The 115,343-nt window shown below is 46.3% G+C and carries 93 protein-coding genes, 2 tRNA genes and 4 pseudogenes (1 of these 99 running past the window's edge); 69 read left to right on the forward strand and 30 right to left on the reverse strand.

Annotated elements, in window-relative coordinates; all coding sequences use genetic code 11:
- Positions 1-96: pseudogene (locus HRU42_RS05740) on the reverse strand (EamA/RhaT family transporter); the annotation flags it as partial.
- 390 nt (positions 97-486) lie between these two features.
- Between HRU42_RS05740 and dnaK the strand changes: the two are divergent.
- The 8 genes from dnaK (at position 487) to greA (ending at position 12,233) form a co-directional block, all read left to right on the forward strand.
- Positions 487-2,409 (forward strand): molecular chaperone DnaK, encoded by a 1,923-nt coding sequence (gene dnaK, locus HRU42_RS05745; RefSeq protein ID WP_295029450.1) that lies wholly within the window; start codon positions 487-489, stop codon positions 2,407-2,409.
- Between the two features lie 125 nt (positions 2,410-2,534).
- Positions 2,535-3,665, forward strand: coding sequence for a molecular chaperone DnaJ (dnaJ, locus tag HRU42_RS05750; RefSeq protein ID WP_295029452.1), 1,131 nt, complete (start codon positions 2,535-2,537; stop codon positions 3,663-3,665).
- A gap of 342 nt (positions 3,666-4,007) precedes the next feature.
- Complete coding sequence (locus HRU42_RS05755; RefSeq protein ID WP_295029453.1) at positions 4,008-4,808, forward strand: M48 family metallopeptidase; 801 nt, start codon at positions 4,008-4,010, stop codon at positions 4,806-4,808.
- An 84-nt stretch (positions 4,809-4,892) separates the two neighbouring features.
- Positions 4,893-5,510, forward strand: a complete 618-nt coding sequence (locus tag HRU42_RS05760; protein WP_295029454.1) for an FKBP-type peptidyl-prolyl cis-trans isomerase — start codon at positions 4,893-4,895, stop codon at positions 5,508-5,510.
- Between the two features lie 134 nt (positions 5,511-5,644).
- Entirely contained in the window at positions 5,645-6,457 is an 813-nt protein-coding gene (gene dapB, locus HRU42_RS05765; protein ID WP_295029455.1) for a 4-hydroxy-tetrahydrodipicolinate reductase, read from the forward strand.
- 504 nt (positions 6,458-6,961) lie between these two features.
- A complete protein-coding gene (gene carA / locus HRU42_RS05770; RefSeq protein WP_295029456.1) occupies positions 6,962-8,119 on the forward strand; it encodes a glutamine-hydrolyzing carbamoyl-phosphate synthase small subunit in 1,158 nt (385 codons plus the stop codon).
- Positions 8,120-8,138: 19 nt separating this feature from the next.
- On the forward strand, positions 8,139-11,357 hold the full coding sequence (gene carB, locus HRU42_RS05775) for a carbamoyl-phosphate synthase large subunit (RefSeq protein ID WP_295029458.1): 3,219 nt from the start codon (positions 8,139-8,141) through the stop codon (positions 11,355-11,357).
- 399 nt (positions 11,358-11,756) lie between these two features.
- The gene (gene greA / locus HRU42_RS05780; RefSeq protein ID WP_295029459.1) at positions 11,757-12,233 is read left to right on the forward strand and encodes a transcription elongation factor GreA; all 477 of its coding nucleotides are present in this window, start codon (positions 11,757-11,759) and stop codon (positions 12,231-12,233) included.
- A 214-nt stretch (positions 12,234-12,447) separates the two neighbouring features.
- Here the strand turns inward: greA and yhbY are convergent, their stop codons facing one another.
- A complete protein-coding gene (yhbY, locus tag HRU42_RS05785) occupies positions 12,448-12,747 on the reverse strand; it encodes a ribosome assembly RNA-binding protein YhbY (RefSeq protein ID WP_295029460.1) in 300 nt (99 codons plus the stop codon).
- Positions 12,748-12,838: 91 nt separating this feature from the next.
- Between yhbY and rlmE the strand changes: the two genes are divergently transcribed.
- The 14 genes from rlmE (at position 12,839) to rpsO (ending at position 26,461) form a co-directional block, all read left to right on the forward strand.
- Positions 12,839-13,468 carry a 23S rRNA (uridine(2552)-2'-O)-methyltransferase RlmE gene (gene rlmE, locus HRU42_RS05790; protein WP_295029461.1) on the forward strand — a complete coding sequence of 210 codons (630 nt, stop codon included), beginning with the start codon at positions 12,839-12,841 and terminating at the stop codon, positions 13,466-13,468.
- Positions 13,469-13,513: 45 nt separating this feature from the next.
- Entirely contained in the window at positions 13,514-15,487 is a 1,974-nt protein-coding gene (gene ftsH, locus HRU42_RS05795) for an ATP-dependent zinc metalloprotease FtsH (RefSeq protein WP_295029463.1), read from the forward strand.
- A 127-nt stretch (positions 15,488-15,614) separates the two neighbouring features.
- Positions 15,615-16,457, forward strand: a complete 843-nt coding sequence (gene folP / locus HRU42_RS05800; protein WP_295029464.1) for a dihydropteroate synthase — start codon at positions 15,615-15,617, stop codon at positions 16,455-16,457.
- A gap of 128 nt (positions 16,458-16,585) precedes the next feature.
- Complete coding sequence (glmM, locus tag HRU42_RS05805) at positions 16,586-17,917, forward strand: phosphoglucosamine mutase (RefSeq protein ID WP_295029466.1); 1,332 nt, start codon at positions 16,586-16,588, stop codon at positions 17,915-17,917.
- A 196-nt stretch (positions 17,918-18,113) separates the two neighbouring features.
- On the forward strand, positions 18,114-18,896 hold the full coding sequence (gene tpiA / locus HRU42_RS05810; RefSeq protein ID WP_144045377.1) for a triose-phosphate isomerase: 783 nt from the start codon (positions 18,114-18,116) through the stop codon (positions 18,894-18,896).
- Between the two features lies 1 nt (position 18,897).
- On the forward strand, positions 18,898-19,230 hold the full coding sequence (gene secG, locus HRU42_RS05815; protein ID WP_295029468.1) for a preprotein translocase subunit SecG: 333 nt from the start codon (positions 18,898-18,900) through the stop codon (positions 19,228-19,230).
- A 256-nt stretch (positions 19,231-19,486) separates the two neighbouring features.
- Positions 19,487-19,573: transfer RNA gene (locus HRU42_RS05820), tRNA-Leu, on the forward strand.
- 100 nt (positions 19,574-19,673) lie between these two features.
- Positions 19,674-19,750, forward strand: a tRNA-Met gene (locus tag HRU42_RS05825).
- A 161-nt stretch (positions 19,751-19,911) separates the two neighbouring features.
- Positions 19,912-20,367: a ribosome maturation factor RimP gene (rimP, locus tag HRU42_RS05830; RefSeq protein WP_295029470.1), complete on the forward strand. Its 456-nt coding sequence runs from the start codon at positions 19,912-19,914 to the stop codon at positions 20,365-20,367.
- Between the two features lie 28 nt (positions 20,368-20,395).
- Positions 20,396-21,895 carry a transcription termination factor NusA gene (gene nusA / locus HRU42_RS05835; RefSeq protein ID WP_295029472.1) on the forward strand — a complete coding sequence of 500 codons (1,500 nt, stop codon included), beginning with the start codon at positions 20,396-20,398 and terminating at the stop codon, positions 21,893-21,895.
- A gap of 26 nt (positions 21,896-21,921) precedes the next feature.
- A complete protein-coding gene (gene infB / locus HRU42_RS05840) occupies positions 21,922-24,600 on the forward strand; it encodes a translation initiation factor IF-2 (RefSeq protein ID WP_295029474.1) in 2,679 nt (892 codons plus the stop codon).
- A 77-nt stretch (positions 24,601-24,677) separates the two neighbouring features.
- Entirely contained in the window at positions 24,678-25,100 is a 423-nt protein-coding gene (gene rbfA, locus HRU42_RS05845; protein WP_295029475.1) for a 30S ribosome-binding factor RbfA, read from the forward strand.
- Positions 25,100-26,062, forward strand: a complete 963-nt coding sequence (gene truB / locus HRU42_RS05850) for a tRNA pseudouridine(55) synthase TruB (RefSeq protein WP_295029477.1) — start codon at positions 25,100-25,102, stop codon at positions 26,060-26,062. The genes rbfA and truB overlap by 1 nt, the downstream gene beginning before the upstream one ends.
- A gap of 129 nt (positions 26,063-26,191) precedes the next feature.
- Positions 26,192-26,461, forward strand: coding sequence for a 30S ribosomal protein S15 (gene rpsO, locus HRU42_RS05855; RefSeq protein ID WP_005503004.1), 270 nt, complete (start codon positions 26,192-26,194; stop codon positions 26,459-26,461).
- Positions 26,462-26,541: 80 nt separating this feature from the next.
- On the opposite strand, the gene HRU42_RS05860 is transcribed toward rpsO, so the two are convergent.
- Positions 26,542-28,575 carry an EAL domain-containing protein gene (locus HRU42_RS05860; RefSeq protein ID WP_295029480.1) on the reverse strand — a complete coding sequence of 678 codons (2,034 nt, stop codon included), beginning with the start codon at positions 28,573-28,575 and terminating at the stop codon, positions 26,542-26,544.
- Between the two features lie 195 nt (positions 28,576-28,770).
- On the opposite strand from HRU42_RS05860, the gene pnp reads away from it, so the two are divergent.
- The 10 genes from pnp (at position 28,771) to deoD (ending at position 42,288) form a co-directional block, all read left to right on the forward strand.
- Positions 28,771-30,879, forward strand: a complete 2,109-nt coding sequence (pnp, locus tag HRU42_RS05865) for a polyribonucleotide nucleotidyltransferase (RefSeq protein ID WP_295029481.1) — start codon at positions 28,771-28,773, stop codon at positions 30,877-30,879.
- 246 nt (positions 30,880-31,125) lie between these two features.
- Complete coding sequence (gene nlpI, locus HRU42_RS05870; RefSeq protein WP_295029482.1) at positions 31,126-32,025, forward strand: lipoprotein NlpI; 900 nt, start codon at positions 31,126-31,128, stop codon at positions 32,023-32,025.
- 160 nt (positions 32,026-32,185) lie between these two features.
- Complete coding sequence (prfC, locus tag HRU42_RS05875; protein WP_295029484.1) at positions 32,186-33,766, forward strand: peptide chain release factor 3; 1,581 nt, start codon at positions 32,186-32,188, stop codon at positions 33,764-33,766.
- Positions 33,767-33,961: 195 nt separating this feature from the next.
- Positions 33,962-34,756 (forward strand): TatD family hydrolase, encoded by a 795-nt coding sequence (locus tag HRU42_RS05880; RefSeq protein WP_295029486.1) that lies wholly within the window; start codon positions 33,962-33,964, stop codon positions 34,754-34,756.
- A 161-nt stretch (positions 34,757-34,917) separates the two neighbouring features.
- Complete coding sequence (locus tag HRU42_RS05885; protein WP_295029487.1) at positions 34,918-36,192, forward strand: NupC/NupG family nucleoside CNT transporter; 1,275 nt, start codon at positions 34,918-34,920, stop codon at positions 36,190-36,192.
- A 383-nt stretch (positions 36,193-36,575) separates the two neighbouring features.
- Positions 36,576-37,403 carry an outer membrane protein OmpK gene (locus HRU42_RS05890; protein ID WP_295029489.1) on the forward strand — a complete coding sequence of 276 codons (828 nt, stop codon included), beginning with the start codon at positions 36,576-36,578 and terminating at the stop codon, positions 37,401-37,403.
- Positions 37,404-37,893: 490 nt separating this feature from the next.
- Positions 37,894-38,667 carry a deoxyribose-phosphate aldolase gene (deoC, locus tag HRU42_RS05895; protein WP_295029490.1) on the forward strand — a complete coding sequence of 258 codons (774 nt, stop codon included), beginning with the start codon at positions 37,894-37,896 and terminating at the stop codon, positions 38,665-38,667.
- 200 nt (positions 38,668-38,867) lie between these two features.
- Complete coding sequence (deoA, locus tag HRU42_RS05900; protein ID WP_295029492.1) at positions 38,868-40,199, forward strand: thymidine phosphorylase; 1,332 nt, start codon at positions 38,868-38,870, stop codon at positions 40,197-40,199.
- A gap of 22 nt (positions 40,200-40,221) precedes the next feature.
- On the forward strand, positions 40,222-41,439 hold the full coding sequence (locus HRU42_RS05905) for a phosphopentomutase (protein WP_295029494.1): 1,218 nt from the start codon (positions 40,222-40,224) through the stop codon (positions 41,437-41,439).
- A gap of 138 nt (positions 41,440-41,577) precedes the next feature.
- Positions 41,578-42,288, forward strand: coding sequence for a purine-nucleoside phosphorylase (gene deoD, locus HRU42_RS05910; RefSeq protein WP_295029496.1), 711 nt, complete (start codon positions 41,578-41,580; stop codon positions 42,286-42,288).
- Positions 42,289-42,596: 308 nt separating this feature from the next.
- Here the strand turns inward: deoD and HRU42_RS05915 are convergent, their stop codons facing one another.
- Positions 42,597-43,187 (reverse strand): AhpA/YtjB family protein, encoded by a 591-nt coding sequence (locus HRU42_RS05915; protein WP_295029498.1) that lies wholly within the window; start codon positions 43,185-43,187, stop codon positions 42,597-42,599.
- Positions 43,188-43,319: 132 nt separating this feature from the next.
- Here HRU42_RS05915 and serB point away from each other — a divergent pair, with 132 nt between their 5' ends.
- The gene (gene serB / locus HRU42_RS05920; protein WP_295029500.1) at positions 43,320-44,300 is read left to right on the forward strand and encodes a phosphoserine phosphatase SerB; all 981 of its coding nucleotides are present in this window, start codon (positions 43,320-43,322) and stop codon (positions 44,298-44,300) included.
- A 232-nt stretch (positions 44,301-44,532) separates the two neighbouring features.
- Positions 44,533-45,462: an alpha/beta fold hydrolase gene (locus HRU42_RS05925; protein ID WP_295029501.1), complete on the forward strand. Its 930-nt coding sequence runs from the start codon at positions 44,533-44,535 to the stop codon at positions 45,460-45,462.
- Between the two features lie 4 nt (positions 45,463-45,466).
- Here HRU42_RS05925 and HRU42_RS05930 read toward each other — a convergent pair whose 3' ends face one another.
- Complete coding sequence (locus tag HRU42_RS05930; RefSeq protein WP_295029502.1) at positions 45,467-47,881, reverse strand: PilZ domain-containing protein; 2,415 nt, start codon at positions 47,879-47,881, stop codon at positions 45,467-45,469.
- 324 nt (positions 47,882-48,205) lie between these two features.
- Between HRU42_RS05930 and radA the strand changes: the two genes are divergently transcribed.
- On the forward strand, positions 48,206-49,579 hold the full coding sequence (gene radA / locus HRU42_RS05935; protein WP_295029504.1) for a DNA repair protein RadA: 1,374 nt from the start codon (positions 48,206-48,208) through the stop codon (positions 49,577-49,579).
- A gap of 776 nt (positions 49,580-50,355) precedes the next feature.
- Here the strand turns inward: radA and HRU42_RS05940 are convergent.
- Complete coding sequence (locus tag HRU42_RS05940; protein WP_295029505.1) at positions 50,356-50,940, reverse strand: hypothetical protein; 585 nt, start codon at positions 50,938-50,940, stop codon at positions 50,356-50,358.
- Positions 50,941-51,437: 497 nt separating this feature from the next.
- Here HRU42_RS05940 and HRU42_RS05945 point away from each other — a divergent pair, with 497 nt between their 5' ends.
- Together HRU42_RS05945 and HRU42_RS05950 are read left to right on the forward strand one after the other, a co-directional pair.
- Entirely contained in the window at positions 51,438-53,249 is a 1,812-nt protein-coding gene (locus HRU42_RS05945; protein WP_295029506.1) for a discoidin domain-containing protein, read from the forward strand.
- A gap of 465 nt (positions 53,250-53,714) precedes the next feature.
- Entirely contained in the window at positions 53,715-54,071 is a 357-nt protein-coding gene (locus HRU42_RS05950) for a hypothetical protein (RefSeq protein ID WP_295029508.1), read from the forward strand.
- Positions 54,072-54,118: 47 nt separating this feature from the next.
- Here HRU42_RS05950 and HRU42_RS05955 read toward each other — a convergent pair whose 3' ends face one another.
- A complete protein-coding gene (locus tag HRU42_RS05955) occupies positions 54,119-54,493 on the reverse strand; it encodes a PilZ domain-containing protein (protein ID WP_295029510.1) in 375 nt (124 codons plus the stop codon).
- Between the two features lie 273 nt (positions 54,494-54,766).
- On the opposite strand from HRU42_RS05955, the gene HRU42_RS05960 reads away from it, so the two are divergent.
- Together HRU42_RS05960 and HRU42_RS05965 are read left to right on the forward strand one after the other, a co-directional pair.
- The gene (locus tag HRU42_RS05960; RefSeq protein WP_295029512.1) at positions 54,767-56,068 is read left to right on the forward strand and encodes a DEAD/DEAH box helicase; all 1,302 of its coding nucleotides are present in this window, start codon (positions 54,767-54,769) and stop codon (positions 56,066-56,068) included.
- An 86-nt stretch (positions 56,069-56,154) separates the two neighbouring features.
- Complete coding sequence (locus tag HRU42_RS05965; protein ID WP_295029514.1) at positions 56,155-57,531, forward strand: NCS2 family permease; 1,377 nt, start codon at positions 56,155-56,157, stop codon at positions 57,529-57,531.
- Positions 57,532-57,572: 41 nt separating this feature from the next.
- Here HRU42_RS05965 and HRU42_RS05970 read toward each other — a convergent pair whose 3' ends face one another.
- The 3 genes from HRU42_RS05970 to HRU42_RS05980 form a co-directional block, all read right to left on the reverse strand.
- Positions 57,573-57,977 (reverse strand): CBS domain-containing protein, encoded by a 405-nt coding sequence (locus HRU42_RS05970; protein WP_295029613.1) that lies wholly within the window; start codon positions 57,975-57,977, stop codon positions 57,573-57,575.
- A 215-nt stretch (positions 57,978-58,192) separates the two neighbouring features.
- The gene (locus HRU42_RS05975; protein WP_295029515.1) at positions 58,193-59,548 is read right to left on the reverse strand and encodes a YjiH family protein; all 1,356 of its coding nucleotides are present in this window, start codon (positions 59,546-59,548) and stop codon (positions 58,193-58,195) included.
- Between the two features lie 371 nt (positions 59,549-59,919).
- On the reverse strand, positions 59,920-61,464 hold the full coding sequence (locus tag HRU42_RS05980) for a PAS domain-containing methyl-accepting chemotaxis protein (RefSeq protein WP_295029516.1): 1,545 nt from the start codon (positions 61,462-61,464) through the stop codon (positions 59,920-59,922).
- Positions 61,465-61,831: 367 nt separating this feature from the next.
- On the opposite strand from HRU42_RS05980, the gene HRU42_RS05985 reads away from it, so the two are divergent.
- The 5 genes from HRU42_RS05985 (at position 61,832) to HRU42_RS06005 (ending at position 64,236) form a co-directional block, all read left to right on the forward strand.
- Entirely contained in the window at positions 61,832-62,512 is a 681-nt protein-coding gene (locus HRU42_RS05985) for a hypothetical protein (protein ID WP_295029517.1), read from the forward strand.
- 207 nt (positions 62,513-62,719) lie between these two features.
- Positions 62,720-63,136 carry an Hg(II)-responsive transcriptional regulator gene (gene merR / locus HRU42_RS05990; protein ID WP_295029518.1) on the forward strand — a complete coding sequence of 139 codons (417 nt, stop codon included), beginning with the start codon at positions 62,720-62,722 and terminating at the stop codon, positions 63,134-63,136.
- Positions 63,137-63,227: 91 nt separating this feature from the next.
- Entirely contained in the window at positions 63,228-63,605 is a 378-nt protein-coding gene (locus HRU42_RS05995) for a mercuric transporter MerT family protein (RefSeq protein ID WP_295029519.1), read from the forward strand.
- 23 nt (positions 63,606-63,628) lie between these two features.
- Positions 63,629-64,003: a mercury resistance system periplasmic binding protein MerP gene (gene merP, locus HRU42_RS06000; protein ID WP_295029520.1), complete on the forward strand. Its 375-nt coding sequence runs from the start codon at positions 63,629-63,631 to the stop codon at positions 64,001-64,003.
- The gene (locus HRU42_RS06005) at positions 64,000-64,236 is read left to right on the forward strand and encodes a GDCCVxC domain-containing (seleno)protein (protein ID WP_295029521.1); all 237 of its coding nucleotides are present in this window, start codon (positions 64,000-64,002) and stop codon (positions 64,234-64,236) included. The genes merP and HRU42_RS06005 overlap by 4 nt, the downstream gene beginning before the upstream one ends.
- An 86-nt stretch (positions 64,237-64,322) precedes the next feature.
- On the opposite strand, the gene HRU42_RS06010 is transcribed toward HRU42_RS06005, so the two are convergent.
- The 5 genes from HRU42_RS06010 to yegQ all read right to left on the reverse strand — a co-directional run bounded on the left by HRU42_RS06010 (position 64,323) and on the right by yegQ (position 69,513).
- Positions 64,323-64,598, reverse strand: coding sequence for a hypothetical protein (locus HRU42_RS06010; protein WP_295029523.1), 276 nt, complete (start codon positions 64,596-64,598; stop codon positions 64,323-64,325).
- 33 nt (positions 64,599-64,631) lie between these two features.
- Complete coding sequence (locus HRU42_RS06015) at positions 64,632-64,958, reverse strand: hypothetical protein (protein WP_295029524.1); 327 nt, start codon at positions 64,956-64,958, stop codon at positions 64,632-64,634.
- Positions 64,959-65,153: 195 nt separating this feature from the next.
- Positions 65,154-67,277 carry a metallophosphoesterase gene (locus HRU42_RS06020; protein WP_295029525.1) on the reverse strand — a complete coding sequence of 708 codons (2,124 nt, stop codon included), beginning with the start codon at positions 67,275-67,277 and terminating at the stop codon, positions 65,154-65,156.
- Between the two features lie 505 nt (positions 67,278-67,782).
- Complete coding sequence (locus tag HRU42_RS06025; protein WP_295029527.1) at positions 67,783-68,040, reverse strand: YfhL family 4Fe-4S dicluster ferredoxin; 258 nt, start codon at positions 68,038-68,040, stop codon at positions 67,783-67,785.
- A gap of 93 nt (positions 68,041-68,133) precedes the next feature.
- Positions 68,134-69,513 carry a tRNA 5-hydroxyuridine modification protein YegQ gene (gene yegQ, locus HRU42_RS06030; protein ID WP_295029528.1) on the reverse strand — a complete coding sequence of 460 codons (1,380 nt, stop codon included), beginning with the start codon at positions 69,511-69,513 and terminating at the stop codon, positions 68,134-68,136.
- A 300-nt stretch (positions 69,514-69,813) separates the two neighbouring features.
- Here yegQ and HRU42_RS06035 point away from each other — a divergent pair, with 300 nt between their 5' ends.
- Both HRU42_RS06035 and HRU42_RS06040 read left to right on the forward strand, forming a co-directional pair.
- Positions 69,814-70,656 (forward strand): HDOD domain-containing protein, encoded by an 843-nt coding sequence (locus HRU42_RS06035; protein ID WP_295029529.1) that lies wholly within the window; start codon positions 69,814-69,816, stop codon positions 70,654-70,656.
- Between the two features lie 91 nt (positions 70,657-70,747).
- Positions 70,748-72,253, forward strand: coding sequence for a bifunctional diguanylate cyclase/phosphodiesterase (locus HRU42_RS06040; protein ID WP_295029531.1), 1,506 nt, complete (start codon positions 70,748-70,750; stop codon positions 72,251-72,253).
- A gap of 43 nt (positions 72,254-72,296) precedes the next feature.
- On the opposite strand, the gene HRU42_RS06045 is transcribed toward HRU42_RS06040, so the two are convergent.
- Together HRU42_RS06045 and HRU42_RS06050 are read right to left on the reverse strand one after the other, a co-directional pair.
- Positions 72,297-72,767: a thioesterase family protein gene (locus tag HRU42_RS06045; protein ID WP_295029533.1), complete on the reverse strand. Its 471-nt coding sequence runs from the start codon at positions 72,765-72,767 to the stop codon at positions 72,297-72,299.
- 67 nt (positions 72,768-72,834) lie between these two features.
- Entirely contained in the window at positions 72,835-73,620 is a 786-nt protein-coding gene (locus tag HRU42_RS06050) for an ABC transporter substrate-binding protein (RefSeq protein ID WP_295029535.1), read from the reverse strand.
- Positions 73,621-73,875: 255 nt separating this feature from the next.
- Between HRU42_RS06050 and HRU42_RS06055 the strand changes: the two genes are divergently transcribed.
- Both HRU42_RS06055 and HRU42_RS06060 read left to right on the forward strand, forming a co-directional pair.
- Positions 73,876-76,932 carry an EAL domain-containing protein gene (locus HRU42_RS06055; RefSeq protein ID WP_295029537.1) on the forward strand — a complete coding sequence of 1,019 codons (3,057 nt, stop codon included), beginning with the start codon at positions 73,876-73,878 and terminating at the stop codon, positions 76,930-76,932.
- Positions 76,933-76,991: 59 nt separating this feature from the next.
- A complete protein-coding gene (locus tag HRU42_RS06060) occupies positions 76,992-78,284 on the forward strand; it encodes a DEAD/DEAH box helicase (protein ID WP_295029539.1) in 1,293 nt (430 codons plus the stop codon).
- Between the two features lie 82 nt (positions 78,285-78,366).
- Here HRU42_RS06060 and HRU42_RS06065 read toward each other — a convergent pair whose 3' ends face one another.
- Positions 78,367-78,561 carry a hypothetical protein gene (locus tag HRU42_RS06065; protein ID WP_112352144.1) on the reverse strand — a complete coding sequence of 65 codons (195 nt, stop codon included), beginning with the start codon at positions 78,559-78,561 and terminating at the stop codon, positions 78,367-78,369.
- Positions 78,562-78,888: 327 nt separating this feature from the next.
- On the opposite strand from HRU42_RS06065, the gene HRU42_RS06070 reads away from it, so the two are divergent.
- Positions 78,889-79,644: a putative porin gene (locus tag HRU42_RS06070; protein WP_295029542.1), complete on the forward strand. Its 756-nt coding sequence runs from the start codon at positions 78,889-78,891 to the stop codon at positions 79,642-79,644.
- Between the two features lie 417 nt (positions 79,645-80,061).
- Complete coding sequence (locus tag HRU42_RS06075) at positions 80,062-80,565, forward strand: zf-TFIIB domain-containing protein (RefSeq protein WP_295029543.1); 504 nt, start codon at positions 80,062-80,064, stop codon at positions 80,563-80,565.
- Between the two features lie 70 nt (positions 80,566-80,635).
- Here HRU42_RS06075 and HRU42_RS06080 read toward each other — a convergent pair whose 3' ends face one another.
- From HRU42_RS06080 to HRU42_RS06095, 4 genes are all read right to left on the reverse strand, one after another.
- Positions 80,636-80,893, reverse strand: coding sequence for a PLP-dependent transferase (locus HRU42_RS06080; RefSeq protein ID WP_295029614.1), 258 nt, complete (start codon positions 80,891-80,893; stop codon positions 80,636-80,638).
- 64 nt (positions 80,894-80,957) lie between these two features.
- Positions 80,958-81,818 carry an aminotransferase class I/II-fold pyridoxal phosphate-dependent enzyme gene (locus tag HRU42_RS06085; RefSeq protein WP_295029544.1) on the reverse strand — a complete coding sequence of 287 codons (861 nt, stop codon included), beginning with the start codon at positions 81,816-81,818 and terminating at the stop codon, positions 80,958-80,960.
- Positions 81,772-82,254, reverse strand: coding sequence for a DMT family transporter (locus HRU42_RS06090; protein WP_295029546.1), 483 nt, complete (start codon positions 82,252-82,254; stop codon positions 81,772-81,774). Before HRU42_RS06090 ends, HRU42_RS06085 begins: the two co-directional genes overlap by 47 nt.
- On the reverse strand, positions 82,254-82,718 hold the full coding sequence (locus HRU42_RS06095) for a DMT family transporter (protein ID WP_295029548.1): 465 nt from the start codon (positions 82,716-82,718) through the stop codon (positions 82,254-82,256). Before HRU42_RS06095 ends, HRU42_RS06090 begins: the two co-directional genes overlap by 1 nt.
- A gap of 103 nt (positions 82,719-82,821) precedes the next feature.
- Here HRU42_RS06095 and HRU42_RS06100 point away from each other — a divergent pair, with 103 nt between their 5' ends.
- Entirely contained in the window at positions 82,822-83,730 is a 909-nt protein-coding gene (locus tag HRU42_RS06100) for a LysR family transcriptional regulator (protein WP_295029550.1), read from the forward strand.
- 174 nt (positions 83,731-83,904) lie between these two features.
- Here HRU42_RS06100 and HRU42_RS06105 read toward each other — a convergent pair whose 3' ends face one another.
- Positions 83,905-85,086 (reverse strand): multidrug effflux MFS transporter, encoded by a 1,182-nt coding sequence (locus tag HRU42_RS06105; RefSeq protein WP_295029551.1) that lies wholly within the window; start codon positions 85,084-85,086, stop codon positions 83,905-83,907.
- A 109-nt stretch (positions 85,087-85,195) separates the two neighbouring features.
- Here HRU42_RS06105 and HRU42_RS06110 point away from each other — a divergent pair, with 109 nt between their 5' ends.
- From HRU42_RS06110 to HRU42_RS06120, 3 genes are all read left to right on the forward strand, one after another.
- Positions 85,196-85,984 carry a helix-turn-helix transcriptional regulator gene (locus HRU42_RS06110; protein WP_295029553.1) on the forward strand — a complete coding sequence of 263 codons (789 nt, stop codon included), beginning with the start codon at positions 85,196-85,198 and terminating at the stop codon, positions 85,982-85,984.
- Between the two features lie 81 nt (positions 85,985-86,065).
- On the forward strand, positions 86,066-86,740 hold the full coding sequence (locus HRU42_RS06115) for a Crp/Fnr family transcriptional regulator (protein ID WP_295029554.1): 675 nt from the start codon (positions 86,066-86,068) through the stop codon (positions 86,738-86,740).
- Between the two features lie 459 nt (positions 86,741-87,199).
- Positions 87,200-87,919 (forward strand): pseudouridine synthase, encoded by a 720-nt coding sequence (locus tag HRU42_RS06120; protein WP_295029556.1) that lies wholly within the window; start codon positions 87,200-87,202, stop codon positions 87,917-87,919.
- Here HRU42_RS06120 and HRU42_RS06125 read toward each other — a convergent pair.
- The gene (locus HRU42_RS06125) at positions 87,916-89,250 is read right to left on the reverse strand and encodes a DUF3300 domain-containing protein (protein WP_295029557.1); all 1,335 of its coding nucleotides are present in this window, start codon (positions 89,248-89,250) and stop codon (positions 87,916-87,918) included. The genes HRU42_RS06120 and HRU42_RS06125 overlap by 4 nt on opposite strands.
- A 97-nt stretch (positions 89,251-89,347) precedes the next feature.
- On the opposite strand from HRU42_RS06125, the gene HRU42_RS06130 reads away from it, so the two are divergent.
- Positions 89,348-89,746: an MmcQ/YjbR family DNA-binding protein gene (locus HRU42_RS06130; protein WP_295029559.1), complete on the forward strand. Its 399-nt coding sequence runs from the start codon at positions 89,348-89,350 to the stop codon at positions 89,744-89,746.
- Between the two features lie 52 nt (positions 89,747-89,798).
- Here HRU42_RS06130 and HRU42_RS06135 read toward each other — a convergent pair whose 3' ends face one another.
- Positions 89,799-90,908, reverse strand: a complete 1,110-nt coding sequence (locus HRU42_RS06135) for a metallophosphoesterase (protein WP_295029561.1) — start codon at positions 90,906-90,908, stop codon at positions 89,799-89,801.
- Positions 90,909-91,992: 1,084 nt separating this feature from the next.
- On the opposite strand from HRU42_RS06135, the pseudogene HRU42_RS06140 reads away from it, so the two are divergent.
- Positions 91,993-92,457, forward strand: a pseudogene (locus HRU42_RS06140) (transposase); the annotation flags it as partial.
- Positions 92,458-92,571: 114 nt separating this feature from the next.
- Here the strand turns inward: HRU42_RS06140 and HRU42_RS06145 are convergent.
- Positions 92,572-93,492, reverse strand: a complete 921-nt coding sequence (locus HRU42_RS06145) for a hypothetical protein (RefSeq protein ID WP_295029562.1) — start codon at positions 93,490-93,492, stop codon at positions 92,572-92,574.
- Between the two features lie 1,593 nt (positions 93,493-95,085).
- Here HRU42_RS06145 and HRU42_RS06150 point away from each other — a divergent pair.
- Positions 95,086-95,952: pseudogene (locus HRU42_RS06150) on the forward strand (alpha-amylase family glycosyl hydrolase).
- An 899-nt stretch (positions 95,953-96,851) separates the two neighbouring features.
- Here HRU42_RS06150 and ettA read toward each other — a convergent pair.
- Positions 96,852-98,516, reverse strand: a complete 1,665-nt coding sequence (ettA, locus tag HRU42_RS06155; RefSeq protein WP_295029564.1) for an energy-dependent translational throttle protein EttA — start codon at positions 98,514-98,516, stop codon at positions 96,852-96,854.
- Positions 98,517-98,792: 276 nt separating this feature from the next.
- On the opposite strand from ettA, the gene glyA reads away from it, so the two are divergent.
- The 9 genes from glyA to HRU42_RS06200 all read left to right on the forward strand — a co-directional run bounded on the left by glyA (position 98,793) and on the right by HRU42_RS06200 (position 106,270).
- Positions 98,793-100,049 carry a serine hydroxymethyltransferase gene (glyA, locus tag HRU42_RS06160; RefSeq protein WP_295029566.1) on the forward strand — a complete coding sequence of 419 codons (1,257 nt, stop codon included), beginning with the start codon at positions 98,793-98,795 and terminating at the stop codon, positions 100,047-100,049.
- A gap of 116 nt (positions 100,050-100,165) precedes the next feature.
- Complete coding sequence (gene nrdR / locus HRU42_RS06165) at positions 100,166-100,615, forward strand: transcriptional regulator NrdR (protein WP_295029568.1); 450 nt, start codon at positions 100,166-100,168, stop codon at positions 100,613-100,615.
- Between the two features lie 57 nt (positions 100,616-100,672).
- A complete protein-coding gene (gene ribD, locus HRU42_RS06170) occupies positions 100,673-101,815 on the forward strand; it encodes a bifunctional diaminohydroxyphosphoribosylaminopyrimidine deaminase/5-amino-6-(5-phosphoribosylamino)uracil reductase RibD (RefSeq protein WP_295029570.1) in 1,143 nt (380 codons plus the stop codon).
- Positions 101,816-101,818: 3 nt separating this feature from the next.
- On the forward strand, positions 101,819-102,481 hold the full coding sequence (locus tag HRU42_RS06175) for a riboflavin synthase (RefSeq protein WP_295029572.1): 663 nt from the start codon (positions 101,819-101,821) through the stop codon (positions 102,479-102,481).
- Positions 102,482-102,589: 108 nt separating this feature from the next.
- Positions 102,590-103,693: a bifunctional 3,4-dihydroxy-2-butanone-4-phosphate synthase/GTP cyclohydrolase II gene (gene ribBA, locus HRU42_RS06180; protein ID WP_295029574.1), complete on the forward strand. Its 1,104-nt coding sequence runs from the start codon at positions 102,590-102,592 to the stop codon at positions 103,691-103,693.
- A gap of 122 nt (positions 103,694-103,815) precedes the next feature.
- A complete protein-coding gene (gene ribE, locus HRU42_RS06185; RefSeq protein ID WP_295029575.1) occupies positions 103,816-104,298 on the forward strand; it encodes a 6,7-dimethyl-8-ribityllumazine synthase in 483 nt (160 codons plus the stop codon).
- A gap of 8 nt (positions 104,299-104,306) precedes the next feature.
- A complete protein-coding gene (gene nusB, locus HRU42_RS06190) occupies positions 104,307-104,711 on the forward strand; it encodes a transcription antitermination factor NusB (RefSeq protein WP_295029577.1) in 405 nt (134 codons plus the stop codon).
- A gap of 105 nt (positions 104,712-104,816) precedes the next feature.
- Positions 104,817-105,776, forward strand: a complete 960-nt coding sequence (thiL, locus tag HRU42_RS06195) for a thiamine-phosphate kinase (RefSeq protein ID WP_295029579.1) — start codon at positions 104,817-104,819, stop codon at positions 105,774-105,776.
- Positions 105,776-106,270, forward strand: a complete 495-nt coding sequence (locus HRU42_RS06200) for a phosphatidylglycerophosphatase A (protein WP_295029581.1) — start codon at positions 105,776-105,778, stop codon at positions 106,268-106,270. The genes thiL and HRU42_RS06200 overlap by 1 nt, the downstream gene beginning before the upstream one ends.
- Before the next feature lie 685 nt (positions 106,271-106,955).
- Here HRU42_RS06200 and HRU42_RS06205 read toward each other — a convergent pair.
- Positions 106,956-107,987: a transposase gene (locus tag HRU42_RS06205; protein WP_295029583.1), complete on the reverse strand. Its 1,032-nt coding sequence runs from the start codon at positions 107,985-107,987 to the stop codon at positions 106,956-106,958.
- Between the two features lie 617 nt (positions 107,988-108,604).
- Here HRU42_RS06205 and HRU42_RS06210 point away from each other — a divergent pair.
- The 3 genes and pseudogenes from HRU42_RS06210 to HRU42_RS06220 all read left to right on the forward strand — a co-directional run bounded on the left by HRU42_RS06210 (position 108,605) and on the right by HRU42_RS06220 (position 112,677).
- A complete protein-coding gene (locus tag HRU42_RS06210) occupies positions 108,605-110,245 on the forward strand; it encodes a DUF4041 domain-containing protein (RefSeq protein WP_295029585.1) in 1,641 nt (546 codons plus the stop codon).
- Positions 110,246-110,741: 496 nt separating this feature from the next.
- Positions 110,742-111,338: pseudogene (locus HRU42_RS06215) on the forward strand (hypothetical protein).
- Between the two features lie 388 nt (positions 111,339-111,726).
- Positions 111,727-112,677, forward strand: coding sequence for a nucleoside recognition domain-containing protein (locus HRU42_RS06220; protein WP_295029587.1), 951 nt, complete (start codon positions 111,727-111,729; stop codon positions 112,675-112,677).
- Positions 112,678-112,790: 113 nt separating this feature from the next.
- Here HRU42_RS06220 and recN read toward each other — a convergent pair whose 3' ends face one another.
- Together recN and HRU42_RS06230 are read right to left on the reverse strand one after the other, a co-directional pair.
- Positions 112,791-114,458, reverse strand: coding sequence for a DNA repair protein RecN (gene recN / locus HRU42_RS06225; protein ID WP_295029589.1), 1,668 nt, complete (start codon positions 114,456-114,458; stop codon positions 112,791-112,793).
- A 138-nt stretch (positions 114,459-114,596) separates the two neighbouring features.
- Positions 114,597-115,343 carry the 3' portion of an AEC family transporter gene (locus HRU42_RS06230; RefSeq protein WP_295029591.1) on the reverse strand. The gene runs 252 nt beyond the window's last position, so the window shows 747 of its 999 coding nt (coding positions 253-999); the start codon falls outside the window, past its right edge — the gene reads right to left on this strand; it ends in the stop codon at positions 114,597-114,599.

Consider the following 115,343-nt stretch of genomic DNA (forward strand, 5'->3'; position numbering starts at 1 on the left):
GAAATGGGCGAGTGCCAACTTAAAAGCGGTGGCGACCGTTGACCAAAGGCAGATGGCACCAATGCCATACAGATAGGCCTGATTTGATTGTTTCAATGATTTTACTCTTAACTACAGCAGAGACAACAACACGATTTCCCGACTGTTTAGTTAAGCCGAAGAGAACGCACTCTTAGATTGCATTCATTATACGGTATTTTTGGGGCTGAGTTTGAGTCGGTAAACAAAAAAATGTCCAAGGGGGCAATTTTTATCTATTTACACTTGTATTCAATGTAAACGGCCCAATATAGAGGTTAAGGCAAGATTATGGGGCCGGTTAGCGCCAAAGTGAAACTTAATATAGCAAGCCATTCGCTGAGACCAAATTCTTAAGAACTATTTCTTACTAACTTCATCTCAGGCTTGAAATAGTTTTTACTAACCCCATATCTCCATCAGATAACAAATTTAGCATTACTTAAGAAAAGATTTCAGGAGCACCCCATGGGTAGAATTATTGGTATTGATTTAGGCACAACAAACTCTTGCGTAGCTGTATTAGACGGCGGCACACCACGTGTACTCGAGAATGCCGAAGGCGATCGTACTACGCCTTCTATTATCGCCTACACTGGCGATGAGATTTTGGTTGGTCAACCTGCAAAGCGCCAGGCTGTGACAAACCCGACTAATACTTTTTACGCCATCAAGCGTCTTATCGGTCGTCGTTTTAAAGATGACGAAGTTCAGCGTGATGTTGACATTATGCCGTTCAATATCATAGCAGCAGATAATGGTGATGCATGGGTTGAAGCTCACGGTAAGAAGATGGCTCCTCCTCAGGTTTCTGCCGAAACCTTGAAGAAAATGAAGAAGACTGCCGAAGACTTCTTAGGTGAAGAAGTTACAGAGGCGGTAATTACCGTGCCTGCATACTTCAACGATTCACAGCGTCAAGCGACTAAAGATGCTGGCCGTATCGCCGGTCTTGAAGTTAAGCGTATTATCAACGAGCCAACTGCTGCTGCACTGGCTTACGGCATCGATAAGAAGCAAGGCGATAATATCGTCGCCGTATATGATTTAGGTGGCGGTACCTTCGATATCTCTATCATAGAAATTGATAGTGTCGATGGCGAACAAACTTTCGAAGTACTAGCGACCAACGGTGACACTCACTTAGGTGGTGAAGATTTCGATAACCGTTTGATCAAGTATCTTGCCGATGAGTTCAAGAAAGAGCAAGGTCTGGATCTACGTAACGATCCATTGGCGATGCAGCGTCTTAAAGAAGCGGCAGAGAAAGCTAAGATTGAACTTTCAAGTGCATCACACACAGAAGTAAACCTGCCTTATATCACTGCCGATGCGACAGGTCCAAAGCACCTAGTGGTAAAAATTACTCGTGCTAAGCTTGAGTCTCTAGTTGATGACCTTATCACGCGTACCTTAGAGCCATTAAAAGTTGCTCTCGCAGATGCTGATCTTAGTGTGTCAGATATCAACGAAGTGATTCTAGTTGGTGGCCAGACTCGTATGCCTAAGGTTCGCGCCGAGGTTTCAGAGTTCTTCGGTAAAGATATTCGTCAAGACGTTAATCCGGACGAAGCGGTTGCCATTGGTGCAGCGGTTCAGGCTGGCGTACTGTCTGGTGAAGTTAAAGATGTACTGCTACTCGACGTTACACCTCTGTCTCTGGGTATTGAGACCATGGGTAGCGTGATGACTAAGCTTATCGAGAAGAACACCACTATCCCGACTAAGGCGCAGCAAACTTTCTCTACTGCCGACGATAACCAGAGTGCAGTGACTATTCACGTACTCCAGGGTGAGCGTAAGCAATCGAGTGGTAACAAGTCTCTGGGTCAATTTAACTTAGAAGGCATCGAGGCCGCGCCTCGTGGTGCTCCACAGATTGAAGTTGCATTCGACATCGATGCCGATGGTATCTTGCATGTATCGGCTACCGATAAGAAGACAGGTAAAGAGCAGAAAATTACCATTAAAGCCTCTTCTGGTCTGAGTGAGGAAGAAGTAGAAGCTATGGTACGTGATGCCGAAGCCCATGCCGATGAAGATGCTAAGTTTGAAGAGTTGGTAACGGCTCGTAACCAGGCCGATGGCATGGTTCACGCTACCAAGAAGCAGATCGAAGAAGCGGGTGAAGCACTGCCAAGCGACGAGAAAGAGAAAATTGAAACTGCCATGGCTGCCGTCGAAACTGCGGTCAATGGTAAGGACAAAGAAGCTATCGAGAAGTCTACTCAAGAGCTGATGGAAGCATCGTCTAAGTTGATGGAAATTGCGCAGGCGAAAGCCCAAGCGGAGCAGGGACAACAGGCTCCAGAAGGTGAAGCACAAGCGGCTAAGCCTGATGAAGATGTTGTTGATGCAGAGTTTGAAGAAGTTAAAGAAGACAAGAAGTAATAAAGGCTAACCCCTGAATTATTGAATACGGGCGTTAGGGGAAACTCTAATGCCCGTAGTTGTGATTTGAGCTACAAGATTAGCGGCTAAAACAGCTACCACATCAGCAAAGAAAGCGTGAGAATATGTCGAAGCGAGATTATTACGAAGTATTAAGTGTCAGTCGTGAATCCAGTGAACGTGAAATTAAAAAGGCTTATAAGCGTTTAGCCATGAAGTTTCACCCGGATCGCAACCCAGACGATAAAAATGCAGAAGCCAATTTCAAAGAGATAAAGGAAGCGTACGAAATCCTTACCGATAGCGATAAGAAGGCGGCCTATGATCAATTCGGTCATGCGGGTGTCGATCCTAATCGTGGCGGTGGTGGTTCCGGTGGCAATGCCGATTTTGGTGATGTTTTTGGTGATGTGTTTGGTGATATCTTCGGTGGTGGCCGCCGTGGTGGCCAACGTCAGGCTGCTCGTGGTAGTGATCTGCGTTACAACTTGGAGCTGTCTTTAGAAGAAGCGGTTAAGGGGCTGACTAAAGAGCTACGCATTCCAAAGTTGACTACCTGTGATAGCTGTGATGGCAACGGTGCTAAGAAGGGTACTGCGCCTACAACTTGTGGTACCTGTCATGGTCAAGGCCAGGTGCAGATGCGCCAAGGGTTCTTCGCGGTGCAGCAAGCCTGTCCTACTTGTCATGGCCGCGGCAAGATCATTAAAGATCCTTGTAACAAGTGTCATGGTGAAGGTCGAGTCGAGAAGAGCAAGACTTTATCCGTTAAAATACCAGCCGGTGTCGACAATGGCGATCGTATTCGTTTGTCTGGCGAAGGTGAAGCGGGTGAGTATGGTGCTCCTCCGGGAGACCTTTACGTGCAGGTGAGCGTTCGTGAACACTCAATCTTCGTGCGTGATGGCAATAACCTCTACTGTGAAGTGCCCATTTCATTCGGTAAGGCCACACTCGGTGGTGAGATTGAAGTGCCGACACTCGATGGTAAGGTGAATCTTAAGATACCGGCAGAGACGCAAACTGGCCGTATGTTCCGCTTGCGTGGTAAGGGCGTTAAGTCAGTACGCAGTCATGCTGTGGGTGACTTGCTGTGTAAGGTTGTCATGGAAACGCCAGTCAAACTTAACGAACATCAGAAAGACTTGTTACGCGAATTTGATGGAACACTCGCGGATGCTTCCAAGAAGCATAGCCCGAAAGCCGAAGGTTTCTTCGATGGCGTGAAGAAGTTCTTTCAGGACTTAAATACCTAATTTAATTTCAAAGCGCTATCGCTGAAATTTAATGAGTTGATAAAGCCCCGCATTGCTAAAGCAAGCGGGGCTTTTTTGCACATGGCCAAAAATGTTCCAGACATTTTTCGGCATTTCCTCCATCCTTGGAGGTCAGATGTGCTTATCCCCGGGCGTCAGGGCACCCGAAATACTGCCTGCATTTCTTGGCATTCCCTACCTCCTTCTGCCTGCCTGATTCAAATGAACACGAGGGTAATAATAAAGTGACTTATTTGTGCTAATAATGTTGCTGAAATTTGATAGGCTCTAGGTCTAGTTCCTAGGGACTAGACCTTTTCTTTAATAAAGGACTCCTCACTGATGAAATCCATACCTGCATTACTCCTATCCGCCATGATCTTATCTGGCTGTGCCACCCATCAATCTCCTACGGGCCGCAGTCAGACCTTGCTGTTTTCATCTCAGGAAATTAATCAGATGGGAGACCAATCTTTTGAGCAGATGAAACAGCAGGAGAGGCTGAGTAAAGATAGCAAGTTGGTGACCTATGTGAACTGCGTCGCCGATCGTGTGACTCGGGTCTTATCCGATAAGTCACTAAAATGGGATGTAGTCGTGTTCGAGTCCGATCAAGTCAACGCGTTTGCTCTACCTGGTGGGCATATCGGTGTCTATACTGGCTTGCTAAGTGTCGCCGAAAATGCGGACCAACTGGCGACCGTTATCGGGCATGAGGTGGCTCATGTGTTGGCTAATCACAGTAATGAGCAGGTATCACGCGCACAGATGACCGGGATTGGCATGCAAATGGCTGATGCGGCCATGGGGGTGACTGGTGTCAGTAATAAAGACCTGTATATGGCGGCGCTTGGTTTAGGTACTCAGGTCGGCTTTATTTTACCTTATGGTCGTGAGCAGGAGAGTGAGGCCGACATCATGGGAGTGGAGTTAATGGCACTAGCGGGATTCGATCCGAGACAGAGTATGTTGCTTTGGCAGAACATGGCGCAAGCTGGAGGGGGGCAAGGACCCGAACTGCTGTCTACCCATCCATCCCACAGTCACAGAATTGATGATCTAAACCAGATGCAGGCGCAAGTCATGCCTCTGTATCTGGCGAACAAAGATAAAGTAAAGAATCTCTGTCAGATTGCGAAATAAATTTGAGCTTATCAAAGAACACTTTTTTTAAATATGGTAAACTAGCGCGCGAAAATTAATTGAATCATTGAGAGTAAAATCATTATGTCTGACAAGTTCACTAGTATCGAAGCGCAAGCAAGTTATGGCGTAGGTCGTCAACTTGGCGAGCAATTGGCTGCTAATTCATTCGAAGGTATCGACATCTCAGCCGTTCAGCTAGGTCTATCTGATGCTTTTGATGGTATAGAGAGCCAAGTTGCTACGGAAGAACTTCAAATTGCATTTACTGAGATCAGTCAGCGCATTCAGAAAGTTCAAGAAGCGGCTGCTGAAGCGGCATCTGCCGAAGGCGAAACTTTCCTAGGTGAGAATGCTAAGCGTGATGGCATAGTGACTCTTGAATCAGGTCTTCAATATGAGATTCTGAATGAAGGCGAGGGCGACAAGCCAAGCCTTGACGCCACGGTTCGTACTCATTATCACGGTACTTTCATCAATGGTGATGTGTTCGATAGCTCAGTTGTTCGTGACCAACCTGCCGAGTTCCCAGTATCGGGTGTGATTGCTGGTTGGACCGAGGCGCTACAACTTATGCCAGTGGGTGCAAAGTGGAGACTGTATGTTCCTCATCATTTGGCATACGGCGAGCGTGGTGCAGGAGCTTCTATCCCGCCATACTCCGCATTGGTATTTGAAGTCGAATTACTCGACATTCTTTAATTCAATATCATTAAATGCCTAAGCTAACGCTTAGGCATTTTTTTAGAATAAGAATTAACAGTTCCTCTTTTATGACTGTAAGAGCTGAGCTGCCCATTATATAATTTAGCTAGATAGATTTGAGGAATATTACGATGACAGAACAAGTAAGAGTGGCTATTACTGGCGGCAGTGGTCGTATGGGACGTACTCTTATTGAAGCTGCACGAATTCAGTCTGCTATCTATCTAGGTGCTGCGATTGAAAGAGCCAGCTCGACTCTTATAGGCGTTGATGCCGGCGAGCTTGCTGGTGTGGGGTCGATGAACGTACCTATCACAGATTCGCTCGATAAAGCCGTCGACGATTTCGATGTCTTGATTGATTTCACCTCTCCAGAAGCGAGTGTCATGCATGCAAAATGGTGTGCCAGAAATGGTAAGGCCATCGTTATCGGCACGACAGGCTTCACCGATGCCCAAAAAGAGTTGATCTCGACTTATGCTGAAAAGACGCCAGTTGTGATGGCGCCTAATATGGCCGTTGGGGTTAACCTGATGTGGAAACTGCTCGAGCTAGCGGCAGAAGTCATGGGTGATTACACCGATATAGAGATCATCGAGGGTCATCACAGGTATAAGAAAGATGCGCCTTCTGGCACGGCACTCAAGATGGGCGAAGTGATAGCCAAAACCTTGGGTCGTGATCTGAAGCAATGTGCCGTTTATGGCCGTGAAGGGATGACCGGAGAGCGGGATCGCGAAACGATAGGCTTCTCTACCATACGTGCAGGGGATCTTGTGGGCGAGCATACCGTCATGTTTGCCGATATCGGTGAGCGGTTGGAGATCACCCATAAGGCATCGAGTCGTATGACTTTCGCTAATGGTGCCATGAGAGCATCGGTCTGGTTAGTGAATCAAGATGCTGGTCTCTACGATATGCAGCAGGTATTGGGTCTCAAATAATTACTATTTTTTAAAACCGCCAATTAGGCGGTTTTTTTATACACGGAAGTATTTATCCGCGGACGCCAAGGTACCTGAAATGTTCCGTACATTTCTTGGCATTTCCTACATCCTTGTAGGTCATGGTGTAGGAGGGGATTTATACATGGAAGTATTTATCCGCGGACGCCAAGGTACCTGAAATGTTCCGTACATTTGTTGGCATTTCCTACATCCTTGTAGGTCATGGTGTAGGAGGGGGTTTATACAAGGCCAGAAATGTTGCGTACATTTCTGGGTGTTTCCTTCTTGACCCATAGGGATATGGGGAATGTCACTGACCCTCATAGGTCATGATGTAGAAGGAGTTGTTACAAATATTTTCTCATGATTTTAATTTTAATTTATAGACAAGCTAAATAAACACGTATATAGTTGTCCGAATTTGCCAAATTTTTTTATTTATGTAAATGTTGGTATTATTAAAGCAATAAAAAACATTATATTTTAGTGGCTTGGCTCATTATGGAGGTCGCGTTGACAAAGTCTGCCTTACTCGTACTCGAAGATGGAACTGTATTCTCTGGCACTGCAATTGGTGCCGATGGACATGCTGTTGGTGAAGTGGTTTTTAACACTTCAATGACAGGATACCAGGAGATCCTGACAGATCCCTCTTATTCTCGCCAGATCGTAACTCTAACCTATCCTCATATTGGTAACACTGGAACCAATGATGAAGATACAGAATCCGATGCAGTCCACGCTTGTGGTCTGATCATCAGAGATCTTCCTCTTCTCGCCAGTAACTTTCGAAATCAGCAATGCCTGAGTGAATATCTAAAAGCTAACAATATTGTTGGTATTGCAGATATTGATACTCGAAAATTGACTCGTATTTTACGAGAGAAAGGTGCTCAAGCAGGCTGTATCTTAGTCGGTGAGGATGACATCGCTAAGGCGTTAGCCGCAGCGAAAGCGTTCCCTGGTTTAAAAGGCATGGATTTAGCCAAAGAAGTCACCACAGAAAAAGCCTATCAGTGGCGTAGCGGTAGCTGGCGTTTAGTCGGTGGTTTACCCGAAGATAAGCCTGAATCAGAGCTTAAATACAAGGTCGTCGCTTACGACTACGGTGTGAAGCGTAATATCTTACGCATGCTGGTAGATCGTGGTTGTGATGTCACTGTGGTTCCGGCCCAGACACCAGCATCTGCAGTGCTGGCGATGAAACCTGATGGGATATTCCTATCGAATGGCCCAGGTGACCCTGAGCCATGTGACTATGCTATCAAGGCGATTCAGGAAATTCTCAAGACAGAGATCCCTGTGTTCGGTATTTGCCTCGGTCATCAGCTGTTGGCGTTAGCCTGCGGTGCTAAAACCCTTAAAATGAAGTTTGGTCATCATGGTGCTAACCACCCGGTGAGTGATCTTGAGCAAGGTAATGTGATGATCACCAGTCAAAACCACGGTTTTGCTGCCGATGAAACTAGCCTACCCGCCAACATCAAGGTGACGCATAAGTCATTGTTTGATGGTTCATTGCAAGGTATACATTTGACAGACAAGCCTGCATTTAGCTTCCAGGGACACCCTGAAGCGAGTCCGGGTCCACATGATGCAGCGCCCTTGTTCAATCACTTTATTGAACTTATCGAGTCATATCGTCAAAACGCCAAGTAGTCAGGAGAAGGTTTAAGCAATGCCAAAACGTACAGATATAAAAAGTATTCTTATCCTGGGTGCAGGCCCGATTGTTATCGGTCAGGCATGTGAGTTTGATTACTCCGGTGCCCAGGCATGTAAAGCCCTACGTGAAGAAGGTTATCGAGTTATTCTGGTTAACTCTAACCCAGCCACTATCATGACAGATCCTGAGATGGCCGATGCGACGTATATCGAGCCAATTCATTGGGAAGTTGTGCGTAATATTATTGCCAAAGAGCGTCCCGATGCGATTCTGCCTACCATGGGCGGCCAGACGGCGCTTAACTGTGCGCTGGAGCTGGAAAGCAAGGGCGTGCTGAAAGAGTTTAATGTCGAGATGATTGGCGCGACAGCCGACGCCATAGACAAGGCCGAAGACCGTGGCCGTTTCGATAAGGCGATGAAAGCCATTGGCCTCGAGTGTCCACGTGCGGGTTTTGCCCATACGATGGCAGAGGCATTCGCGGTGCAGGAAACCTTGGGTTTCCCGTGTATTATTCGCCCGTCTTTCACCATGGGTGGCAGCGGCGGCGGTATCGCTTATAACAGGGAAGAGTTCGAAGAGATCTGTACTCAAGGACTGGACCTGTCGCCAACTAGTGAGCTGCTAATCGATGAGTCACTTATCGGTTGGAAAGAGTACGAGATGGAAGTGGTGCGTGACAAGAATGATAACTGCATCATAGTCTGCTCTATCGAGAACTTCGATGCCATGGGCGTGCATACCGGCGACTCGATCACCGTGGCTCCAGCTCAGACACTGACGGATAAAGAATATCAGTTGATGCGTAATGCTTCTATCGCTGTTCTGCGTGAGATCGGTGTGGAGACGGGAGGGTCTAACGTACAGTTTGGTATCAACCCGAAGGATGGCCGCATGGTTATCATCGAGATGAACCCAAGAGTATCACGCTCTTCGGCATTAGCGTCTAAGGCGACGGGATTCCCAATTGCTAAAATCGCCGCCAAGCTGGCGGTGGGTTACACTCTCGATGAGCTTAAGAATGATATCACAGGCGGTACTACCCCTGCTTCATTCGAGCCTGCCATCGATTATGTGGTCACCAAGATGCCGCGCTTCAACTTCGAGAAGTTTGCCGGTGCCAATGACCGTCTAACCACACAGATGAAGTCGGTTGGTGAAGTGATGTCCATCGGACGTACGTTCCAGGAATCACTGCAAAAAGCATTGCGTGGACTCGAAGTCGGTAAGAATGGTCTAGATCCCATTATCGATATCGAAGATGCCGATGCGATGAAAAGAATTCGCCACGAGCTTAAAGAGCCAGGGGCAGACAGAATTTGGTATATTGCCGATGCCTTCCGTGCCGGGCTCTCTCTCGATGAAATCTTCGGTCTGACAAATGTCGATCCTTGGTTTTTGGTACAGATACAAGATCTACTTAATTTTGAAACTCAGGTTAAAGACGCTGGCATGTCGGGGCTCAATCAGGTCTTCTTACGCCAACTTAAGCGTAAAGGTTTCTCTGATTTACGTTTGTCGGATCTGCTCGGTGTCAGTGAGTCAGAGCTGCGCAAGTTACGCCACAAGTATGAGATTCATCCTGTGTATAAGCGCGTCGATACTTGCGCCGCCGAATTCTCAACCGATACCGCCTATATGTACTCTACCTATGAGGAAGAGTGTGAGGCGAATCCTTCTAATCGTGACAAGATCATGATCTTAGGTGGCGGACCAAACAGAATTGGCCAGGGAATCGAGTTTGATTACTGTTGTGTGCATGCGGCAATGGCATTGCGTGAAGACGGTTATGAGACCATCATGGTCAACTGTAACCCTGAGACAGTATCCACCGATTACGACACATCCGATAGACTCTATTTTGAATCTGTCACTCTGGAAGATGTGCTCGAGATCGTTCGTATCGAGAAGCCTAAGGGCGTTATCGTGCAATATGGCGGACAAACACCACTTAAGTTAGCCCGTGAACTCGAAGCTGCCGGCGTACCCATAATAGGTACAAGTCCGGATGCAATCGACCGCGCCGAAGACAGAGAGCGTTTCCAGAAGGCGATACAGCGTCTGCAGATGAAGCAGCCTGAAAACGAAACAGTCACTACCGTCGAAAGTGCGATTATCTCGGCCGAGCGTATCGGTTATCCCTTAGTGGTTCGTCCATCTTATGTACTCGGTGGTCGTGCGATGGAGATAGTCTACGATGAGCAAGATTTGCGTCGCTACTTCAACGAAGCCGTGAGCGTGTCAAACTCCTCTCCTGTATTGCTTGATCGTTTCTTAGATAATGCCATCGAAATCGATATCGATGCCATCTGTGATGGCGAGACTGTCGTTATTGGCTCTATCATGGAGCATATCGAGCAAGCTGGCGTACACTCGGGTGACTCAGGTTGTTCATTGCCTCCTTATAGCCTAAGTGAAGATGTGCAGAACCGCATGCGTGAGCAGGTGGGTAAGCTGGCCATGGAGCTTGGCGTCATAGGCTTGATGAATGTGCAGTTTGCCGTGAAGGATGATGAGATCTATATGATCGAAGTTAACCCTCGCGCCGCACGTACTGTACCATTTGTTTCTAAGGCGACTGGCGTACCTTTAGCTAAGATAGCGGCTCGTGTGATGGTGGGGCAAAGCCTGAAGTCACAAAATATTACCGAGGAAGTGATCCCACCTTTCTTCTCGGTGAAAGAAGTCGTTTTACCCTTTAATAAGTTCCCGGGTGTCGATCCTATGCTTGGCCCTGAGATGCGCTCAACCGGCGAGGTGATGGGTATAGGTGATACTTTCGCCGAGGCGTATGCTAAGGCGCAACTGGGTGCCACGGCTTCAGTGCCTAAGTCTGGACGAGCCTTGTTATCGGTGCGTGACAGCGATAAGAAAAGGGTCGCCGATCTGGCTGCTAAGTTGATTGAACTTGGTTATGAAATCGATGCGACTCACGGTACTGCAATTGTCCTAGGCGAGGCGGGGATCAATCCGCGCCTAGTTAACAAGGTACATGAGGGGCGTCCGCACATTCTCGATCGTATCAAGAATGGCGAGTATACCTATATCATAAACACCACCGAAGGCCGTCAGGCCATCGAAGATTCGCGTCAACTTAGACGTGGTGCATTGCGATACAAGGTCGATTACACCACGACTCTGAATGCCGCATTTGCGACATGTATGGCCCATGCCGTCGATGACATAAGCACTGTGACTTCGATTCAAGAGTGGCATAAACGCATCAAGTAAGACTCGATACTCAATAAGAAAAGGCCGCATCCGCGGCCTTTTTATTGTTTAAAATCAAATGTTCTATTTTTTATATTTGTGATCTAGTTAATAAATTCTAAAGACTAACCAGTATCTGGACGCATTTGTCTTCTATGATATTGTTCTCTGTTGAGAACTGGAGTTGTAAAATAACCTCTTTATTTTTAATGGCTTGCGTCTAAATCTAAAAGTTTGTTTTGTTTGTTATAAACTTTAGCGGACCCGATAACTTGGCTGAGACAAATAATTTTGTTAAAAAGTGGGATGCATCTGAGGGGATGAACGTATAGAATGAGCTTCATCCCGAAATACTTTACTTTATTGGCTCATTATGTGCCGATAGAGACTGCTTTTGTTTTAAGGAGACGAAAGAGGATTATGAATAAGGTTCCTATGACGGTTGTTGGCGCCGAGCAGCTACGCAAAGAGTTAGATTATCTGAAGTTTGACCAGCGTCCCAGTATCACTCAGGCGATCGGTTCTGCCAGAGAGTTGGGCGATCTTAAAGAGAACGCCGAGTATCATGCCGCGCGCGAAGAGCAGGGCATTTGTGAGGCGCGCATTCGTGATATTGAAGGTAAATTGTCGAATGTACAGATCATCGACGTGACTAAGATGGAAAATACTGGCCGCGTTATTTTCGGTACGACAGTGACCATATTGAATCTTGAGACCGAAGAAGAATCAACTTATCGCATTGTGGGTGAGGACGAGGCAAATGTTAAAGATAATTTGATCTCAGTGACTTCACCCATTGCCCGCGGTCTGGTGGGTAAGAGCAAAGATGATGAGGTCAATATTCAGACACCCGGTGGTGTCACAGAATATGAGATAATCGCCGTAGAGTATATCTAGGCTGAGCAGTTCGCTATCCCATTTATCGCTGATGTTGGCAGCCTGCGGAGTGAATTATCGCTGTATAAAAAAAAACCGCCTCGAGCGGTTTTTTTGATCTTGGAATAAAAAACATGCACAACAATACGTTGCGCTAGCACTTATAAACTTATAACCCAGACATAAAAAAACGGAGCCAAAGATTAATTTGGCTCCGTTTGTCGATAGAAGGTGCTTACTTTGCCTTAGGAACGGCGATTTTCATCTCTTCAGACTGACGGAAAAGTACAAGCACGTGACCGATAAGCTGTACTTGTACGGCTTGAGTCTCACGAACGATGGCGTCGACAATTGCTTTTTTTAACTCTCTGTCACCCGAGGCGACTTTCACCTTGATCAGCTCATGGTGAGTGAGTGCATTATCAATTTCCGCCAGTACACCTTCAGTCAGACCATTGGAACCAAGCATCACCACAGGCTTCAAATCATGCGCTAAGCCTTTCAAGTGTTGTTTTTGTTTGGTTGTTAAGTTCATTTATACCAACTTTATGCTGAGTTACTATTGAAAAACCGCTATTCTACCCTTATATACAGTTTATGTAACTCTCATTTGTTGCGGATGTTGAATGTCAGGTAAAAAACGAACAGCGAGTTCCTCCCGTTGGTTGCAGGAACATTTTGATGATCATTATGTCAAATTAGCTCAAAAACGGGGATTGCGCTCGCGCGCCGCGTTTAAATTAGAGGAGATCCAGGAGAAAGATAAGTTGATTCGCCCTGGTATGACTGTGGTGGATTTAGGGGCAGCCCCTGGTGGTTGGTCTCAAGTCGCCGTTAAACTTGCTGGAGACAGAGGTAAGGTTATTGCTTGCGATATTTTACCAATGGATCCCATAGTTGGTGTAGACTTTCTTCAGGGGGATTTTCGGCAAGAAAAGGTACTCGATGCCTTGCTTAGCCGAGTCGGAGATGGGAAAGTGGATGTGGTCTTGTCTGACATGGCACCGAACATGAGTGGTACCGGTGGTGTCGATCAGCCGCGTGCCATGTATCTGGTGGAATTAGCCTTAGATATGTGCCATCAGGTGATGGCTCCAAATGGCTGTTTCGCAGTCAAAGTCTTTCAGGGGGAGGGCTTTGAAGAGTACATGAAGTCGGTGAGAGCCGCATTTAAAATGGTTAAAACACGTAAGCCAGATTCTTCGCGAGCACGTTCGCGAGAAGTCTATCTTGTGGCGACAGGGTACAAGTTGTAGTACCCTAACGTCTGTTATCGCAAGACTGTATGAGGTCTAGTAATTTTGAGTGATATGGCAAAAAATTTAATTCTCTGGGTAGTCATCGCTGTTGTGTTGATGTCTGTATTTCAGGGCTACTCCCCCTCTTCTACCACTGCGTCGAAGATGGATTATTCTGCTTTTTTAGATGATGTTCGTAGTGGTCAGATAAACACCGTCGAAATAAAGAGCGATCAACGTACTATCGAAGGGACTAAACGTACCGGAGAAAAATTCACGACAATCATGCCCATGTATGATCAAGATCTGATAAACGATCTCGATCGTAAAGGCGTGAGTATGAAGGGGCAAGAAGCCGAAGAGTCCGGGTTCCTTACCCAGATCTTTATCTCCTGGTTCCCTATGCTATTGCTTATTGGGGTATGGATTTTCTTCATGCGTCAGATGCAGGGCGGTGGTGGCAAAGGTGCCATGTCGTTCGGTAAGAGCAAGGCTAAGCTGATGAGTGAAGATCAGATCAAGACCACTTTTGGTGACGTCGCAGGTTGTGACGAAGCGAAAGAGGACGTTAAGGAACTGGTCGATTACCTCAAAGAACCGACCAGATTTCAGAAGCTAGGTGGGCGTATTCCCACTGGTATACTGCTCGTAGGTCCTCCGGGTACGGGTAAAACCTTGCTGGCCAAGGCTATTGCCGGTGAGGCAAAGGTGCCTTTCTTCACCATCTCAGGTTCTGATTTCGTCGAGATGTTTGTCGGTGTCGGTGCTTCTCGTGTGCGTGACATGTTCGAACAAGCGAAGAAGTCGGCACCTTGTATCATCTTCATCGATGAGATCGATGCCGTCGGCCGTCAACGTGGTGCTGGTGTCGGTGGGGGGCATGATGAGCGTGAGCAAACATTGAACCAGTTGCTGGTCGAGATGGATGGTTTCGAAGGTAACGAAGGTGTCATCGTCATCGCGGCGACGAACAGACCCGATGTACTCGATTCTGCATTGCTGCGTCCGGGGCGTTTCGACCGTCAGGTCGTTGTGGGTCTTCCCGATGTACGTGGTCGTGAGCAGATACTTAAGGTGCATATGCGCAAAGTGCCTCTGGCCGATGACGTTAAGGCGAGTGTTATCGCTCGTGGTACGCCTGGTTTCTCCGGTGCAGATCTCGCCAACCTGGTTAACGAGGCGGCCTTGTTTGCCGCTCGCGGCAGTCGCCGTATCGTTAGCATGGAAGAATTTGAGAGTGCTAAAGATAAGATCATGATGGGTGCGGAACGTCGCTCCATGGTGATGTCGGAAGAAGAGAAGGCAATGACGGCGTACCATGAAGCCGGTCATGCTATTGTTGGTTGTTTAGTGCCTGAGCATGATCCTGTGCATAAGGTGACCATCATACCTCGTGGCCGCGCCTTAGGTGTGACCTTCTTCCTGCCTGAAGCCGACTCTATCAGCCAGACTAGACGTAAGCTGGAGAGTCAGATCTCTGTGGCATACGGTGGACGTCTCGCAGAAGAGATCATCTATGGTCGTGAAAGGATTTCTACCGGTGCGTCTCAAGACATCAAGTACGCCACTTCGATTGCCCGTAACATGGTGACTCAGTGGGGCTTCTCCGAGAAGCTAGGACCTGTCTTGTACGCCGAAGATGAAAATGAAGTTTTCTTAGGACGTAGCATGGGTAAGACTCAGCATATGTCCGATGAAACAGCGAGCCTGATCGATGCCGAAGTTAGGCTGCTCATCGATAACAACTTCGATCGTGCTAGGGTATATCTAAATGATAATATGGATATTCTTCATGCGATGAAAGATGCCTTGATGAAATATGAAACCATAGATTCCAATATGATCGAAGACTTGATGCAGCGTCGTGAAGTCCGTGCACCAGTCGATTGGGACATGGATGATAATGGTTCTAGCAAGGACGATAAGGATGGAGATTCAGCTAAGGCAGAAGAGGTAAGCTCCACCGAGAGTGAAGCAAAATCCGATTCTGAAGTAACGCCGGATATCAAGGATGCCGACGAATCTACAGCTAAATAACTATCAATATTGAGTAAAGAAAACCCCGTTATGGGGTTTTCTTGTTTTCTGTGTTTACAACTGTGTTTACTCGAGTAATAAAAAACAACTAATATCCTTTGGTATTATTAGCTTCAATGGAGTTGATGTGTTTCGAATCGAAAGTGGTAACCGTACACTAGCCTTAGATAAAACCTTGGTGATGGGCATTTTAAATGTCACCCCAGATTCATTTTCCGATGGTGGTGAGTTCTCCTGCTTCGAGATAGCCTGCCAGCATGTCGATGCTATGGTGTCCCAGGGGGCTGCAATCATCGACATAGGCGGTGAATCGACGCGTCCAGGTGCGGCTGAGGTGGTTTTAGATGAAGAGCTAAGCCGGGTGTTGCCCTTAGTTGAATATATCGCTAAGCGTCACGATGTGTGGATATCCATCGATACCAGTAAGCCCGAGGTCATGGAACGAGCCGTTAAAGCCGGGGCGCATCTGATTAATGATGTTCGAGCCCTACAGGCTCCCGGTGCCTTGGAGCGCGCAGCGCTACTCGATGTACCTGTTTGTCTTATGCATATGCAGGGACAACCGGATACCATGCAAGATGCACCGGATTACCGTGATATTGTTGCTGATGTCATCGATTTTTTTGAACGTAGAATCGACGCCTGTATTGAGGCCGGCATTAAACGTCAGCACATATTATTGGATCCAGGATTTGGATTCGGTAAAACTTTATCCAATAATTATGAGTTACTTAACAGATTAGATGAGTTTAAGGTGTTGGAATTACCGCTACTTATCGGCTTATCGAGAAAATCTATGTTGGGTGATTTGCTCAAGCGTGAGCCTAAAGAACGCTTACCTGGCAGCTTGGCTGGCGGCTTGATAGCGGCGCAAAGAGGTGCCAATATTTTAAGGGTACATGATGTGGTTGAAACGTTAGATTGTCTAAACGTGTTTCAAGCCAGTAATGATTACCGACACTTGGTTTGACTCTAGCCAGCTTTAGTCAAACCGGTTAAGACGACTCTTCTTTAGCCAATATTTGGCTTGAGTCGACAAATAGATTGTAAATTAGGACCATTTTATCCCTAGTAAGGGATGGCAAACGGGGTTGTAACGTGAAGAAATTTTTTGGAACAGATGGTATACGCGGCAAGGTTGGTGCAGGCAAGATGACACCTGAGCTAGCGTTGAAATTAGGTTGGGCCGCCGGTCGCGTGCTGTCGAGAAACGGGACGAATAAAGTCATCATAGGTAAAGATACGCGTATTTCAGGCTATCTGTTCGAATCTGCGATGGAAGCGGGTCTATCCGCGGCAGGATTAAGTGTGATGTTGATGGGGCCCATGCCGACTCCTGCAGTGGCTTATTTAACTCGGACCTTCAGAGCCGAAGCCGGGGTGGTTATCAGTGCGTCCCATAACCCCTATTACGACAATGGCATCAAGTTTTTCTCCGCCGACGGCAGTAAACTCGCTGATGAGATAGAGCTGGATATTGAACGTGAACTGGAAAAACCTTTGGTCTGCGTCGAGTCGCACCTGTTAGGTAAAGTCTCCCGCATCGATGATGCTCCCGGTCGTTATATCGAATATTGCAAGGGGCATTTCCCCGCAGATCAGACGCTTCATGGTTTAAAAATCGTGGTCGATTGTGCCCATGGTGCGACTTACCATATTGCGCCAAATGTGTTTCGTGAATTAGGTGCCGAGGTGATAGCGATTGGTGTTAGCCCAGATGGTTTAAACATTAACCATGAAGTTGGCGCTACGTCTATGGCTAAAATCTGTGAAACTGTGGTATCGGCAGGCGCCGATCTCGGCATTGCCTTAGATGGTGACGGTGACCGCATCATGATGGTCGATCGTCATGGCCGCGTGATCGACGGTGATGAGATACTCTATATCTTGGCATGCGATGCTAAATCGAGGGGTGTGCTTCACGGCGGTGTCGTTGGTACACTCATGTCTAATCTAGGACTCGAACTGGCTTTGGCCGAGCTGGATATTCCCTTCTTGCGCTCTAAAGTGGGCGACCGTTACGTGATGCAGCTATTGAAAGAGCATGACTGGCGCATAGGTGGCGAGAATTCAGGCCACATTTTGAACTTAGATCATGGTACGACGGGGGATGGCATAGTCGCTGGAATACAGGTGCTTGCCGCGATGAGAAGACGCAATGCCAGCCTCGAAGACTTGACCGAAAATATCAAGATGTTGCCTCAGGTATTGGTGAATGTGCGCTTTGAAGGCGAGCATAATCCATTAGAGTCCAAGGAAGTGCTCGACGCTAAATTAGAAGTCGAGACTAAATTGGGGGCGCGAGGCCGAGTTTTATTACGCAAATCCGGTACTGAACCCTTAATTCGAGTCATGGTTGAGGGAGATATCGAAGCCGATGTGCTTATGCATGCCAATTATATTGCCGATAAAGTCAGAAATTTAGTGTAGATTTTTATAAATAGTGTGGGGCATCTATGTTGCCCCACGACTGCATAGGGTGAATTATACTCAGAACGATTAATAAATAGCTTGGGGTGGCTTAAAAAGCAACGCTTATACCATTAATCTAAAAAATTAGCGATTTAGCTATTGTAAGTTAACAAGTGGTTCGCTATTATCTACGCCGCTTTCAGAGGAGATGGAAATGGCATTAAGACGTCCGATGGTTGCTGGTAACTGGAAAATGAATGGCAGTGCTCAACTTGCACAAGAGCTGTTCAAAAAGTTCGCTACCAAGCTTCAAGATGATTCAGCGGAAGTGGTCTTGTGTCCACCGAGTATTTATCTCGAAAGCGTACGACAACAGCTAGACATGAACAAAGAAGCCTTAAACGGTTGTTTAGTCAGGATGGGCGCACAAAACCTGAGTCAACATGACTTCGGTGCTTATACTGGTGAAGTGTCTGGGCAGATGTTGAAAGATTCAGGATGTCGATATGTGATTATCGGCCATTCCGAGCGTCGCCGTATGTACGGAGAGACAAGTGATATAGTGGCAGAGAAGTTTGCTGCGGCTCAGAAGCATGGTTTAACGCCGATATTATGTGTCGGTGAGTCTGGTCCAGCTAGAGAGGCGAGAAGAACGTTTGAAGTTATCGCCGAAGAGCTTGACATAGTCATTAAGAAAAATGGCACCATGGCTTTTGATAATGCAATTATCGCTTACGAGCCTTTATGGGCAGTAGGGACGGGTAAGAGTGCTACGCCAGAACAGGCGCAAGAAGTACATGCGTTTATACGCAAGCGTCTGTCTGAAGTGTCTCCATTTATTGGAGAAAATATCAGGATTTTGTACGGTGGTAGCGTAACACCGAGTAATGCAGCAGATCTTTTTGCTCAACCTGATGTAGACGGTGGATTGATTGGCGGCGTGAGCTTAAATTCAACCGAGTTTTTAAGTTTATGTTCCATAGCGATGAGCGCATAATATGTATGAAGTTCTAATGGTTGTTTACTTGTTGGTTGCGATTGGTCTAGTTGGACTGATTTTGATTCAGCAAGGTAAAGGTGCTGACATGGGAGCCTCTTTCGGCGCTGGTGCTTCGGCTACTCTATTTGGGTCATCTGGTGCGGGTAATTTTTTAACTCGTTCTACCGCCGTATTGGCGATTGGCTTCTTCGCTCTTAGTCTGATTATTGGTAATTTAAGTGCCAATCATACTAAATCAGAAGGCGCTTGGAGTGACCTATCTAACGGCGCAGCACAAGTTGTTGAGCAGATTAGTGAAGACGTACAGTCAGAAGATAAGATCCCTGATTAAGATGTGGTGGTGTCTTGATAATAATTAGACACGCCAGTTTGTGATAAACATCTAAACCAAGATGTAAAAATGGTCAGTCACATGCGGATGTGGTGGTTGTTGATACTAGACACGCCAGCTTGAGATTCGTTATCCTAACTAGGATATAAAATATAGGTTAGTCACATGCGGATGTGGTGGTGTCTTGATAATAATTAGACACGCCAGCTTGAGATTCGTTATCCTAACTAGGATATAAAATATAGGTCAGTCACATGCGGATGTGGTGGAATTGGTAGACACGCCAGCTTGAGGGGCTGGTGAGCGCAAGCTCGTGGGGGTTCAAGTCCCCCCATCCGCACCAACTTTTGATTTCAATTTTGAAGTCGAAAGTAATAAAGTGAGAGGTTATTCGCTTTGTTATTGCAAGTTATGAGATAACTCAATATACTTGCAGCAGTTGACGCGGGGTGGAGCAGTTTGGTAGCTCGTCGGGCTCATAACCCGAAGGTCATCGGTTCAAATCCGGTCCCCGCAACCAGCTTCCCAATATAAGGCATAATAGCCTAATATTGGTTACAGGTTTTAAATTCAACGACCTCGTTATTACGGGGTTTTTTGTTATCTGTAACTTATAAAATGCTGCTTTTGCAGTGTTATACCTGGGCTATTTAGCCCTTTTTTGTTTTTCGGGGGGTAACCTTGGCTACTATAGAAAAAAAACTGGAAGAGATGCTTACATCTCCAGTTGAAGCATTGGGGCATAGGCTTTGGGGCTTGGAATATATCCAAGCGGGCAAGCATTCAATACTGAGAGTATATATCGATAATGATAAAGGTATTTTTATCGAAGATTGCGCCGAAACCAGTCGCCAGATAAGTGCTGTGCTCGATGTTGAGGATCCCATTTCAACCGAATTCACATTAGAAGTTTCTTCTCCCGGTGTAGACCGGCCCCTGTTCAGTTCTGAGCAGTATGGGAGCTACATCGGTGAGACTGTAAAAATTCAACTGACTATGCCTGTTGCGGGTAGTCGTAATTTAAAAGGTACCGTTATTGGGGTCGAGGGGCAGACGCTCACGCTTTCTGTAGATGGTAACGAACTGATTATTGCCTTGGATAATATCCGTAGAGGCAACCTAATCGCTAAGTTTTGATGGATTCAAAAATCAACGAGGCAAGAGGATGAATAAAGAGATTCTGCTAGTCGCTGAGGCGGTTTCAAATGAGAAAGGTGTTCCTCGCGAGAAGATTTTCGAAGCGCTGGAAATTGCTTTAGCCACAGCTACAAAAAAGAAGCACGTCGGTGAGATCGAAGTTCGCGTCGAAATCGATCGTAAGACCGGTGCTTATGAAACGTTCCGTCGCTGGCAAGTTGTAGAAGATACAGGTGAACCACTAGAGAACCCTTATGGTGAAATAACACTAGAAGCGGCTCAGTATGAAGATCCTGAAATACAACTTGGTGATTATGTCGAAGATGATATGGAGTCGGTTACGTTCGACCGTATTACGACACAGACAGCCAAGCAGGTTATCGTGCAGAAGGTACGTGAAGCCGAGCGAGCTCAAGTCGTTGAGCAGTTCCAGGACCGTGAAGGTGAGTTAATCACAGGTATCGTCAAGAAGAGCAACCGTGAGAGTGTGGTTGTCGATCTTGGTGGTAATGCCGATGCTGTTCTGTTCAAGGAAGACCTCATTTCACGTGAGAACTTCCGTCCCGGAGATAGAATTCGTGCCTTACTCTTCTCGGTTCGCCCTGAAGCCCGTGGTGCACAGCTGTTTATGTCTCGCACTAAGGCAGAAATGCTTATCGAACTTTTCCGCGTAGAAGTACCGGAAATTGCCGATGAGATGATTGAAATCATGGGCGCGGCTCGCGATCCAGGGTCTCGCGCTAAGATTGCAGTTAAGTCGAATGACCGTCGAATCGATCCTATCGGTGCCTGTGTTGGCATGCGTGGTGCTCGAGTTCAAGCCGTATCTAACGAGCTCAATGGCGAGCGAGTCGATATCGTGCTTTGGGATGATAATCCGGCTCAGTTCGTGATCAATGCCATGGCTCCTGCCGAGGTGGCTTCTATCGTCGTCGACGAAGATACCCATTCTATGGATATCGCAGTAGAGGCCGACAACTTGGCTCAGGCGATTGGTCGTAATGGTCAGAACGTCCGTTTAGCCACGCAACTCTCCGGTTGGGAGTTGAATGTAATGACTGTAGAAGATCTACAGACAAAACATCAGGCTGAAAGTGCAAAAGTCGTTAGCCTGTTTGTTGCATCTTTAGAAGTTGATGAAGAATTTGCTCAGGTACTCGCAGATGAAGGCTTTACTTCATTGGAAGAGGTGGCTTATGTTCCCGCTGCCGAACTGATGGAGATAGATGGTTTTGATGAAGATACCGTCGAAGCATTGAGAGAACGTGCTAAAGCGGCAATCTCGACTCGAGCATTGGCAACAGAAGAAGCACTAGACGGTGTAGAACCAAGTGAAGACCTGCTTGCACTTGAAGGGCTGGAAAAACATCTGGCTTTCGTTTTTGCAAGTAAAGGTGTGATAACACTTGAACATTTAGCCGAGCAAGGCATTGATGACTTGATCGATATTGAAGAATTGACAGAAGAAAAGGCTGGTGAGCTCATCATGGCAGCCCGCAATATCTGTTGGTTTGGCGACGAAGAATAACTCGCTCAACAGAGGGGATTGAACACATGGTAGATACAACAGTAGAAAAACTGGCCGGCGAAATAGGAAAAACTGCAGACAGATTAGTCGAGCAGCTTTCTGATGCCGGTATTAAAAAAAATAAATCAGATACAGTTTCTGAGTCTGAGAAGCAGCAGTTGCTGGACTTTTTAAAGAAGCAACATGGTGGCGATGCCACTCCAACTAAAATGACGCTGCAGCGTAAATCAGTTTCAACTTTAAGTGTAGGCTCTGGCCGTGACACTAAAGATGTCAAAGTTGAAGTACGTAAGAAACGTACCTTTGTGAAGCGCGATCCGGCAGCTGAAGCTGCGGCTACCGCTGAGCAAGAGATAAAAGCAGCTGCAGAAACAGAAGCTAAGGCTAAATCCGATGCAGATGCGAAATCTGCAGCCGATGTACTAGTCCAAGAGAAATTAAAAGTGGCCGAAGAAGCGAAACAAAAAGCGCAAGCGGCAGCGGCTGAAAAAGCCAAGCCAGTAGCGCTAACGGCAGAAGAAAAAGCCGCAAAAGCTGAGGCTGATAAGCTGCAAGCAGCTCAAGATAAAGTATCAAAATCTAAGGCTGACGAAGAAGCAAACGCGGCAGCCGAAGCTGCGCGTAAGCTAGCTGAAGAGAACTCGACGCGTTGGGCAGAAGAAGAGAAGCAGCGTAAAGAAGCTGAGAAGACTGGCGATCACCATATCACCACGTCAACAGAAGCTCGCGCCGCGGAAGATACCGCCGATGCAAATGCTGAGAAGCGTGACCGTCGCCCTCGTAAGGCACCGACTCCTGTTCCTGCTACTACAGGTAAAGGTAAGCGTCGCGGTGGTAGAGACAACCGTAATTCACGTAACTCACGAGGCGGCCGTAACGCGCGTAATACTCGTAGCGTAGCGCCTGAGTCTATGGACCACGCGTTCACTAAGCCAGTTGCCTTGGTTAAAGCTGATGTCAGCATCGGTGAAACTGTGTCAGTGTCTGAGCTCGCTCAGAAAATGGCAGTAAAGGCGACCGAAATCATCAAGACCATGATGAAGATGGGCTCCATGGTAACGATCAACCAGGTGCTTGATCAGGAAACCGCTCAGCTTGTAGCTGAAGAGATGGGTCACAAGGTCACATTGACTCGCGAAAATGAGCTAGAGCACCAGGTACTTGCGGATCGTGATGGTAACATCGAAGCCGTAACTCGTGCGCCGGTAGTGACTATCATGGGTCACGTCGACCATGGTAAGACATCCTTGCTGGATTATATTCGTAAGGCAAAAGTTGCCTCAGGCGAAGCCGGTGGTATTACTCAGCATATTGGTGCATACCATGTTGAAACAGCCAATGGCATGATCACCTTCTTAGATACTCCTGGTCACGCGGCGTTTACGTCTATGCGTGCTCGTGGTGCTAAGGCGACCGATATCGTTATCTTGGTTGTTGCAGCCGATGATGGTGTTATGCCACAGACTATCGAAGCGATTCAACATGCAAAGGCCGGTAAAGTGCCTCTGATTGTTGCAGTCAACAAGATGGATAAGCCTGATGCTGATGCAGAGCGTGTTAAGAGTGAACTTTCTCAGCACGGCATCATGTCTGAAGACTGGGGCGGGAACAACATGTTTGTTAGCGTCTCGGCTAAGACAGGTCAAGGCATCGATGAACTGCTAGAAGGCATTCTTCTTGAAGCTGAAGTTCTCGAACTGAAAGCGATCAAAGAAGGTATGGCTGCTGGTGTCGTCATCGAATCTAAGCTAGATAAAGGCCGCGGCCCAGTTGCTACCGTCCTAGTACAGGAAGGTACACTTAAGCAAGGTGATATCGTTCTTTGTGGTCTAGAGTACGGTAAAATCCGTGCCATGCGCGATGAAAATGGCCAGCCTATCAAGGAAGCGGGTCCCTCGTTCCCTGTTGAAATCCTTGGTCTCTCGGGTGTTCCTGCTGCCGGTGATGAAGCGACTGTCGTACGTGATGAGCGTAAGGCTCGTGAAGTTGCCCTGTATCGTCAAGGTAAGTTCCGCGACGTTAAGCTCGCACGTCAGCAGAAGGCTAAGCTTGAGAACATGTTCGCTAACATGACCGAAGGCGTAGTAGAAGAACTTAACATCGTGCTTAAGGCCGATGTACAAGGTTCTCTCGAGGCTATCGCTGACTCGCTTAACAAGCTGTCTACCGATGAAGTTAAGGTTAATATCATCGCACGTGGTGTCGGTGGTTTGACTGAAACTGATGCGACATTGGCATCGGCTTCTAACGCAATCATGATCGGTTTCAACATTCGTGCTGATGCACAAGCGCGGAAGGTTATCGACAGCGAAAGCGTCGATCTTCGTTACTACAGTGTCATCTACAACTTGATCGATGAAGTTAGAGACGCGATGAGCGGCCTATTAGCTCCTGAGTTCAAGCAAGTGATTATCGGTCTTGCTGAAGTTCGTGATGTATTTAAGTCTCCTAAGATTGGCGCAATCGCTGGTTGTATGGTGACTGAAGGTACCATCAAGAAGAGCGCACCTATCCGCGTACTACGTGAAAACATCGTTATCTACGAAGGTGAGCTAGAATCACTGCGTCGTTTCAAAGATGATGTGGCAGACGTACGTAACGGCATGGAATGTGGTATCGGTGTGAAGAACTATAATGACGTCAGAGTTGGCGATCAGATAGAGGTCTTCGAAACCATAGAGATTGCTCGCTCCTTAGAAGCGTAAAGCGTAATAGGGCGGCGAAAGCCGCCCTTTTTGTTTATAGCTGCAAACCGCAGAATATAATATTAAGGCCAAATATCATGGCAAAAGAATTTAGTCGCACACGCCGTATCGGGCAACAGTTACAACAAGAGCTAGCCCAGGTATTACATCGTGATATCAAGGACCCTCGTGTAGGCATGGTAACGGTCAACGATGTGGAAGTCTCTCGTGACCTTAGCTACGCCAAGGTGTTTGTCACCTTCTTCGAAGAAGATGAGAAGATAGTGGCAGAGAAGCTTGAAGCACTCAGCAGTGCCGCTGGCTACATACGTTCCTTAGTCGCGGGCCGGATGAAATTGCGCGTGATGCCAGAACTTAGATTCATCTACGATGCCTCCTTGGTTGAAGGCATGCGCATGTCCAACTTGGTGACGCGCGTCATTCATAACGACGAAGCTAAGCAGAAAAAAGCTAATCGTGATGAACAAGGTGAAGATAAAGATCAGCAAGGTGAGGATTAATGGGGCGTCGTCAGCGTGGTCGCTTCATTGATGGGATCCTGCTCTTGGATAAAGAGACCGGGATGAGCTCTAACTTTGCCCTGCAAAGGGTAAAGCGGCTTTTCGATGCCAATAAAGCGGGTCATACTGGCGCCTTAGATCCCTTAGCCACAGGCATGTTACCTATATGTCTGGGTGAAGCGACCAAGTTTTCTCAGCACCTTCTCGATGCAGATAAGCGCTATCTGGTCACGGCTAAACTCGGTGTACGCACCGATACTAGCGATTCTGACGGTCAAGTGGTGCAGACTCGTCCGCTGGATTTTAGCCAAGACTTATTGATGCAGTCGCTGGATTATTTCCGTGGCGAGACTATGCAGGTGCCTTCCATGTTCTCGGCACTAAAGCATAAGGGCCAGCCCCTGTACAAGTATGCCCGCGAAGGCATCGAAGTGCCTAGAGAAGCCAGACCCATCACGGTATTTGAACTGAATTTTATCTCTTTAGAAGGCGATGAGCTGACCTTAGACATACATTGTTCTAAGGGAACCTATATTCGAACCATCACAGATAATCTCGGTGAAATGTTGGGCTGCGGCGCTCATGTGATTATGCTCAGGCGTACTCAAGTCGCAGACTACCCTTATGATCGCATTGTCAGCCTAACTCAGCTCAATGAGATGGTTGAAAAGGCTGAGGCCGAAGGTGTGGATGCTAAGGCTATGCTCGATGAGCTATTGCTGCCTATGGATACTGCGGTCAGTAAGTTTCAAGAAATTAACTTAGCCGACACAGTCGCACCTTACCTAATGAACGGCAATCCGGTGCAGAATCCTGGAAATTGTCAGTTAGCCGATGGAGAACTCGTGCGGCTCACTATCGGTGAAGCGCATAAGTTTGTCGGTATTGGCTCGATCAATGATGATGGTCTGTTGGCACCTAAGCGCCTCATCGTGCTCAGAGATGGCGTAGAAACCACTTAAGCTTACCTTTTAGCGGTTATTTTACTTTGCCGGTTGCGTAACCCGCCGGGAATAGGTAAAATGCCGCGCTCCTTTAGCTGAGTTAGTGATTGGCTAAAGATTTATTAATGCATTATTTGGAGAGACAAAATGTCACTAAATGCTGAACAAACTGCAAAAATCCTAGCTGACTTCGGTCGTTGTGAAAACGATACTGGTTCTTCTGAAGTTCAGGTTGCTCTTTTAACTGCTCAGATTAATCATCTACAGGGCCATTTCAAGCAGCACATCCATGATCATCACTCTCGTCGTGGTCTACTACGTATGGTCAGCACACGTCGTAAACTTCTTGCATACCTTAAGCGTACTGAAAATGTTCGTTACCAGGAACTCATCAAGAAGCTAGGTCTACGTCGTTAATTTTAACGATTAAACCTGGAAAAGGAGGCTTAGGCCTCCTTTTTTATTGCCTGTAAAAAAGCAGGCCTAGGCACTAGAGTCTAAATCTGACTGATAGTCGCCGTATTAGGTTTGATGTATTTTTCTTCAAAATCATGTTGAGACAGGGGTTCACTGAAGAAGAAACCTTGACCCATCTGACAATCATGGGCTTTGAGCCAATCCAACTGTTCTTGGGTTTCTATTCCTTCCGCGACGATATTGAGTTTAAGTTGTTTACCTAACATTAGGATGGTCGAGGCTATGGCACTCTCCTGGGGGAGGTCGGTAACGAAGCAGCGATCGATCTTCATGGTGGTAATGGGCAGGTGGCGTAGATAAGATAATGATGAGTAGCCGGTACCGAAATCATCCACGGCAATACCGAATCCTGCCGATTTAAGCTGTTCCAACTTGGTAATGGCTTTCTCTATATTATTCATCAAGGAAGTTTCGGTTATCTCTATCTCTAACAAGTCAGGTCTTATTTGATATCTAAGGGATAGCTGTTTTATATCCGGAACCAAACTTGGATCTTCAAATTGCTGTGAAGCCACATTGACCGCTATTGGCAGTGCAAAATTATACTTTGTTTGCCACTCCTTGATCGTTTTACATGCCTCCTCTATGACCCAGCGACCTATGGGGATGATGATCCCGGTTTCTTCGGCTACCGGGATAAAGGTCATGGGACTGATCAGGCGCCCATCTTTCTGCCAGCGAATAAGTGCCTCACAGCTAATCACTTTTCCTGTCTTAATATCGAGCTTTGGCTGGTAATGCAGCACAAACTCATTGTTCTTCAGTGCGTCATGCAGGGAAGCTTCGGTTCGTAACCTAACCGCTGCCCTCTCTGTCATCTGTGGCTTGAAGAAGGCCCATTGATTCGAGCCCGCAGCTTTTGCACTATACATAGCGATATCCGAATGGCGGATCAGATCTTCGGCGCTCATACCGTCATCGGGGTAGATTGAGATGCCAACTGATGCCGCCGGATGTATGGTGTGTTCCTTGAGTTGCATCGGTGTGTTCAGTTGAAAAAGCATGTGCTCAACAAAGTCGGCTGCCTGATCTGGGCTACGTATTTCATCGGCTAATATCACGAATTCATCCCCGCCCAGGCGAGCCACAGTGCCTTTATCTGCCACTACGCGTTCGAGAACTTGCGCTATTCGAGTAAGAAATTGGTCTCCAATGGCATGACCCAAGGAATCATTGATATTTTTAAACCTGTCTAGGTCGATAAATAACATGCAAAATTGGTGTTTATGTACACGGGCCCTTTGAATGCTAACCGCTATGGTTTCCAGCAGCAGGGTGCGGTTAGGTAAACCCGTGAGTGGGTCTCTAGTCGCCATCTTTCTCAGTTTACTCTGGGTCTGCGCAAACTGAATCAGTATCTGGTTAAATTTTGAGGTAACCAGACCTAGCTCATCATCCATATGAGCCTTAGATACCGGCAGTAAGTTCTCAGCGGGTGATTCAGGATCGATCTTGTCAATTGCCTCACTGATCTCGGCGATGGGTTTGGTCAAGAAACGATGAAAAACAATCGACAGCAATAGAGTAATAAGCAGGGCTCTGGTCAACGTTGCAATTAAGCTGAATCTGAGTTGTGAAAAGAGTGAATCAGTGAGTTCTTGGGTGTCGTAGAAGATGGTTAATGTGCCTATGAGCTGCTGTTGCTCACTGTCTTTAAAATTAATGGGTCGATAAAGGCTGCGGGAGATCTCTCTGAGATCGCCAAACAGTTTCTTACTCAATTGATTAAACATATTGGGTGAAGAGAGAGGTGAGGCGACTGAGACAAACATGGAACCGTCATCGAGTTCGATAACTGCGGAACCCACATGGGCGACTTTTAACATCCCCTCTATGGTTTGTTTAGCTAAGTTATCGTCCAACGCCCAAACTGCGTTCGAGGCCGATTGCTCCACCGAGTCTAATAACTCTTTCTGCGACGTTTTAAGTTCATCTCTGGTAGTAACACCGACCAAGGCTATCTCGACGATAAAAATGGCGACAGCGAAGAAGAGTGCCGAAAAAACGACCAGGCTGGTTTGTTTCCATGTAAGTGATTTAAAGCTAGCAGTCATTAACTCATCCATTAATCAGTGAACTGATATTAGAAACTGAACTATTTAGGCACCCAATAACAAAATAATCCTGATTATATCCACTTTAGAGAAAAGTTTCGGCTTTGTCATCAATCTGTGCCCTTTATCTCTTGAATAGAGATGAAGTATACTTGCGCGTGTAATTAAGATAATTAAATTTAAGGAATGGTTCACGTGAATCCAATCGTAAAGAGTTTTGAGTATGGTCAGCACACAGTCACATTAGAGACTGGGGTTATTGCACGTCAAGCAGATGCTGCCGTATTAGCAAGTATGGGTGATACTACAGTTTTGGTTACTGTGGTAGGAAAGAAAGACGAAGAGCCGGGTCGCGACTTTTTCCCTCTCACAGTTAATTATCAGGAAAGAACTTACGCTGCTGGTAAGATCCCTGGTGGTTTCTTTAAGCGTGAAGGTCGTCCATCTGAGAGTGAAACCCTGATCGCACGTCTTATCGACCGTCCCATTCGTCCTCTATTCCCTAATGGCTTCAAGAATGAAGTTCAGGTAATTATCACAGTGGTTTCTGTGGATCCTGAAATCAATCCTGATGTTATCTCTATGATAGGTACTTCTGCAGCCCTAGCTATCTCAGGCCTGCCATTCAATGGTCCATTGGGTGTGGCACGCGTTGGTTACATCAACGGCGAATATATCCTTAACCCTGAAGTTAGTCAGCTAGCCGAGAGTGACCTAGACCTAATCGTCGCAGGTACTGAAGGCGCAGTATTGATGGTGGAGTCTGAAGCCGCCTCTTTGGCTGAAGAAGTGATGCTAGGCAGCGTCGCCTATGGTCATGAGCAACAGCAAGTTGTTATCACAGCCATCAAGGAGCTTAAAGCAGAAGCGGGCAAGCCTGCTTGGAATTGGTCTGCACCTGTATCTGATGCAGATTTGGTCGCCAAAATTAAGGTGCTTGCAGAAGAAAAATTCTCAGCTGCATACCAGATCGCCGATAAGAGCGAACGTCGTGACGCGGTTAATGTACTTAAGAGTGACGCTATCGAGACTCTTGTTGCTGAAAATGCGGATGTCGACCTACGTGAAGTCGGTAAGATATTAAGTAGCGTTGAGAAGCAAGTCGTACGTAGTCGCATCATAGCGGGTAAGCCTCGTATCGATGGTCGTGAGCCAGATATGGTTCGTGGTCTTAACGTGATGGCCGGTGTACTTCCACGTACTCACGGTAGCGCGATATTTACCCGTGGTGAGACTCAAGCACTAGTGACTTGTACTCTAGGTACCGAGCGTGATGCACAGAAAGTTGACAGCATCATGGGCGAATACACTAACCGCTTTATGCTGCACTACAACTTCCCTCCTTACTGTGTTGGTGAGACGGGTTTTGTGGGTTCGCCTAAGCGTCGTGAAATTGGTCACGGTAAGCTAGCTTGGCGTGGTATGAAAGCGGTTATGCCTTCTGCTGAAGAATTCCCATACAGCATTCGCGTCGTATCAGAGATCACTGAATCAAACGGTTCAAGCTCTATGGCTTCTGTATGTGGTACTTCTCTTGCGTTAATGGATGCGGGTGTTCCGATCAAGACGTCTGTTGCCGGTATCGCCATGGGTCTAGTTAAAGAGGGTGACGATTTCGTCGTTCTTTCTGACATTTTAGGTGATGAAGATCACTTAGGTGATATGGACTTCAAAGTTGCTGGTACTCGTGACGGTATCACAGCACTGCAGATGGATATCAAGATCGAAGGTATCACACAAGAGATCATGCAGATCGCACTTCAGCAAGCTTATGGCGCTCGAGTTCATATCCTTAACGTGATGGACCAGGCTATTGGCACACATCGTGACGATATCTCGGCTCACGCACCACGTATTACCACCATCAAGATCAACCCTGAAAAGATCCGTGATGTGATTGGTAAAGGTGGCGCTACAATTCGTGCGCTTACCGAAGAAACTGGCACCACGATTGAGCTAGAAGATGACGGTACAGTTAAGATCGCTTCTTCTAACGGCGAAGCGACTAAAGAAGCTATCCGTCGTATCGAAGAGATCACTGCTGAAGTCGAAGTCGGTACTATCTATAACGGTAAGGTTGTTCGTATCGTTGATTTTGGTGCCTTCGTGACAATCTTGCCTGGTAAAGATGGTTTGGTTCATATCTCTCAGATAGCTGAAGAGCGTGTTGCCAACGTTTCTGATTACCTACAGACGGGTCAAGAAGTCAAAGTTAAGGTGATGGAAGTTGATCGTCAGGGTCGCGTACGTCTTTCTATGAAAGAAGCGCAGCCTAAAGCCGAGTCAGCACCCGCTGCCGAGTAATCACGATATTAGTGAATTAAACAAGGAGACCTCAGGGTCTCCTTTTTTGTACTCGTTGATTTGGTTTGGTAATATTTTAGTCAATAATGTGCAAAAAATTAGCTGTGCTGGACGTCATTTCTTGTAAACGCATGCTTTTTGCTAGCAATAAGCTGAATGAGTACAGAAAAAATTAAATCCCTGATAGCAGTAGCGATAGGGGATTGCTATGATTAGCCTCATAGTTGAACTCAAAGGGTTAAATGGATGAATCAAAAAGTGCGGACCACCGCAATTGCTGTTTTGGCTGGTATGAGTATTTTCCTGACCGGATGTGTGTCGACTCAATCTGGTGGCAGCGAGCAAGGTAAGGTGATGGTTGAGCCCGTCATGCCCGATTACAAGCTAGAGATCACGCTTGCCAAGTTAAATGAAATTTTATCCTCAGTCGATTTAACTCAAGAGCAAAGGGCACGATTCCATTATGACCGCGGTGTCATCTATGACAGCGTAGGTTTGCGGATCTTGAGCCGCATCGATTTTCATCAAGCATTGAAACTTCAGCCTAATCTTGCCGATGCCTATAACTTTATCGGCATCTATCATACTCAGGAAGGTCAGTTCGAGAGTGCATATGAAGCCTTCGATGCTGTGCTGGAGCTGTCACCGGAATATGATTACGCATTCTTAAACCGTGGTATCGCCCTCTATTATGGTGGGCGTTATGAGTTAGCGATTGCCGATATGCAATCATTCTATTCATTGGACCCTAAGGATGGCTACCGCGCCTTATGGTTGTACCTGACACAAAGTGCTCAGGATACTGAGCAAGCCAAGGCTAACCTAGCAATGAGTCAGCCAGATCTTGCGCCAAATGCCTGGTCGAGTGTATTGGTGGATTATTATCTTGGTAAAAACTCCAGGGAAGAGGTGTTTGCAGCGGCTAAAGTGGGGCTTTCTCACCCCAATGAATATGCGGAACGTTTATGTGAAGCTTACTTCTATATTGCTAAGATAGCCCAAGAGCAAGGTCAGTATAGCGATGCGGCAAATTATTTCAGGCTGGCACTGGCGACCAACATCTATGACTTTGTCGAGCATAGATATGCGCGGATCGAGTTAGCTAGGTTAAATAGCATCATGCATCAAGAGCAGCTGAGCCAATAATTTAGCTCAGAGGTTATTGAAAGCCTAATGCCATCTCGTTGAGATGGCATTTTTTATGCCTATATTAAAATATAGGCTCAGCTATGAGTCACCTAGCTAATTTGTTCGCTTGGCGCTATAATTGCCGCCTTTTTAGCACATCACCAATCTGCAGGTTACCATGTCAGCCAATACAGTTGAGGTCGGCAAACGTCGCACTTTCGCCATTATCTCTCACCCGGATGCGGGTAAAACCACCATTACCGAAAAAGTACTCTTGTTCGGTAATGCCTTACAGAAGGCCGGAACCGTAAAAGGTAAGAAGTCGGGTCAGCATGCCAAGTCTGACTGGATGGAGATGGAGAAAGAGCGTGGGATCTCGATCACCACATCTGTCATGCAGTTTCCCTATAAAGAAGTGTTAATCAATCTCCTCGATACTCCGGGTCACGAAGACTTCTCGGAAGATACTTATCGTACCCTGACTGCCGTCGATTCTTGTCTGATGGTTATCGATTCGGCAAAAGGTGTAGAGCAAAGAACGATTAAGCTAATGGAAGTCACGCGCCTGCGTGATACGCCTATCGTCACATTTATGAACAAATGTGACCGTGATATTCGCGATCCATTAGAGCTGATGGACGAGGTCGAAGAGGTACTGAAAATTGCCTGTGCACCCATTACCTGGCCGATAGGCTCAGGTAAAGAGTTTAAAGGTGTTTATCATCTGCTGCGTGATGAGGTGATCCTATACCAGAGTGGTCAGGGACATACCATTCAGGATTCTAAGATCATCAAGGGGCTGGATAACCCTGATCTTGATGAAGCTATCGGTGCCTATGCCGACGAAGTGCGCGAAGAGTTAGAGTTGGTTCTGGGCGCAGCGACTGAATTTGATCTGGAGTTGTTCCTCAAGGGAGAGCTGACGCCGGTATTCTTCGGTACTGCATTGGGTAACTTCGGTGTCGATCATATTCTCGACGGCATGGTCGAATGGGCTCCTACACCTCAGCCTCGTGAAACCGAGGCGAGAGATGTACTGCCACAAGAGGAGAAATTCTCTGGCTTCGTGTTTAAGATCCAAGCAAACATGGATCCCAGACACAGAGACAGAGTCGCATTTATGCGGATCTGTTCTGGTAAGTATGAGCAGGGCATGAAGATGCACCATGTGCGTCTAGGTAAAGATGTCAATGTCAGTGATGCGTTGACCTTTATGGCAGGTGACCGTAATCGTGCCATAGTGGCGTATCCTGGTGATATTATTGGCCTGCATAACCACGGCACCATGCGTATCGGCGATACCTTTACCCAAGGTGAGAAGCTGCGTTTCACCGGCATTCCTAACTTTGCGCCTGAGATGTTCCGTCGAATCCGTCTAAAAGACCCGTTGAAACAGAAGCAGCTACTTAAAGGCCTGGTTCAGCTTGCCGAAGAGGGAGCCGTGCAGGTATTCAGACCCATAGATTCGAACGATCTTATCGTTGGCGCTGTCGGTGTACTTCAGTTTGAAGTGGTTGTTGGTCGCTTGAAGAGTGAATATAAGGTCGAAGCCATCTATGAAGCCATCAATGTCTCAACTGCCCGTTGGGTGTATTGTGACGATGAGAGAAAACTAGACGACTTTAGACGTAAGTGCAGTGTTAACTTAGCCCTGGATGGCGGTAATAACCTGACCTATATCGCCCCGACTATGGTTAATCTTAATCTGTCTATGGAGCGTTATCCTGATATTCAGTTCGCCAAGACGCGTGAGAATTAATCTAGACTAGTGTTCGACGCCTTGTTCTCATTAAGCCCCAGTCGAAAGATTGGGGCTTTTTTATTGAATCGTTTATTATCTTATATGTATAGATTTTGTTATGGCAAGGTCTCTGGGGCGTTTTCTTAAGCCACAAAAGATAACAGCCGATCTTGGTATGATTAAATTAAATTAAATTCATTGAATGAGCGGATAATGACGCCGATGCGAATACTCGATAGCCATGCACATCTGGACGATGCCTTGTTCGATAGCGACCGTGATGAACTCTTCGAGTCTATGGCGCTGGCAGGCATAGCAACGGCTATCATCCCTGGAGTCAGCCCCGAGCGCTGGGACAAGCAAATGGATGTCGCAAAGCGGTACTCATGTCCTTTTGGGTTAGGCATACACCCTTGGTTTTGCGAAGACGATCCGCAACAGGCCTTGGAGCATTTAACCACTAAACTCAATAGTTATCAGCAAGACCCATACTTGGTTGCCATCGGAGAGTGTGGTCTGGATAAGCTACGTAAGGACAATTGGGACGGACAAGTCATTGCACTGAAGGCGCAACTCTCTATGGCCCGGCAGCTAAACTTGCCGGTGATCTTGCATGTGGTGAAGGCCCATAGTGAGATGCTGGCCATCTTGAAACGCTACTCTCTGCCCAGAGGCGGAGTGGTCCATGGCTTCTATGGTAGCTTAGACATCGCTAGCGAGTACATTAAGCTAGGTTTTAAGCTGGGGATCGGTGGCTTGATTTTAAACCCGAGTGCCAGAAAACTGCAAACCTGCGTCGCTCAACTTCCCCTCGATAGCGTGTTAATCGAGACAGATTCTCCTGCTATGGCACCTCGAAATGCAGCTGGGTCACGCAACACACCCCTTATTTTGCAGTCAATCATCGCAGAAATAGCAAATTTACAGAAAAAAACCAGTGTTCTGATTTCAGAACAAACGTTTCAAAATGCGGTGCAACTCTTTGACCTTAAATTAATTTTAATTTAAACAGATGTGAATCGCATCGTAGTTTGTGATTAAAGTACTGAAATTAAACTTCAAAAACATGATCGAAACAACGCTTTTGAGTTTTTGCTCGGGTATAATCGTCCGCGAAAAAGGTTGGTTAACACCATAATTAAAAAGTATTAACAATAGGGTGATGGTTAATGGATATTTTAATGAGTCTAGTAGGGGTGGTCACCTTACTATTGATTGGTTTTTTACTCTCTAATGGTAAAAAGTCAATCAATTACCGTACCGTAATTGGTGCGTTAGCAATTCAAGCCGCTTTCGGTGGCTTCGTTCTTTACGTGCCAATTGGTCAAGAAGTACTAGGTGGCGTTTCAATGGGCGTAGCCAATGTCATTGGTTACTCTCAAGCGGGTATCGACTTCCTCTTCGGTGGTCTAGGTACTGACGCCATGTTCGCAAACGGTGTTGGCTTCGTCTTCGCTGTTCGCGTTTTACCTGTGATTATCTTCTTCTCTTCTTTAATCGCAGTGCTTTACTACCTAGGCATCATGCAACTTGTCATCAAGTTCATTGGTGGTGCATTGCAAAAAGCACTAGGTACAAGTCGTACTGAGTCTATGGCTGCGACGGCAAACATCTTCGTCGGCCAAACTGAGGCTCCCCTAGTTGTGCGTCCGTTTATCGCGACCATGACTAACTCAGAGCTTTTCGCCATCATGGTGGGTGGTCTGGCTTCTATCGCTGGTGCGGTACTTGCTGGTTATGCTGGCATGGGCGTTAAGATTGAGTATTTGGTTGCTGCGTCATTTATGGCAGCGCCTGGTGGTCTTATGATGGCCAAGCTTATGCACCCAGAGACCGAAGAAACTATCAACAAGATGGGCGACTTACCAGAAGACGCCGACAAGCCAGCTAACGTCATCGACGCTGCTGCTGCCGGCGCTGCATCTGGTATGCATTTAGCACTTAACGTGGGTGCTATGCTACTTGCCTTCGTGGGTCTTATCGCCATGCTTAACGGCATGATCGGTGGACTAGGTGGATTAGTTGGTATCGAGAACTTAACTCTGGAACTTATCCTAGGTTACATCTTCATGCCTCTAGCATTCCTAATCGGTGTACCTTGGAACGAAGCTTTGGTTGCTGGTTCATTCATCGGTCAGAAGATCATCGTCAACGAATTCGTCGCTTACCTGAACTTCGCCCCTTACCTTAAAGATATTGCCGAAGGCGGTATGGTTGTTGCTGAAACCGGTCTTGCTATGACTGATAGAACTAAAGCTATCATCTCATTCGCACTATGTGGATTCGCTAACCTATCTTCAATCGCAATTCTACTTGGTGGTCTAGGTGCCATGGCGCCAAGCCGTCGTCATGACTTAGCTAAGCTAGGTGTACGTGCCGTTATCGCAGCATCGCTTGCGAACCTAATGAGTGCGACACTAGCGGGTCTATTCTTAGCAATGTAATCCATAGGCAGCTTATAGTGAGCTGCCTTGTTTTATGTCTAAGGGTAATCCTGTGGGGCAACCCACAATTGGGCGCTGTTCATGGGGGCAGGGTCCAAGTTAGCTCAACCATTTTTCGCAGTAATACCAGACTACATCTCCTTCTCGCTGATTTTTAGGGGAGAGCTGTACTCGATTAAACACAATTTAAAATCAGATTTTTCACCATAGCTGTTATTAAATAGCATGAAGAATCAGAAGTTTGTTCATTTGTTAGGATTTTGTGTTCGCATTTTTACATTAATTATATTGTGCTTTACGATAAATTGGGTAGAATGCGGCGCCATAAGAAAAGAACGCTGACTCGAAAAGAGCGGCATACCATAAAATAAATGGGGTTGATGATGAAAAACGTTAAAACTATAGCACTCGCTACAGCACTTGCAGCAACAGCAGCGATATCTGCACCAACGTTCGCGGCAGACCGCGGCGATGATATCCACGCGGGTGATTACAACTGGATGCAGATGAACTACATGTATGCCGTTGATGAACTTCCAGGTGGAAGCAGCCATGACTATCTTGAATTAGAATTCGGTGGCCGTTCAGGTGTTGTCGATTTGTATGGTTATTTAGATATTTTTAACCCAAGTGAACGTCCAGATAGCGATAAGTCTGGTTCTCCAAAAATGTTCCTTAAGTTTGCACCGCGTTTCTCTATCGATGCAATGACAGGTTGGGATCTATCCACTGGTCCAATTCAAGAAGTTTACATCTCGACTCTATTTAACTGGGGCGGCGGAGACAAAGACCTTTACGGTGAAGATGCTGGTGATGTAAACAATGCTTCAATCGGTATAGGTGCTGATGTTATGGTTCCTTGGTTGGGCAAAGTAAGCATGAACCTATATAAGTATTATGAAATTCAAGCTAAAGCTTGGAATGGTTACCAGTTCTCGATGAACTGGTTCAAGCCTTTCTACAACTTCGATAACGGTAGCTTCATCTCTTATCAAGGTTACCTAGACTATCAGTTTGCAAGTGACAATGACTATTCTACTACTCAAGCGTCTTCTGGCGGGGTAATGTTCAATGGTATCTATTGGCATTCTGACCAGTTTGCAGTTGGTTATGGCTTAAAGGCATTCAGTGATGTTTACCTAATCAAAGACTCTGATGGCTTCCAGTCTACAGGTTTCGCACATTACTTCTCAGCAACTTACAAGTTCTAAGAGCTAATCTTGACGATGAGTCATAGATTTTTTATTAGCAATAAGTAAGCATCTAGAGCCGTGCGATGCACGGCTCTATATTTAACCTTTACTTAAGCATGAGCTATATTTTGTTAGTCTGTTTAATTAAAGCTTAATCTATACAATATAAAGATAAATGAACGTTTTACGCGCTAAAATGGATTTTTCGCGGCAAGGCAGGAACCTAGCAATGTTAGTTGTAATGATGCTGTTCCCCTTCCCGGTCTTCAAGGATTCAAGTCGTGACCTAGTGTCAGGATTGTTATTAGCGGCTATATATCAGAAATCGCTAGCAACGCTGAATACCTGAATTACCAGATGTCACCTATGGTGGTGTCTTAGGCATTGCCCGAAGGCCCGGCCATAACGAATAGTCAAAACGCCCCCTATCGGCACTGTCATAATTAGATTTCTATTTCAATTTACTATTTGAACTTTTACACATTGAAATTTGTTTCGGAGAACTATTATGAGCGATTTAAAGCAAGCTGCACAAAAAGCCATTCAATTAATGGACCTAACTACCCTTAATGACGACGATACCGATCAGAAAGTGATCGAGCTTTGTCATAAGGCGCAGACTGCGGCAGGTAACACCGCCGCTATCTGTATCTATCCTCGTTTTATCCCGATTGCCCGTAAGACACTGAACGAAATGGGCGCTGACAGCGTACGTATCGCGACTGTGACTAACTTTCCACACGGCAACGATGATATTGCTATTGCAGTATTAGAGACTCGTGCAGCCGTTGCTTACGGTGCTGACGAAGTCGATGTCGTCTTCCCCTACCGCGCCCTGATGGATGGCAATGAAACGGTCGGTTTCGAGCTAGTCAAAGCCTGTAAAGAAGCTTGTGGTGATGAAGTTCTGCTTAAAGTCATCATAGAATCAGGTGTGCTGCAAGATCCGGCACTTATCCGTAAAGCCTCTGAGCTTTGTATCGATGCAGGTGCCGATTTTATCAAGACTTCAACCGGTAAAGTCGCGGTCAATGCCACGCTAGAAGCGGCTGAGATCATGATGACAGTGATCAGCGAGAAGAACACTAAAGTAGGTTTCAAGCCTGCAGGTGGCGTGCGTGATGCCGCCGCAGCTAAAGAATTTTTAGGCGTAGCGGCTCGTCTCTTAGGTGATGATTGGGCGACTCCAAGCACTTTCCGTTTCGGTGCATCTAGTCTGCTAGTTAACCTATTGCACACGTTAGATCTCGGTGAAGCTGCTAAAGGTAAGCAGGGCTACTAGTTCATCAAGGCTAAGTCACAATAGCCTTATTCTTTTAATGTGAACAATAAGGCTAATCTTTTTAGCAAGTGTGATCTAAATCTAAATGAAGACACTGAAACTGGGCTAGTATCGAATGTAGCAAAGTTACAGTTTTAGTGTTTTATAAAAGAGTTTGTGGCTTAAAACTGAATTTCAGTTACAGACTTGGAGGCAGTACCATGTTTCTAGCACAAGAGATAATTCGTAAAAAGCGCAACGCAGAAGCCTTGTCAAAAGCAGAGATCCAGTTCTTCGTTAAAGGCATCACCGACAATACCGTTTCAGAAGGTCAAATTGCGGCCTTTGGTATGGCAGTCTACTTCAACGACATGAACATGGATGAGCGCATCGCGCTGACCACATGCATGCGTGATTCAGGCACAGTACTCGACTGGCAGAGTCTGGATCTAAACGGTCCTATCATAGATAAGCACAGCACGGGTGGCGTCGGTGACGTGATCAGCTTGATGCTTGGCCCAATGGCTGCCGCTTGTGGTGGTTATGTGCCTATGATATCGGGTCGTGGTCTAGGCCATACCGGTGGCACCTTAGATAAGTTTGATGCTATCCCAGGTTATCAAACTGAGCCAGACAGTGCCCTGTTTAGAAAAGTGGTTAAAGAGGCGGGCGTGGCCATCATTGGTCAAACCGGCGATCTGGTTCCTGCCGATAAACGTTTCTATTCTATCCGTGACAATACCGCCACAGTCGAGTCTATCTCCCTCATTACTGCTTCAATTCTTTCTAAGAAACTGGCAGCGGGTCTCGATGCTCTGGCGATGGACGTCAAAGTCGGCAGCGGCGCATTTATGCCAACCTATGAAGCCTCTGAAGAGCTGGCTCGTAGCATTACCGCCGTAGCAAACGGTGCCGGGACAAAGACCACAGCACTACTTACCGATATGAACCAGGTCTTGGCTTCTTGTGCCGGTAATGCCGTCGAAGTGAAAGAGGCGGTGGATTTCCTTACCGGTAAATACCGCAACCCACGTCTATACGAAGTCACCATGGGTCTATGTGCCGAAATGCTGCAACTCGGTGGCATAGCCGCGAATGAAGCCGATGCGAGACAAAAGCTAAATAGAGTGCTCGATAATGGTAAGGCTGCCGAAATTTTTGGCCGCATGATATCTGGACTCGGTGGTCCGACAGATTTTATCGAAAATCCAGGTCTGTATCTGCCTGAGTCTAAAATTGTGCGCCCGGTTTATGCCGAGCAAACAGGTTTCGCCTCAGCCATGGATACCCGAGAGCTAGGTCTAGCAGTGGTCACCTTAGGGGGTGGACGCCGCAAACCTGGTGATGCACTGGACTACAGTGTGGGCCTGACTCAGGTTTGCGCCTTAGGTGATGAGATCACCAAGGACAAACCGATTGCCATGATCCACGCTCAGTCACAGAGTGCTTTCGAAGAAGCCTCTGCGGCAGTGAGAAATGCTATTCAGGTTACCGATGCTCGTCCCGAGAAGACACCTGAAATTTATCGTTATATACGCGCCGAAGATCTGTAAATAGGCTGCGTAAGAGGTTTTTATGAAAAGAACAATCATCATGATGATGGACTCATTCGGTGTAGGCGCTGCAAGTGATGCAGAATCTTTCGGCGATGTCGGGTCCGATACTTTCGGTAGCATAGCCAAAGCGTGCGCCGAAGGTAAAGCCGATATCGGCCGTCAAGGACCACTCAAACTGCCTAATCTGTGTCGTCTTGGTCTAGCCATGGCGGGTAAAGAGAGTACGGGTGAATTTGCCGCGGGTTTTAGTGACAATGTCGAAGTTATCGGTGCCTATGGGCATGCCGACGAGCTGAGCACAGGTAAAGACACGCCTAGTGGTCATTGGGAAATGGCAGGTGTGCCAGTCTTATACGAGTGGGGATACTTCTCCGAACTGACTCATTCTTTTCCGAAAGAGCTGACCGATAAGATTCTGGCCCGTGCTGGACTCGACAGCTACATGGGTAACTGTCATGCGTCGGGTACGGCGATATTAGAAGAGCTGGGCGAAGAGCATATGCGCACCGGCCAGCCTATCTTCTATACTTCGGCTGATTCAGTTTTTCAGATCGCCTGTCATGAAGAGTCATTCGGCCTAGAGAACCTTTATACTCTATGCCAAATAGCGCGAGAAGAGCTTGAGCCATATAATATTGGTCGTGTGATTGCACGTGCCTTCGTCGGTACTTGTGCCAGCGATTTTGAGCGCACCGGTAATCGTCGTGATTACGCGGTAGAGCCACCAGCGAAGACGGTTCTCGACAAACTTGCTGCCGATGGCGGCGAAGTGGTCAGTGTCGGCAAAATTGCCGACATCTACGCCCATTGTGGCATCACCAAGAAGGTGAAGGCGACTGGCCTCGAAGCCTTGTTTGATGCAACGCTTGAGCAAGTTAAACAAGCGGGCGACAGAACCATAGTGTTCACTAACTTCGTCGATTTCGACTCTCATTATGGTCATCGCCGCGATATCGCGGGTTATGCCAAGGCGCTGGAATATTTCGATTCCCGTATGCCTGAGATGCTCGAACTGCTCAACGAAGATGATTTGCTGATATTAACAGCCGATCACGGCTGTGATCCAAGCTGGAAAGGCACAGATCATACTCGTGAACGTGTGCCTGTATTGGCATTGGGCGCAGGACTCGAAGCTGGGTCTCTGGGACGTCGTAAGACTTTCGCCGACATTGGTCAATCTATCGCTACTTATTTTAAGCTAGAACCGATGGAATATGGCGAGTCTTTCGTCAAGTAATACATTTAGTTCTGAGCTGATATCGATTAGTTTAGCACTGCTTTTAAGTTTGGCGGTTTAGATGATGGCCGCCATAAATAAGACTTAATACTAATTTTAGTACTAGTTTAAGTTACAAATATATAAGGGGTTATATAGATGGCTACACCACATATTAATGCTGTTGATGGTGCATTCGCGGATACTGTGCTTTTTCCAGGCGATCCACTTCGTGCTAAATACATAGCTGAGACGTTCCTGGAGAACGTTGAGCAAGTGACTGACGTGCGTAACATGTTTGGTTTTACCGGTACTTATAAAGGCGTTCGTATCTCAGTGATGGGTTCAGGCATGGGCATTCCTTCTGCCTCTATCTACGCAACAGAACTTATCAGAGACTATGGGGTTAAGAACCTGATCCGTGTGGGGACTTGTGGCGCTGTGAGCACAGACGTTAAAGTACGTGACGTATTGATCGGCATGGGTGCGTGTACCGATTCTCAAGCTAACCGTCTGCGTTTCAGGGGCCAGGATTTCGCCGCTATCGCCGATTACGGTCTGCTAAGCGCTGTTGTTAAGGCCGCCGACGCTAAAGGTATCAAGTACCGCGTGGGTAACTTGTTCTCGGCAGACCTTTTCTACACGCCAGATCCAGAGATGTTCGACGTGATGGAAAAGATGGGCGTTCTAGGTGTCGAGATGGAAGCTGCCGGTCTATACGGCGTAGCGAAAGAGTTTGGTGCTAAGGCTTTATGTGTCGTGACGGTATCAGATCATATCCGTACCGGTGAGAAGACGTCTGCCGATGAGCGTCAGTCTACTTTCAACGAAATGATCGAAATGACACTAGAAGCGGCAATTACTCTGTAATTTCACTTTTAGTTGTTGATAATCCCCTCCATCGCTATCCGTGCGATCGGGGATAAGTACATTCATGTACAAAAGGGCTCATTAGAGCCCTTTTTTTGTGTCTATGTAGGAGGGGCTTTAGCCCCGAGAATCTAGGTTCTAGGTTCTAGGTTCTAGGTTCTAGGTTCGAGATTCTAGGTTGTTAGCTCCATCCTCTCCCGGCTAAAGCCGGTCCTACAACGAATATAAGCGGCCTAGTCTCAATAATGGGAGGGGCTTTAGCCCCCAAGAACCTAGGAACTAGGTTCTTTATCCTTCTTTATCCTTCTTTATCCTTCTTTATCCTTCTTTAACTTCTTCGGCTTCTTTCTTAATTTCGCACGAGTCTTACGTCTATCGAAATCGGCACGTTTAAATGACAGTGATCGGGACAATAGCATACCTATCAGACCCGCTATGATGAGCATCATCTGCTGCTGTTCCATATGGATCTGATGGGCTTCTTTAATCTCATTGAAGAAGAGTCTGGGCTCTAGCCTCACCTCGATAAAGCCTAAGTTATTACCATCTTGGACCACAGCTTCGACATAGGGGGGGTATCGTTGCAGTAGCAGACTTAATTCCTCCGAGCCTGGTTCCAGCTCCTCATCGGTAACACTCTGGGCAAATGAAAGCCTCTGTCCGTCTTCACTGAAGATACTGGCTGACATCACCTTAGGGTCTAAAACCAGTGTGCTGGCTAACCATTGTAGTTGTTCATCATTTTGCAGTTGCAACGCAGGAGCAGCGCCATAAGCCGTCTGTTGAACCAGTAATCTGGCCATCTTTTGCGTTTGGGACTTTAGAAGCTGCTGCCCTTGTAGTAGGCTAGTTTGCCACAACTGGATAAGACCCACGGCTAAGGTGATAGCAATTACCATCTGTATTAGCCTGCTAATTCTATGGCTCTTTTTCAGACCTTTAAGAAAAAACACTATATACCTGTATTTTTGAAGGGTGTAGCTAATCATAATTGATTATTGCCTTGCCCGGTAGTTGGAGAAGCATTACAAATGAAAAGTCTGAATCATACCTTGCTGTTTTCTTGGTTATCGAATGGAGAAAATAACCGTTTTCAATATCTGAGTCAGACTCTGGCCAAGCATAGCGAGGTCCATGCGCCGGTTTGTGAGATGAGAATTCGTTGTGTATTTGACAATAAATCAGCTGAAGCAGCACTCGCAGCGGCCATCGGCCAGCTACAGCAAGATTTGAGTTTAGCGATTATCGAGCGCAACACAGGGCTCAATTGCATCGAAATCTGCGCCACTGAGTCACTAAACTCGGCACAGATGCAACTGATATCCTCTATCCAAGGGGTTGAAACCTTTCCTATTTCAGATAAGCAGGCCAAGTTAAATCAGCCAGGGCTTTTAGTGATGGATATGGATTCGACGGCGATTGAGATTGAGTGTATCGATGAGCTGGCCGTGATGGCCGGAGTCGGTGCCGCGGTTGCGGCTGTGACTGAGCGTGCGATGCAAGGTGAGTTGGATTTCGAAGAGAGCCTGCGTGCTCGTGTGGCCCAGCTCGAAGGTGCCGATGAGCGGATCATTCAAGACTTGTGTGATCGGCTGCCCTTGATGCCAGGGTTAGTCGAGTCAGTCGAAGAGTTACAGTCTTATGGCTGGAAACTCGTGCTGGCCTCAGGTGGTTTCACTCCTTTCGTTGGTCACTTGAAACAGCTTCTGGGCTTAGATGCCGCCTATGCAAACGAGTTGGTTATAGAACAAGGTAAACTCGCCGGAACCATTAGCGGCCAGGTTGTCGATGCGCAATTTAAGGCTGACACTGTGCTCCGCTGCGCCGAGTTGTGGCAAATCCCTGTGGGCCAAAGACTCGCCATCGGTGATGGTGCCAATGATATAGCCATGATCGAGACTGCCGATTATGGCATCGCTTACCATGGAAAACCTAAACTCGAGCAGGCGGCCGATGTCAGCATCAGCAAGCTTAATCTCAAGGCTCTGCCCTATTTGTTGCTGCTGAGTTAGTGGGTACACTTGTCAGGTGATGTCAGATGTTATTGGGTTGGAAGGGGCCTCTCTTCCAATCAAGTGTATTTAACATTTCGTTTAAAACTGTCTTCTATCACCTCTGGCCACTTAGGTTTTCCTTCGCCGCTTGTTTGACTCGAGTCTGATTACGTCATTACGCTTGTTTTTTATCTGTTGACTCAGTAGTTTACTAGCTAAATTCATCCCTATTTAAAATAAGATATACGCTGTGGCTATTGAACAAGACTCGATATTTATTCCCTATCTGGATGGAAAACTGCATCTTAGACAGATAAAGCCTGTGAATGCAGACATGAGCAAACCGCCAATATTCATGCTCCATGGTGCCATGTCTAACGGTCGGGTATTTTACAGTGACTCAGGTAAGGGCTTAGCCTGTTTTCTGGCCGAGTCTGGCTTTGTGGTCTACGTGCTCGACACATATGGTCGTGGTCTGAGTACGCCTAAATTACGCCGGGGAGCTAAACTCGGTCAAGGTCAGGTCATTCGAGATCAGTTACCCTTAATACATCACTATATCGTTTCCCTGCATCGGAATAATCCAGCCATTCACTGGTGTGGCCATTCCTGGGGCGGGGTGCTGATGGCCAGTGCCATCTCTAGGTTCCCGCTGTTCCAAGAGAGCATAGCCTCTCTGGTCACCTTCGGTACTAAGCGTAGCATCAAGATTAAGTCCCTTAAAAAATGGCTGATGGTCGATATCGGCTGGAACAAGATTGCGCCGTTAATCGCCTGGTCTCATGGCTATCTGCCTGCCGATCGTTGGCGCATGGGCATGGATAACGAGAGTCGCTCCTCTCTGGCCCAGAGTATCGATTGGGTACGCGGTGATTGGATCGATAGTGATGATGGTTTCGATTATGGCAAAGCTGCCGTCAACACGGCTAACCAAGGCAAGTGGCCGAAAGCCTGGTTTATCGCCGGCCTAGGAGACGAGGTGTTGGGACACCCAGAAGATGTGCTAAGAATGATTCAGGAATGTCAGTTCGCGGACGTTCGCTATACCTTGTTGTCCAAGGCTGAAGGTTACTGTCATGATTATGGTCATGCCGATATGTTGACTCACAAAGATGCAAGGAGTGATCACTTCGAACAGGTTAAGATGTGGTATGAACAGGCTGAAGGGACGAGCTCATAGCACCTTAACCAGCATCTGCCGTGATGCCAGATCCTGTCACATACAGCTGCGGATATCTCAGTAATACTTCTTCTGTGATGTCCAGCAGTTCGCCGACGCCGATGATACGCCACATTAACTCTTCTAGCTTCCTCGCTTTGTGAGGAGCGTGAATGCCGATATATTCCATCTCACGTCGAATATAGTTGAGATCGGGCTTTCCTGCCGCGCCTCGGTAGATCCTGAGGGCCATAAATCGACCTACATTATTGCTCTGATAGATGAAGTGCTGTCTGGCATCGAGATCGCCTATCTCATTAGGTGAAATGCACTTTACTCTAACTTTTCCTTGAGATTGTCTGGAGATCTGCAGGTAGGTCTCAAAGTACTCTAGACCATCCTGGGGTTTAAGCGCCCGGATCGGGTCGATAAAATCTCTCTTAAAATGACCGTCTTTCAGCAATGATTCTAGGTTATATTCCAATGATTGGCTCGCCGAGGCGGCAAAGATATCTGTGATAACATTCTTATGAGTGCCGACCCCAATCATAGATAGTTTGGCCGATTTCTGGGTTTTTTCTATAAAATAGGGGACAGAGTCTAGGTGACGCATCAATAAGTTCTTTAATCCATCGGCGAGCTCTTTCTTCTCGCTGTTGGCCTCGATGATCTTGTCTAATTTATCTTTGTTATGAATGATGAGCTTATTGATAAACTCGACACCGACATGGGGAGTATGTCCCATTACTGCTGCTAGGTGAACAATGCCGCCTTTTTTACGGCTCTTGATCAGTCGATAGGGAAGATGACTAAGTTGAACTTTAGTCGATAGCTGCTGTAGCTTTGGAAATCCAAGCTGTATCGGGAGCGTTTTATCAAATTGAGTGGCATCATCTAAGGTTAACTGTAATCCCTTGCTCGATATATCATGGGTCGAGCCTGTGATTGATAGCTTACCTTGGCTTAACTTCACCTGAGTCTTGAAGGAGTAGCGTGCCTCATTTCGCCGTTCACTGAACTGCAGCGAAAGCAGTGTTACCGGATTACTCTTGACTTTCTTTTGTCCGAAAATCTTTAATTCATTGGCCTTGCTGTTACATATGCTGCCCCAAGACAGGTAACCTTGCTGGGACTCAGCTGTCGTGAGGTCCATAAGCTGTAGTACATGGGTAAATCGTTTCAGCTGGGCTTCTGTTAGGGCGCTGTAATTAGTGTCGTCTCCGGGGAGCATGGAGGCCTTGTAGGATTTTGCGTGATCGATCTTATTATGCGCCAGCTTAAACACTCTCCAAGAAGGCTTACTGGCACCGAAACTAAAGAAGAGTGCCAGTAAATCTTTTTGTTTAAGCTCGGCTAATGTCGCCGAATAGAAGTAGATCCCCCCTTGAGTATGAAAGGTAAAGCAGAAAAATAGTTGATGATCTTTATTTTCAGGCTCATCAAGTAGGGCTTTCAAGCGACTAGGGGAGAGCATTGCCGATAGTTGGCTGACATCTTGTTCGTCTTGAAAATAATACTCTAGTTGTTGGTTATCGCGACTGAGCAATTTATGGGTAATTTGATATTTAGCCTCGATGGATTCAAGATACAGAGGCAAATGAGGTAGGTGAGGCAGATAGTGACGCTCGAAGCCTAAGCCGGTAGCGGCCACGAGTACATCGTTGATATCGACCTTATATCTGAATTTATAGCCCCTGATCAGGTTAGACAGCATTTTCGATAGGGCATCGGATCCACCAACACGTTTGAGCCGCATCCAGCAATATTCATTGCTGGTTTGTGTATCGACTATTTCGTAGTCGACCCCTTGTTGTAGATCTTCATAATAATATTCCTCACCGAGTTCGAGTAGCTTAAGTCTGATGGGTTTACCGAGCTCGAAATGATGCTTCAGTGGGAGTCGAATTCTGGCGCCACCGACAGACAAGTCCAAGGAGATCCCCTGGACCTCTGCGCGATTAGGCTGAAGTACAGAGATCCGTATGCTGTAGTTCATCCTCTCTTCACTACGATTGAAATAACTGCCTAAGACAACCCCTTGGGCCATATAAGGAGTGGCCGGACGCTCATCTTGGGCTTTCCCCCCGTCTCTCAGTTTTAGTTTTCTGAGTTTGTGGGCTTCGATGACATTCTCATAAACCCCTAAGGTGTACTGATTTCGATAGAGCGCCACCGATTCGAGAAAACTCTCTTGGGCTGGGTCATCTAAAAAGTGTTGCTGCTTGCCATGGATAAGCGCTTTACAGGGCAATTCAGATCTGTGTCTTAGATCTATGATGCGAGTGCACAGCGACGAGATGCGATTGAGCTCCATCTTGAGTAAGAAGCGAGTAGAATTGGACTCGTCTGTGGTCAGACTCTCGAATAGCTCTTGGAAATCGGGTTCCATTAGCAGGGGCTTGAGCTGTTCAATTAGGGCACTATGTTGGTCTAAACTCATTTACTCGCTTCTTCTAAGAGGGCTATGTAACCGTATCTGCTAGTCTTGAGGCTGAAAACGAAGGCGGTTATAGTATCATGTCGGCAACTAGCCATATTACTTGACACTTAATAAGGCTAGTTAGCATATTTAAATCGTTATGATTACGGCTTAGCACTGATTATCTGTGTTACCCGTATATTGGCATATCCGCTTAGGCCTAAAATGGGATGTGTTCATTACTTTTATCTTAAGTCATTATTGGCTTTCGTTGTACGTTATTCTTTGAACTTACGGGTTAATTGTTAGGTTAACTCTATTTTTTAACTTATGTAATAAAGAGCTATGGCTAAAAATAAAACAGCATTTGTATGTAATGAGTGCGGGCATGATTTTCCTCGTTGGCAGGGGCAGTGTAGCGCCTGTGCCGAGTGGAATACCATCACTGAGGTACGCTTGGGGTCAATAAAATCGGCGGGTTCTTCCGTGTCTGGCTATGCGGGTTCTGTGGGTGGTGGCTCTAAGAAGCTCAACGAGATTAGAGAAGTCGAAGCCGAGAAGATGCTCACCGGCATAGGTGAGCTTGACCGGGTGTTGTGCGGTGGTTTAACCACAGGCTCAGTGAATATCATCTCTGGCGATCCCGGTGCGGGCAAGACGACCCTGTTATCAGACCTAGTATCTCGCATGTCCCAGCTGATGCCATCGCTATACTGTACCGCAGAAGAGTCCTTGTCACAGTTTAAGAATCGGGTGAATCGCCTCAAGTTAAGCTATCATGAAGACAATTTGTACCTGATGGCGGAAACGAGCGTCGAAGCCATCATAGCCGAGCTCGATGCCAAGCAGATCAAATTTGCCGTCATCGACTCGATTCAAGCGGTCGTCACAGATCTAGCCAATGGCAGTCCCGGCTCTCCTTCTCAAGTTAAGAGCAGCGCTCAGGCGCTGACTCAATACTGTAAGCAAAATAACGTCACCATGTTTCTCGTGGCCCACGTGAATAAAAATAATGAAACTGCCGGCCCGCAGACACTGATCCATATCGTCGACTGTCTCACTCACCTCGAGTGCAACGATGGTCAAATTCGTACCCTAAGAGCCAATAAGAACCGCTTCGGTGATGTCGATACTGTCGGTATCTTCAAGATGACAGAGCGGGGCATGCTCAGTGTCGATAACCCCAGTGAAATTTTCCTCTCGGGTTCGACGACTGAATCTCCAGGGGCGGCGATCACCTGTATTCGCAAGGGCAACCGTAACTTGTTGCTCGAGATCCAGTGTTTAACCACCGAAACCGAAGGTGAATTTCCACAGCGAGTCTGCGTCGGCCTCAATATGAACCGTATTAAAATGCTGACGGGGATATTGCGTAAGCATACCCGCACTAAGATTTTTCATGATACCTACTTCAACTTAGTCGGTGGTTTGAAGATCGACGAGTCAGAAACCTGTATCGACTTGGCTTTAGTCACCGCATTACTCAGTAGCTTGAATGATTTTGTGGTGCCCAGGACCACCTGCATCATGGGAGAGCTGAGCTTAAATGGCGATGTGCGTCCCATAGATAGCGGTGTGCCACGGGTGAAAGAAGCGGTGCAGCATGGCTTTACCGAGATCTATATTCCGCATCGCAACTATCACAAGTCGATGGAAGGGTTAGGGGCTAAGATTTATCCGGTGAAGACTATTCATGACTTCCTTGAGTTAATAAATTAACTCTACTCATTTTGTTTGTGGCTTCATGTGAGTTCATTTTGGTGGATAGGTATTGGCTTGTGTGATGATAACTTTGAGCTTCATTGTTACTTGTAGCCTGCGGCTCGCTTATATGCAGATACTTCTGCGAGACGCCGCAGGTACAGTCCCTGTAGGCTCTGCCAAAAAGTCCCTTTTTGGAAGCTCGCAGCCGCTCTACACTGGATGATTTTCTCTCTTCGATTGGGCCAACAGGCTATAATTCGGGTGTTTATGAGGGAGCTGATTTGGTATTTGGTTAGTTTACTGGATACCATAACTTTCTTGTTATCTAACGTCTGTCCGGCGAGGGATGTGCACTCTTACTTTTACAAGAGTCTGTGACATGCTGGCTCTTGATTTAATAAAAATCATCCATGGGAACTCTGCGGTTTCAAACAACCTCCATGTTTAAGAGCCAGTTCGATATCCTTATCTCTCGCTCGGATAGTTTCACGCTGTGAAACCTCGCCCTGCTGTCGAAGGTCACAGCCGTATTAAACCGAGCCATATATGGACGCTCTCCCCCCATCAAGACAATACCTCGCTAACTAAGGTATTTTTACCTTAGTTAGCCTTTGATTTTTAACTAATCAAATTGCTACTTTTTGTGACTCATAACCGGACAAGCTAATTGTCGCGAACTGGCCAAGTTAATTGTCGCCTAATACGAAATTCGGTGTTTTCGTTGTTTAGTCATGAAAAAGGCCGCAATTAGCGGCCTGATTTTGGAGTGACTTTGAATTGATCTTAAAAAATTAAGGCAGAACTCTAGGGTTAGGTTCAATAAAGACTCCAACACTTGTCGCGTATGGATCATAATGCCACTGAACATCCATGGGGCCTGCTAAAGCCTTTAGGTAAAACTCATCGTCACCATAATACGCCGTCAGACATTCTTCATCGTATACCAATTCACCTAACAGATAACAGTTTGGGTATCTTGGTGCAATGCCATAGCCGTAACCGTCGTGGTATATAGGTGCGTTACTGCCAAAGCTGCTTTCTGCCCCTAGTTTGAACTTTATCGCATCAAATTCAATGGTATAATTTACATCGTGGATTAGGCTATTGTTTGAATAGTCTTCATCGGCAATTTGTGCACTGACTTCACAGGCTATCTCGTGTTTGCCATCACTTTCACCCTCTAACAAATCGACGATATTGAATCTAATGATTCTTTCTAAAGAATCACCTGTAAATAACGAATTATTATCGATAGCGCACTCTACTAACATAGATTTATTTATCTCATCCTCTTGAGATGGGTAAATAAAATCTAACTCGGTAGCAGAAACAGTTTGATAAGCGAGTAAACTGACTAATAGAATAGGGTATTTCATTATTGTTAAATTCCATTTAACTAAAGTTTGACCCTTATTATATTCATCCATTGATGGTTAAACTATCGAAAAACGAACTGTATTTTGTCACTGAAAGTCGTTTTGTGACATTGATACGTTTATTTATACTATCTTATTTGTTCTTTTTTTGATTCGTTAGAGGTTTATCAATTACTCTTGTTTAGCGCTAAATTTATCGATGTGATAATGAGACGCTATAGCGAGTTTTAGAGTGATTTAAGAGCCATTCATGTCGGATGGTGAAACTGTCATGTTTGTTTTATTTTGTATCCAAGCCCGAAGGTAGAGTTTACTAAATACTCTAATCTGGTATTTTATCTGATGTCAGTTATTTACATTAGTTTAATATTGGCTTGGCTTGGTAGCTTGTGTTAGGGGCTGAAGATTATAAGGGGCTGACTCTATTTTCTATACCAAGGTGTGTCGGGTATTTGTGTGAATTTCATTATAAAAATATAAAAACAAGGGAAAACATGATGCGTAAACTACTTATTAAGTCGTGTGTTGCAACGTCAATTATTGGTTCATTGTTATCTGTTCAGGCTATTTCAGCTGAAAGTAACAATATTGCCTTGGCTGATTTCGCCTTCGCGAATACTAGCCTGATATATGGTGATAAAGGCTATGAGGAAGATCCACTTGGTATGGCAAGAGCCTTTGATGGCAATCCGTCAACTTCTTGGCATCCTGCCTTAACTCATGATTCTTGGTTAGGCCAGTTATTCCCAGAAGCAATGGAAGTTACCGGCTACGCCGTAAAGGGTTACATTGAGAACTTTAAAATTCAGGCGAGCCACGATGGTATTGCTTGGCAAACATTAGATTCTCAACTGCAACAGAGCCATATTAGTAGTGAGTTGACCTACTATGAAATTCCAAAGGGAAAGATTGGCGAGTATCAATATTATCGGCTCTATACCATAGGTGAAAACTATTCTGCCAACGTCCAAATGCTGGAGTTTTATGGTCAGCGTGGAGATGATGATACGGGCCAGCAAGAGGATGTGAGTTCTGCAGATTTTGCACTCTCAAGTTCTAATTCCTGGGTAATGACCGACACAGCGTTCGAATATTTACCTGATCTGCATCGTTTAGCATTTGATAATGTTAGTGGTGGCTATTATTTTTCGGATAATACCTATTGGCGCCCAGCCAGCCAGGATAATGAATGGATAGCACAGAACTTTACCCGTCCTCAGAGAATTTCTAACTACAGCATACAGGCGCAATCAAAATATATGGCGCCGGAGCATTGGTTGCTGCAGGCGAGTTTAGATGGTAATGACTGGGTGACGTTAGATGAAAGAAGCGGAGTGGATTTCGGTCCAGAAATGATGAAACAAAGCTTCGAGGTTTCAGCAAGCCATCAGGGTTCTTATCAATATTATCGTCTGTATTTTCCATCCAATGTTAAGCCAATCGGAATCAGTGAAATTGAATTGCTGACCGCATCTGCGACGACGTCACCCGTGCCAGAAGACGATGTGGTGATGCTGGTGACACGCGATTCGTTTGCTGATAAACCTTGGTACGATGAAGGCTCCCATGGCGGTTTTGTAATGGCTGTGGCTCAGGGGAAATATAATCACGAGCTTGATGTTGCCAATGAGGTGGTGTTTAAAACCTCTAATATCAATAGTGATCAACTAGACAGCTCACCGATAGACTTGTCAGAAGAGGCATTCAAAGCGGATGTGATAAACATAAGCTCGAGTACCTATAGTTATTCGGCTGGATTGAAAGGGCTAAAAAGCCTCAATGATTATTACCCTCAGCTGCCTTTAAAAATCACCTCTGCCGGTAACTCGAGCACAACCTGTACCGAGGAGGCTGCCCAGTTAGGACGGACTGTGGGGCTTAGCGCCAGTAGATTAGAGGAGTATTTTGCCGGCGTCGAGCAATCACAATGGGAACATCTCTACAAGGCATGTGATATGACAGTCGTCGCCGCAATCGATAAAGCCCAGGCTAATAGTTGGATTGTGGTTGCCGGGTATTTCGGTGATCCCGAGCGTCCTCAAAAGCCATTCGGTATATTGAAAAATCACGGCGTTGTGGCGCCCTACACCATTAACGGCAAACAAGGAACAAGCTTCTCTAGCCCGTATGTCAGTGCACTTGCTGCCATGATAAAGACACGCGCACCCGCACTGTCCGCCAGTGAACTGGCTAATATCATCTTTGTTACAGCAGATGATCTAGGTGAACCTGGTGTAGATGAAATCTGGGGCCATGGCTTGGTTAATCCCACCCGAGCAATGCAATATATGGATGAGCTAGGCTATTGATATGAGAGGCGTCTTGTTGCCTAAATAAATAGAATCTTTGGCCATAATGACGATGAGATCACCTAAGTGAAAGGGGGATCTTAGGTCATTATGGCCAAAGCACTCCGCTATAGGATGTAACCAAGGTAATACTGGAGCCAGAAATAATATGGCGACCCTGTGTCAGGGGTGTTCTCTGCCATGACTAACAAAGCGCTATCAATCCTAGGTGTACAGTTAACTATACTCAAAGAAGGCTCAAACAAGACGAAATTATAGGGTTTGGCTAAGGCGATCTGAAAGAATATTGATCTAGCTAACATATGGCGCGATAGTTTTATGCCATATTAAACACATCCTTAGGTGCCACTGTTTAACATCTGCTGGCTCATAGCTAATATTAATGCATGACGCTAAATCCATGGCACAAACTCGTTAAGCCGTGTAAGTACACACTAACCATTCTATATAATGAGATAACACCCAATGAATATATTTAATAAAGTATTATTTGCCTCAACTTTAAGCATAGCAGCAGTGACGGGTGTAGCGCAGGCAAGTGACCTAACATGCAAGGTAAAAGGTGGTGATGATATCACTATGATTAATATAAATATTCTGCGTTCGAATGAGCCGGTAGTTAAGATTGATGGTGGCTACAAGACACCGATACTGAGTAACATTTATCGAATCGATGGCGTTGATGGTCAAGACATTAGCGCAACGCCAACCTATCTTTCATACAATCAATATCCGTTAGCTGATCACAAGTTGCTTGCTACAATACAAGTTTATGGCGAAGAGGCTGTGACAGGCCTTTGTATCGTGACTGATGAAATCTAAGCCGCAGAGTTTATCGGGGACAAACCTTAACTTAATATGGCTCTAAGTCAGTTGTCCTGACTTTCGTGATCAACAATAAACAGCTCAAGTTCACGATTAAGCATGGATGAATCACCGGTATTGAGCTCGATCATGCGGCGAAGGTGACTGATGCTATCCACATCTATATACTCACACCTGAGGCCCAGACGGCCGAATTTTTGATGGATAAGGCGGGTCTCCATCTGCATCTCGATATCTGATCCCTGAAGAGTGAAACTGAGAATGATGGGCGTATTATCTACTGTAAAGGAGTCTGGTTCCCCAACAAGTGCACCATTGAGACTAATATCGAGAATCTTAGTCGTCCAGACCTTATCTGCCTGAGTCAGCTTTGCGCCAGTGGCATATAGAATCCTTGAAAATTTACGTTTCTCGTCCATAACGCTTCCTTATTAACCTTTAATCATAATAGCTTTAATTTAGCTTTAGCATGGCATTAGTATAAGCCTATGCCAACTTATAATGAGTGTAACTCCCCGGAATTTTTATTAGGCATAAAGAGCTTAAAAGAGCAGAGGCCAAAGAATATATTGCCAAAGTCGCTATTTTCTAGCTAGTGATGCTGCCTGATGTTGTTTGAATCCTTATTCCCGCTAAACAGTGATATAATTCGCGGCATTCTCTCTGTTGCTTTAATCTAGGTATTTACCCGTATGTCTGAACTCGTCGACTCTGTTACTCATCATGGATTTTCATCCTTATCCCTAAGACCAGAATTGCTGCAGGTTTTGACCGAATTAGGCTATAGCCAGCCTACACAGATCCAGACTCAGGCTATACCGGCCATTTTAGCTGGGCAGGACATCATGGCTGGTGCCCAAACTGGCTCGGGAAAAACCGCCGCGTTTGCGCTGCCTATCCTGCAAAAGTTGAGTGAACCGCTACTCAGACTAGATGAAAAGAACCAGCTGGAGCCTGAGGCAGCATCTTGCTCTCGAGTACCTGGCATTCGTGCCCTAGTGTTGACGCCAACCCGTGAACTCGCCCTCCAGGTCCATGGGAGTTTCGTTAAATACGCTAAGCAGACTCGGCTCAAATCAGCTCTGGTATATGGCGGCGTCAGCATAGATGCTCAGGCTCAGATCTTAGCGGCCAGAGTCGATATCTTGGTTGCAACCCCGGGGCGTCTGCTGGATCACTTAAGGCGTGGATCTATGAGCCTTAATGAACTTGAGTTTTTGGTATTCGATGAAGCCGACCGCATGTTGGATATGGGCTTTAAAGACGAGATAGATGCCATCGTCAAACAGCTGCCTAAGACTCGCCAAACCTTGTTGTTTTCTGCCACCTTCGACGAATCACTCTATGGCTTGAGTCAATCACTATTACGCTGTCCTAAACGTATCGAGGTGGGTGAGCGAAATGCCGCGGCTGTCGAAATTGAGCAGCGGGTTTATGCGGTCGACAGTGACAGAAAGCTTGCCCTAATCACTCATCTTATCGAGTCGGGTAAGTTACAGCAGGTACTCATTTTTAGCCGTAAGAAGCTGGCCGCCGACAAGCTGGCCACTAACTTAACCAAGGCGGGAATTGAGGCCCAGGCGTTTCATGGTGATCTCTCTCAGGGTGCACGGGAAAAGGTGCTGCAAAGTTTTAAGGATGGTGAGGTTCGCGTGCTGGTGGCCACCGATGTTGCTGCAAGGGGGATAGATATTATCGACCTTAACTATGTGGTCAACTATGAATTGCCCTATAAGGCCGAGGATTATGTTCATCGAATCGGCCGCACGGGCCGCGCCGGTAATAAAGGCGTTGCAATCACATTACTCTGTCGTGAAGATGAACACCTGCTGGAAGAAGTCGAAGTCGTGCTCGATAAGCGATTGCCTCAGCAATGGTTAGCAGGCTTTGAGCCTGATCTGACTAAGAGTGTAGATACACCCAGAAAAGGAGGGAGAAATGCCCACAAGCAGCGCGCCAAGAAGCGAGCTAATGGCGACAGACGAGGTCGTTAATAGCGAGTTTATACTTGAGTCGATGCTCCATATTACTGATAGCCTGCCACAGCCTTATAAATTTAAGAGACCAAAGGTATAAAATTATGCAGTCCGAACAGACTAGCCCTACACAAGATACATCGTTAGATACACAAACTCATTCCGCTTCTTTCCTGGATAGCTACTTCTGTATTACTCAACGTGGCAGCACCCTAAAACGTGAACTCATCGCAGGGTTAACCACCTTTCTGGCTATGGTCTATTCGGTGATCGTGGTGCCGAACATGTTAGGCATCGCAGGTTTTGACCCCGGCGCCGTGTTTATCTCCACCTGCATGATAGCCGCATTCGGCTCTTTATTGATGGGCTTATGGGCTAACTTACCCATGGCCATAGGTTGTGCTATTTCATTAACGGCTTTTACCGCTTTTAGCATGGTCTTGGGCCAGGGGATCTCTATTCCAGTAACCTTAGGTGCCATTTTCTTGATGGGAGTGGTATTCACATTTGTGAGTGTGACCGGACTACGTCAGTGGATACTGACTAACCTGCCCAAGGGTATAGCCCATGGGACAGGTATCGGTATCGGGCTGTTCCTCTTGCTGATCGCCACTAATAGTGTACAGCTCATCGTCGGCAGTGATGCCGGACTGCCTGTTAAACTGGGTGATATTACCAGTCTGCCTGTGATTGCAGCCATTGTCGGTCTGGCCGCCACCATAGGTTTTGAGCGTCGCGGAGTACCAGGAGGGATCTTGATCGTGATCGTTGCCTTGTCGGCTTTCGGTCTGATATTCGACCCTGCGGTTAAATATCAAGGTCTGTTCGCCTGGCCGGATCTTATGTCAGAGCAGTCTCTTATCGGTCAGCTGGATATCATGGGGGCCTTGAATCCTGTGGTTCTGCCAATTGTATTAGCCTTGGTGATGACGGCGATATTCGATGCGACCGGCACGATACGCGCCGTTGCAGGGCAAGCCGAACTGCTCGATAAAGATGATAACATCGTCGGTGGTAGCAGGGCGTTAACCTCAGATTCAGTCAGTAGCATAGTTGCAGGTGCGGTTGGCGGAGCACCTGCCGCCGTGTATATAGAGTCAGCCGCTGGCACCGCAGCCGGTGGTAAGACGGGACTCACGGCAACTATAGTCGGCCTGTTATTTGTGATGATGATGTTCCTCGCGCCGCTGAGCTATCTGGTGCCTGCTTATGCCACGGCACCGGCGCTTATGTATGTGGGTCTCTTGATGCTGAGTAACGTCACTAAGCTGGACTTTACTGACAAGGTCGATGCCATGGCGGGATTGACCTGTGCCATCTTCATCATCTTAAGTTCTAATATCGTTACCGGCATCATGCTGGGTTTCGTCACTCTGGTGATTGGCCGTATATGTAGTGGCGAATGGCGCGCGCTCAAGCCTGGCGTAATAGCCATTACCTTAGGCCTGGTTATCTTCTATATGGGGGGCTGGGCGATATAATGGAATATAGGTCCTAGGTGCAAGCTCCTAGGACCGATTTCTTAGCTCGAAAAAGCTTTTAACAGATCTTTCCAGGTGATGATGCCTATTAGCCTTCCCTTATCTAAAACGGGTAATGACCCTATATCATGCTCGAGCAGCTGCTCACTGGCCTGCCTGATGGTTTGATTTGGCGATATGGTGATAGGGTTTCTAGTCATCACCTGATGCGCTCTTCTTTGCAGGGTCTCACTGTCACGTTCGGTTTCGTTGATATTGCCTATATTGGGGCTCAAGGCTCTTAGATAATCGCGTTCAGACAGTATTCCCTGCAGCTTATCGTGTTCGATAACCAGTAGGTGATGGAAGGGGGCATTATCAAATATCTCCTTGGCCACTGTGAGCCTATCGTCCATCTCTATGGTGACGATGCGGGTGATCATGATCTCCGATACTCTCATGTCCAGTTTTAAGTTCATACAAGCCTCCCGTCACAACGTTGTAACACGTGTTTACATATTTATAACAGTTACATAAGGTGGAGGGAAGTGAATCTTCTATGGTATTTTTCCATTGGTATAGGTGCAGCAGCTAACAATAAAAGTGCGTACCAGAGAGGGGACAATAAAAAATAGACAAAAAAAAGAGTGGCAGAGCCACTCTTTTTTTGGGGGAGGGTCATTTAGAATATCAAGTGCGCGGCACCAGCAATGATAGGCAGAGTGACCAGAGTACGCAGGATAAATACCACGAAAAGCTCGAAGAAGTTGATTGGTATCTTGCTTCCCATCAATAGTGCGCCAACTTCACTCATGTAGATAAGCTGAGTCACAGACAAGGCGGCAATGATGAAACGTGTCATATCCGACTCGATTGAGCTAGCCAGAATCGAAGGGATAAACATGTCGGCAAAACCGACCACTATGGTTTTCGATGCTTCGGCCGCTTCAGGTACCTGTAAAAGCTCTAAAAGCGGGATGAAGGGCATGCCCAAATACTGAAATATCGGCGTATATTCGGCGATAATCAAGGCTATGGTGCCGATTCCCATGACAACAGGAATAACGCCAAACACCATGTCGATGACATTCTTGATGCCATCTTTAAATGTCTGCTTGATACCGTTGGCTTGTCCTGCTTTAGCGAGAGCCTGTTCTAAGCCCCAAGAAAATACCCCGTGTCCCTGTGGGATCACTTCATCATCCGGGTGCCTTGGGGTGTTGTCGATATAGTTATCTTTCTTCCAACACAGGGGAGGCAGTTTAGGCACGATAATCGCAGCCAAGATGCCCGCTAGACACACGGTTAAGTAGAAAGGCACAAACATATGCTCGAGTTTAACCTGAGAGATAACCACCAGGGAGAAGGTAATAGATACTGCAGAGAAAGTGGTGCCGATCACAGCAGCCTCTCTTTGAGTATATAGGCGCTTCTCATATTGCTTACTGGTCATCAAAATAGCGACACTACCATCACCTAGCCAAGATGCCATACAGTCGACGGCGCTACGTCCTGGTAAGTTAAATACCGGACGCATTATTTTAGTTAGTAGCGTACCGATAAATTCGAGTAAACCAAAATTCATCAATAATGGCAGTAACATACCCGCGAAGATGAACACACTAAATAGTGATGGTAACAGGTCATTTAAGATCAGCGCGCCGGTATCGCCCGATGTGATCGCCTCAGGGCCGACCCCTAAGAAGGTCATCACCACGAAGATGGCGCCAAGGATACGAACCAGCAGCCAGCCCGGAGTGACATTAAGCAGTGAGTTGAAGAATGCATGATTGATGATCATAGCAGGCTTAAACAGCTTAGTGATCACACTCGCTGTGGTGGTGAGCACAATAATGGTGGTGACAATAGCTCCGATAGTGTCACCAAGTAGGCTAAGCAGCCCCTTGGATACGATAGCGATTGGGATAGTGATAGCGTCGTTATAACTGATAGGCGTCATAAACAGCAGCAGACCTATCAATGACGGAATAATAAACGTCAATATCGTTTTTATGTTATGGGTTTGTTTTTCAGCCACGTTTTTCACCCTAAATTACCGTTTCGGCACAATTGTAATAAGTTAACATTTCATCCAATTTGAAATTAAAATTGAATATCCATTCAAATAGAGGGGGGCAAGATTACCCCCTTAAATCCTGTATGTAAAACGATTCTCAGGCTTGATTGGATTAATCACAGGTAAAGCATAGTTATTACGCCTTTTTGAGTATTTATATTCTAACGTAACAAGCAATTTATCATCATGTATGCTTTTGGTTTGATTGATGTTAACGCTATGGTTGGTCGTGTTTTCTTTGTGTTGTTTTCGTGTGTATTTTTGGTGTTTAAGCCAAGGGAAGCGACGTTTTTAAGAGCCACGTCGCTATTGTTCGAGGTGATAACGCCAGATTAGCCGAACGTATCTCTCATGCTCTTGGCTTTATCGGCATTGATCTTTAGCTCAAGCACCGAGGCTTCGACGGTTTGCACGGCGCGTAAGTTATCGTTACTGGCCAGGCTGATCGCGGCAATATTTTGATTGATCTCATCGACCACCTGCTTTTGCTGATCAGCGGCTACCGAGTTTTGCTGCGCCAGTGAATGTATGGTACTGATTGCCTGATAGATGGTATCAATCTTCTCCGCCGATGCCTGAGTATCGGTGGCACACAACTCGGCTTGAGCTCGGCTCAAATCCATTTGACCGGCCCAGCTGGTTATCATGGCGAACATCTTATCGACGCTGTGGGAGATACTGTTAGTCGATTCTTGCGTGCGTTTCGATAGGGCTCTGACCTCATCGGCAACCACGGCAAAGCCGCGTCCCTGTTCGCCGGCGCGCGCCGCTTCGATGGCGGCATTGAGCGCCAGCAAGTTTGTTTGCTCGGCGATGGCATCAATCTCAGACATGGCCGACGCCACTTGCTCGGCCTCCTTATTGAGCAGGTGTGCATTGGCCGCCGCTTCTGTTACGGCTTGGGTGAGTGAGGTGATGTTTTTGGTATTAGATTGCATCTTGATGCGGCTGTCTTGGCACAGCTGGAACGTTTCATCTATGCTGTTCGAAGTCGATTGAGTATTGACGGCCACTTCGCCTATGGTTGAGCCCATCTCTTCCATGGCGCTGGCTATCTGCTCTACCTGCTGACTCTCATGCTCTATACCTGCATGGGTCTGATTCGCGGCGATGATAAGCTCATTGGCTATGCCATCGATCTGCTTGGCATTGTCTTGAGAACGTCCCAACACTCCCTGTAGCTTCGCCTGTTGCATCAATATATGAAAGTCGAGTAGGGAGGAGGTATCACGGCCACAATAGACGAAGCGGCTCACGGAATCGTAGTCCTGTTTCATCTTCATTAATTTAGCGGGAATTCTAAAGGCCTCGTCATAGAAGATGGCGAGGTTGATGCCCATCAGCACAACGCCGGCTAAAATAACCCCCCAGCCCCAGACTGCGCCCGCTATTGCCAGTCCTGTGGTGGCACAGACTGCGGACAAGATGCGCTTCTGATTTAAGCTCAGGGGATCTGAGACCGTTTTCCCCTGGTTGAGTCGCTTATATACTTGTTCGGCTCTGGTGATAAGCTGGTCGGAGGCTTTAATGCGCACCGATTGATAACCAACGACCTCACCTTTCTCAAACAGAGGAGAGACGAAGGCATCGACCCAGTAATAGCCACCATTTTTACAGCGGTTCTTGACCAGACCTCGCCAAGATTGTCCCGATTTGACCTTAGTCCATAGCTCTTTAAATGCGGCTACCGGCATGTCCTGATGCCTGACGAGTTTGTGGCTCTGACCCAGCAGCTCAGCTTCACTGTAGCCGGAGATATCGATAAAGGTTTGGTTAACGTAGGTAATGATCCCACGTTTATTGGTGTTTGAGATTAGTTCTTCACCAGCTGCGAGTTTTACCTCTAGGTTGATGTTTTTAGTGTGGTGATTTGCCATGCTACTTCCCGTTCAAAACTGCGAAATCCGTATCAGATTCTTTGTCGGTTATTGATTAACTTCATAAATAATACCACTTATGTGTTTGTTTCGTTGTGGATTTATTCATCACATAAGAGTTAGTTAAATTAAACTAATGTACTACCTATTTACAAACCGTTTACAAGCCTCTATGGTTTTGATTGGTTTGAGTGAAAGTTGCGGCTTTAATTGGTGTATTTACACTATGATAATTAAGGAAGTCATGGGGTCGATTTCAAGCGTGCACTTTCATCATGTGTAATGTGAAAAATCTGTGCTAGACCTCTTTAATCAATGCAGCTTCCATGTATGTTAAGGGAGTGTGTGATGAGTGAATTAAGGGAAAATGATAGAAAAGAGCAGAAAGCTATCCAGCTTAGCGTTTAAGTTTGGTGTACTTGGTTGTGCCGGTTTAATTGGTGGCATTGTGTTATCTGTGCTTGGATTTCAGGACTTCGACGGGCAAGGTTTCAATTTTCTGAACCACACACTCAGTGAGCTGGGACACTATGGTCATTCTAAATTTGCCGTGGTGATCAATGGCGGACTATTTTTTGGTAGTTTGAGTCTGATTATGTTTTGTCTTTTCTCTATTCAGCTGATGGATAATCGAGCCCTCTATCCATTATTAATCGCACTCGTGTGGACATTTATCTCATTGGCGGCAGCTGGGTTATTTCCTGTTAACGTGTACCATCTGCACACCGCGGCATTGCAGTACTTTTTCTATTCCGGGGTCATGAGCTCATTCCTCTACCTTATCTACATTTTTATGAAAGGTAGGCTCTTCTATTCTCGCTGGAATGCACTCACAGCTAGCTTGACCTTCATCAGTTTCTTAAGCTTTCTATTGTTTTCCCATCAATCTTTGGGGTTCACTACCGCAGGTAGGCCCTTCTATCAGGAGATGGTGATGATCTTACCCAGGCCCGATATCTGGTGGCCCGCGACGTTGGAGTGGATCTGCATAGGGCTATTTATGCTCTGGACCTTAGGTTTAGTGGCCAGTTTAAAGTCCAAAGGATGATAAAGCCGCTTGAATGTTTAAGACAAAGCCATAGGACTAGTTTCAATTCATAGGTCATTTCGGCATGTTTGTAGCCGGGATCCGACGTGTATTCTTGTTCGCTTACCGCTTTAAAATAATCTAGGCCCATTTTTCCATATTGGCCTCCCCCTGATCTCAGCTTATTGCTGAGTGTGAGTGGGCTGAGTATCATAGGGGGAACCACAGATGTTATCCCGAGGCTATATGTTTACTATCGGACAACTCGCTAAGGCCGCCGAGGTCAATGTTGAGACGGTGCGCTATTATGAGAGGCAAGGCTTAATCAAGCAGCCAGCTAAACCCGTTCAGGGTTATCGACGTTACCCACAAGATGCCCTGCTCAGGTTGATGTTTATCCGTCGTGCCCAGGGACTGGGTTTTACGCTCAATGAGATCGCCTCCTTGATCTCCCTGAGCGCGGGACATTGCAGCGATATTCAGCTACTGGCCGAGAAGAAGCTGTTAGCGGTGCGGACTAAGATAGACGATCTGCAACGACTGGAGCACAGTTTGGCTAATCTGGTCGATGAGTGCCGCCATAATCCCGATGAAGCCTGCTGTCCCATCATCAGCTCCTTGGTCCCCGAGCATAGCACTGCTTAACACTCGCCTATTGACTCCGTATCTAGGTACAGGCTTTACACTCTAGACATAATCATACTTCTTTAATGGATAGATTTGATGGCTAGAACCTATGAATATTGAACCAGATAATAAGACCTTGAAAACAGACTCACCTGCCTGGCCTATGGTGGGGGGAGTGTTGGCCGCTATCGGTGCCAGCCTATGTTGCGCCGGTCCTTTCGTGTTACTTATGCTGGGGATCAGCGGCTCATGGATCAGTACATTAGCGGCATTCGACCCCTTCAGGCCTTACTTTATTGTCCTTGTTGTCGGCCTGTTCCTATGGGCAGGCTGGAAAATTTATCGCCCACTAGATCTGTGTAGCCCTGACGAGTTCTGCTCGGTAGCAGATAATCGACGCCGCTATAGGATGGTATTTTGGCTGACTAGCCTGATCGCCGCCATGTTGGTCTCGAGTCCCTACTGGCTGGTCTGGCTGATGGCATAATCTTGATTGGATCTGGAGAAAAAATGAAACCACGAGTATTGATGAGTAAAAACAGCACAGCTAGCACTCTTATGTCCTCAGTGTTGCTGGCCTCTGCACTTGGCATCATGCCGACAGCGGCGTTGGCCGAGACCCGCAGCGTTAATTTGATGCTGCCAACCATGGATTGCGGCATGTGTCCCATCACAGTGCGTAAGGCATTGGAGAATCTTGACGGTGTGGAGCAGGCTAAGGTCGATTTTGGCGATAAGACGGCCAAGGTTATCTTCGATGATGACAAGGTGAGTGTGGAACGCCTGATGCGAGCGACCAAAGATGCAGGTTTTCCTTCTGAAATCATAGCTACTAGCCATAAGAGTCATGCTAGCAGCGACGTTAATAATGGGAATGAATCATGACAGATACGGTGATCTTGGAGTCGGTATTAACCTGTCCAGAGTGTGGTCATAGTAAGATGGAGACCATGCCAACCAATGCCTGCCAATGGTTCTATGAATGTGAGCAATGTCATAGTCTGTTAAAACCAAAGGCCGGAGATTGCTGCGTGTATTGTTCCTACGGCTCAGAGCCTTGCCCGCCGATCCAGCTGGCACCGGCTCAGAAAGGCAAGGGCGCCTGTTGCGGCGCTTAAGGTGTTTTGCTTACTATTTTGTTTAGTTTTCATGGAACTAAATGAAATTAATTGAAATTAATTGAATGGGTTCAGTACTGATTTAGCTATCCAGCCAAAGGCTTAAGGGAAGTAATAGATAGGCGGTTACCACCGATAGGGTCAAGATAGCCGTACTGAGCCATAGCGCCCATGCCCAGAGTCACCAATAATATCGGCAGGGCGCAAGTGGTGCCAATTAGGGCCAGTCCTAAGCCTCCCAGTAAGGAGGCATTGGTGGCGAGCTTGTCTCGATTTATCATCTGTAACTCTATCTCTTCAATCTTCATCGAACTGATACCTTTAAAATACGAAGCCGATGTTGATGTCCAGAGTGAAGTCATCGCCTTTGTCTATTCCCTTGGGGCCCTTGTTATTTACCCAGTAGAAGAGGTCGTAGTACTGGTACAATATTCCCCGTCGAGCCAGAGCTTGTTTATGCTTCTGCTGCGCTTGGCTTCATTGGCAATTTTTGATGTACCCTCGAGCAATACCCGTTTTCCGCTGATACCGGTTAACTCGGCCGTTAGAGACAAGTGATAGACAGGTTCTTCTCGACTCCAAAGGCGAAAAATGAACAGACTGTGCCTTACACCTGTATCTATACTAGCGGCTTCTGTACTGGCTTGTACAAGGGTAATAACACTTAGCCGCTCGAATAATATCGAGATCAGCACCTGCTTGAAGCACCTATATTGTATCATTGCCGACATCCCATAAAATACTCAGAAACCATTAATTTAATCTTAGTCTGCGGATTCGGCTACAAGTCAATATTTTTTGTAAAAAAACCAGAGCATCAGGCTCTGGTTTTTTTCAGTTTGTTAGCTAAGACTTGGTATGCTCGTTGCTCATTAAGCGTCTCGATTAGCACTTATTGCTAGCACCTATAACGGTTCTTATAGCAGGGCTGCTCTGTTGGTGACGGTTTTAAGATCGGTTAAACTGCCATTTTCTGTATCAATTAAGAAATGGTCACTTGCCTCTCCTGTAGCGAACCTCTCCAGAATATAAAAGAGTGTGCCGAAGCGAGATTTAAATAGATCGCCGACACTGGCATCCTCAGTCTGATTAAGCGCTAGTGAAGTTATCTCTTGATCAAATTGAGACAGCTCCTCACTCAGCAATTTATATTGAGGCAGACGCGTTGCATCGATATCACGGAAGGCCAGTTCATCGGCGTTTCTTAAGCGATAAAAGTCCAGTGCTAATTCGGTGCCATTCCATTGGGCAAAGTCACGCAGTTCAAGGCCATGATCTATTGCGAGTGCTTCGGCTTTGTCCTTGGCTGACTTCCAGTCTGTCAAAAACTGCAGTAGCACAGTGTCACTTTTAGCTGCAGGACAGCCAGCTAAGTCTAACTCCAAGGCTGCTTTAAGTTGGCAAACAGTGATATCTGTTTCAATTTGAGACAGGGTCATCATCTGCTTACCATCCATATTGAACAGCATGGTCTTGATATCTTCCGGCCACTCTTTGGGTAAGAAGCGTAGGCGAGTCAACTCAGTGAGATGCCACTCGGTTAGTTGATAGTAGCTGTCAGAGTCTAAGATTGCCTTGTTCCAGATCCCTTCATAGCCTTTATCTGTAAGGTGTTCATGTTCCAGAGCATAGTGCTCAAATAATTCGTTAAACCTGGGCACCTCTTCGAGTATCACAGTTTCTACCTCAATTTGGCTGTGAGGCAGAACATTAAGCACTTTATAAGCGGGAATATAACCAGCAAGAGAGGGCGCCTGTATGTTGAACAAGGTATATTGCTCACCGTCGATATTGTAGCGCTTCATACCGGTATCATTAAAATGCATATGGCCACCGACATGGACACTCAAGCCCGTTGCAGCAAGCGCCTTACTGGTGTCATCTTCTGGCTCTCGAGCTAGCTGGAAATTACCTTCTCCAAAAATATCTTCAATCTCTTCCGAGGCACCATTGTAGAAATCAGTCATGGGAAAGTGGCTAAAGGATATTAAGGTTTTACCTTGCATTTTTGCCGATTTGACCACATCACTTATCCAGTCAATGACTTGCTGTTTATGGGTTAACATCATGTTGTAGCCGGCGCTTGATGAGCCATCATATTTATCTTTAATGAGCTTATCAGGTCGATAGACATTAGCATCGATTGCCAATAACCATAGTCCTTCTACAGGTTCTACCACATAGCTTGAGTCAGGTACGACTGAGCATTGGGTGTAATCTGCTTGCTTATATCTCCCTCCGGTGCCTTCATAGCAGATCTCGAATTGGCGGTTTTCATATTGAGCCTCTGATGCCGCTTTCTCATAGGTGTAGTGTGTACGGGCATCATCGCTGCTATAAGGGGTTTCAAAATAAAAGTGCTGTTTATGTGGCTCGAAACCATGGGGGCCTAGGATTGTCATGATCTCTTTATAGCCCCATTCGATGACTTCTTCACTGCAGATGGTGGGGAGTTCGTGACCGGCGTCTATGATTGCTGTGTCACCTTCATAATCGACACACTCATTCTTGCCTTTACTGAAAATGCGCTGCTGCTTACCTTCAACTCCTAAGTAATCGCTTTTACCCGCAGCTTGGGTAAAGGGACGGTTAGGATCGTGATTTCCTGGTGCGGCGAAGAACTCTAAGCCATACTCTTCACTGTAGCGGTCAAATATTTTCACTAACCCACGCATATGAAGTGGTTGTCCGTCATCGCTAAAATCGCCAGGAAGGGCTACATATTTAATGCCTTTAGCTACGACATCATCTAGGGCCGCTATCATGGCAAAATAGTTCTCATTAAATAGTCTGGTGGACTCCATCTGAGATTGCATGGTTCTGATGATTGCGCCTCGGTCATTATGGCTATTTGGCAAGCCTGAAAAGGCGCCATCGGAAAACTCGCCATAGACATCATGAAAATGAATATCAGGCATAAAGGCGATACGGATATTAGCCTCAGGTTCTGGGGTGACATTGTCGTCATTTGAGCTTGAATTACAGCCCGATATAGCAGCAATAATTAGTAATGAAACTGTGGACAGTTTATATGGATTCATTTGAAGTGCTCCCGATGATTTAATTTTTTAGGGATACTACGCTGAATGAGTGTCACTTTTATGTCATTTACATTGTTGATTCTATTTTGTAAGCGCTTTACCGAGTTAACCGACTCGGCATTCGATGCAAATGTCGGCTGATTATCATGATGAATACGTGTGAGCAGTTCGGGGGGTATGCTTAATACTTATTGGAATATATTTAAGTCGCTATTTTTTATTGGTTATTTAACCTAGAATCTGCGCGAGTGTGTTGTGCTTTAGCTGATGCTTAAGTCAATTGTATGACTTGGCCGTTAACATGTTTAGCTGAATGCTGGCGTCTATGTAGCTCTCACTGACAGCATGCGTATCTATGCTCGGCTTGGATAAATAATAAAATCAATCTGGACATTATTTATCTAAATGCAGCATCTGAAATTGGATCACACCTGTTGACGGGCATTAAAAGAGAGAAGGAATAAGCGAAAGGGCCTAATTGAAAGCCCTTCTTAATATCGAATCGTTAGCCGACGGGCTTGCCGGTGATCAGGTGATATTTAACCCGCAGCTGGATGTCAGTTTCTTTATTGTCAGGGTCGGGGTCGATACAGTCGATGGGGCATACCGAGATACAGGTTGGTTTATCGTAATGACCCACGCATTCGGTGCAGAGGTCTGAATCTATCTCATAGATCTCCTCACCCATAGTGATCGCCTGATTAGGACACTCGGGCTCACACATGTCGCAGTTGATACAGCTGTCGTCGATCAATAAAGCCATCTTTCTATTTTACCTGTTTATCTTTGTCTAGAGTCTAGAATCTAGGACCTATCGCTTAAAACTTACCACTTACTATAGCCGATGTGAGTTATTTTAAGCGTGGGGATTACGGGTATCTTGTCCCTGGGCCAAGTTACGCAGCAGAACCGCCTTATCTATGTCTACACCATCGGGTAGCGCCAGGAAGACGAAGTGACCCGAGCCTAATGCAGATTCAACGTTTTCATTTTTACGGTTGATTAGCTGCTCAATCTTGAAGGTAAGATTTCCCTGGGGGGTCATCACCTCGACGCTATCGCCGACGGAGAACTTATTCTTAACGTCAATTTCGACCATGCCGGCATCGTTACGCTTGCCGGTGAACTCGCCGACGAACTGTTGGGTGTCGCTGATCGAGTAACCATAGTCATAGTTCTGGTACTCGTCATGGACATGGCGACGCAGGAAGCCTTCGGTATAGCCACGATGCGCCAAGCCTTCGAGGTTATGCATCAAGGTGCGATCGAAGTCTTTACCCGATGCTGCATCTTCGATTGCCTGACGATAGAGCTGGGCCGTACGCGCTACGTAGTAGAAAGACTTAGTTCGGCCTTCGATCTTCAACGAGTCGATACCCATCTTAGTCAGGCGATCCACGTGCTGAATGGCGCGCAGATCTTTGGAGTTCATGATGTAGGTACCATGCTCATCTTCGAATGCCGGCATATACTCACCGGGTCTACCCGCCTCTTGCAATAATACCACCTTATCGCTCGGTTGCCCTTCACCTAAGGTCGGCTTTTCAATTTGGACACCATGTTGATCCACAAGCGCTTGAGGGTTGACGGCAACTATGTCACCTGTCTCGGTCTGTTTAGCCTCATGGACATCGTACTTCCAACGGCATGAGTTGGTGCAAGTCCCCTGGTTAGGATCGCGCTTGTTGATATAGCCAGATAGCAGGCAGCGCCCCGAGTACGCCATGCAGAGTGCGCCGTGAACGAAGACTTCCAGTTCGATATCCGGGCAACGCTGACGTATCTCTTCAATCTCATCGAGTGACAGTTCACGGGATAAGATCACCCGCTTGATACCTTGTTGTTGCCAAAATTTAACCGAGGCCCAGTTGATGGCGTTAGCCTGAACAGAGAGGTGGACTACCTGCTCCGGGAAGGCTTCTCTGACCATCATGATTAAACCTGGGTCGGACATGATCAAGGCGTCGGGTTTCATGGCGACAACTGGCTCCATATCCCTGATATAGGTCTTTAGTTTAGTGTTGTGGGGGGCAATGTTGCTCACCACATAGAGCTTCTTACCTAGGTCATGGGCTTCCTGGATCCCTGTCGCCAGGTTTTCCATCTTGAATTCATTATTTCTCACCCTGAGGCTGTATCTTGGCTGGCCTGCGTAGACCGCATCTGCACCGTAGGCAAACGCATAACGCATATTTTTCAGTGTCCCAGCGGGAGACAGTAGCTCAGGTTTAAACATAATGATTCTCTATTAACTGTTAAAGACGCAACAAGCGGGCGGGCATTTTACTCGCAGCCTGTATTCTTAAGCAAATTGAGCTTACATTAACTTGATCTAAATCAAGTCTTAGGAGCTTGCTAGGTCTTTTAGGTTTAGCTTTAGCAGAAATTCACTCCCGAATAATCTGAAAATTAGCTAGAATTCACACAAGATGTTAACCACATGGATACTTTTCACGCTTCGAGTTAACGTAACCACTGATATACTCGGAAACTCATTGAGTTCAATTTGCTGGCTAAATAGATAATGGGAGCACGAATGTCTACTGAACATGAACTACTGGTCAGGCTGTTAAAGAAATTAAAGGCTGACTCCCTAGTTTTGCCGACGCTACCTGAGGTGGCTATGCGAGTTCAGGAGGTGGTATCGAGACCCGATTCAAGCCCCAAACAGGTTGCCGAAATTATAGGCCAAGATGCTGCTATCTCTGCAAGAATGATCAAGGTGGCTAACAGTGCCCTGTATAGCCGAGGGACTAAAGCCGAGAACATCAATAGCGCCGTCACTCGTATAGGTTTGACTCAGATTAAGGCCATAGCGACGTCGGTTGCCATGGAGCAGCTGTTTATCTCGACTAACGAGATGGTGTGGGAGGTGATGGATGAGGTTTGGTGTTCTTCTATCGAGGTGACTTCAGCAGCTTGCGCCATGTTACAGATCTACATCAAGTCTCATCAAGGTTGTGGCTTGAGTTTTGATACTCTGACGCTGGCGGGATTGGTGCATAATATCGGCGCTCTGCCTATATTAACGGAAGCCGAGGCTCAGCCTGAACTCTTTACCAGTATCGTTCAGCTTAGGGTGCTAGTGCGAAAGATGCAGGGCCCCATAGGCCGCGCCGTGTTGAAAAGCTGGGATTTTGCTCCAGAAGTGATGGAAGTGGTTGAGCGGTGGTCAGACCTTACTTATCTGCCTGACAATGTCTCTTATATGGATTTTGTTCGAGCCGCCGCCTTCTATACCGGAGAGCTCAGATCTGGAGCCAATCTTAGGGAGAGATTGGATGTATTTGTGCGGCGTGGTTTACCTGTGTCGCCAGATGAATTAGCCAGCGATGAGTTCCTCGATAAGTATAATTCGATTAAGTTGAGCTATGAGTAACCGATGAATATGACTCATGAGCGAGTTTAGAGTCATTGACTATTAGCACATGTGACCAAGTAAATATTTTCTAAGGAGTTAAATCCCTCGCGTGGAAACTGGCTGGCACTATTGGATATTATGGTTATTTTGTATCGCTGGTATCATCATTTGGTACCGGCATAAAAAGCGTGAAACTGCTTTTCTTCAACATCTGCTAAGCCAGCTTCAGCAACGAAGAGATAAGCTTGCAATCAAGCCATTGGCTGATTCTCAATGGCGTGTTATTTCATCTGATAAAATCCCCAAAAAATATGTCCAGCTATATCATGAGCTGCAAAGGTTCATCTTTGAGCTACCCGGTCCAAGCGATAGAGATAAGTTGACCGGACTGCCTAATCGCCTGGGAGTGAAATCACGTTTAAGTGGTTTGAGTACCATTAAGCAAGGTAGCTTACTCTTAATCGATATCTATCGATTTAGGTTTGTTAACGATCTGTTTGGATTCTCAGTTGGAGATGAACTACTCAAGCAAGTGTCGAAACGACTCATAGGTCCAGCCTCTCAGGGGGCGTATGTGGCGAGAATGAATGAAGATGAGTTCCTGCTTTATTTTGAGGCGCAACAGAGTGAAAGCATCTTGTTGGCACTGCGAGATCGGCTGCAAATGCCCTATGAAATAGAGAGGAGTACTATTTCGGTACAAATTCAGATGGGGGTTGTCGATCTCAATCTGCATCATACCCATGTCAGCGCCTTATTGAGGCGTCTGGATCTCGCGCTAATTAAAGCCAAATCAGGTAAACCTTTCTTCGCCTATTATGTCAGAGGAGATGATTTGAGTCAGCAACGTGAACTGAGCATCATTCATGATCTTCCCAAGGCACTCCAGCAGGGCCAGCTGTACATGGTGTATCAGCCCAAGTTAGATGTGATATCGGCAACATACACCCAAGTGGAAGCCTTAATGAGATGGAAACACAGTGAATTAGGTCATATTTCTCCCGCTGAATTTATTCCCTTAGCCGAATATGCCGGCATGATCGAGCTGCTCAGCCAGTGGGCGTTAGAGCAAGTGCTCTCTCAACAGGCCAAGTGGCAGGCCATGGGGCTTCGTCTTCAGGTCGCGGTGAATCTTTCGACCCAAGATATGATCAGTACCACCTTGTGTGACGATATTCAGACTAAGTTGGGCCGTTATGGTGTGTCGGCAGATTCACTCTCTATCGAGATCACCGAGAGTCAGCTTATGGATGATATGGAGCTGGCAATAGCCACCATTGAGAAGTTAAAGGAGATAGGTGTCAGCGTCGCCATAGATGATTTTGGTACCGGTCACTCCTCATTGGCTTACCTTAAAAACTTTCCTGTCGATGAAGTTAAAATTGATAAGGCCTTTCTCGATGACCTCTTGACCGACAAACGTGCCGCACACATCATGAGAACTAGCATAGCACTAGCGAAAGGCCTGGGTTTTAGCACCACAGTTGAAGGGGTTGAGACCCAAGCGGTGAATCTGGCTCTGATTGAGATGGGGGTCGATAAAATTCAGGGCGATCTCTTTGCTAAACCTATGACAGTTAAAGAGATCGAAGCGGATCAGATTCGGACGGTATAATATCTTTCGATATTATACCGTGATTGATTTAGCGTTTTCTGGCTCACAGAGATGATACGCTCTGCTGACTCTCGGTAAATGACTGGCTTAAATGTGCCAACAGGTCTGCCGACATAGGTGTCAGCTGCCTCGCCTTATTCATGCACACCATTTCTATGTTGGCGGTGACAGCTGGCTTTCTTGCATTGGGTCGCCAAATTTCCTGATGCCAGACCGTTCTGTATTTACTCTCGAAGTAGAAGCGTGTCCTGATGTCTATAATGTCGGCAAACTCGACGCCGTCATGACACAGCATATCACTGCGATAGACTGCAAAACCTAAGCCTTGCTCATCCCAGAGGCTAGCTAATGTTTTAGCGCCGATGACGTGCTCTCTTGCTCGCTCAAAATATTTAAGAAAGTTAGGGTGGTAAACCACGCCTGAAAAATCCGTATCTTCGTAATAGATTTGAACCGGGAAATGGAATGTAGAACTGTAATTGAGCTCTTTAGGACTTTGAACTGTCTTGTGCATAATCGTTGTTTGAGCCAATACTGCTGAGAATGGCGCTAGTCTATCACAGAGGTTTTAATACTTGCCTCTATTTAGTCGATTCGATAGATGTCATTATTTTTTGATAACTGCCATCTTGCTTGAGTGAACTCAGGCCGGTATCCAGTAGTTTAGCCAGGGTTTCTGCCTGTGGATTGTCCTTAGAAAAAGCCAGATAAACTTGGCCTGTATGATTGGTGAAGGTCTGCTCTATATTAGCGGCGACTCCCATGCGCTCAATATATTGGTCGGCGACTAGATCATACATGATAGCCAGATCAATTCTGTCCAGTAGCAGCAAGTTGATCAGCTGATTATGATTGGCAAGCTTATATATGTGCACATTTGGCAGTAGGTTAAGCTCATCACCATATTCATAGCCGTCGATAATTCCCACCTTAGTATTCGGTGGTAATTGCCATTTATCTACGGCTTGGACTGGCATTTTTGCATTCTGATAGAAAGAGGCCGTTGCTGAGAAGAGCGGCTGTTCACCGAAGACAAATTGATCTTCGGTGCTCTGTTCCTTAATCAGATTGAAGACACCATCGACCAGCCCTTTTTTGGCCATGACAACGGCTCGAGAGTAGGGCACTACTATGCTCTTGACTTCAATGCCAACCCGAGAAAAAGCCGCATTGATGATGGCATGAGAGATACCAGTGCCGGAGGCATTGGCAAATGGCGCCCAGTTATCTTCTGCCGCCAGCTTGATGACTCGAGGGGATTCTTGTCTAGTGTCATCTCCATTACCATCAGCATAGCTACATAGGCTGAGCAAGGCTGAGCTAGCAAATATCATTGCCTTCAAAAAGGCTAAGTGTGATCCTGGCATGAGTCCGTTTATCCCGAATATCCATAGTAAGTTGCACTTCTATCTTAATCCATTTTTGATTAAAGGTGACTTTTATTTATCTGTTTTTTGTTCTGTTCCATTAGCCAAAATTAATAAATATGTGGTGGAAATGACAAACTCCAAGTTTATGTTTGTCTTCTATTTTTAGTCCATTTGGCCCATCTCATTGATGATAAGTTTCTGCTACAATCAAAGCGGTAAACTTCCAAAAATACAGAGGGAAAACAGCGACTCATGGATTCAGAAGTGATTTTTTCCCTGATACAGAATGCCGCACTACTGTTAGCTATGGTGTTTGTTTATGATGCCGTGCCTAGAAAGCAGCAGAGCGAATACTTATTCATATGGCGGATATCGCTCGGAGCCATCATAGGTGGGATCACCATCACGACTATGATGACGCCTTGGGAGTACCAGAGCGGCATATTTTTCGATACCCGTTCGGTGATCTTAGGTATTTCGGGCCTGTTTTTTGGTAGGCTTGCTACTTTTATCGCCGTCTGCATCGCCGCTACCTATCGTCTAATGGAGGGCGGACCTGCAGTTTTGGCCGGACTTGGGGTGATCATTTCTTCTGGGCTGTTTGGCAGCTTATGGCGCTATAAGCGTAAGGCGGCGATCGCCGACTTTAATTATAAAGAGCTTTATCTGTTTGGCTTTATTCTTCACCTGATTAATTTAAGTTGGATGTTTGTGCTGCCGTTTTATGTGGCAATTAAGATTCTGATGCAGATGAGTTTTTCTGTATTACTGGTTTTCCCAGTGGCTACCGCCTTACTCGGCTTACTCCTGTCCAGAAGGCTGGAGATAGAGCGCGATGCCAAGATACAGCTACAAGATGACTTCATGTTCCGCTCACAGTTTAATATTGGCAATATCGGCATATGCATCTCTACCGTGGATCGGCATTGGGTAAAAGTGAATCCTAGGGTCTGTCAGATGCTAAAATATACCGAGGCGGAGTTGTTAACCAAAACCTGGGTTGAGATGACATATTTTGAAGATCTCCAAACAGATCTGCTCCAGTTTGAACGCATGTTGCGAGGTGAGATCGATGAGTATGAGATGGACAAGCGTTTCGTCGCAAAAGACGGGGGCATAGTCTATACCCACTTGACTGTCGCTTGCCAAAGGGTAAACGATAAGGTGCAGTTGGTTATTTCAGGTATGCTGGATATCACCTCCCAGAAGCAAGCCGAATCGGCGATGCGTTCGAGTCAGGAGCAGCTTGCCTTAGTGCTGGGTAGCAGTGATTTAGGCTTATGGGATTGGGATATAAAAACCAATAGAGTCGACCGGAATGAGCGATGTGCAGAGTTATTAGGTTGCAGTGTCGATGAGCTTAAGCACAATGAGAGGTTATGGGTCAATGGCATATACCCACAGGATAGAGTGGCGGTGCTGCATTCTATAGACGCTCATTTAAAAGGGCAAAGTGTTCAGCATAGTATTGAGTACCGACTCGTGTCGCTCTCGGGGGAGACTCGCTGGATTTTAGACAGTGGTAAGGTCGTCAGCAGAGACGAAAAAGGTGTGCCCCTGCGTATGTGTGGTACTCATACAGACATTACCGATAGAAAAAGAGTTGAGGAGTCGTTGAAACTAGCGGCTTCGGTTTACAATAATTCCAGCGAAGCCATGAGTGTGCAAGACAGTCAGGGAAAAATCATCACCATCAACTCGGCTTTTTCTGAGATAACGGGTTATCGGCAAGATGAGGTTATCGACCATCATATTGATATTTTGCGCTGTGAAAGGAGCAAAAACTGTCAGTTCGAACAGATGATGTCTCAGATCATGGAGACCGGAAAGTGGCAAGGTGAGCTTTGGCTCAAACATAAGAATGCCACGGAATATATCGTTTGGTTAACCATCAATACCATCTATGACAGCCAGGGCGAAGTCTATCGACGGGTCGCGCTCTTCTCAGATATTACTGAAAAAAAACAGACCGAACAGCTCATCTGGAAACAGGCTCACTATGACCCTCTGACGGGACTGCCTAATCGTCGCATGTTGTTGGAATATCTGGGTACTGAATTGCTCAAATCAGAGCGTAATAACCAGCATTTTGCCTTGATGTTTTTAGATCTGGATTATTTTAAGGAGGTCAACGACACCTTAGGCCATGATATGGGCGATCAGCTGTTGATTGAAGCGGCCAAGAGGCTAAAAAGCTGTATACGTGAATCCGATGTTGTCGCCAGGTTGGGAGGAGATGAGTTTACTGTCGTGCTTTCGGCCATAGAAGATCATAAAGGCGTCGATAAGGTGGCGGGGAATATTTTATCCCGTTTATCTGAACCCTTTAATCTGGGTAATGACACGGCCTATATTAGTGGCAGTATCGGTATAACCCTCTATCCCGATGATGCTTCGACGATAGATAGCCTACTTAAACATGCCGATCAGGCTATGTATGCGGCTAAAGATCTGGGCAGAAATCGTTTCCATTATTTTACTGCTTCGATGCAGGAAGACGCTCGTTATCGGATGATATTGATCCGTGATTTACGCCAGGCCGTGAATAAGAAAGAGTTTGAGGTGTATTATCAGCCTATTATTGATCTGGCCACCGGGGAGATGTATAAGGCCGAAGCGCTTATTCGTTGGCATCATCCTCAAAGGGGCATGGTGTCGCCTAGCGAGTTTATTCCTATTGCTGAAGACACCGGTCTTATCATAGAGATAGGTAATTGGGTGTTTGCCCAAGCGGCAAAGCAAAGTGCCCATTGGCGAGACAAATTTGGCGTCGAGATCCAGATCAGTATCAACAAATCCCCTATACAGTTTAGAGACGAGGGGGACAGCTTCGAAGATTGGATTTTGCAATTAAAGCAGCTAAACCTAACTAGCAACAGTATCTGCGTCGAGATCACCGAAGGCCTGTTACTGGATGCTAGCATGGGAGTATCGGAGAAGTTATTAGCCTATCGCGATGCGGGGATCCAAGTTTCACTGGATGATTTTGGCACCGGGTATTCCTCATTGGCCTATTTGAAAAAGTTTGATATTGATTATCTCAAAATTGATCAGTCCTTCACCCGTAATTTAGCATCGGATACCGACGATGTGACCCTGTGTGAGGCGATTATTGTTATGGCACATAAGTTAGACATGATGGTCATAGCCGAAGGGATCGAAACTGAGTACCAGAGAAATATTTTAGCTAAGGCTGGCTGTGACTATGGCCAAGGCTACCTATATTCAAGAGCCATTCCAGCAGCCGATTTTGAGCAGACATATATCTTGGCGATCGCAGCGATGGATAATGAAAAGGTATCGTCGTAGCCAGTGAAGTCGGTTTTTGATAGACTCCGCGCTCATTTATTATCCCACGTGAGTCTTCCATGAAATTTGACGCCCTCGACTTGAACCCCTTATTGATCGATGCTATCGATGAATGTGGTTATCAGCAACTCACACAGGTTCAGTCAGAAGTCATACCGCTGGCCTTATCGGGCACAGACATTATGGCATGCGCCGAAACGGGAACGGGCAAGACGGCCTCATTTGCCTTACCCTTATTAGAACGCTTACTCAAGGAAGAGTGCGAGTCGCCTTGTCTTCGAGGCCTTATTCTGACGCCTACCCGAGAGTTGGCCATTCAAGTGGCCGCGAATATCACTCGCTATGGCCAGTTTACTTCCCTTAAGACATTAGCCGTCTATGGTGGGGCGAACATGAATCCTCAGCGTAAGGCATTGAATGCCGGGGTCGATATTTTAGTGGCTACCCCGGGTCGATTGTTCGATTTTGTCGGTCAGCATGGACTCAATTTGTCTGACGTTAGCAGCCTTATCATAGATGAAGCGGATAGAATGTTGGACATGGGTTTTGTTCGTGATATTGAGAGGGTCAAGTCTCTGGTTGCATCACAACATGTCACCCATTTTTTCTCGGCGACCTATAGCGACGAAGTGAAGCTATTAGCCGAGAAGATGCTTAACTCTCCCCAATGGATTAATGTCGCTAAGACTCGCGCGGCAGCCAGCGTCGAGCAGGAGATCTACCTGGTCGATAAACGCCGTAAAGCCGAGCTACTCTCTGAATTAATCGGCCGTAACAACTGGCAGCAGGTGTTAGTCTTTGCCACCACTAAGGAGAGCGCCGAGCATCTTAAGAGTGAACTGACTCTAGATGGCATCAAGTGTGGCGTGTTTCATGGCGATAGAACGCAAGGGGCGAGAAACCGTACCTTGGAAGAATTTAAGTCGGGTAAACTCAGGGTCATGGTGGCTACTGATGTGGCGGCGAGAGGGATAGATATTCAAGCCTTGCCTCTGGTGATAAACCTAGAGTTACCTTATGGGGCCGAGGATTATATTCACCGTATAGGTCGTACCGGCCGCGCTGGCTTAACCGGGCGGGCAATCTCCTTTGTCTGTCCATCCGATGAAGAGATGCTCGATGAGATCGAGAGTCTGATTGAGCTTAAGTTGCCGCGCATCGTTCTGCCTGGATACGAGCTTGGCGCGCCTCTGCCGGCTCGATATCGGGAGACTCAAGACGTGACAGCAACGAAAAATAAATTTGAGAGACGTAAAGGCAAGCCTGTCAATAAACAGAAAGGCAAACCGTCGAGCCGAGCCGATGGCGCTAAGTCGAGCTATGCTAGCCGTCGAACGGTTAAGAAGCGTTAACTAGCATACCAATGGCTATCACCAGCAGATCCACATGAAAAAACAGCCCAGGGCTGTTTTTTTATTTATGGTGTTGATGGTATTAGTGAGTTAATAAGTCTTCGACGCCGGTGACACCGAAGTACTGTATCGAACGTTTAACCGCTATTTTTTTAGCGATCAGCTGGCCGTCCTTGAAAATTTTCACCACCTTCTTGCCGCCTTTATCATCGGCGCTGTATTCGTGGTCATCGTTTAGTCTCAAATCATCGAACTGGCTCTTCATGATCAAATGCATAGTCACTCCAGTGTGAAAATTCACGTTTAAGTAATGGTTTTATTGTTCGCTTTATGTGTCTTGTTTGCTTTTCTTGTGCTTTATTTTGTTATTATTTGTGTGGTAATTGCTTGTTTTGTGAGAGTGTTTTACTTTTTTGTGGTTTTTTGTTTGATTTCTTTATTGTTTAGATTATTGTGTGCGCCGCTAGGAGAGCACAGTGCCTGAATGTAACTACACATCAGACACTGGATAATATCAAGGACTGATAATACCTATCTTTTTAGTCCCATATTATCTTCATCCATCTATTTTCTCCTAGCACCACAATTATAAAGGAATAAATTGATGAAACACACGACTACGGCGCTAGCCATCCTACTTAGCCTTTCTAGTATGAGTGCCGTTGCTGCACAAGATAACGATTTTCAACATGAAGCTGGTCTTGAATATAATGCTAATTCTGAAGACGCTGGTGATGGCGCCTGGAATGCCTATTACCGTTACTATTTCGAAGGTGTTGACCAGGGCAAGAGCCCATATGTGTTAAATGGCTTCCTGGCTCAAGCGTCTAATATTGGTGCTAATTACAGCAATTTTGATGTTATAGATAGTGATACTATTGGAGTCGATGGCACGTTCGTATTCGATTCAAACTGGTTTGTGTCGGCTAATTATCAAAGAAATGAAATTGGTAACTTCGATTTTAATACCTTTGGGGCTGAAGTCGGTTATTACTTCAATGATTCTTCTGCCGTTTCTGCCTTCTACCAAGATGGCGACAGTGATGTCGAAGATAGCTACGGATTAACACTGCGTAGTTATATCGCGCTGCAATCCACTGCCGGTGTCGATCTTCAGGCTAATTGGATACATAGTGATTCAGATAACATGTTCAATGTCGGTGCCGACTGGTACGTGAATAACGCTTGGTCTGTAGGTGCTGGTTATAGTGACAGTAAGTTTTTTGATGGCTTCGATATACGTACTGCTTATTGGTTACGCATCTCTGATAGCTTCTCGGCCAGTTTTGAAATATCTAAAGTATTAGATTCAGATGCCGATGGTGTTGGTTTTGGTATCGGCGTAATTGGTCGCTTCTAAATCCTTGTCGATGCATGGGCTATTTAGGCAAGCGCTTTTATGGTGCTAGCTGATGATGTCTCAGAGTGTAAAGGTGCAGCCAATGGCTGCGCTTTTTTTTGTCTGTCGATAGCATGGTTCATCTCAGCGGTGATCCTGGTATTATTTTCCTCTAGGGGAACCAAGACGTCCTCATGGTGATAGCAAGACCTAGGTCAGAAATACAAGCGCTAAATTATTATTTTGGCTTGAGACTCGTTTGAGTTAACATTTGTCCTTACTGCCGTTTAGTTATTGAAACTATTTGAATTAGCGTTTTAAATGGCTCGAATATAGCTTACCCATTAAGGCGTTTATTTCTTGTGTTGACCACCAGTTCCCTATGTGTTTTTTGCGAAATGTAAGATTGGATGCTAACTATTTTCTTAAGGATATGAAATGAAATGCCCCAGAACCAATACTAATTTAAAGTCTGTAAGAGTAGGCGGCATCGAGGTCGATATCTCGGAAGCTTGTGGTGGTGTCTTTTTTGATAATTATGAACTAGAACATTTTGATGAAAAGCACGAAAGAAGAGGCAAGGTTCTCGTTGAGCACCTTGATCAGTTTGTACCACTGCAAATTAGTTTAAAAGAGCGTATATCCTGTCCTAAGTGTATCGATATCGTCATGGCCAGACATTTTTACAGTCCTGAACATCAAATTGAAATTGATGAATGCCCGGGGTGTGGTGGTATTTGGTTTGATTTTGGTGAACTGAAGAAGCTACGAGACATATTCCCAACCCAAGTCGATAGGCTGAAAGCCGGGGATAAGTTTATGACTCAAATGGAAACCAGCTCTCGATATATCTCTTATCAAAGAGAACTCGAAGGTCGGGAAAACTTGGCTAATCGTTTGAGACGAAAAAGTGGTTTTTTTGTTGGTATATTCCTCGACTAAACCTTCCGATTAGAAAAATAAAAGCGCTTGGTATTTGTGCTGTTCTAAAAGAGCTTTGCTGTTCAAATTATTATACTTGCTCGAGTGCCTGAGACACATCGATGATGATGTCATCTATGTGCTCGACCCCCACAGATATGCGGATTAAGTCTTCCGATACTCCGGCTTTGGCGAGTTCGTCGGCGTCGAGTTGCCTGTGGGTTGTCGATGCTGGGTGGCAGGCGAGGGACTTGGCATCGCCAATATTGACTAAACGTAAGATCATCTGGAGTGCATCGATGAAACGGCCGCCCGCTTCTTTACCGCCACCACTTAGGCTAGATTTTATGCTGAAGCTGATGATCCCCGATGCCTTACCGCCGGTGATCTTGTGGCAGTTATCCTAAAATGGGCTATTTGGCAGCTCGGCGTAGTTGACCCAACTGACTTTGTGGTGCCAGTGCTGCCCCGGTATTTCTCAGTGGCACCACGCGGCCACGGCCGATAAAGGCAACTGGGCCGAAGGTGTCGGTGTAGACCACTCCATGATAAGACGGGTCTGGCTCGTTAAGCAGAGAAAAACGCTCAGGCTCTGCCGCCCAATCGAACTTACCGGAATCTATGATAACGCCGCCTATGGTTGTACCGTGACCGCCAATATACTTGGTCAGGGAATTGATCACGATATCGGCGCCAAACTCAAACGGCTTACACAAGACTGGCGTGGCCACGGTATTATCGACGATCAGCGGTACGCCATGCTTATGGGCTATCTCGGCTAAACGTGCCAGATCGACGATATTGTCTGCTGGGTTGCCGATAGACTCACAAAAAAGTGCTTTAGTTTTGTCATCTATGTGGGCCTCTAAGCCTGTGTAGTCATCAGATGCCGCCATACGTACCTCGACACCCTGGCGAGGCAGTATGTGAGCAAATAAGTTGTAGGTTCCGCCATAGAGTTGACTGGTGCTGACGATATTATCACCCATCTGGGTCAGGGCTTGAATGGCATAGGTTATCGCCGCCATGCCCGATGCCACCGCGAGTGTGCCGACACCGCCTTCAATCGCCGCTAATCTTTGTTCCAATACATCCGTTGTCGGATTCATTATGCGGGTGTAGATATTGCCTGGCACCTTTAAATCAAATAGATCGGCACCGTGTGGGTGTCGTCGAAGATGTAGGAAGTGGTCTGATAGATGGAGACTGCGGCTACCTTGGTGGTGGCTAGTTTTGTTGTTCGCTCCAGGACCGGTTTGAGCTGTATACCCCAAGAATAATCAAGGCCACACCGCAGGCTTGGGTCAGAGTAGATGTGATGGAGGCCGAGTGTGACAGCTCGAAGAGTTCGAATGCCACGCTGGTGAGCATTTGGCCACTGATCACTAGCAGCGCAGCCTTCAGGGCACCGATTCGGCTGAGTATATGACTGTTAATGGCTACATATAAAGCGCCTATCACACCGCCAAAATAGGCGAACCAGGGGATTTCTTCCCAAGCCAGACTCGTGGGAAGTGATACCTGAAACTCTCCCCATATTGACAAGGTAATGAGAGCGCCAAGGAGTAGAGTCAAGATCAAGGTGCCAACTATATGATTGTAAAATGAGGCGATAAATGGGCCCTTGCTCTGGCTTAATCGTCCGTTTAGGGCCCTACACAGGCCGATCAAGATGCCATTAACCAGAGCCAGTAACAGATAGATAATCATCAGCTTCTCCCAAAAAATATTATCAAGCTAGCGCCGGAGAAAATGGGAATTATAGATAATACGCGATGGGCGCTTATGGCCTTTTTGTCCACTCCGAAGAGGCCGAAATGATCGCTCAGCAGACCAAAAAATACTTGTCCCAATAATCCTAATACCAAGGTGCCGGATAAGCCCAGCTCACTGTTGACCGTTATCGCCGCTAATATCACCACCATTGCCCCGGGTATGCCGCCTAAATAACTCCACTTTGGTGCTGCGTCACCCGATATGGGTCTATCACGCTTTGAAATTGTGGTGATGACGGCAATGAGCAAGAGCGCCACCGAGGCGCCAATGGCATGGGCAAGCCAAGAGGCGTACAGGGGCGTAGTCAATGCGGCTAATGAGCTGTTTAGCTTGATCATCAGTGCCAGCAGGGCACCACCGACCAAGGCGAGTAAGAGATTTAAATTAACTGAAGTCATGTTCATTCTTGTGCTGATTATCGAGATGAACGCACTTTATATTGTTTCTGTTTATTTGATAATATACGGCTAAGACAATCATAGTTGAGTAAAGGTTGACAGTATGGAGAGCTTTTCGGCAATCCCGGTATTTGTGGCTGTGGTGGAATGTGGCAGTTTTTCCCTGGCTAGTGAGCAACTTGGGGTGACTAAGTCTGCGGTCAGTAAACGCATCAGCCAGCTCGAGGCCAAGCTCGGGGTGCAACTGCTGCATCGCACCACCAGAAAGTTAAGCCTGACCGAAGCGGGAGAGCGTTACTTCGATTATGCCCGTAACGCATTGACACTCGCCAATGAAGGCGAAGATGCAATATCGGAGCTGCAAGACAAGCCCAGGGGGAGATTAAGAGTCAATGCCCCCATGGCATTTGGCCGCCTGCATATCGCGCCGCTGATCCCCGATTTTTTGCGGGAACACCCTCAAATCGAAATAGACATGATGATGGACGATAAGGTGGTAGACCTCGTCGGCGGCAGTTTCGATATCGCCATTCGTATCGGCAAGTTACCGGATTCCAGCCTCATCGCCAGGCGCCTAGCCCCCTGTCATAGCGTATTGTGTGCCTCGCCCGCTTATCTGCAGCGCTGGGGAACGCCCAAGAAACCGGCGCAACTGGTGTCACATAATTGTCTGTATTATTCCTATTTCCAGGGGGGCACAGAATGGCGTTTTAATGGCCCAGAAGGATTAGAAAGTCTGGTTCCCAGAGGGAACTATCGCGTCAACAACAGCGAGGCGTTACTGGAAGCTTTGCTCGCTGGGCTGGGGATCTGTCAGATGCCCACATTTATCGTCGGACCTGCCATCGCAGACGGTAGATTAGTGGCCTTATTGCCCGAATACAGACTGCCACAACATGCCATTTATGCCATGTTGCCGGGGCGAAAGCATATTCCGGCCAAGATACGCGTCTTCCTGGACTGTCTGCTGACTCATTTTGATGAAACCTTGCCATATTGGGACGGTCACTAACAGTCACTAGTACTGACCTAATATAGAACACCATAAATATAGATCTGGACTGATTGTTAGTTTCTGTTAGAAAGAGATACTGCCGCCACTTACTACTAGGGAATCGAGTTTAAAACTATGGCTGGCACATATCGATAATGAGAAAATATTTGGCATCACTAGGTTTGAACTTGGTTAGCTATCTTGGCACTGTTTTCTTGCAACAGTGCCAAGGTTTAGTTTTACACTGAGTAAGCAAGATAAGCCTGCACTCAAGATGAGTACCATCCCCAGGTTTTGTAATATCCCAGTGAGCGCAAGACCCGCACCGAACAGCAAGTAATAAGTTAACCCAAACAGGGCGCCAGCTGTGCCAACTGCGTGTCGATAATTTTCTAACGCTTGACTCATGATATTGGGTAAAGCCATGCCACTACAAAGCAACATACCTACCATGGGTATTAGGAACAGCAGATCAGAGCTGAGTAACCAGACGCCAAAGGCACAAGTTAACGCCAGGACTGAGGCGACAGAGATCAATTGGTGTGACTGCCAGCCTTTCGATACCAGGCGCTTACTCAGCAAGCTGCCCAGTATCGTACCTATGGGTAACACGACGCCGCTATAGCCAAACTCGGTCGATGTCATGCCTAAATTATGAAAGATAAAGGGACCGAGTGAGTAATAGCTATATAGCATGATATTAAAGGCAGCTATCAGGCCGGCGTTGCACCATAAACTCGTGTCTCGACTCATCTGCTTGGCCAGCTGCAGAACGCCATTTTTTTGGGGATTTACTGACTCGGCGTTAGCGCTCATTTTCGGATTGGTCTCGGATAAGCTGATAAGGGCAAGCAGCCAGAGCGTGATGGCTAGCATCAGCAAGCTGCAGAATATCCCGCTATAGCCGAAATGAGTCACTATGATGCCGCCACTCAATAATCCAATAACCGGGCTGATCGAAACGCCCATGGTGATCACCGAGAATACCTTAGTCAGTTCGGTTCCCTGGTAGCAATCTCTTAGCATAGCCTGAGTCACGACTGAGCCTGTGGCCGCACCGAAAGCCGATATGATCCTTGCCAGCATCAGCGTCTCGAAACTGGTTGCAAAAATAGCCAGTGTGGCGCCCACGCCATAGGTGACTAATCCAAGCAGCATGGCTTTTCGACGACCTAGGGTGTCACTCAGCCTTCCCCAGGCAAGCACCCCGAAGGCAAAGGCGATAAAGTATACTGATATCGTTTGTGAAGCGGTTTGGGCTGTGATCCCGAACGCCTGTGAAATATGGGGTAAAGCCGGGCTATAGATGGTTTCGACAACTTGTGGAAACATCACTAAGGCCAATATAAGCCAGAGATGTGGCATTGTTTTCATGGGAGGTGACTCCGTGGCATTGAATATTAAATTTGATGCCGAGAACTATAGCGATTAACCGAGTGTCCGATTACAATGATAAGGACATTAACTATCAAAAATAAGACTTATGGCGATCCTAAACTCAGACTGTGCAGCAGAGGTGTTAGCGAGCTTAGATGATTTTGAGGCTCAGGTTGTTGGTATCGCTTCTGGGATAGGGTCTTATGACTCAGGCGTTCATAGCCACCAGAAGTCACAGCTGCTGTATGCTCCAGAAGGTTGTATAACCATAGCTCTGGAGCAGATGCAATATGTATTACCGCCGACCAAGGCCGCCTGGATCCCAGCTGGGATAGAGCATTGTGCCAAAATGCAGATGCGTGATGTGGTGACATGTCGCTCCCTATACTTCGATACAGCCTCCTTTACTGGCTTGCCTGACAAGATAAAAATTATCGGCGTTAACGACCTGTTTAAGCAACTTATTGAGCGTATGTCTCTGTGGCCCTGGGACATGCCAGCCGAGCAACAAAAGAACCTACTGTCCCTGTTTATTGAGGAGTTGTTGGTTGCGCCGGAAGAGATGCTACCTCTGCCTATTCCTGATGATCCTCGTTTGAAACCTTGGCTGGCACAAGTGATGTCTGGAGATACCTTGCCCCAGCCATTGAATCAAATGGCCAAAATGGTTGGCGCCAGTGAGAAAACTATTTCGCGTATCTTCATCAGGCAAACCGGGATGCCTTATCAGGCCTGGCGTCAGCAGTGGCGCTTACATGGGGCAATAGTACGACTCGCCGAGGGTCGAAGTATCTCTGAAGTCGCATTTTCACTGGATTTCTCCAGCGATAGCGCCTTTATCAGTTTTTTTCGACAGCATATGGGGGAGACGCCCAATCGGTTTATTAACAGTTAACTTGCTTGCAGCAGCATATACGTGGATATTCGCTTGACTGGTTTATAATTTTTTTTAGAACGTCGATAATGAGTAGACTTGATGCAACTAAAACCTCTGTCTAAAGGACGATTCCAATCACTTTGGGAACAGGAACACGATGAAATTGAGCAGATCATGCTCGAGTGTATCAGTGAAACTAAGCTAGTGCCGGCACATCAAAAACTGATGCAGCAGGGGCAGAAAGTGGATTCGCTTATCTTAGTCAAGCATGGCCGGATCTCCATGGGCTATACGGCCCGTAATGGCCGCTGTTTCCAGTTAGGCACTATGGTGTGTGATTCTCAACTGTTTGGCGAGATGGAGTTTTTCAGTGGTTATAAGTGTCAGCTGGATATAGTGGCCGAAGATGACGTCGAGATAGAGGTCATCTGTGGCGATAAGCTGCAGCAGGCGCTCATCAAGCAGCCTATGTTTGCCCTATTTTTTGCCAGTGCCATCGCCGTCGACTATCAAGATGCAGTCGATATCCTGGCTCGCAGAATGCTGTATCCCATCGCCTATAACATAGCTTACGATCTCTACCATAGATATTTAGACGATCTGCCAGTAGATGGTTTCACTAAGTGCTACCTGGAGGCTGAGCGTTTTGCGACGACAGATCGTGTGTATCGCCGTGCCGTCAAGAAACTTGAAGAATTAGGCCTGATCCACAAGGATAAGGAAGAGGGGATAGTGATTCGCGATCTAGAAGGATTGAAAGCCTATCTTGAATAGTTGAATAGTCATCATTATAGCTTGAATAAAATTAAGCCCCGGCAGTCAGACTACCGGGGCTTAATGTCATAGGGAGTATTATTTTTCTTGCAGGTCGGGGCTCCTCTGCTGCTCATCTTGCTGACTGGCCTTCCTCATCAACAAACAGAGTATACTCGCTCGCCTCATCCTGATTTTTCGTACTCTATTCTTAACTCTAATCGTTCTCAGTTTACGCATGGCAGTTAGCTTATCTGTCATTGTCTATATTAAAGTTACCGACATTATACGGATTTTTAATACCAATTTTAAGTCCCATTATAAGCCATGGCTAAACTGTTTTCTGCGGCTTGGCGACGAGACATAACTCGCATGCCCGATAAATTATCGCGCCGAGGTCGATTAATGAACAAGCTTGACCCTTGTCGCTGAATAGCGATAATGGCGCACCTCGTTTCACCGCCAATATATTACCGATAAATGCGCCTCGATAAATTCCTCTGCAAGAGTACAGATTTCACCCGTGCCGAATCAATTGACTTGATTGAGACCGGGAAGGTGCGGGTTAACGGGATTGTTATTGTTACGCCCCAGACGCAAGTACACGAAAATAACAGCATCATGTTAGCCGGGCAGCGTCTGGTTGCCAGGCCTTCGCGCTATATCATGCTGCATAAGCCAATTAATACTCTTTGTTCCAACGTCGATGGCGACTATCCATCGGTGATGAAGTACATCCATGTGGACAGAGCCGAGGACCTGCATATCACAGGTCGACTCGATGCCGATACGACTGGCCTCTTGCTGCTCACCGATGATGGACGTTGGTCGTTTAACATCATTAACCCTAAGTATCACTGTGAGAAAACCTATCGGGTGACGCTACGAGATCCTATAGAAGATGGGGATATCGATGACTTGGTATGGCGATTCGAACAGGGACTGCAGCTTCAGGGTGAAAAAACCCTGACGTTAGCCGCTAAACTTGAGGTTATTGCGTCGCATCAGGTACTGCTAACTCTTTGTGAGGGACGCTATCACCAGGTAAAACGTATGTTTTTCACCGTGGGAAATCGTGTGGTCAGCTTACATAGGCAGCAGGTAGGTAAGCTGAGCCTAGATATAGAGCTTGGTCAATGGCGATACCTGACAGAAGATGAAGTCAGTGGCTTTAACTGCTATGAGTCAAGTATCGGCTAGTTCCTCTGTTTAGTGTGAGAGCGATTATGACTCTTTTGACTATTACTTCTTTGGCTATTACTTTTTTGATGATGCACCTTAGGCTGAGACGGAGCCGAACTTCTTACCTGAGATGAGTTTCTTATCTGAGTTGGCTTATGACTCGCCTTGGTTTGAACCTGCTTGTAATGTGATGTTTTGTTGTTCTGTTGTGATTTTAAGTTATTGTGCGCCTTGTTGTTCTGTTGTGAGTAAGGTTGCGCCTTGTGAGCTGGCTTTTGACCCGCATTGGTTTGAATCCGATTGTAATGTGAGGCTTGTTGCAATCTTTGCTGTGTTTGAGCGTGATGATTCCCCCTTGTGGCGCGTGTAGTATGGCTAGATTTTGAGTGAAGCTTATTGCCTGTGCTCGAATGTTTAATGGCATGACGATCAGCCTGACGTACCTGCTTGCTATATAGCGTGCTCGGACGATGACTCTTGTATCTATGTTTTACCGCTGGGCTGCGATAAGCGACGCCGCGGCGATGTGCAGGTTTATGGTGCCATCTCTGTGCGCCATGACTGGTCACGATAGGGCCGTGATGACGATAGTGATGGGAATTTCTGTGGTGAACGACCACCACATGGCGCTTGTGCCAATGGAAGGCGCTAAAATAATAATTAAAAGAAATATGCACGCCACGGTGCCAGTAAAAGTGACCATAGGGTGGACGTATATAATGAGGGTGAGGTGCCCAATAAACGGGCGGGTAGTTATACCAGGCCCAATGACCATAGACGACTCTTGGATCGTAATAGGGCACGTAGACGATCTCTTTCTGAGCCGGCTCTATGATGATTTGCTCATCGACGCGGCTCACCGACATGTTATCCATCTCGGCTAAGCTGTTTGCTTCATCGGCCTGATGTCTTAATGTCTGAATGCTAGATAGCATCCTCTCTTCATCTTGCAAGAAAGCATCGCCTAAATCTTGTGTCCAGGCTAAATCTTCACTGAGTTTGTCGAGCACGGTAGGAAAAGCCAGCAGGGCGGTGACACTGGGATCCCAGTCCTCATCTGCGGCCTTCTCCATTAACTGCTCGATGGGGAGTAAGGTGTTTTTGCTCTGTAAGCGTTTAGCCTGCACGATTTCCAGTGGGTAGGTTGATGCGATAAGAATATGAGTCAGCAAGCTATCTGGATATAGGGCGATAGGCGCGAGCATCTGCGCCAGCTCGGCTTCACTGAAGCTGGCCTCTTGTCCAGACTCAGCCTGTGCTTTTGACAGCGGGGCGAGCAGCGTAAGAGTGAGAATCATACACAGGGCAATGATCCCCCAAGTTCGATCTTGTCGAGTGTGCATCTTCATGTCGTCTCCAAACACCTATTATTGATTGTGTATCGATTATAAAGAGACGAAGATGAACGTAAGCTGAAAATGATTAGAATTTGATAAGATGAGCCTAATGGATGTTGATGCAGCAAAAAAATACCTGCTAAATAAACCCGAAACGGTATTGGATTTTCCCTTTGGTGCCGAAGTTTACGTATTTAAAGTGAAGAAAAAAATGTTCGCCACCTTGGCCATTGGCAAGATGGGTAAAGGAGATGACGCTAATAATGACTCAGGTAATAAGCATTGGTGGATGAACCTAAAGTGTGACCCAGATGAAGCCGCAATTTTGCGGGACATCTTTACCGCGGTTATTCCCGGTTACCATATGAACAAGGCGCTGTGGAATACCATCATCTTAGATGGTTCAATTCCACGAGGAGAGATTGAGCGCATGGTAGATAACTCATTCAAGCTGGTGGTGAGTAAGATGACCAAGAAAGAGCAGGCTTCTATATTGCTTCATCTTTAACTCTGGAGAGCATGCTGCTTGTAAGCTCATTGGCTCACAGTACCTAGATCCGTTATAGCGTCACGCGACTGCCATCGTATAGGCCACGGGTCAGTGTGTCTTGGCCTGCATTGGGGGTGATGAACAATAGCTCGCCGGATTGGCCATTCTTGATGCTAGAATCGACCGCCAGGACCTTGTTGCTAAACAGGCCTAAGACTCTAGTCTGTGAGGTGTGGCCGACGACGATATGTTTCACATCGAAATAAGCCAATACCCTATCGATTTCACTCTCTTGGTAATCATCTTCGAAATAGCCTCTGAACCAGGTCGGGCCGTTGCCCAGAAACAGGAAGTTTAATCGATCATCACGCTTCAGCTCTGGCTTACTCTTATCGATATTGGCGCGGTAGATTTGGTTAGCCTTGTCTAAGGTCAGCTCTCTGTCGACCCACTCACCACTGATCCCGCCATGGAGGAACAAGGTATGGTTAACCTTGACTATGGTGTGCTTGCTGCGTAGCCACTGTCCAATTTCGCTGCTACTGTCATAGAGCTCATCGTAGCTGCGCTCGAGTAGCTTTTCTGCGGTTTGATAGCGTTCGTTAACGTATCTTAAGTCACCGCGCATCACCATCTGCTCATGGTTACCCATCAATAAATGCAGCTTACCGCCAGCATCACTGGCCTGTTTATCTAGCTTATACATAAACCAGAGAACTTCGTTTACCTGATGACCCCGGTCGAACATATCCCCTGTCATCACCATATGACCGTTACCGTAGGCCCAGTTATTATGCTCATCGATTATTTTGTGGTTTTTAAGCAGTGTGATGAGTACATGGTATTGTCCATGGACGTCACTCAGAGCGACGATTTTACTGACATCTGTAAAAGTGTTGGCCGTTATCTCTCTAGCCTTAGGGTTGAGTCTTGGCTCTGGTAAATCGGCACAGGCATTAGGGCGTTTGAGTTCATTGTCGATGACGGGTGTAGCTTGAAGTTCGCTGGCACAGATCCAGTAGGCTTGTTGAGACTGCTGTGTTTTCGCCTGCTCGAACAGATAAGGGCCATCGTAGATGAGTTCTTGTGCCGAGGCTTGTTGCGCTTCATCCGCGCCAGCAAGGCCGATATGACAGGTTAATAGCAAGCTGACAGCCGCAAATTTTATGGTTTTTTTCAATGTGGTCTCACTGTTTATTCTTCTTATTTGATAGTCAGAATCTAAAGTGTTTTGAGGATAAATGTAAGTGGCTATTTGCTAATTTGTTTTCTTAGCTTCTAATGAAGGCTGATCACATTTGCTGATTTAGCTTCTGGCTGAGTTGATATTGGGGAGTGTGTTTTAATTTTTACCTTGATGGTTATCTATAGCCTGCGGCGGTGCCGTGCAGGATGCACCAATGTCGTGCTCACATGGATGTGAATGAACGACCCTAATATGTAAACACTTCTGTGACACGGCGCGAGTATGTCCCTATAGCCTCTGCGACAGCGTCTGATGTGAATGGATTCACAAATGCCGTGGTGACTGGATGTCATAGAACGGCCTTGCTGTCGAAGGTCACAGCCGCGTTCACACCTGCTATTTATCTCTTCGATTTAGGTTTTGTTGGTGAGTAGCTAACTCAGAAATGCTCCAAAGCTTGCTAGGCTTGGAATTAAGTTAGATAACAATTCAATACTCGTCATTCCCGCAATGCTTGTGGGCGGGAATCCAGCCCCTTTGGCGTATGATGATTTTTTGAAGATCGTACCTTAATGGTTATCTATCGCCTGCAGAGGACTTACGTGTAGATACTTCTGCGAGACGGTGAATATGGCGCAGACATGCGCTTATGAACGAGAGGCACTGATGCCGAACTGGCCCTTAGATAGGATATCATTCAAGCACGTCCGTGTGGGTCAGCGTAGGGAATGCCGACAAATGTAGGGAACATTTCCGGCCTTGTTTTGGAAGCTCGCAGCCGCATCTACACCTGCTGATTGACAAGAATAAGTTGTCTCTTCGATTTTAGAGATTGTGTGATTGCTAATTTGAGGGGTTTAATCAGGGCTGGCACCATGCATTCGCTACGTTGAACTTGAGGGAAGTTAACGTATCAAAAATCTTATGGGTGTCCACTTATCGCGATTGCATACAGCTCATCATCTTGATATTTTAAATTAAAATAAATCATCGCCTTATATGCCATTTAGCACTCACAATGTCAGCACTGATATGTGGTCAATGGCTTCATTTTTATGATGGGTGGCTCGATAAATGTTGTTTCAACCAGCCTCTGGTGCTGCACTCAGATAATGGTGCGCCAATGAAGTGTCTGACCATGGAAGCTAAGCTTGAGGAGTTGGGCGTAACGGCTTTATTGAGCCGACCGAGTGTGAGTAATGACAATCCTTACTCTGAGTCATTATTTAGGACGCTCAAGTACCGACCACAATGGCCTAGTAAGGGCTTTAATAGTTTAACTGAGACGCGTGAATGGGTAGATAATTTTGTCACTTGGTACAACGATGAGCATAAACATAGCAAGCTCAATTTTGTCTCACCAAGCCAGAGGCATGCGATGCAGGATAAGGAAATTTTATCTAAACGTAGAACTGTACTTGAAGAGGCGCAAGGGAGAAACCCGATGCGTTGGCCTAACGGCATCAGGAACTGTGAGCCCGTGGGCCCAGTAATGTTGAATCCAGATAAAGAGCCTGAAACGGATGTAAGAAATGTAGCGTAAAATTAAGTAAAGAGTGCCAACTACCTTGAAAAACACCGAACTCTTGTTGTAGGAACTTCCAAATAAAAAGCGCCCTAAAGGCGCTTTTTTACATGTACTTGCTATTAACTACCGCTACAGTGGATTTCTACATATAACTTCAGTGCTGCCAGAGCAATCAATAATTGTAACTTTGCCACTGGGTACCGTGGCACCCATGCCAACATCTACCGCTAACCCATATGCCTTAAAAGCTTCAAGTAGCACAGCCCATGTAGCTGTCGATGTACCTGTAGGATTAAAGAATTTAGAAAACGGATTTTTGTTGTTAAGCCAAGCTACGTTACCTTTCGCATCAACAACCTTAATAAATTTTATATGTAAGTTGTCATCCATATCGTAGAACTCAATATCTGCATAAGCTTTAGTGCCATCTGAAAATGTAAATAGCAATGGCGGAGAATTTAATATAACTCCTGTAGTTACCATTTTTGTACCTGCACTTGCATACATTATAACTCTTTCAAAAAGAGTAGTGTGTATAGGCATGTTACGGAAATGGTTAGTAACATTAGTTTGCTGATATGAAGCGCCAACAAGTTCATACCCACTTCCAACCACAGTATCAGGTACTACAATAGCTCTTTGAGATATGATGCTTCTAATATCATTTTGCAAAGTGGCATAATCTATAAATGCATTTAACTCAGTATTAGAAATGCTTAGCTTGGTTGCAGTCAGAGTTTTTTCAAGCCAACAATCATAGATGAACCCACCTTCCCCATCAGGTTCTCTACCATTCGGGTCACATACAGTTTTAGAGCTTTTGTAAACCCTATACTTTTCTATTTGATAGTTAACGATGTTCATTACATTAATATTTACAGCTTCGTTGTGTACTGCATGGTCTTTTGCTACTTGGCTAAATTGTGATTCTGTCACGCAGTTTTCACATTCAATATGATAGTTCTTAGGGGCAGGTGGAAAATCACCTGCAAATGCGGCTGTAGAAAATTGAGTGGCGGTTAAAATAAATAACGTTGAGAGTAACTTCATCTAAAGATCCTTTTTAGATATAAACTTATGATTTTTTATCTTTACAGACAATAGACTATAAATCAAGCAGCTAACGGTAGCTGTTACAAATCTTAACATTATTGGTGAGATAACCAAAAAGATAGCAAAAAGATAGAAAAAGATAGGACAGCCATATCTTTTGTTAGACATTTCCTGTCTCCCTATAGGTCAGCGTGGGGAATGCCTGAGTGATATCTGGAGTATCACCGGCCCATGGGTCTGATGTCATAGAACGGCCTTGTTTTGGAAGCTCGCAGCCGCATCTACACCTGCTGATTGACAAGATAAGTTGTCTCTTCAATTTTAGAGATTGTGTGATTGCTAATTTGAGAGGTTTAATCATGACTGGCACCATGCATTCGCTACGTTGAACTTGAGGGAAGTTAACGTATCAAAAATCTTATGGGTGTCCACTTATCATTGCCCTTATCATTGTGCATAAAACTCATCGTCTTGATAATTTAAATTAAAATAAATCATAGTCTTATATGCCATTTAGCACTCACAATGTCAGCACTGGCATGTGGTCAATGGCTTCATTTTTATGATGGATGGCTCGATAAATTGCTAAGAGTAAATGAACCGCCCTCGGCAACAAGCTCCTGCGTTGCTCTCGATAATTGCTCCTGCATTATTCGACCTTCGTCCATCCATGGGCTCGAACCTCCTGAATCTGACCTCTAGGGAAGAAGGAAATGTCATATTTTGTATGGAACAAAATAGACCATTCAGTCGTGTGCGGAGCCGCATGCAGGGTGGTGTGGGGGCTGGAGGCTAGATACCTCCGGCTACCCGATTATATGCTACATCACTTATCATCTGGCTTTAAAGGTGCCAATAAAAAGAACAAAATTAAACAAGCCCAACTAATAAACAAGCTAGCAAATATCCATGCGACTTTTTCTTTTCGCCCTACCTTATTTGATGTCGAAATGACAGAAATAGGAACTAGCCAGACTATACATAGAACTAGTAAAATTGGGAACCAAGATATAAATATATCCACCGATAACTCCTTTTAAGGGCATATAACGCCCCAATAAGGGGCTAAAATGTTGAGGGACGAAACAGCAAACTGTTTTTAGTCCTACTTAATTGGCTTGTTGAACGAAGCCGCTATGCGGCAGAAAGATAAATCCATCTCTATCTCCTTATCCTAAATACTTACTAGTGCAGGCCTTGTTAGGCCATTAATACTAGGAGTATTACTTTTATATAACAAAGAGGCGAACACATCCGAACAACAACGCTTTGATTATCTTTATGAACAACATCTTACCAACTTAACACTACAAGGCAAGCGACCCGCAACCATCGATGCTTATAGTCGTGCAGTACGACGTATTGCTGCGTACTTTGACTGTTGCCCCGACAATCTCACCGCCAATGCCAACACTTCAGCTACTAGTGGCAGTATTAATCCTGATGCGAGCGAAGAGGCTCCGGGAGATCTAAACTTGCTTGCCGGTGGCAATGTCACGAAAAGACAGGACAGCCATATCTTTTGTCTTTTCAGTTATCCCCTACTAAGCGTTAAGTTATCTTGATTTAGCTTTTTATGAGGTAGCTTTTATGACTTCAGTTCGCCGTAACTGATTGTTAGGGCTATATCGACTCAGAATCGACTACCTTCTATCATATAATAAATCGTTGTGTTAGAAGAGCCTACCTCTGCGGTGAGGATAAGCTGACAGGTAAGAGTTTCGAGCATAGACGCGGCTGGATTGTCGGCTCCCCTTTGAATCTATGGTTAAGGCTCTTTCTGCTATTTTTTGTATCGATGTCTGTGCCTATGCGGTGATGAATAATCACTATCATCTAGTGCTTAAAATTGACCTTGATAGAGCTAAGTCACTGTCTAAAAGAGAGATAGTTGAGCTATGGTGTAAGGTGACTAAAGGACATGATGTAGCGACAAAATACATGAATGGCGATGCCTTAATCGAGGGAGAGCGTCTATTGCTTGATGGTCTACTTGCTGAATGGCATGAACGTCTATCGAGTATATCTTGCTATTGATTCAATGGAGGGGTGAGGTGCCTCAATGAAGAGACTGCGCGTAAGAAAAATTGTGATGATAAATCAGCATCAACCTGGAGTGAGCCCCTCAAACCCCTTGCCAAGTTCGAAGGTGCTACCCACCTAGCGACTCCATCAGGCATCCCGTTTCATTTCTGTGATTATTTACAACTTATCGATTGGACAGGCAGAGCCATTAGGCCTGATAAGAAAGGTTTTATTGACTCAAGCCAACTTAAATTACTCAATGAACTTGGTATTGCACCCGATGCTTGGATAACCTCAGCGAAAGAGTTTCGCCGCCAATACAGTGGTATTAGTGGTCGTTGGGATGCTATGTGTGCTTTCAAAAAGCGGCATAACTGTGGGCTATGGTGTAAAGGTAAAGCCAGCAGCAATGCACTTCATCCATTTGCTTAGCAAGGTCTTCGGAAAGGCCTTCGGAAAGGCCTTCGCGGCTGAAGCCGCTCCTACATTAAAAGGCTGGTCGAGAAAAGCCAAATCGAAGAGATGACTTTCTCGGAACCAGAACAGGGTGTGAACGCGGCTGCGAGCTTCCGAAACAAGGTGAGGTATCACGAAGTGATACTCTCCGAACGAGAGGCTGGGTGAATATGGCATAGCCATAAGCTCATGAACGAGAAGCATGGTGAATATGGTATAGCCATAATCTCATGAACGAGAAGCATGGATGCTGAACTGGCCTTTTTATAGGGATATAATTGGCTGAACTGGCCTTTTTATAGGGACCTATTTTATCGAACTGGCCGTTAAACAGGGCCGGAAATGTTCCCTACATTTTTCGGCATTTCCTACTATCCATGTAGGTCAGATGTTTTGGCAGAGCCCACAGGGATGACTCTTATGAAATCAACAGCCGGTGCCTCGTAGCAGTGTTTACATGTTAGGGTCGTTCATTCACATCTGACCCATAGGGCCTGCGATATTCCAGATATCACTCGGGCATTCCCCACGTCCTTGTGGGTCAGATGGGAAATGTCTTGAGATGTAGGGAGCATCTCTGACCATGTGAGCACGACATTGGTGAATCTGACCTATAGATAGGAAATGTCTAATGTATGTCTGGAACATACAAGACCCTGCACAGCACCGCCGCAGGCTATAGATTAGAATGAAGCTATGGCATTCATGAAGCTAACCAAATACCAAACCAGCCAAATGAATCCAATTAAATGGATATTTAAGTAACTTGTTATCCGACAAGTAGACAATAACTTTATTGATAAAAACAAAAAGCCACCCTAAAAAGGTGGCTTTTTATTATGCTGAGCTACGAGCTACGAGCTACGAGCTACGAATTAGCTCATACGCTTGTATTTCAATCTATGTGGTTCAACCACATCGGTACCATACGTGTCTTTGAGCCAAGTCGAATACTCGGTGTAGTTACCCTCATAGAAGTTAACCTGACCTTCGTCGCGGTAATCTAGGATATGGGTGGCGACGCGATCGAGGAACCAGCGATCGTGGGAGATGACCATGGCGCAACCCGGGAACTCGAGTATCGCCTCTTCTAGGGCGCGTAGCGTCTCGATGTCGAGATCGTTGGTGGGCTCATCGAGTAGCAAGACGTTACCGCCGGACTGGATAAGTTTCGCCAGGTGTACCCGGTTACGTTCACCGCCCGATAGGGTGCCGATGATCTTCTGCTGATCGCCACCGCGGAAGTTGAAGCGGCCCACATAAGCGCGGCTCGGCACCTCTGTGTTGTTGATGCGCATGATATCATGGCCGCCGGAGATCTCCTGCCAGACGGTGTTCTTATCATCCATGGAGTCACGGAACTGATCTACCGAGGCCAGTTTCACACTCTCACCAATTTCGACTGTGCCGCTATCTGGCTGCTCTGCGCCGGTGATCATCTTAAACAGGGTCGATTTACCCGCACCGTTGGCGCCGATAATGCCGACAATGGCACCCTTAGGCACTGAGAAACTCAGGTTATCTATGAGGATTCGATCGCCATAGGACTTAGTCAGGTTCTTGACTTCGATGACCTTGTCACCCAGACGTGGCCCAGGTGGAATAAACAGCTCGTTGGTCTCGTTACGTTTCTGATAATCACTGGTGTTAAGCTCTTCGAAGCGTGCCATCCGCGCCTTGCCTTTCGACTGACGGCCTTTAGCACCTTGGCGTACCCACTCGAGCTCCTTGGCTATGGTCTTTTGACGCGCGCTCTGGGTGGCGGATTCCAACTTTAAGCGGGCATCTTTCTGTTCCAGCCAAGAGGAATAGTTACCTTCCCAGGGGATGCCTTCACCGCGATCTAGCTCTAAGATCCAACCCGCCGCATTGTCGAGGAAGTATCTATCGTGGGTGATGGCCACGACTGTGCCTGTGTAGTCTTTGAGGAAACGTTCCAGCCAGGCCACCGATTCAGCGTCCAGGTGGTTGGTGGGCTCATCGAGCAGCAACATGTCTGGTTTTTCAAGCAATAGACGACAGATGGCGACGCGGCGACGCTCACCACCGGACAAAACCGCTATCTTCTGATCCCAATCGGGCAGGCGCAGGGCGTTGGCGGCGCGCTCCAAGATGTTATCCAAGTTGTGGGCATCTTGAGCTTGTATGATGGCTTCCAGCTGACCTTGCTCCTTGGCTAGGGCATCGAAGTCGGCATCGGGCTCGGCATACAGGGCATAGACTTCATCGAGCCTAGTCAGGGCATTCTTGGCCTCAGAAACGGCTTCTTCGATGGCTTGACGCACGGTTTGTGACTCATCGAGCTTAGGTTCCTGGGGCAGGTAACCTATTTTCAGACCTTGCATCGGGCGCGCTTCACCTTCGATGTCGGTGTCGATGCCGGCCATGATGCGCAGTAGGGTGGACTTACCCGAGCCGTTGAGGCCTAGGACACCAATTTTTGCGCCGGGAAAGAAGCTAAGAGAAATATCTTTAAGGATTTGCTTTTTCGGCGGCACAATCTTGCCGACCCTAAGCATGCTATATACGAACTGAGCCATGATTAATTCACTGGGAGACTAAATAATGACGTGATTCTACGCGAAATCTACGCCATTTGAAAAGAGCTGCTTAGGGCGTCGAAATCAATAAATCGGATAAAAACAACCACTCATAGCCTTCACTGCTAATCTTACTGTTATTTTTTAGCCAAAAAGATGAATAATCCTCATGGTAAAAAGCAAGTGATTTCATGCGGTAAATGCTGGGATTGTGATCGATAGCAGAGTAGAATACCGCGCAACCCTACCTATAAAAATTTACAGCTGGAGTGACTAATGCTGAAAAAAGATATGAATATCGCGGACTACGATCCACAACTGTTTAAAGCGATTGAAGACGAGACTCGCCGCCAGGAAGAGCATATCGAACTTATCGCTTCAGAAAACTACGCGAGTCCTCGTGTTCTTGAGGCACAAGGCTCTCAGCTAACCAACAAGTACGCCGAAGGTTACCCTGGTAAGCGTTACTATGGCGGTTGTGAGTATGTAGATATCGCCGAAGACTTGGCTATCTCTCGCGCTAAAGAGCTTTTCGGTGCAACTTACGCCAACGTGCAGCCACACTCTGGTTCACAGGCAAATGCCGCAGTATTTATGGCCCTGCTTCAAGGCGGCGACACAGTACTAGGCATGAGCCTAGCTCATGGTGGTCACCTGACTCACGGTTCACACGTTAGCTTCTCTGGTAAGCTGTATAATGCGGTTCAATACGGTATCGATGAAACCACGGGTAAGATAGATTATGCCGAAGTTGAGCGCCTGGCTATAGAGCACAAGCCTAAGATGATCATCGCAGGTTTCAGTGCTTATTCGGGTATCGTCGACTGGGCTAAGTTCCGTGAAATTGCCGATAAAGTCGGTGCTTACCTGTTCGTCGATATGGCACACGTTGCCGGCCTGATTGCTGCGGGTATCTACCCGAACCCTCTGCCACACGCACACGTTGTCACTACCACGACCCATAAGACCTTAGCCGGTCCACGTGGTGGTTTGATTCTTTCGGCTATCGATGATGAAGCTATCTACAAGAAGCTGAACTCTGCGGTATTCCCGGGTGGTCAAGGTGGTCCCTTGATGCACGTTATCGCTGCTAAAGCGGTAGCATTTAAAGAGGCATTAGAGCCTGAGTTTGCTGTATACCAGAAGCAAGTCGTTGTTAATGCTAAGGCAATGGCAAAGACCTTCATCGAGCGTGGCTATGATGTCGTTTCTGGCGGTACCGATAACCATTTATTCTTGCTGGACTTGATCAGCAAGGATATGACAGGTAAAGATGCCGATGCGGCGCTGGGTCTTGCTAACATCACAGTGAATAAGAACTCGGTACCAAACGATCCTCGTTCACCATTTGTGACTTCGGGTCTACGTATCGGATCGCCTGCCATCACTCGCCGCGGCTTCAAAGAAGTCCAAGCGGTTGAGTTGACGAACTGGATGTGTGATGTTCTGGATGATATCACCAATCAAGGCACTATCGAGCGTGTTAAGCAGCAGGTGCTGGCACTGTGTGCTAAGTTCCCTGTTTACGGTTAACCTTTAAGGTTAATTCAGGTAAACTTCGATGGCCGCTACTTAGCGGCCATTTTTGTTAGTTTTTTCGTTAGAGTAAAAATGCCATTAGGTTTTTTCTCACTTATTTTGGAGGCTCGATGCATTGTCCTTTCTGTAGCGCAACCGATACTAAGGTGATCGATTCTCGTCTGGTGGCCGGCGGACATCAGGTCAGACGACGCCGTGAATGCGTCCTGTGTCACGAGAGATATACCACGTTTGAAGGCGCCGAACTGCTGATGCCCAGAGTGATAAAGCAAGACGGCAGTCGCCAGCCTTTCGACGAAGATAAACTCAGGGGTGGCATGCTGAGGGCGGTCGAGAAGCGGCCCGTGTCTATGGATCAGATAGAGCAAGCCCTGACTAAGATCAAGTCGACTCTGAGGGCTACCGGCGAGCGTGAAGTCAAGTCTGAGCTTATCGGCAACTTGATGATGGATCAGCTAGTGGGCCTAGATAAGGTCGCCTATATCCGTTTCGCCTCGGTCTACCGGGCGTTCGAAGATGTTTCCGAGTTTGGTGATGCTATCGCCAAGCTGCAGAAGTAAACCAAGTTTCAATCCCATCGCTGGGTGATTTTTTACACTTTTTTGGTCGGTGAACTTATGTGGTCAATAGAAGATACTGAATTTATGAGCCGTGCAATCAAACTTGCACGTCGAGGTTTATATACCACTCGCCCTAATCCCTGTGTCGGTTGCGTCATCACTCGAGATGAGCAGATCCTCGGCGAAGGTTTCCATATTCGCGCCGGCGGCCCCCATGCCGAGGTGCATGCCTTAGCCATGGCCTCCCAGCGCGCCGATGGCCTAGCCGCGCTTAAGGGCGCGACAGCTTATGTGACCTTAGAGCCTTGTAGCCATTATGGGCGCACACCTCCCTGCGCAGAGGCGCTGATTAAACACGGCATTTCTCGCGTGGTGGTGGCGGTAGAAGATCCCAATCCTCAGGTGTCGGGTCGAGGCATTCAGATGCTCAAGGATGCAGGGATTGAGGTCGATGTTGGCCTGCTGGGCGACGAGGCCGCGCAACTTAATCCTGGATTTATGAAACGCATGCAAAGCGCGCTTCCTTGGGTGACGGTAAAACTTGCCGCGAGCTTAGATGGCAAGACGGCCCTGAGTAACGGCGCTTCCAAATGGATCACCGGCCCTGAGTCTCGCCGTGATGTGCAGCGCTTAAGGGCGCGGAGTTGCGCCTTAGTGACTGGCATAGAAACCGTGTTGTTAGATGACCCCTCCCTCAATGTGCGTCACAGCGAGCTAGGCTTGTTATCTGATCAGCTTGATGCGGGCTCATTGCACCAGCCACTTAGGGTCATACTCGACAGCCGTGCCAGGCTTACGTCATCGGCGAAACTGTTTGCTATCACCAGTCCTATCTTACTGGTTTCTTGTGTCGATTATCCTCAGTCTGAACAGGACGCTTGGCCGGAGCATGTCTGCGGGATTACGCTGGCCCCAGATGATGAAGGCAGGGTTGACTTGTCGGCGCTGTTTTATCATTTGGGTAAAACCTGTAACTCGGTGTTAATCGAGGCGGGAGCGACACTGGCCGGCAGTGTCATTAGTCACAATCATGCCGATGAACTCATCCTCTATCAGGCGATGAAGCTGTTAGGCTCCAATGGACGTAATTTAATCTCTCTGCCTGACTATAGCGACATGGCAGACATTCCATCCGTCGAATTAATCGATGCACGTAAATTGGGTGATGACACCCGTTTGACGTTAAAAATAAGGTCATAATTCATGTTTACCGGGATCATAGAGTCAGTGGGAACCTTAAGAAAGATACAGCGGCTGGGTGATGATATTCGCCTCAACGTGGCGAGTCATAAACTCGACCTGTCCGATGTGCGTCTCGGGGATAGCATAGCCACCAATGGCGTGTGTTTGACCGTAGTCGAGTGCCTCAGTGATGGCTATGTCGCCGATGTTTCGGCGGAAACCGTGAGCCTGACAGGCTTTGCCAAATACCAGGTTGGTACCCGAGTTAACCTCGAAAAAGCCGTGACGCCAACCACAAGATTAGGTGGACACATGGTCAGCGGCCATGTTGATGGCGTGGCGAGCGTGGATGACAGGCAATACCGAGGCAAGGCCATCGAGTTTTGGCTGAGCGCACCGGTAGCGTTGGCCCGATATATCGCTCACAAAGGCTCAATCACCATAGATGGCGTCAGCCTGACCGTGAATGAGGTGCAAGACAATCGCTTCAGACTGACTATCGTGCCTCATACCGCGGGCGAGACGACCCTAGAGAGCCTCAAGCCCGGTGACACAGTGAATATAGAAGTCGACCTGATTGCCCGTCATCTGGAGCGCTTAATGACATACACCAATAAAGAAGCGCCGCAGCCTGAGTCTAATGTGACCATGGATCTGTTAGCTCGCTCAGGTTTTTTGCGTTAGACACTAGCAATACCTGTGAATAGAAGATTAAATTGCTAAAAAAAAATATCGGTTCATAGGTTTTTGCCTAAACCAGATACTCGAAACTATAAAATTTAAGGCCTTACAATGTCGTTACACAGTATAGAAGAGATCATCGAAGATATTCGTCTCGGTAAAATGGTTATCTTGATGGACGATGAAGATCGTGAGAATGAAGGCGATCTGATCATGGCTGCAGACATGGTCACGGCACAAGCGATCAACTTTATGGCGACTTTCGGCCGCGGACTGATCTGTCAGACATTGACTCAATCACGTTGTCAGCAGCTGAGCTTGCCCTTGATGGTCGTCAATAATAATGCCCAGTTTTCGACTAACTTCACCATGTCTATCGAGGCCGCCGAAGGCGTGACTACCGGTATCTCGGCCCAAGACCGAGCGGTGACTGTGTTAGCCGCGGTCGCAAAAGACGCTAAGGCCAGTGACATAGTACAGCCTGGCCATATCTTTCCCTTGATGGCGAAAGAGGGCGGCGTGCTTATTCGTGCCGGTCATACCGAGGCGGGGTGTGATCTAGCCAGGCTGGCAGGCTTTGAAGCGTCATCTGTGATTGTCGAAATTTTGAATGATGATGGCACCATGGCTCGACGCCCAGATCTTGAGGTGTTCGCCGAGAAACATGGTCTTAAGATGGGCACCATCGCCGATCTTATCGAATATCGCAATACCAAGGAGAGCAACGTGGTGCGTGAGGCTAAGTGTAAACTGCCCACACGTTTCGGCGAGTTCGATATGCTGACCTTCAGAGACACTATCGATAATCAGCTCCACTATGTATTGATCAAGGGTGAAGTTAAAGAAGAAGTGTTGGTACGTGTGCATCTGCAAAATACCTTCAATGATCTGTTGCACTCGGAACGTGATCAGAAGCGTAGTTGGTCTCTTGAGAAGGCGATGCAACGTATTGCCGATGAAGGTGGAGTCTTGGTGCTTCTGGGGAACCAGGAACACAGCAGCGACATACTTGCCAAAGTGAAAGCATTTGAGCTCGAAGACAATGGTCAGGCATCGACTCCAGCAAAATGGCAGGGCACGTCACGTCAAGTGGGCGTCGGCTCGCAGATATTAGCCAATATTGGTGTGACTAAGATGCGCCTGCTGAGCTCACCTAAACGTTATCATTCACTGTCAGGTTTTGGCTTGGAAGTGACCGAGTACATAAGTGAGTAGATAAAATTTTTCAAATTAAATCAATTCTTGTGGTTTGCATGGAGAACAACGCAAGGGGCTGTGATATCATACCGCCTCTTCCGTGTCAGAGCCGGTTAAATCAGCTAATTTAGGTAAGATAAATGAACATAGTTCAAGGTAATATCGAGTCGAAAAACGCCAAGGTTGCTATCGTAGTATCACGCTTCAACAGTTTTCTTGTTGAAAGTTTACTCGAGGGCGCGGTTGATACACTAAAGCGTTTCGGTCAAGTCGCTGATGATAACATCACAGTCGTACGAGTTCCCGGAGCCGTAGAACTGCCTTTAGCTGCACGCCGTGTTGCCGCTAGTGGTAAGTTTGATGGAATTATTGCGCTCGGTGCAGTGATCCGCGGTGGAACGCCACATTTTGATTTTGTTGCAGGCGAATGTAACAAGGGATTGGCTCAAGTTGCACTTGAGTTCGACGTTCCTGTCTCATTCGGTGTGTTGACTACCGATACCATAGAGCAAGCAATTGAGCGCTCAGGTACTAAGGCGGGTAACAAGGGTGGCGAAGCCGCACTTGGTCTGCTGGAAATGGTTAACGTCCTGCAAGAACTAGAACAGCATTTGCAAGATTAGGAATAAAGATGAAACCTTCTGAGCGCCGCAAGGCCCGCCGTTTAGCCGTACAAGCCATCTACTCTTGGCAGTTAAGCGGAAATAATATTGCCGATGTGGAGCATGAGTTTCTTACAGAGCAAAAAATCGATGGTATCGATGTCGCCTATTTTCGTGAGTTATTCACGGGAACGGCAACCAAATCCGCTCAAATAGATGAACTTATTATTCCTCATGTTGAGCGTCCATTTAACGAAGTGTCGCCCATCGAGAAAGCGATACTGAGAATGGCGACTTATGAGCTTACATTCCGCAAGGATGTGCCCTATAAGGTTGCCATCAACGAAGCTATCGAGCTGGCAAAGACATTTGGTGCAGAAGATGGCCATAAGTTTGTCAACGGTATTCTCGACAAGATAGTGGGTCGTAAGTAATACGAAAAACGGCATCTTAGGGTGCCATTTTTTTTGCCTCGCGAATCCAGTATTTCCCCTAAAATCAGATGTACTTATCTTATTCAGATACGGGCAGACTAATCCTTGAAAGAATTTCAATTAATCGAGCACTTCTTTAATCGCCGTGGTCAAACGCGCCGCGATGTCGAGTTAGGCATAGGTGACGATTGTGCTCTTGTCAGCGTCGCCCCCAATAAATCCATTGCTATCTCCTGTGATACCTTAGTCGAGAATGTCCATTTTTACCCGGATATTCCGCCTCAAGCCTTAGGCTATAAATCCTTAGCGGTAAACCTATCCGATCTCGCGTCCATGGGCGCCGAGCCTGCATGGATGACACTGGCATTGACCTTGCCCGATGTGGATGAGACCTGGTTAGAGCAGTTTAGTACCGGTTTGTTCGACGCCGCCGAATATTACGGGGTGTCGCTCATCGGTGGCGATACCACTAGAGGCCCGCGTTCGATCAGCATCACCATCAATGGATTAGTGCCCACAGGCACCGCGCTGACCCGAGGCGGTGCTAAAAATGGCGACTGGATCTATGTCACCGGCACCTTAGGTGACTCGGCATTGGGACTGGACGTGATACGCGGCATCAGGCGAGTCGATGTTGAATATAACGAGTATCTGATTAATCGTCATTATTACCCGACACCGAGAGTGTTGGCGGGGCAAGCACTGCGAAATTTGGCCTCGAGTGCCATCGACCTCTCCGATGGTCTGGCAGCGGATATCTTGCATGTCCTTAAGCGTTCTGCGGTCGGTGCGGTTATCGATGTGGCGCTATTACCGCTATCCCAGGCCGTAAAAGACTCAGTATCTGAGCAAGAAGCCTTCAGCTATGCCTTATCCGGCGGCGAGGATTATGAGTTACTCTTTACCGTTCCAGAGGCGCAGAAAGGCGCCTTAGAGACGGCGTTAGCCCATGCCTGTGTTCAATTTACTCAGGTTGGACAGGTAACGTCAGATAAACAACTGAGATTGATACGCAACGGCGAGCCATTTAATCTCACCAATATAGGTTTCGAGCATTTTTCCTGATGAATATATTTTCTAAAGACAAGGCATTAACTCATCTCTCCCTGAAGAATCCCATCCACTTCTTAGCGCTCGGGTTTGGCTCGGGCTTAGTGGCCAAAGCGCCGGGAACCTTCGGTACCTTGGCCGCTGTGCCATTGTTCCTCTTGATGGCCCCCCTGAGCCTACCCTGGTATCTGGCGCTCACCTTGTTGAGTGTGCTGGCGGGTTTTTATATCTGTGACAAGGCCGCTAAAGACATGGGGGTGCACGATCATGGGGCAATCGTATGGGATGAAATTGCCGGATTACTCATTACCATGATAGCCGCGCCTGCGGGTTGGCTCTGGTTAGTCATAGGCTTCGCCTTGTTTCGCTTCTTCGATATCCTTAAACCTTGGCCCATTCGTTGGCTCGATGCCAAGGTAGAAGGTGGCTTCGGGATCATGATAGATGACGTCTTAGCCGGCATCTTCTCCCTCGTGTGCCTGCAGGTGTTGGCTTACTATTTTGCTTAACGATTCATTTCGCTGTGAATGAAGCTGGGTGACATTTTCTGCTTTAGCTTCTAGCTGAGTTGATATTGGGCAGTGTGTTTTTGATTTTCTGCTTCATTGTTACTTATCACTTGCCGTGGGTGCCGTGCAGGGTCTTGTATGTTCCAGACATACATAAGACATTTCCCATCTCCCTATGGGTCAGATGTCATAGAGCGGCCATGTCATCGAAGCTTGCAGCTGCATCTACACCTGCTGATTGACAAGATAACTTGTCTCTTCGATTTTAGAGAGTGTGTGATTGCTAATTTGAGAGGTTTAATCATGACTGGCACCATGCATTCGCTACGTTGAATTTGAGGGAAGTTAACGTATTAAAAATCTTATGGGTGTCCACTTATCACGGTTGCATAAAACTCATCGTCTTGATGATTTAAATTAAAATAAATCATAGTCTTATATGCAATTTAGTACTCGCAATGTCAGCGCTGGTATGTGATCAATGGCATCATTTTTATGATGGATGGCTCGATAAATTCCTTCTTGCCTGAGTGCTGGGGTCACAATATTGTTCTTATTGGTTTTGCTCTCCCCCCTGTCTCTGAATTGAGCCTTTTTAAGAGTCAAGAAAGATATGCCTGTCCTGTCTTTTCAGCCTTTTAATGTAGGAGCAGCTTCAGCCGCGAAGGCCTTTCCGAAGACCTTGCTAAGCAAATGGATGAAGTGCATTGCTGCTGGCTTTACCTTTACACCATAGTCCACAGTTATGCTGCTTTTTGAAAGCGCACATAGCATCCCAACGACCACTAATACCACTGTATTGGCGGCGAAACTCTTTCGCTGAGGTAATCCAAGCCTCGGGTGCAATGCCAAGTTCATTGAGTAATTTAGGCTGGCTTGAATCAATAAAACCTTTTTTATCAGGTCTAATGGCTCTGCCTGTCCAATCGATAAGTTGGAGGTAATCACAGAAATGAAACGGGATACCTGCTTGAGTCGCTAGGTGGGTAGCACCTTCGAATTGGGCAAGAGGTTGGAGTGGCTCACTCGAGGCTGAGGCAGATTTATCATCATTGGGTTTAGTATTTTTATCAGAGGTACTTAGCTCGGTAATGCGCTCCTGAATAGACGTATAATCAGATGCTTGAAGTGTGTTCGCAATCCCGGCTCTGATAGGATTTAAATCCACGTACATCATGCATGCAAGGAGTGCTTGTTCATCGAGCAGGGCTTGGCTCTTAAAACGCCCCTCCCAAAAAGCGCCTTTACATTCATCTTCACGATTGGCCCTACGTGCTATCTCTTCATTAAGGCAGCGCATAAACCAACTAATACTCGATAAACGTTCCTGCCATTCAGCAAGTAGACCATCAAGCAGTAAACGCTCACCCTCGATTAAGGCATCGCCATTCATGTATTTAGTCGCTACATCATGTCCTTTAGTCACCTTACACCAAAGTGTGATCACCTCGCGGTTAGACAGCGACTTAGCTCTATCAAGGTCAATTTTAAGCACGAGATGATAGTGATTATTCATCACCGCATAGGCACAGACATCGATACAAAATATAGCAGACAGAGCCTTAGCTTTATCGACAATCCAGCCGCGTCTATGCTCGAAACTCTTACCTGTCAATTTATCTTCACCGCAAAGGTAGGCTCTTCTAACACAACGATTTATTATATGATAAAACGGAGTCGATTCTGGGTCGATAAGGGTTCGTCGAGCTGAAGTCATAGAAGCTATCTCATAAAAATCTAAATCAAGATAACTTAAAGCTTAGTAGAGGATAACTGAAAAGACAAAAGATATGGCTGTCCTGTCTTTTAGTCTTTTAACTGAAAAGACAAAAGATATGGCTGTCCTGTCTTTTAATAGAAGCTACCTCATAAAAATCTAAATCAAGATAACTTAAAGCTTAGTAGAGGATAACTGAAAAGACAAAAGATGTGGCTGTCCTGTCTTTTTTTAATAGAAGCTACCTCATAAAAATCTAAATCAAGATAACTTAAAGCTTAGTAGAGGATAACTGAAAAGACAAAAGATGTGGCTGTCCTGTCTTTTCTATTGGCTGTCCTGTCTTTTATTGATACTTTAAGTTAAAATAAATCATAGTCTTATATGCCATTTAGCACTCGCGTTGTCAGCGCTGGCATTTGATCAATGGCTTCATTTTTATGATGGATGGCTCGATAAATTCTGATAAAAAGTTTTTCATGGACAAAGGCAACATAATACAGATTGGAGATGGTATTAATGAAAGAAAGTTTTTAAGCTCTTATTCTGGAGAAAATAAAACGTATGTTGATGAAACACTAGAGATAGTTTATTCAAATTAAAATGAGGATATTTTGATGGAACAAGATGGTTCAGGAAATACAATTGCAGTAATTATTACCCTTTTAATATTTTTCACACCTCTTCTATTAGCGTGGCTATCAAAGCAAAAGCGAAAAAAAATTGAAGCTGAGCTTGAGAAAAGTAAAGCAAAGCTGAATGATGCCGAGAATCAAGTAAAAGAGTTAAATGATAAATATAGCCTTATCATTGATATGGAGTTACATACTCAGCAACTACTTGATGAGGCTGAAGAAGCAGCTGCATCTAACATTTCCGAATCAGAACTTATTCTTGGTAAAGCAGAGGCTGAAGCTAAAGAGCTTTCAATTACAAGTCATTCGAAAGCAGAAGCACTGGTTATCGATGCTGAATTAGAAGTGGTTAATATAAAAGCTGAATCTAAAGAGTTAAATGTTAAAGCAAATCACAAATTAAATGATGTAAAAGAAAAAGTAATTTCATTAACGAACGAAGCGCATGAAGAAGCAAATCGTATTATTGAGTTAGCAAAAGTTCAGGCACAAAAAATTGCTGGCGATGCATATGATGCTAAGTTAAAAGCTGATTCATATGAGTCTGCAATTAGAGCTATGAAAAATACAATTGAAGGATATAAAGATGATTACATCATACCCAATCATTCAGTATTAGATGACTTAGCGGAAGAATTCAGCTTTAAAGATGCAGGAGAGCAGTTAAAGCAAGCACGTAAGCGTGTAAAAGATATGGTTAAGCAAGGGCATGCTGGTGATTGTGATTATGTTGAAGCACATAGAAAGACTTACGCAATTCATTTTGCTGTGGATGCATTCAATGGGAAAGTTGACTCAGCATTAGCAAAAGTTAAGCATGATAATTTCGGTAAAATTAAACAAGAAATCATTGATGCCTTTGCATTGGTAAACCACAACGGAGCACCTTTTAGAAGTGCTCGAATTAATCAAACATTTTTAGATGCTCGTCAGGAAGAACTGAAATGGGCTGTTTCTACACATGAATTACGCCAAATTGAATTGGCAGAGCAGCGTGAAATAAAGCAACAGATTCGGGAAGAAGAGAAAGCTCGAAAAGAAATGGAAAAGGCAATTAAAGAGGCTGAAAAAGAAGAACGTTTGATTCAGAAGGCCTTAGAAAAAGCTAGAGCTGAGTTAGCTAATGCAAATGAAGAACAACGCAAAGAGTTTGAAGCGCAGCTAGCAGACTTAGAAGGCAAGTTAGAAGAAGCAGAAGAAAGAGGGCAACGAGCACTCTCTATGGCACAGCAGACACGACGTGGTCATGTTTATGTGATTAGTAATGTTGGTAGCTTTGGCGAAAACGTATTTAAAATTGGTATGACTAGACGACTAGAGCCATTAGATCGAGTGAAAGAGCTTGGTGATGCATCAGTACCATTTTCTTTTGACGTTCATGCAATGTTGTATAGTGAAGATGCACCAACTTTAGAGAAAGAACTACATCGACGCTTTAATCGAGAATCGGTAAATAAAGTGAATTCGAGAAAAGAATTTTTCAGAACATCGCTAGCTGAAATTAAGCAAGTTGTAGAGTTGCAGGGTGTTACTGAGGTTCACTGGACAATGAAAGCAGAAGCCGCCGAGTACAGAGAATCTCTTGCTATTGCAGCAGCGGAACAAGAAGAGAATGTAGCATAGACTAACAACAAAAAAGCCCAAGGCTATCAACCTTGGGCTTAGTGTTAGCAGATTCATCAAGTTACTATTTTGGCCTAGTAGGAGCAAGTCTTTTAGGCTTATTACTCCCCGAATGTCCTAGTGATGGGTCTATAGGAACTGCATTTTCTAAAAGCCAACCATCAAGAAAGTGATCTAAGAACTGTGGGTTTTTCTCGAGTAACTTACGTAAAAGGTAAGCAGTTTTAACATTAAACCTGTTATATTGAACTCCGCATCCAAGTATCATTGCTGGCTTTATTCCTTACTCATCAAAATAGCCATAACAACCATCGGTATCATATTGATCCCAGTTTCGCATTTGATTTCTGTAGTAAGTGGCAACGTGTGAGTCAGGTGCCTCGAAATCTCGGTCTGTGCATTTGTAAGTCATTAGTAAATAGAACCACCCAGAGTTCATTGTGCATTTTCTATCCTCCTATTAAGCTTTGGTTATTAGTCGAAGTAGGAGGTTGTTATGCCCCGTCCCAGAAGAACTCAGATTAGTATTGAAGATACGCCTTGGTATCATGCAGTCACAAGATGTGTGCGCAAAGCTTGGCTCACAGGAGTCGATCCTAATACGGGTCAATCCTATGAACATCGACGAGAATGGGTTGAATCTCAGTTGCTTAATACAGAAGCCGTTTAAGCGATATACCTTACTAACGCTTTCAAACGAGTTGAGATGTTTAAATGAACCTATCGCTCGTATGGCTAATAAAGAAGATAAGTGTACCGATCGTTTTGGGAGGGGCATTTCACCTATTTCCTTTTGTAAGAGTCAAGCTCTGCTCGATGAAGCCGCGGTTTTGACCTGTATGGCTTTCCCTTCATGGGCAATGAAAGTTCGTCTAAGATACTCAACAGGTTGAATATCTTACCAGGTAACTGAATAAAGATGACCTCTGACTTTGGTAAAATATTTCATGGTCCTGTTGGCAACTAGCTTGAAAAACACCGAAACCAAGAGCTTAAAAATTACTGCGACCATCTACAGAAAAGACGTCGTCATTTTGCTAAGTGCTGCAAGTACCTGGAAGATGGCTGCGGTGTTTTTCAAGCTAGTCATTAGCTAATTTTCCCTCCTTCTCCAATTATTTTCATTTAAACAGCTTGAGTGCACTAGCCCTGCCTGAAAATCGATATTTAGGCTAGAAATCCCCCGTTCGGCGATGGTAATGGACAGAAATTGCAGTTATATCGGTAATCACTGAGCTTTGTTGTCGTTGAACTGAAAGCTCGTATTGCCGCATTAAATTGTTGATTTATTGTGGCTGGCTTGATTCAAGAAGTCCATAGGTTGGTGACAACTCGGGCAGCATCGTATCGCACTGTGCGTTTAACCTCGGGTAATGTAGGCAATGTCGCGTAAATTTTAAGTGAATAGTGACAGCATCTTGAAAAACAATGGGTTGGCGATTATTCTAGTGCCCTGAAAATGAATGATAAAAGTAGTCCCCATGTACTTTAAGCAACTAAAAACGCTTTTCGAAGAAATATTACGTGTTTACCTGACACTATTAAAAGTGATGGTGCCCGCTATTATTGCAGTCAAAGTGTTAGATATGTTCGGCGGCACTCAATGGCTGGGTAAGATGTTAGCACCATTAATGCAATTTATCGGATTACCGGAACAGCTAGGACTGGTTTGGGCGACCGCTATGTTAACCAATATCTTTACCGCTATGGTGGTGTTTGTCGATGTCACTGGGTCACTCGAACTGTCGGTTGCCCAGGTATCGGTTGTTGGGATTCTGATCTTGCTCTCCCACGCAATCCCCATAGAAGGGGCTGTGGCAAAAATGGTTGGGGTGAGTTGGCGTATTACCATTAGCTTAAAGATTGGTGGTAGCTTGCTGTTGGCGGCGCTGGTTAACTGGCTATATACTATTTTAGATTATCAGCAGCAGCCAGCGGTACTGCTTTGGCAAGGCGAGCCACAACAGCAGAGTATGCAGCAATGGGCTCTCGAACAGGGTCAGTTGTTGATCACTATCTTCTTCATTATTTCGGCATTGATCATCTTGTTACGGATCCTAAAGAAGTTAGGACTCGAAACCTTGTTGCAGACATTGCTCTCACCTCTGTTTAAATTGCTCGATATCACCAAGGACGCCAGCAACATTACCATCACCGGTATTACCCTGGGTTTAAGTTATGGTGCGGGATTAATGATTGCTGAAGTAAAGAAAGGCAATATTAGTAACAAAGATATCTTGCTCTCGATTTGCTTCTTGACCTTAGCCCACAGCTTAATTGAAGATACCCTGTTGATCTTAATGTTAGGTGCCGATGTGTTAGCCATATTATGGATACGGATCGTGTTTGCTGTCGTTGTAGTGGCGCTAATGGCACGATTTATTGCCTTGAGAGCCGCTATTAATTTAACACGCCAGACCGAAAAGCATTAATCATATTAATCAAAAATAGATCAAGTAAAATAACGTAGGCATAGTGCACCTTCGGGTTGGCTGATGAGTGCCTTATTGCTGAGTTATAGCAATAAGGGTCATAGAATGTGGCCTTATACCGCTTGGTATAACAGCTCCTTAGCGTTGGCTAATGTGTTGCTAGTGATCTCATCGCCGCCCAGTAAACGGGCCAGCTCTGCGATGCGTTGATTTCTGTCCAGTGGCATCATGGATGTTTCTGTCTTGCCAGCCTTGCTCTTCTTATCGACAAACATGTGCTGGTGTCCATTGCCGGCAACTTGGGGGAGGTGGGTCACACACAGCACTTGAGTGGAGTCTCCTAACTTTCTCAGCATTCGTCCCACTACTGCCGCAGTCGCGCCCGAAATTCCCACATCGACCTCATCGAAAATGAGCGTAGGTGTCGATACTTTTTTGGCGGTAATAACTTGGATCCCCAGGCCTATTCTGGATAGCTCACCACCCGATGCGACCTTAGACAGGGGCTGAAGAGGCTGTCCTGGGTTGGTGGTGACGAGAAATTCTATGCTGTCACAGCCATTGGGTGAGCTGAGTTCTTCATTGAATGTGACCGAGATAGAAAACTTCCCCTTGGGCATGTTCAATTCATGGATAGACTGAGTGACCTGCTTGTCTAACTCTTTGGCATAACGACAACGGCTCTGATTGAGTTTCTTGGCGTGTCCCAGATACTTGTCTCGACTGGCGGCAACTTGTTGCTTTAGCATGTCCAAGGCTTCCTCGTCTGAATCTAGGCTGCTCAGTTCTGTTTTCAGTGTCAGATGGTGGGCGGCCAGCTCGCTCGGGCTGACATGATGCTTACGCGCCAGCTGCATGGCTTGGGTTAATCTCTGTTCTAAGTGGGCAAAATGCTCTGGATCCAGTTCCAATCCCGCTAGGTAATTCTCTAATTCGCTACTGCTCTCCTGAATTTGGATCAGGGCTTCGTTAAGCATATTAACGACATTCTTCAGCAGAGGGTCATAGGACTCTAGTTCCTGAGCTTGAGTGATACCCGCGTTGATCAAGGATTCGACGCTGCCCTGATCATTATCCTGTAAGATAAACAGCTCATTTTTACAGGCTTCGATCAGTGCAGTGCCATTAGCGAGTTTCTTATGCTCAGTCTCAATCTGTTCAAATTCTCCGGGAGTAAGGTTAAACTCATCGAGCTCTTCTACTTGATACTGGAGCAACTGCTTGCGGGAGATACGTTGATGTTGTGACTGAGTTAAGGCCTTAAGCTCTTTTTCTATCAGTTTACAGCGCTGGTAACCGGCGGCGACTGAGTCGAGTAGCATTTTATGATTGGCGTAGCTGTCTAACAGAGTCAGCTGATGTTCATTCTTGAGCATGGCATGGTGCGCATGTTGACCATGAATGCCAATAAGCAGTTGGCCAAGATTTTTAGCCTGTGATAAGGGCACCGGATTGCCATTGATGTATGCCCTGGAGCGACCATCGCTGCCAACCGTTCGCCTGAGTATGCAGTCATTATCGTGGTCGAGATCGTTATCTTCGAGCCAACGTTTGGCAACCGGGATATCATTCAATGAAAATCTGGCACTCACCTCGGCTTTCGTGGCCCCCGGCCTTACCGTGCCTGCATCGGCTCGGTTACCCAGACACAGACCCAGGGCGTCAATTGCAATCGATTTACCCGCACCGGTTTCACCGGTAATACTGGTCATTCCAGGCTTGAAGTCCAGTTCTAGGAAGCGGACTATGGCGAAATTATTGATGCTGAGTTGGCAAAGCATAATGACATCCCTTTAATGTACTGTGTTTTTAAACAGTATATACTGATTTTATATACAGTAAAGCTTTGAGTGAATAGTGTTCAATATTATGATTGCTCAATGGACACTGAGCCGTGTTTTCACTCTCAGCTTAAAAGGTCAACCGCGCACTAGATAATCTATGGTTGGCAGGGTCACGAGACTCAGCACGGTCCCTAACATGATAGCCTGAGCACTGATACTGGCTTTCACTCGGTACCTCTGTGCCAGTAAGAACACACTGGCTGCCGTGGGTAATGCCGCGAGCAGCACACCCATGATTAACCAGTCTCCCTCGACCCCAAAGGCCATTAAGAGTACATAGGCCAGCCCTGGTTGTATTACTAATTTGCACACATTAATCCAGCTCAATTCGGCGATATGCTCAAGCCTGCCTTGTTTAGCCGCCACTCGAAAAGCCTCACCTGGGCGAGCCGACGTCAAAGGGAGTTCTTGCCCTGCGCTTGCTTTGGCGAGCACCATGCCTATCGCGAATAGGGCACAGGGGCTAGATGTCATGCCTATCTGGCGTAACATTATCGATAACGATTCATTGACTTGAATGTTGAGGGCCGAAATTGCCATGCCTATGCAGCTGCCAATCACAATCGGGTTTTGTAGCAGAGACTGAAAGATGACGATCAGGGGGGAGACCTGTTTCTGTCCTTGATACAACTCGATAGTGACCAAGACCAGGGCAAACATGATGACAGATAGCAGGGTCGCGATGGCGGCTGCGGTTAATGCGTTAGCATTATCCGGAAACAGTATGCTCAGTAGAGGCATGCCGATAAAAGCGCAGTTACCGAATGTGGTGTTTAGCGCCCTGAGTGAGGCGATATCTGTGCGGCCTTTGTTGGTGATATG

This window comes from Shewanella sp. (assembly GCF_013214165.1).
Lineage (GTDB): Bacteria > Pseudomonadota > Gammaproteobacteria > Enterobacterales > Shewanellaceae > Shewanella.

Excerpts from the sequence above, each read along its gene's own strand:
- HRU42_RS06055 (WP_295029537.1), top strand. The coding sequence starts at position 73,876 with ATGGATTCAGAAGTGATTTTTTCCCTGATACAGAATGCCGCACTACTG.
- ribD (WP_295029570.1), top strand. The coding sequence starts at position 100,673 with ATGTGGTCAATAGAAGATACTGAATTTATGAGCCGTGCAATCAAACTT.
- HRU42_RS05880 (WP_295029486.1), top strand. The coding sequence starts at position 33,962 with ATGACGCCGATGCGAATACTCGATAGCCATGCACATCTGGACGATGCC.
- dnaK (WP_295029450.1), top strand. The coding sequence starts at position 487 with ATGGGTAGAATTATTGGTATTGATTTAGGCACAACAAACTCTTGCGTA.
- tpiA (WP_144045377.1), top strand. The coding sequence starts at position 18,114 with ATGGCATTAAGACGTCCGATGGTTGCTGGTAACTGGAAAATGAATGGC.
- HRU42_RS06130 (WP_295029559.1), top strand. The coding sequence starts at position 89,348 with ATGGATGTTGATGCAGCAAAAAAATACCTGCTAAATAAACCCGAAACG.
- HRU42_RS06045 (WP_295029533.1), bottom strand. The coding sequence starts at position 72,767 with ATGCACAAGACAGTTCAAAGTCCTAAAGAGCTCAATTACAGTTCTACA.
- merP (WP_295029520.1), top strand. The coding sequence starts at position 63,629 with ATGAAACCACGAGTATTGATGAGTAAAAACAGCACAGCTAGCACTCTT.
- HRU42_RS05945 (WP_295029506.1), top strand. The coding sequence starts at position 51,438 with ATGCGTAAACTACTTATTAAGTCGTGTGTTGCAACGTCAATTATTGGT.
- HRU42_RS06035 (WP_295029529.1), top strand. The coding sequence starts at position 69,814 with ATGTCTACTGAACATGAACTACTGGTCAGGCTGTTAAAGAAATTAAAG.
- HRU42_RS06075 (WP_295029543.1), top strand. The coding sequence starts at position 80,062 with ATGAAATGCCCCAGAACCAATACTAATTTAAAGTCTGTAAGAGTAGGC.
- HRU42_RS05950 (WP_295029508.1), top strand. The coding sequence starts at position 53,715 with ATGAATATATTTAATAAAGTATTATTTGCCTCAACTTTAAGCATAGCA.
- HRU42_RS06090 (WP_295029546.1), bottom strand. The coding sequence starts at position 82,254 with ATGATTATCTATCTGTTACTGGCTCTGGTTAATGGCATCTTGATCGGC.
- nlpI (WP_295029482.1), top strand. The coding sequence starts at position 31,126 with ATGAATCAAAAAGTGCGGACCACCGCAATTGCTGTTTTGGCTGGTATG.
- deoA (WP_295029492.1), top strand. The coding sequence starts at position 38,868 with ATGTTTCTAGCACAAGAGATAATTCGTAAAAAGCGCAACGCAGAAGCC.
- ribE (WP_295029575.1), top strand. The coding sequence starts at position 103,816 with ATGAACATAGTTCAAGGTAATATCGAGTCGAAAAACGCCAAGGTTGCT.
- yegQ (WP_295029528.1), bottom strand. The coding sequence starts at position 69,513 with ATGTTTAAACCTGAGCTACTGTCTCCCGCTGGGACACTGAAAAATATG.
- recN (WP_295029589.1), bottom strand. The coding sequence starts at position 114,458 with ATGCTTTGCCAACTCAGCATCAATAATTTCGCCATAGTCCGCTTCCTA.
- HRU42_RS06105 (WP_295029551.1), bottom strand. The coding sequence starts at position 85,086 with ATGAAAACAATGCCACATCTCTGGCTTATATTGGCCTTAGTGATGTTT.
- HRU42_RS06100 (WP_295029550.1), top strand. The coding sequence starts at position 82,822 with ATGGAGAGCTTTTCGGCAATCCCGGTATTTGTGGCTGTGGTGGAATGT.
- HRU42_RS05860 (WP_295029480.1), bottom strand. The coding sequence starts at position 28,575 with ATGACTGCTAGCTTTAAATCACTTACATGGAAACAAACCAGCCTGGTC.
- ettA (WP_295029564.1), bottom strand. The coding sequence starts at position 98,516 with ATGGCTCAGTTCGTATATAGCATGCTTAGGGTCGGCAAGATTGTGCCG.
- HRU42_RS06125 (WP_295029557.1), bottom strand. The coding sequence starts at position 89,250 with ATGAAGATGCACACTCGACAAGATCGAACTTGGGGGATCATTGCCCTG.
- HRU42_RS06205 (WP_295029583.1), bottom strand. The coding sequence starts at position 107,987 with ATGACTTCAGCTCGACGAACCCTTATCGACCCAGAATCGACTCCGTTT.
- HRU42_RS05965 (WP_295029514.1), top strand. The coding sequence starts at position 56,155 with ATGCAGTCCGAACAGACTAGCCCTACACAAGATACATCGTTAGATACA.
- nusA (WP_295029472.1), top strand. The coding sequence starts at position 20,396 with ATGAATAAAGAGATTCTGCTAGTCGCTGAGGCGGTTTCAAATGAGAAA.
- HRU42_RS06175 (WP_295029572.1), top strand. The coding sequence starts at position 101,819 with ATGTTTACCGGGATCATAGAGTCAGTGGGAACCTTAAGAAAGATACAG.
- HRU42_RS06015 (WP_295029524.1), bottom strand. The coding sequence starts at position 64,958 with ATGATACAATATAGGTGCTTCAAGCAGGTGCTGATCTCGATATTATTC.
- HRU42_RS06050 (WP_295029535.1), bottom strand. The coding sequence starts at position 73,620 with ATGCCAGGATCACACTTAGCCTTTTTGAAGGCAATGATATTTGCTAGC.
- dapB (WP_295029455.1), top strand. The coding sequence starts at position 5,645 with ATGACAGAACAAGTAAGAGTGGCTATTACTGGCGGCAGTGGTCGTATG.
- HRU42_RS05905 (WP_295029494.1), top strand. The coding sequence starts at position 40,222 with ATGAAAAGAACAATCATCATGATGATGGACTCATTCGGTGTAGGCGCT.
- HRU42_RS05885 (WP_295029487.1), top strand. The coding sequence starts at position 34,918 with ATGGATATTTTAATGAGTCTAGTAGGGGTGGTCACCTTACTATTGATT.
- greA (WP_295029459.1), top strand. The coding sequence starts at position 11,757 with ATGAATAAGGTTCCTATGACGGTTGTTGGCGCCGAGCAGCTACGCAAA.
- HRU42_RS06020 (WP_295029525.1), bottom strand. The coding sequence starts at position 67,277 with ATGAATCCATATAAACTGTCCACAGTTTCATTACTAATTATTGCTGCT.
- secG (WP_295029468.1), top strand. The coding sequence starts at position 18,898 with ATGTATGAAGTTCTAATGGTTGTTTACTTGTTGGTTGCGATTGGTCTA.
- rpsO (WP_005503004.1), top strand. The coding sequence starts at position 26,192 with ATGTCACTAAATGCTGAACAAACTGCAAAAATCCTAGCTGACTTCGGT.
- HRU42_RS06065 (WP_112352144.1), bottom strand. The coding sequence starts at position 78,561 with ATGCATTTGATCATGAAGAGCCAGTTCGATGATTTGAGACTAAACGAT.
- HRU42_RS05930 (WP_295029502.1), bottom strand. The coding sequence starts at position 47,881 with ATGAGTTTAGACCAACATAGTGCCCTAATTGAACAGCTCAAGCCCCTG.
- merR (WP_295029518.1), top strand. The coding sequence starts at position 62,720 with ATGTTATCCCGAGGCTATATGTTTACTATCGGACAACTCGCTAAGGCC.
- HRU42_RS06115 (WP_295029554.1), top strand. The coding sequence starts at position 86,066 with ATGCAACTAAAACCTCTGTCTAAAGGACGATTCCAATCACTTTGGGAA.
- prfC (WP_295029484.1), top strand. The coding sequence starts at position 32,186 with ATGTCAGCCAATACAGTTGAGGTCGGCAAACGTCGCACTTTCGCCATT.
- nrdR (WP_295029568.1), top strand. The coding sequence starts at position 100,166 with ATGCATTGTCCTTTCTGTAGCGCAACCGATACTAAGGTGATCGATTCT.
- HRU42_RS05995 (WP_295029519.1), top strand. The coding sequence starts at position 63,228 with ATGAATATTGAACCAGATAATAAGACCTTGAAAACAGACTCACCTGCC.
- carA (WP_295029456.1), top strand. The coding sequence starts at position 6,962 with ATGGAGGTCGCGTTGACAAAGTCTGCCTTACTCGTACTCGAAGATGGA.
- yhbY (WP_295029460.1), bottom strand. The coding sequence starts at position 12,747 with ATGAACTTAACAACCAAACAAAAACAACACTTGAAAGGCTTAGCGCAT.
- HRU42_RS06005 (WP_295029521.1), top strand. The coding sequence starts at position 64,000 with ATGACAGATACGGTGATCTTGGAGTCGGTATTAACCTGTCCAGAGTGT.
- HRU42_RS05760 (WP_295029454.1), top strand. The coding sequence starts at position 4,893 with ATGTCTGACAAGTTCACTAGTATCGAAGCGCAAGCAAGTTATGGCGTA.
- HRU42_RS06060 (WP_295029539.1), top strand. The coding sequence starts at position 76,992 with ATGAAATTTGACGCCCTCGACTTGAACCCCTTATTGATCGATGCTATC.
- HRU42_RS06110 (WP_295029553.1), top strand. The coding sequence starts at position 85,196 with ATGGCGATCCTAAACTCAGACTGTGCAGCAGAGGTGTTAGCGAGCTTA.
- serB (WP_295029500.1), top strand. The coding sequence starts at position 43,320 with ATGAAAAGTCTGAATCATACCTTGCTGTTTTCTTGGTTATCGAATGGA.
- deoD (WP_295029496.1), top strand. The coding sequence starts at position 41,578 with ATGGCTACACCACATATTAATGCTGTTGATGGTGCATTCGCGGATACT.
- dnaJ (WP_295029452.1), top strand. The coding sequence starts at position 2,535 with ATGTCGAAGCGAGATTATTACGAAGTATTAAGTGTCAGTCGTGAATCC.
- HRU42_RS06200 (WP_295029581.1), top strand. The coding sequence starts at position 105,776 with ATGAATATATTTTCTAAAGACAAGGCATTAACTCATCTCTCCCTGAAG.
- HRU42_RS06220 (WP_295029587.1), top strand. The coding sequence starts at position 111,727 with ATGTACTTTAAGCAACTAAAAACGCTTTTCGAAGAAATATTACGTGTT.
- HRU42_RS05890 (WP_295029489.1), top strand. The coding sequence starts at position 36,576 with ATGAAAAACGTTAAAACTATAGCACTCGCTACAGCACTTGCAGCAACA.
- HRU42_RS05940 (WP_295029505.1), bottom strand. The coding sequence starts at position 50,940 with ATGAAATACCCTATTCTATTAGTCAGTTTACTCGCTTATCAAACTGTT.
- HRU42_RS06070 (WP_295029542.1), top strand. The coding sequence starts at position 78,889 with ATGAAACACACGACTACGGCGCTAGCCATCCTACTTAGCCTTTCTAGT.
- HRU42_RS06010 (WP_295029523.1), bottom strand. The coding sequence starts at position 64,598 with ATGACTTCACTCTGGACATCAACATCGGCTTCGTATTTTAAAGGTATC.
- deoC (WP_295029490.1), top strand. The coding sequence starts at position 37,894 with ATGAGCGATTTAAAGCAAGCTGCACAAAAAGCCATTCAATTAATGGAC.
- truB (WP_295029477.1), top strand. The coding sequence starts at position 25,100 with ATGGGGCGTCGTCAGCGTGGTCGCTTCATTGATGGGATCCTGCTCTTG.
- HRU42_RS06145 (WP_295029562.1), bottom strand. The coding sequence starts at position 93,492 with ATGAAGTTACTCTCAACGTTATTTATTTTAACCGCCACTCAATTTTCT.
- HRU42_RS06025 (WP_295029527.1), bottom strand. The coding sequence starts at position 68,040 with ATGGCTTTATTGATCGACGACAGCTGTATCAACTGCGACATGTGTGAG.
- rlmE (WP_295029461.1), top strand. The coding sequence starts at position 12,839 with ATGTCAGGTAAAAAACGAACAGCGAGTTCCTCCCGTTGGTTGCAGGAA.
- HRU42_RS05960 (WP_295029512.1), top strand. The coding sequence starts at position 54,767 with ATGTCTGAACTCGTCGACTCTGTTACTCATCATGGATTTTCATCCTTA.
- ribBA (WP_295029574.1), top strand. The coding sequence starts at position 102,590 with ATGTCGTTACACAGTATAGAAGAGATCATCGAAGATATTCGTCTCGGT.
- nusB (WP_295029577.1), top strand. The coding sequence starts at position 104,307 with ATGAAACCTTCTGAGCGCCGCAAGGCCCGCCGTTTAGCCGTACAAGCC.
- rbfA (WP_295029475.1), top strand. The coding sequence starts at position 24,678 with ATGGCAAAAGAATTTAGTCGCACACGCCGTATCGGGCAACAGTTACAA.
- glyA (WP_295029566.1), top strand. The coding sequence starts at position 98,793 with ATGCTGAAAAAAGATATGAATATCGCGGACTACGATCCACAACTGTTT.
- HRU42_RS05915 (WP_295029498.1), bottom strand. The coding sequence starts at position 43,187 with ATGGTAATTGCTATCACCTTAGCCGTGGGTCTTATCCAGTTGTGGCAA.
- carB (WP_295029458.1), top strand. The coding sequence starts at position 8,139 with ATGCCAAAACGTACAGATATAAAAAGTATTCTTATCCTGGGTGCAGGC.
- HRU42_RS06095 (WP_295029548.1), bottom strand. The coding sequence starts at position 82,718 with ATGACTTCAGTTAATTTAAATCTCTTACTCGCCTTGGTCGGTGGTGCC.
- HRU42_RS06120 (WP_295029556.1), top strand. The coding sequence starts at position 87,200 with ATGCGCCTCGATAAATTCCTCTGCAAGAGTACAGATTTCACCCGTGCC.
- HRU42_RS06210 (WP_295029585.1), top strand. The coding sequence starts at position 108,605 with ATGGAACAAGATGGTTCAGGAAATACAATTGCAGTAATTATTACCCTT.
- HRU42_RS05980 (WP_295029516.1), bottom strand. The coding sequence starts at position 61,464 with ATGGCAAATCACCACACTAAAAACATCAACCTAGAGGTAAAACTCGCA.
- HRU42_RS05955 (WP_295029510.1), bottom strand. The coding sequence starts at position 54,493 with ATGGACGAGAAACGTAAATTTTCAAGGATTCTATATGCCACTGGCGCA.
- HRU42_RS05985 (WP_295029517.1), top strand. The coding sequence starts at position 61,832 with ATGATAGAAAAGAGCAGAAAGCTATCCAGCTTAGCGTTTAAGTTTGGT.
- HRU42_RS05755 (WP_295029453.1), top strand. The coding sequence starts at position 4,008 with ATGAAATCCATACCTGCATTACTCCTATCCGCCATGATCTTATCTGGC.
- infB (WP_295029474.1), top strand. The coding sequence starts at position 21,922 with ATGGTAGATACAACAGTAGAAAAACTGGCCGGCGAAATAGGAAAAACT.
- radA (WP_295029504.1), top strand. The coding sequence starts at position 48,206 with ATGGCTAAAAATAAAACAGCATTTGTATGTAATGAGTGCGGGCATGAT.